The sequence below is a fragment of the Citrobacter sp. wls714 genome (genome assembly GCF_005281025.1).
Classification (GTDB): domain Bacteria; phylum Pseudomonadota; class Gammaproteobacteria; order Enterobacterales; family Enterobacteriaceae; genus Citrobacter; species Citrobacter werkmanii.
The window spans coordinates 1-95,096 of sequence record NZ_SZWZ01000046.1 but is presented as its reverse complement, the minus strand read 5'-3'; the positions used below and the strand labels follow the sequence as shown (position 1 = coordinate 95,096).

The 95,096-nt window shown below is 50.8% G+C and carries 85 protein-coding genes, 2 tRNA genes and 1 other RNA gene; 37 read left to right on the top strand and 51 right to left on the bottom strand.

Annotated elements, in window-relative coordinates; all coding sequences use genetic code 11:
• Positions 1–25: 25 nt before the first annotated feature.
• Positions 26–823, bottom strand: a complete 798-nt coding sequence (locus FDX11_RS11200) for an integrase arm-type DNA-binding domain-containing protein (RefSeq protein ID WP_249360730.1) — start codon at positions 821–823, stop codon at positions 26–28.
• 512 nt (positions 824–1,335) lie between these two features.
• On the opposite strand from FDX11_RS11200, the gene FDX11_RS11195 reads away from it, so the two are divergent.
• On the top strand, positions 1,336–1,650 hold the full coding sequence (locus FDX11_RS11195; protein WP_137365423.1) for a hypothetical protein: 315 nt from the start codon (positions 1,336–1,338) through the stop codon (positions 1,648–1,650).
• A gap of 67 nt (positions 1,651–1,717) precedes the next feature.
• Here FDX11_RS11195 and FDX11_RS25120 read toward each other — a convergent pair whose 3' ends face one another.
• Both FDX11_RS25120 and FDX11_RS11190 read right to left on the bottom strand, forming a co-directional pair.
• Positions 1,718–1,879, bottom strand: coding sequence for a hypothetical protein (locus FDX11_RS25120; protein WP_169742009.1), 162 nt, complete (start codon positions 1,877–1,879; stop codon positions 1,718–1,720).
• Between the two features lie 223 nt (positions 1,880–2,102).
• Positions 2,103–2,276, bottom strand: coding sequence for a YciY family protein (locus FDX11_RS11190; RefSeq protein ID WP_137397908.1), 174 nt, complete (start codon positions 2,274–2,276; stop codon positions 2,103–2,105).
• Positions 2,277–2,418: 142 nt separating this feature from the next.
• Between FDX11_RS11190 and cls the strand changes: the two genes are divergently transcribed.
• Positions 2,419–3,879: a cardiolipin synthase gene (cls, locus tag FDX11_RS11185; protein WP_042308054.1), complete on the top strand. Its 1,461-nt coding sequence runs from the start codon at positions 2,419–2,421 to the stop codon at positions 3,877–3,879.
• A gap of 34 nt (positions 3,880–3,913) precedes the next feature.
• Positions 3,914–4,243, top strand: a complete 330-nt coding sequence (locus FDX11_RS11180) for an HI1450 family dsDNA-mimic protein (RefSeq protein ID WP_003020691.1) — start codon at positions 3,914–3,916, stop codon at positions 4,241–4,243.
• Positions 4,244–4,276: 33 nt separating this feature from the next.
• Here the strand turns inward: FDX11_RS11180 and FDX11_RS11175 are convergent, their stop codons facing one another.
• From FDX11_RS11175 to ychE, 7 genes are all read right to left on the bottom strand, one after another.
• Entirely contained in the window at positions 4,277–5,113 is an 837-nt protein-coding gene (locus FDX11_RS11175; protein WP_042308053.1) for an ion transporter, read from the bottom strand.
• 46 nt (positions 5,114–5,159) lie between these two features.
• Entirely contained in the window at positions 5,160–6,164 is a 1,005-nt protein-coding gene (gene oppF / locus FDX11_RS11170) for a murein tripeptide/oligopeptide ABC transporter ATP-binding protein OppF (RefSeq protein ID WP_061381235.1), read from the bottom strand.
• Complete coding sequence (gene oppD, locus FDX11_RS11165; protein ID WP_038641097.1) at positions 6,161–7,174, bottom strand: murein tripeptide/oligopeptide ABC transporter ATP-binding protein OppD; 1,014 nt, start codon at positions 7,172–7,174, stop codon at positions 6,161–6,163. Before oppD ends, oppF begins: the two co-directional genes overlap by 4 nt.
• A gap of 11 nt (positions 7,175–7,185) precedes the next feature.
• Entirely contained in the window at positions 7,186–8,094 is a 909-nt protein-coding gene (gene oppC, locus FDX11_RS11160) for an oligopeptide ABC transporter permease OppC (RefSeq protein WP_008784950.1), read from the bottom strand.
• Between the two features lie 14 nt (positions 8,095–8,108).
• Positions 8,109–9,029: an oligopeptide ABC transporter permease OppB gene (oppB, locus tag FDX11_RS11155; RefSeq protein ID WP_061381234.1), complete on the bottom strand. Its 921-nt coding sequence runs from the start codon at positions 9,027–9,029 to the stop codon at positions 8,109–8,111.
• Between the two features lie 120 nt (positions 9,030–9,149).
• Positions 9,150–10,781 (bottom strand): oligopeptide ABC transporter substrate-binding protein OppA, encoded by a 1,632-nt coding sequence (gene oppA / locus FDX11_RS11150; RefSeq protein WP_061381233.1) that lies wholly within the window; start codon positions 10,779–10,781, stop codon positions 9,150–9,152.
• 773 nt (positions 10,782–11,554) lie between these two features.
• Positions 11,555–12,202, bottom strand: a complete 648-nt coding sequence (ychE, locus tag FDX11_RS11145; protein ID WP_042308505.1) for an NAAT family transporter YchE — start codon at positions 12,200–12,202, stop codon at positions 11,555–11,557.
• Positions 12,203–12,689: 487 nt separating this feature from the next.
• Here ychE and adhE point away from each other — a divergent pair, with 487 nt between their 5' ends.
• Positions 12,690–15,368, top strand: coding sequence for a bifunctional acetaldehyde-CoA/alcohol dehydrogenase (gene adhE, locus FDX11_RS11140; RefSeq protein WP_061381232.1), 2,679 nt, complete (start codon positions 12,690–12,692; stop codon positions 15,366–15,368).
• Between the two features lie 239 nt (positions 15,369–15,607).
• On the opposite strand, the gene tdk is transcribed toward adhE, so the two are convergent.
• Positions 15,608–16,225, bottom strand: coding sequence for a thymidine kinase (tdk, locus tag FDX11_RS11135; protein ID WP_042308040.1), 618 nt, complete (start codon positions 16,223–16,225; stop codon positions 15,608–15,610).
• A gap of 629 nt (positions 16,226–16,854) precedes the next feature.
• Here tdk and hns point away from each other — a divergent pair.
• Positions 16,855–17,268, top strand: a complete 414-nt coding sequence (gene hns, locus FDX11_RS11130) for a histone-like nucleoid-structuring protein H-NS (protein WP_003020723.1) — start codon at positions 16,855–16,857, stop codon at positions 17,266–17,268.
• 137 nt (positions 17,269–17,405) lie between these two features.
• Here the strand turns inward: hns and galU are convergent, their stop codons facing one another.
• From galU to rssA, 3 genes are all read right to left on the bottom strand, one after another.
• Positions 17,406–18,314 carry a UTP--glucose-1-phosphate uridylyltransferase GalU gene (galU, locus tag FDX11_RS11125; protein ID WP_038641107.1) on the bottom strand — a complete coding sequence of 303 codons (909 nt, stop codon included), beginning with the start codon at positions 18,312–18,314 and terminating at the stop codon, positions 17,406–17,408.
• 204 nt (positions 18,315–18,518) lie between these two features.
• Positions 18,519–19,532, bottom strand: coding sequence for a two-component system response regulator RssB (gene rssB / locus FDX11_RS11120; RefSeq protein ID WP_038641109.1), 1,014 nt, complete (start codon positions 19,530–19,532; stop codon positions 18,519–18,521).
• An 89-nt stretch (positions 19,533–19,621) separates the two neighbouring features.
• A complete protein-coding gene (gene rssA, locus FDX11_RS11115; RefSeq protein WP_061381231.1) occupies positions 19,622–20,533 on the bottom strand; it encodes a patatin-like phospholipase RssA in 912 nt (303 codons plus the stop codon).
• Positions 20,534–20,644: 111 nt separating this feature from the next.
• Between rssA and FDX11_RS11110 the strand changes: the two genes are divergently transcribed.
• From FDX11_RS11110 to FDX11_RS11090, 5 genes are all read left to right on the top strand, one after another.
• Complete coding sequence (locus FDX11_RS11110) at positions 20,645–21,100, top strand: YchJ family protein (RefSeq protein WP_042308037.1); 456 nt, start codon at positions 20,645–20,647, stop codon at positions 21,098–21,100.
• A gap of 55 nt (positions 21,101–21,155) precedes the next feature.
• A complete protein-coding gene (gene purU, locus FDX11_RS11105) occupies positions 21,156–21,998 on the top strand; it encodes a formyltetrahydrofolate deformylase (protein ID WP_003020737.1) in 843 nt (280 codons plus the stop codon).
• Positions 21,999–22,154: 156 nt separating this feature from the next.
• Positions 22,155–22,239 (top strand) — tRNA-Tyr (locus tag FDX11_RS11100).
• A gap of 36 nt (positions 22,240–22,275) precedes the next feature.
• Positions 22,276–22,360, top strand: a tRNA-Tyr gene (locus FDX11_RS11095).
• 45 nt (positions 22,361–22,405) lie between these two features.
• Positions 22,406–22,536: non-coding RNA, RtT sRNA (locus FDX11_RS11090), on the top strand.
• A 211-nt stretch (positions 22,537–22,747) separates the two neighbouring features.
• On the opposite strand, the gene narI is transcribed toward FDX11_RS11090, so the two are convergent.
• The 5 genes from narI to FDX11_RS11065 form a co-directional block, all read right to left on the bottom strand.
• Positions 22,748–23,425 carry a respiratory nitrate reductase subunit gamma gene (narI, locus tag FDX11_RS11085; protein ID WP_038641116.1) on the bottom strand — a complete coding sequence of 226 codons (678 nt, stop codon included), beginning with the start codon at positions 23,423–23,425 and terminating at the stop codon, positions 22,748–22,750.
• Positions 23,425–24,135, bottom strand: coding sequence for a nitrate reductase molybdenum cofactor assembly chaperone (gene narJ / locus FDX11_RS11080; RefSeq protein WP_079223847.1), 711 nt, complete (start codon positions 24,133–24,135; stop codon positions 23,425–23,427). The genes narI and narJ overlap by 1 nt, the downstream gene beginning before the upstream one ends.
• Positions 24,132–25,670: a nitrate reductase subunit beta gene (gene narH / locus FDX11_RS11075; RefSeq protein ID WP_061381228.1), complete on the bottom strand. Its 1,539-nt coding sequence runs from the start codon at positions 25,668–25,670 to the stop codon at positions 24,132–24,134. The genes narJ and narH overlap by 4 nt, the downstream gene beginning before the upstream one ends.
• A complete protein-coding gene (locus tag FDX11_RS11070; RefSeq protein WP_137397907.1) occupies positions 25,667–29,410 on the bottom strand; it encodes a nitrate reductase subunit alpha in 3,744 nt (1,247 codons plus the stop codon). The genes narH and FDX11_RS11070 overlap by 4 nt, the downstream gene beginning before the upstream one ends.
• A 515-nt stretch (positions 29,411–29,925) precedes the next feature.
• Positions 29,926–31,317 carry a NarK family nitrate/nitrite MFS transporter gene (locus FDX11_RS11065; RefSeq protein WP_042307965.1) on the bottom strand — a complete coding sequence of 464 codons (1,392 nt, stop codon included), beginning with the start codon at positions 31,315–31,317 and terminating at the stop codon, positions 29,926–29,928.
• A gap of 339 nt (positions 31,318–31,656) precedes the next feature.
• Here FDX11_RS11065 and narX point away from each other — a divergent pair, with 339 nt between their 5' ends.
• Both narX and narL read left to right on the top strand, forming a co-directional pair.
• A complete protein-coding gene (gene narX / locus FDX11_RS11060; protein ID WP_042307964.1) occupies positions 31,657–33,453 on the top strand; it encodes a nitrate/nitrite two-component system sensor histidine kinase NarX in 1,797 nt (598 codons plus the stop codon).
• Positions 33,446–34,096 carry a two-component system response regulator NarL gene (gene narL, locus FDX11_RS11055; protein ID WP_038641125.1) on the top strand — a complete coding sequence of 217 codons (651 nt, stop codon included), beginning with the start codon at positions 33,446–33,448 and terminating at the stop codon, positions 34,094–34,096. The genes narX and narL overlap by 8 nt, the downstream gene beginning before the upstream one ends.
• 21 nt (positions 34,097–34,117) lie before the next feature.
• Here the strand turns inward: narL and FDX11_RS11050 are convergent, their stop codons facing one another.
• The gene (locus FDX11_RS11050; RefSeq protein WP_249360731.1) at positions 34,118–35,461 is read right to left on the bottom strand and encodes a YchO/YchP family invasin; all 1,344 of its coding nucleotides are present in this window, start codon (positions 35,459–35,461) and stop codon (positions 34,118–34,120) included.
• A 250-nt stretch (positions 35,462–35,711) separates the two neighbouring features.
• On the opposite strand from FDX11_RS11050, the gene FDX11_RS11045 reads away from it, so the two are divergent.
• Both FDX11_RS11045 and FDX11_RS11040 read left to right on the top strand, forming a co-directional pair.
• A complete protein-coding gene (locus tag FDX11_RS11045) occupies positions 35,712–36,065 on the top strand; it encodes a DsrE/DsrF/TusD sulfur relay family protein (RefSeq protein WP_137350149.1) in 354 nt (117 codons plus the stop codon).
• A 260-nt stretch (positions 36,066–36,325) separates the two neighbouring features.
• A complete protein-coding gene (locus tag FDX11_RS11040) occupies positions 36,326–36,571 on the top strand; it encodes a DUF1883 domain-containing protein (protein WP_137397905.1) in 246 nt (81 codons plus the stop codon).
• Positions 36,572–36,625: 54 nt separating this feature from the next.
• Here the strand turns inward: FDX11_RS11040 and FDX11_RS11035 are convergent, their stop codons facing one another.
• Positions 36,626–37,321, bottom strand: a complete 696-nt coding sequence (locus tag FDX11_RS11035; RefSeq protein WP_042308012.1) for a gamma-glutamylcyclotransferase — start codon at positions 37,319–37,321, stop codon at positions 36,626–36,628.
• 196 nt (positions 37,322–37,517) lie between these two features.
• Positions 37,518–37,748 carry a putative cation transport regulator ChaB gene (gene chaB / locus FDX11_RS11030; protein WP_038641135.1) on the bottom strand — a complete coding sequence of 77 codons (231 nt, stop codon included), beginning with the start codon at positions 37,746–37,748 and terminating at the stop codon, positions 37,518–37,520.
• A 274-nt stretch (positions 37,749–38,022) separates the two neighbouring features.
• Here chaB and chaA point away from each other — a divergent pair, with 274 nt between their 5' ends.
• Positions 38,023–39,123 carry a sodium-potassium/proton antiporter ChaA gene (gene chaA, locus FDX11_RS11025; protein ID WP_042307955.1) on the top strand — a complete coding sequence of 367 codons (1,101 nt, stop codon included), beginning with the start codon at positions 38,023–38,025 and terminating at the stop codon, positions 39,121–39,123.
• A 56-nt stretch (positions 39,124–39,179) separates the two neighbouring features.
• Here chaA and FDX11_RS11020 read toward each other — a convergent pair whose 3' ends face one another.
• The gene (locus FDX11_RS11020; RefSeq protein ID WP_137397904.1) at positions 39,180–40,871 is read right to left on the bottom strand and encodes an amidohydrolase; all 1,692 of its coding nucleotides are present in this window, start codon (positions 40,869–40,871) and stop codon (positions 39,180–39,182) included.
• Between the two features lie 28 nt (positions 40,872–40,899).
• Positions 40,900–41,490: a TetR/AcrR family transcriptional regulator gene (locus FDX11_RS11015; protein WP_137397903.1), complete on the bottom strand. Its 591-nt coding sequence runs from the start codon at positions 41,488–41,490 to the stop codon at positions 40,900–40,902.
• Between the two features lie 72 nt (positions 41,491–41,562).
• Between FDX11_RS11015 and bdcA the strand changes: the two genes are divergently transcribed.
• Positions 41,563–42,276 carry an SDR family oxidoreductase gene (gene bdcA / locus FDX11_RS11010; RefSeq protein ID WP_137397902.1) on the top strand — a complete coding sequence of 238 codons (714 nt, stop codon included), beginning with the start codon at positions 41,563–41,565 and terminating at the stop codon, positions 42,274–42,276.
• Between the two features lie 46 nt (positions 42,277–42,322).
• On the opposite strand, the gene kdsA is transcribed toward bdcA, so the two are convergent.
• The 6 genes from kdsA to hemA are packed head-to-tail and all read right to left on the bottom strand — an operon-like array spanning position 42,323 to position 47,628.
• Positions 42,323–43,177 (bottom strand): 3-deoxy-8-phosphooctulonate synthase, encoded by an 855-nt coding sequence (gene kdsA / locus FDX11_RS11005; RefSeq protein ID WP_038641145.1) that lies wholly within the window; start codon positions 43,175–43,177, stop codon positions 42,323–42,325.
• Positions 43,178–43,212: 35 nt separating this feature from the next.
• Positions 43,213–44,022 carry an invasion regulator SirB1 gene (gene sirB1, locus FDX11_RS11000; RefSeq protein WP_006684256.1) on the bottom strand — a complete coding sequence of 270 codons (810 nt, stop codon included), beginning with the start codon at positions 44,020–44,022 and terminating at the stop codon, positions 43,213–43,215.
• 3 nt (positions 44,023–44,025) lie between these two features.
• Complete coding sequence (gene sirB2, locus FDX11_RS10995; RefSeq protein ID WP_079223840.1) at positions 44,026–44,418, bottom strand: invasion regulator SirB2; 393 nt, start codon at positions 44,416–44,418, stop codon at positions 44,026–44,028.
• Positions 44,415–45,248, bottom strand: coding sequence for a peptide chain release factor N(5)-glutamine methyltransferase (prmC, locus tag FDX11_RS10990; RefSeq protein WP_137397901.1), 834 nt, complete (start codon positions 45,246–45,248; stop codon positions 44,415–44,417). Before prmC ends, sirB2 begins: the two co-directional genes overlap by 4 nt.
• The gene (gene prfA, locus FDX11_RS10985; protein ID WP_003020786.1) at positions 45,248–46,330 is read right to left on the bottom strand and encodes a peptide chain release factor 1; all 1,083 of its coding nucleotides are present in this window, start codon (positions 46,328–46,330) and stop codon (positions 45,248–45,250) included. The genes prmC and prfA overlap by 1 nt, the downstream gene beginning before the upstream one ends.
• A gap of 41 nt (positions 46,331–46,371) precedes the next feature.
• On the bottom strand, positions 46,372–47,628 hold the full coding sequence (gene hemA, locus FDX11_RS10980; RefSeq protein ID WP_137397900.1) for a glutamyl-tRNA reductase: 1,257 nt from the start codon (positions 47,626–47,628) through the stop codon (positions 46,372–46,374).
• A gap of 211 nt (positions 47,629–47,839) precedes the next feature.
• On the opposite strand from hemA, the gene lolB reads away from it, so the two are divergent.
• The 4 genes from lolB (at position 47,840) to dauA (ending at position 52,331) form a co-directional block, all read left to right on the top strand.
• Positions 47,840–48,463 carry a lipoprotein insertase outer membrane protein LolB gene (gene lolB, locus FDX11_RS10975; RefSeq protein ID WP_032939657.1) on the top strand — a complete coding sequence of 208 codons (624 nt, stop codon included), beginning with the start codon at positions 47,840–47,842 and terminating at the stop codon, positions 48,461–48,463.
• Complete coding sequence (gene ispE / locus FDX11_RS10970; protein WP_137397899.1) at positions 48,460–49,311, top strand: 4-(cytidine 5'-diphospho)-2-C-methyl-D-erythritol kinase; 852 nt, start codon at positions 48,460–48,462, stop codon at positions 49,309–49,311. The genes lolB and ispE overlap by 4 nt, the downstream gene beginning before the upstream one ends.
• Before the next feature lie 265 nt (positions 49,312–49,576).
• The gene (gene prs, locus FDX11_RS10965; RefSeq protein ID WP_001518537.1) at positions 49,577–50,524 is read left to right on the top strand and encodes a ribose-phosphate diphosphokinase; all 948 of its coding nucleotides are present in this window, start codon (positions 49,577–49,579) and stop codon (positions 50,522–50,524) included.
• Between the two features lie 124 nt (positions 50,525–50,648).
• Positions 50,649–52,331: a C4-dicarboxylic acid transporter DauA gene (gene dauA / locus FDX11_RS10960; RefSeq protein WP_072014732.1), complete on the top strand. Its 1,683-nt coding sequence runs from the start codon at positions 50,649–50,651 to the stop codon at positions 52,329–52,331.
• A gap of 100 nt (positions 52,332–52,431) precedes the next feature.
• Here the strand turns inward: dauA and FDX11_RS10955 are convergent, their stop codons facing one another.
• Both FDX11_RS10955 and FDX11_RS10950 read right to left on the bottom strand, forming a co-directional pair.
• A complete protein-coding gene (locus tag FDX11_RS10955) occupies positions 52,432–53,895 on the bottom strand; it encodes an aspartate aminotransferase family protein (protein ID WP_137397898.1) in 1,464 nt (487 codons plus the stop codon).
• Between the two features lie 15 nt (positions 53,896–53,910).
• On the bottom strand, positions 53,911–55,296 hold the full coding sequence (locus FDX11_RS10950) for a diaminobutyrate--2-oxoglutarate transaminase (RefSeq protein WP_042307938.1): 1,386 nt from the start codon (positions 55,294–55,296) through the stop codon (positions 53,911–53,913).
• Positions 55,297–55,904: 608 nt separating this feature from the next.
• Between FDX11_RS10950 and lysC the strand changes: the two genes are divergently transcribed.
• Positions 55,905–57,266 carry a lysine-sensitive aspartokinase 3 gene (gene lysC / locus FDX11_RS10945; RefSeq protein WP_137397897.1) on the top strand — a complete coding sequence of 454 codons (1,362 nt, stop codon included), beginning with the start codon at positions 55,905–55,907 and terminating at the stop codon, positions 57,264–57,266.
• Between the two features lie 123 nt (positions 57,267–57,389).
• Here lysC and ychH read toward each other — a convergent pair whose 3' ends face one another.
• Positions 57,390–57,671, bottom strand: a complete 282-nt coding sequence (gene ychH, locus FDX11_RS10940) for a stress-induced protein YchH (protein WP_003833480.1) — start codon at positions 57,669–57,671, stop codon at positions 57,390–57,392.
• A 274-nt stretch (positions 57,672–57,945) separates the two neighbouring features.
• Here ychH and pth point away from each other — a divergent pair, with 274 nt between their 5' ends.
• Positions 57,946–58,530 (top strand): aminoacyl-tRNA hydrolase, encoded by a 585-nt coding sequence (gene pth, locus FDX11_RS10935; protein ID WP_016153302.1) that lies wholly within the window; start codon positions 57,946–57,948, stop codon positions 58,528–58,530.
• A 115-nt stretch (positions 58,531–58,645) separates the two neighbouring features.
• On the top strand, positions 58,646–59,740 hold the full coding sequence (gene ychF, locus FDX11_RS10930; RefSeq protein ID WP_048211448.1) for a redox-regulated ATPase YchF: 1,095 nt from the start codon (positions 58,646–58,648) through the stop codon (positions 59,738–59,740).
• A gap of 206 nt (positions 59,741–59,946) precedes the next feature.
• On the opposite strand, the gene FDX11_RS10925 is transcribed toward ychF, so the two are convergent.
• Together FDX11_RS10925 and FDX11_RS10920 are read right to left on the bottom strand one after the other, a co-directional pair.
• Positions 59,947–61,059, bottom strand: coding sequence for a hypothetical protein (locus tag FDX11_RS10925; RefSeq protein WP_079223825.1), 1,113 nt, complete (start codon positions 61,057–61,059; stop codon positions 59,947–59,949).
• Positions 61,060–61,082: 23 nt separating this feature from the next.
• Positions 61,083–62,393 (bottom strand): MFS transporter, encoded by a 1,311-nt coding sequence (locus tag FDX11_RS10920; RefSeq protein WP_137350157.1) that lies wholly within the window; start codon positions 62,391–62,393, stop codon positions 61,083–61,085.
• Between the two features lie 367 nt (positions 62,394–62,760).
• Between FDX11_RS10920 and FDX11_RS10915 the strand changes: the two genes are divergently transcribed.
• Positions 62,761–64,557 carry a glycoside hydrolase family 2 protein gene (locus FDX11_RS10915; protein WP_137397896.1) on the top strand — a complete coding sequence of 599 codons (1,797 nt, stop codon included), beginning with the start codon at positions 62,761–62,763 and terminating at the stop codon, positions 64,555–64,557.
• A gap of 1 nt (position 64,558) precedes the next feature.
• Here FDX11_RS10915 and FDX11_RS10910 read toward each other — a convergent pair whose 3' ends face one another.
• The 6 genes from FDX11_RS10910 to ycgZ form a co-directional block, all read right to left on the bottom strand.
• On the bottom strand, positions 64,559–66,142 hold the full coding sequence (locus FDX11_RS10910) for a hypothetical protein (protein WP_079223809.1): 1,584 nt from the start codon (positions 66,140–66,142) through the stop codon (positions 64,559–64,561).
• 354 nt (positions 66,143–66,496) lie between these two features.
• The gene (locus FDX11_RS10905) at positions 66,497–67,045 is read right to left on the bottom strand and encodes a LuxR C-terminal-related transcriptional regulator (protein WP_227255169.1); all 549 of its coding nucleotides are present in this window, start codon (positions 67,043–67,045) and stop codon (positions 66,497–66,499) included.
• Positions 66,999–67,292: a hypothetical protein gene (locus FDX11_RS10900; protein ID WP_042307929.1), complete on the bottom strand. Its 294-nt coding sequence runs from the start codon at positions 67,290–67,292 to the stop codon at positions 66,999–67,001. The genes FDX11_RS10905 and FDX11_RS10900 overlap by 47 nt, the downstream gene beginning before the upstream one ends.
• Positions 67,293–67,414: 122 nt before the next feature.
• The gene (locus FDX11_RS10895) at positions 67,415–67,681 is read right to left on the bottom strand and encodes a biofilm/acid-resistance regulator YmgB/AriR (protein ID WP_038641176.1); all 267 of its coding nucleotides are present in this window, start codon (positions 67,679–67,681) and stop codon (positions 67,415–67,417) included.
• 34 nt (positions 67,682–67,715) lie between these two features.
• Complete coding sequence (locus tag FDX11_RS10890) at positions 67,716–67,988, bottom strand: hypothetical protein (RefSeq protein WP_042307926.1); 273 nt, start codon at positions 67,986–67,988, stop codon at positions 67,716–67,718.
• A 45-nt stretch (positions 67,989–68,033) separates the two neighbouring features.
• The gene (gene ycgZ / locus FDX11_RS10885; RefSeq protein WP_042307924.1) at positions 68,034–68,270 is read right to left on the bottom strand and encodes a regulatory protein YcgZ; all 237 of its coding nucleotides are present in this window, start codon (positions 68,268–68,270) and stop codon (positions 68,034–68,036) included.
• 311 nt (positions 68,271–68,581) lie between these two features.
• On the opposite strand from ycgZ, the gene FDX11_RS10880 reads away from it, so the two are divergent.
• The 3 genes from FDX11_RS10880 to FDX11_RS10870 all read left to right on the top strand — a co-directional run bounded on the left by FDX11_RS10880 (position 68,582) and on the right by FDX11_RS10870 (position 72,350).
• A complete protein-coding gene (locus FDX11_RS10880) occupies positions 68,582–69,793 on the top strand; it encodes a diguanylate phosphodiesterase (RefSeq protein ID WP_042307923.1) in 1,212 nt (403 codons plus the stop codon).
• A 220-nt stretch (positions 69,794–70,013) separates the two neighbouring features.
• Entirely contained in the window at positions 70,014–70,745 is a 732-nt protein-coding gene (locus FDX11_RS10875) for a MerR family transcriptional regulator (protein WP_042307920.1), read from the top strand.
• A gap of 330 nt (positions 70,746–71,075) precedes the next feature.
• A complete protein-coding gene (locus FDX11_RS10870) occupies positions 71,076–72,350 on the top strand; it encodes a Glu/Leu/Phe/Val dehydrogenase (RefSeq protein WP_042307917.1) in 1,275 nt (424 codons plus the stop codon).
• 48 nt (positions 72,351–72,398) lie between these two features.
• Here FDX11_RS10870 and FDX11_RS10865 read toward each other — a convergent pair whose 3' ends face one another.
• The 6 genes from FDX11_RS10865 to FDX11_RS10840 are packed head-to-tail and all read right to left on the bottom strand — an operon-like array spanning position 72,399 to position 78,398.
• Positions 72,399–73,094: a LuxR C-terminal-related transcriptional regulator gene (locus FDX11_RS10865; protein ID WP_137397895.1), complete on the bottom strand. Its 696-nt coding sequence runs from the start codon at positions 73,092–73,094 to the stop codon at positions 72,399–72,401.
• An 18-nt stretch (positions 73,095–73,112) separates the two neighbouring features.
• Complete coding sequence (locus FDX11_RS10860; RefSeq protein WP_137397894.1) at positions 73,113–73,628, bottom strand: fimbrial protein; 516 nt, start codon at positions 73,626–73,628, stop codon at positions 73,113–73,115.
• A 13-nt stretch (positions 73,629–73,641) separates the two neighbouring features.
• On the bottom strand, positions 73,642–74,571 hold the full coding sequence (locus FDX11_RS10855; RefSeq protein ID WP_137397893.1) for a fimbrial protein: 930 nt from the start codon (positions 74,569–74,571) through the stop codon (positions 73,642–73,644).
• A 27-nt stretch (positions 74,572–74,598) separates the two neighbouring features.
• Positions 74,599–77,109: a fimbria/pilus outer membrane usher protein gene (locus FDX11_RS10850; protein WP_137397911.1), complete on the bottom strand. Its 2,511-nt coding sequence runs from the start codon at positions 77,107–77,109 to the stop codon at positions 74,599–74,601.
• Between the two features lie 29 nt (positions 77,110–77,138).
• The gene (locus FDX11_RS10845) at positions 77,139–77,816 is read right to left on the bottom strand and encodes a molecular chaperone (protein WP_061381212.1); all 678 of its coding nucleotides are present in this window, start codon (positions 77,814–77,816) and stop codon (positions 77,139–77,141) included.
• A 51-nt stretch (positions 77,817–77,867) separates the two neighbouring features.
• Positions 77,868–78,398, bottom strand: coding sequence for a fimbrial protein (locus FDX11_RS10840; RefSeq protein WP_061381211.1), 531 nt, complete (start codon positions 78,396–78,398; stop codon positions 77,868–77,870).
• 359 nt (positions 78,399–78,757) lie between these two features.
• Between FDX11_RS10840 and FDX11_RS10835 the strand changes: the two genes are divergently transcribed.
• The 6 genes from FDX11_RS10835 to FDX11_RS10810 all read left to right on the top strand — a co-directional run bounded on the left by FDX11_RS10835 (position 78,758) and on the right by FDX11_RS10810 (position 85,470).
• The gene (locus FDX11_RS10835; protein ID WP_170975604.1) at positions 78,758–79,420 is read left to right on the top strand and encodes a winged helix-turn-helix transcriptional regulator; all 663 of its coding nucleotides are present in this window, start codon (positions 78,758–78,760) and stop codon (positions 79,418–79,420) included.
• Positions 79,421–79,459: 39 nt separating this feature from the next.
• Entirely contained in the window at positions 79,460–80,110 is a 651-nt protein-coding gene (locus FDX11_RS10830) for a winged helix-turn-helix transcriptional regulator (protein WP_233639290.1), read from the top strand.
• Between the two features lie 324 nt (positions 80,111–80,434).
• Complete coding sequence (gene dhaK / locus FDX11_RS10825; RefSeq protein ID WP_137397892.1) at positions 80,435–81,505, top strand: dihydroxyacetone kinase subunit DhaK; 1,071 nt, start codon at positions 80,435–80,437, stop codon at positions 81,503–81,505.
• An 11-nt stretch (positions 81,506–81,516) separates the two neighbouring features.
• Entirely contained in the window at positions 81,517–82,149 is a 633-nt protein-coding gene (gene dhaL, locus FDX11_RS10820) for a dihydroxyacetone kinase subunit DhaL (RefSeq protein WP_137397909.1), read from the top strand.
• Positions 82,150–82,159: 10 nt separating this feature from the next.
• Positions 82,160–83,590, top strand: a complete 1,431-nt coding sequence (gene dhaM / locus FDX11_RS10815; RefSeq protein ID WP_137397891.1) for a dihydroxyacetone kinase phosphoryl donor subunit DhaM — start codon at positions 82,160–82,162, stop codon at positions 83,588–83,590.
• Between the two features lie 167 nt (positions 83,591–83,757).
• On the top strand, positions 83,758–85,470 hold the full coding sequence (locus FDX11_RS10810; RefSeq protein WP_137365402.1) for an alpha,alpha-trehalase: 1,713 nt from the start codon (positions 83,758–83,760) through the stop codon (positions 85,468–85,470).
• 45 nt (positions 85,471–85,515) lie between these two features.
• On the opposite strand, the gene FDX11_RS10805 is transcribed toward FDX11_RS10810, so the two are convergent.
• On the bottom strand, positions 85,516–85,770 hold the full coding sequence (locus tag FDX11_RS10805; RefSeq protein WP_006684222.1) for a GlsB/YeaQ/YmgE family stress response membrane protein: 255 nt from the start codon (positions 85,768–85,770) through the stop codon (positions 85,516–85,518).
• 197 nt (positions 85,771–85,967) lie between these two features.
• Between FDX11_RS10805 and FDX11_RS10800 the strand changes: the two genes are divergently transcribed.
• A complete protein-coding gene (locus tag FDX11_RS10800) occupies positions 85,968–86,702 on the top strand; it encodes a flagellar brake protein (protein WP_042307898.1) in 735 nt (244 codons plus the stop codon).
• A gap of 11 nt (positions 86,703–86,713) precedes the next feature.
• Here the strand turns inward: FDX11_RS10800 and emtA are convergent, their stop codons facing one another.
• On the bottom strand, positions 86,714–87,325 hold the full coding sequence (gene emtA, locus FDX11_RS10795) for a membrane-bound lytic murein transglycosylase EmtA (protein ID WP_042307896.1): 612 nt from the start codon (positions 87,323–87,325) through the stop codon (positions 86,714–86,716).
• Positions 87,326–87,423: 98 nt separating this feature from the next.
• On the opposite strand from emtA, the gene ldcA reads away from it, so the two are divergent.
• Both ldcA and FDX11_RS10785 read left to right on the top strand, forming a co-directional pair.
• On the top strand, positions 87,424–88,338 hold the full coding sequence (ldcA, locus tag FDX11_RS10790; protein WP_137397890.1) for a muramoyltetrapeptide carboxypeptidase: 915 nt from the start codon (positions 87,424–87,426) through the stop codon (positions 88,336–88,338).
• Positions 88,339–88,435: 97 nt separating this feature from the next.
• Entirely contained in the window at positions 88,436–90,169 is a 1,734-nt protein-coding gene (locus tag FDX11_RS10785; RefSeq protein WP_042307893.1) for a potassium/proton antiporter, read from the top strand.
• Positions 90,170–90,270: 101 nt separating this feature from the next.
• Here FDX11_RS10785 and dadX read toward each other — a convergent pair whose 3' ends face one another.
• A complete protein-coding gene (dadX, locus tag FDX11_RS10780; protein WP_061381204.1) occupies positions 90,271–91,341 on the bottom strand; it encodes a catabolic alanine racemase DadX in 1,071 nt (356 codons plus the stop codon).
• Positions 91,342–91,353: 12 nt separating this feature from the next.
• Positions 91,354–92,652, bottom strand: coding sequence for a D-amino acid dehydrogenase (locus FDX11_RS10775; protein WP_061381203.1), 1,299 nt, complete (start codon positions 92,650–92,652; stop codon positions 91,354–91,356).
• A gap of 322 nt (positions 92,653–92,974) precedes the next feature.
• On the opposite strand from FDX11_RS10775, the gene FDX11_RS10770 reads away from it, so the two are divergent.
• Positions 92,975–94,507 (top strand): SpoVR family protein, encoded by a 1,533-nt coding sequence (locus FDX11_RS10770; RefSeq protein WP_006684212.1) that lies wholly within the window; start codon positions 92,975–92,977, stop codon positions 94,505–94,507.
• Positions 94,508–95,096 lie beyond the last annotated feature (589 nt).

The following is a 95,096-nucleotide window of genomic DNA, read 5'->3' as shown; positions in this document are numbered from 1 at the left end:
AAGTGTCTAGATTATCTGTGGCGATTCACGTTTTGTAACTTCCAGCAGGAACTATCCACTCATTTTCATCCAGCTTGAACCATGACCTTTCGCTCAACCGAATTTCTGCCGTCCTACAGCCGGTCAACATAATAAATTTCACAAGAAACCCGGACTCTATGGACATGCGGTTTTGCAGCCACCGATAAATAGCCACCAGCTCACGATCATCCAGGCGCCGCGTTCTCTTTTTCGGTTTTTGTCCAACGTCAGTGGGTAGCAATCCCTCGAGCGGATTGGTCGATATCACGCCTCGGTTAATACAGAACCTGAATGAGCGTTTGCACAGTGAAAGCATATAATGGGCCATCACCCTGCTTTCAATCTGATCAAATACATCTATCCAGTGCATTTTTGTCGAGTTGTCGACTTTGACATTCCGCATCGGTTCAGCGATATGTTTGGCGAATACCAACTGATAATAATCCGTCTTGGTGAGTTGATTCGCGATGCAGTGTTTCTCGATCCAATAATTGAAGGCTTCAGCCACTGTCATAGAACCTTCGCGAGATAATTTTTCCAACTTCACTTGCTCACGCGGATCTAAACCCTCAGTTAGCCACGTTCTGAACTGCTGACGCCTTTCCCTTGCCTGAGCAATGCTCATTGCTGGATAATCACCGACATTGAGTTTGACTGCTTTTCCAGCCCATCTGTATCGGTAGAAAAATGAAACTTTTCCAGCCTGACTTATCCTTGCATTGAGTCCGTGAGAATCTGAGATAGTTTCGATAGCATCGCGTTTCTTGCCAAGGGCCTTCCTGAGCTTTGTGTCAGTGATCATTGAATGGGTACACATTTGGCTTTTGAGTACGCAAAAGTGTACACAAAACTCGTTGCTCAAAGATACCCACAATGTAACACTTGTACTCGGAGTGTGATAATTGGAAGACTGAAAGGCAGGTGGCAGAAGGGTTCAACGTAACAGAACGTTTTTATGTGAAATTCTTCGAAATGGGCTGAATGACAATATAAGAAGGTTTTTTAACCTCCCGGCTTACCGAAATATTAATAAGCTGGGTGACTATCCCTCCGCTTATCATTTTCCATGGGTGCATTCGAATATATCATAATCAATGCACCTTTATTATTTGCGTAGTCAACACTACATCCCATGTAATACCAAATGATTACACCTGCAGATTATCAGGCATAACCTTGTGCGGCGAAGCATTTTATGTATAATGCCAGAGTTTTAGCATAGATAAATGATGACTGGAAACAGATAAGATTATTTTAGCAGGGTCTTTTTCGCCATCGTTTTCTCACGGATTTCACACTCTACAAGGATATTCGATGCGTTATTTAAGCCTCATCCTCGCCCCCTTATTAAGTGCTTGCAGCTTTAGTTTTATGCAATTTGATAATAACCCAATTGTTCAGGCCACGTACGCGTCAGATACCACACCAGAGAAAATCATTGCAGCAGGCGGGAACCCGGACAGCGAAATGCATGTTGCTGAAATCAATGGGAAATGCATGAATTACACGCTAAAACAAGGAGATGCAACAACACCTTTTTATGTTGCGTTTGATGGCAACGGGCAGCGCAAGCATTATGGCTATATCACCTGTCAGGAGGCGAAAGCCCGGGGAATATTTAACTCATAATTATTCTCTGCCGTGTCAAGCACCACGTCTGAGATTCTTTCAGACGTGGTATTGTCGGGTTTACCTCTTAATAACCTGCAGCTTTATTGGCTGCATTTATTCGCTTGGTCCTGGCATCTTTTTGATTTTTATCTGTGGCCTGCATTATTCCACCAGCCGCATTAATCCAGTCGCCGGCTGTGCACCCAGACAGAGCGAAACTCAGCATGAGCGCCACTATATATTTCATCTTAACTCCATTTTTGAATTACAACGAGAAAATACAAATAATAATTTATAATTTTTAGACACTTCCTGAGTATTGTTACAAACATTCTCAGTACGAGCAATCAATAAATCAGGAAGCATTATGGCAGGGACGCTGTGACATAGCATGAATATAAGAAGAACGAAAAAAAGGATGGTGTTTGCTCAAGTACTCATTGGGCACCACCAGCGGTGCCCTTTTGAGATCAGATACTGTGGATTGCAAACAGCAACGAGTTACGTTGATGATTCAGAATACACTTTCTGATGGTGTGGATACGCATGTTATGACGCGATTGTCCTTCAAGCCAACGTGCTTTACGGCGGCTAGCCTGACGCTGCATCCGCCAGCGTCCCACTTCCGTTCTACTACGCTTCATGTTAACTACTCTTCCAGTCACTGAGCGGCCATTATAACGTCACACCGAATGCAGACCAGAGGTTTTCCCGTGTTTTTATTTGCCAGATTTATCCTGATGCGTAAACTCTTAACAATACGCTTTCAAAAGGATTTTTAAATTTATGACAACCTTCTACACCGTGGTGAGTTGGCTGGTCATTCTGGGTTACTGGGTACTCATTGCTGGCGTCACATTACGCATTCTAATGAAGCGACGCGCAGTGCCCTCCGCAATGGCATGGCTGTTGATCATCTATATACTGCCATTGGTAGGGATCATAGCTTATCTGTCCTTCGGTGAACTCCACCTGGGTAAACGCCGCGCCGAACGCGCCCGGGCAATGTGGCCTTCCACGGCCAAATGGCTGAACGACCTCAAAGCCTGTGAACATATTTTTGCGCAGGAAAACAGCAGCGTTGCTTCTTCATTATTTAAGCTGTGCGAGCGTCGTCAGGGAATCGCCGGCGTTAAGGGGAATCAACTGCAACTGCTCACCAGTTCCGATGACGTGATGCAGGCGCTGATCCGTGATATTCAACTGGCGCGTCATAACATCGAGATGGTGTTCTACATCTGGCAACCGGGTGGTATGGCCGATCAGGTTGCCGAATCGTTAATGGCGGCCGCCAGAAGAGGCGTTCACTGCCGCCTGATGCTGGACTCTGCCGGCAGCGTGACATTCTTCCGTAGCCCGTGGGCGGCGATGATGCGTAATGCGGGTATTGAAGTTGTCGAAGCCCTCAAGGTTAACCTGATGCGTGTGTTTTTGCGCCGAATGGACCTGCGCCAGCACCGTAAGATGGTGATGATCGACAACTATATTGCTTATACCGGCAGCATGAACATGGTCGACCCGCGCTTCTTTAAGCAGGATGCGGGCGTGGGGCAATGGGTCGATTTGATGGCGAGAATGGAAGGACCTGTTGCCACCGCGATGGGCATCGTCTACTCCTGCGACTGGGAAATTGAAACCGGGAAACGCATTTTACCCCCGCCGCCGGACGTCAATATCATGCCGTTTGAGCAGGCCAGCGGTCACACCATTCACACTATCGCCTCGGGTCCTGGTTTCCCTGAAGATTTGATCCATCAGGCGCTATTAACTGCTGCTTATTCGGCGCGTGAATATTTAATTATGACCACGCCCTATTTCGTCCCCAGCGATGATTTACTACATGCGATCTGTACAGCAGCACAGCGTGGGGTCGACGTCAGTATCATTCTTCCGCGGAAGAATGATTCCCTGCTGGTTGGCTGGGCAAGCCGGGCCTTTTTCACCGAACTGCTGGCCGCGGGCGTCAAAATATATCAGTTCGAAGGCGGCTTGCTGCACACCAAGAGCGTACTGGTTGATGGCGAACTGAGCCTGGTCGGGACCGTTAACCTGGATATGCGCAGTTTGTGGCTGAATTTTGAAATCACGCTGGTTATTGATGACGCAGGATTCGGGGGCGACCTCGCCGCAGTGCAGGATGATTATATTTCTCGTTCACGCCTTCTTGACGCTCGTTTGTGGGTAAAACGACCACTCTGGCAGCGGATTGCCGAGCGACTGTTTTACTTCTTTAGTCCGTTGCTGTAAAACGTGCCAATCAGACAGTAAACAGGTAGTCATTATGGATATGGATTTGAACAACCGCCTGACCGAAGACGAAACGCTTGAGCAGGCTTACGATATTTTTCTCGAACTGGCTGCGGACAACCTCGATCCGGCAGATATCATTCTGTTCAATTTGCAGTTTGAAGAGCGCGGCGGTGCAGAATTATTTGACCCGGCAGAGGACTGGCAGGAACACGTCGATTTTGACCTGAATCCTGACTTCTTTGCCGAAGTGGTGATTGGTCTGGCAGATACAGAAGACGGCGAGATTAACGATATTTTTGCCCGCGTTCTGTTGTGTCGCGAAAAAGATCACAAGCTCTGCCACATTCTCTGGCGCGAATAATTAAAAAAAGCTGCTCTCGCAGCTTTTTTACTTTTAGCCCGGTAATTTGCTTCCGCACCGGTTACAAAACTGCGCGCTGTGCTCATGCTGACTTTGCTGACACTGCGGACATTTACGCTGATTCTGCCGATGCTGGAACGCACTGCTCATATGCGTCGTTATCAAACCAGTCGGGATCGCAATCACGGAATAACCAATCAAAATCAGCACTGACGCTACCATGCGCCCGAGCGGCGTGTGGGGAGTAATATCACCATAGCCGACGGTGGTTACCGTGACAATGGCCCAATACACTGACGCATTCAGCGTACTAAAGCCATATTTGGGCCCTTCTATCAGATACATCAGCGCGCCGAAAACAATCATCAGAATGGCAATAAATGAATAGAACAGGATTAGCTGATGACGGGCGCTTTTTATTGCGCTCCAGAATATACGCAGAGAAGGCATAAAGCGCAGCAATTTGAGAATTCGCAGTACGCGCAGGACACGCATCGCTCGCCAGGCGAAAACATAACTCAGACTGATTTCCGGCCATAACCACATCACATACAGTGGCAAAATGGTGGCAAGATCGATAATCCCCCAGAAGCTAAAGACATATTTAGCGGGATTGGCCCAGCAGCATAATCGCAGCAGATATTCGATAGTAAAGACCAGAGTGATAAAGACTTCCAGCCAGACAAATACGCGCCATTCCTCAAAGGTCAAATGGTATTGCGTCCCGACCCCGGACTCAACGAAGATAACAATCACGCTGAGCAGCGCGAACAGTGCGCACATACCTTCAAAACGGCGCCCCGAGCGTGTGTCTAAATCAAATAATGTACGATAAAGCGTACGGCGAACAGAAGAAACTAAGCCAGACACAAATACCTCACCAAAAAGAAGGGCTGACCTTTGTCAGCCCTCACGATTATAGCGGGTCTACTTTCAGGCAGGAAACGGCGTGTCGAAAACTGCCTTCGAGAACCGGGCGTGTTTTTGCACACTCTGGTCCGGCAATCGGGCAGCGCGTACGGAACACACAGCCCGAAGGAGGATTAATCGGCGACGGCAACTCGCCTTCCAGCAACTGGATAACTTTGTTCCTTTCCATATCCGGATCGGGGATCGGCACAGCAGACATTAGCGCTTTGGTATAAGGATGTAGCGGATTATGGTACACCTCGTCATAGGTGCCTAATTCCACCGCGTGTCCGAGATACATCACCAGTACGCGATCGGAGATATGCTTAACCACCGCCAGGTCGTGGGCAATGAAAATTAATGACAGCCCCATTTCACGCTGTAGCTGCTGCAAGAGGTTAACGACCTGGGCCTGAATGGATACGTCCAGCGCAGAAACTGGCTCGTCGCAGATAATCAGCTTCGGTTCAAGAATCAGTGCGCGGGCAATACCGATACGCTGACATTGGCCGCCGGAAAACTCATGCGGATAACGGTTAATCAGGTTTGGCAGCAACCCAACCTTCATCATCATTGCCTTCACGCGGTCACGGACTTCCTGCCCCGGTAGTTTCGGATGATAAGTCCGCAGCGGCTCGGCAATAATTTCACCAATGGTCATACGCGGGTTTAATGATGCCAGCGGATCCTGGAAAATCATCTGGATATCACTGCGCACCTCGCGCCATTCATCGGGTTTCATTCCCAGCAAATCTTTACCCAACCAGGCGACCTTTCCATCAGTGGCTTTCACCAGACCGATAATCGCCCGAGCAAAGGTCGATTTTCCGCAGCCGGACTCCCCCACCACGCCTAAGGTTTCACCTTCATACAATCGCAGGGTCACGCCATCAACCGCTTTCAGGGATTTAGACGGTTGCCAGAACCACTGCTTGCCGTCTTTAATGTCGAAATGGACCTTTAAATCGGCAATTTCAAGGAGTACTTTTCGTTGTTCGATGACCGTATTCATACCAGTTCCTCCACGGGTTTAAAGCAGGCGCGCAGGCGGCCCGGGCTAAACTCTTCCAGTGGCGGAGCACTGCTACAGATTTCCATCGCATGCGGGCAGCGGGGCTGGAATGGACAGCCTTTTGGCAGACGCAGCAGGTTCGGTGGGTTGCCCGGGATAGTCAACATCTCTTCCCCTTCAGCATCCAGACGAGGTACGGCATTCAGCAGACCAATTGAATACGGATGAACGGGCTTATAAAAGACATCCCGTGCGCTGCCATATTCCATGGTTCGTCCAGCGTACATCACCAGCACTTTGTCACAAATACCGGCGACAACCCCCAGATCGTGGGTGATCATGATAATTGCGGTGTTAAATTCACTTTTCAGTTCATTCAGCAGCGTCATAATTTGCGCCTGTACCGTAACATCGAGCGCGGTAGTCGGCTCATCGGCGATCAATAATTTTGGTCTGCACAGCAGCGCCATGGCGATCATTACGCGCTGACGCATTCCGCCAGAGAATTCATGCGGATACATCTTCATGCGCTTGCGCGCTTCCGGCATTTTAACCGCATCCAGCATTTTTACTGACTCTTCAAACGCTTCTGCTTTACTCATGCCTTTATGCAGCATGAGAACTTCCATCAGTTGCTCTCCGACCCGCATGTACGGATTCAGAGAGGTCATCGGATCCTGAAAAATCATTGAGATTTGCTCGGCGCGCAGTTTGTTCAGCTCGTGCTCCGGTAAATTCAATATTTCACGCCCGTTAAACGTAGCGGAACCTCCGATACGGCCATTCGCCGCCAGCAGCCCCATCAGGGCAAACGCGGTTTGCGATTTGCCCGAACCGGACTCACCCACAATACCCAACGTTTCTCCGGCTCGCAGGGAAAAGTTTAAATCGTTTACTGCAGTAACATCGCCATCGGGGGTGGCAAACGTCACGCGCAGATCCTTAACGTTCAGCAGTGCGTTAGCCTGTTGTTGCGCGAGCGGCGCGGTTGCGGTCTCAATTACGCTCATGGCGGCGCTCCTTAACGGTCTTTCGGGTCGAGGGCATCACGCAAGCCATCGCCAATAAAGTTAAAACAGAACAAAGTAACCACCAGGAAACCGGCCGGGAACAGCAACAGCCATGGCGATACTTCCATTGAGTTGGCACCATCACTCAGCAGTGCGCCCCAGCTACTTAACGGCTCCTGCGTCCCTAGCCCCAGAAAACTCAGGAAGGATTCAAACAGAATCATGCTGGGCACCAGCAACGAAGCATATACCACCACTACGCCCAGCACGTTTGGCACAATATGGCGGATAACGATGCGCACGGTAGACACCCCGCCGACTTGCGCCGCTTCAATAAACTCTTTGCGCTTCAGGCTCAGCGTTTGTCCACGCACGATACGTGCCATATCCAGCCAGGAAACCATCCCGATAGCGACAAAAATCAGCAGAATGTTTTGCCCAAAGAAGGTCACCAGCAGAATCACGAAGAACATGAACGGGAAGGAGTTGAGGATTTCCAGCAGGCGCATCATCACCGAGTCGATTTTACCGCCGAGATAACCTGACAATGAACCATATAGCGTGCCAACCACGACCGCCACCAACGCGGCGGCAATACCGACCATCAGCGAGATGCGCCCGCCAATCGCCACACGCACCAGCAGGTCGCGACCCGATGAGTCGGTGCCAAAATAGTGCCCGGACTCCATATCCGGCGCGCTGGACATCATTCCCCAGTCGGTATCAAAGTAGGTAAACTGCGACAGCATTGGCGCCAGCGTCACAAATAGCGCAATAATCACCAGCACTACCAGGCTTGCCACCGCCGCGCGGTTATGCATAAAACGTCGACGCGCGTCCTGCCACAGGCTGCGACCTTCAACCTCCAGCTTCTCACTGAAATTTTCCAGCGCCTCGCTGTTTTTCTTACTTAACATCATAGCGAGCTCCAGTATCAGTAACGAATCTTCGGATCGATAACGGCATACAGCACATCGACAATCGCATTAAACACAATAGTCAGCGTACCGACCAGAATGGTCAGACTCAGCACCAGCGAATAGTCGCGGTTTAAAGCGCCATTCACGAACAGTTGCCCAATGCCCGGCAAACCATAGATTGTTTCAATAACCATTGAGCCGGTAATAATGCCGACAAACGCAGGCCCCATATAAGACAGCACGGGAAGTAACGCAGGCTTTAACGCATGGCGGAAAATAATCCGCCGCATCGGCAGTCCTTTAGCTCGCGCGGTACGAATAAAGTTTGAGTGCAGCACTTCAATCATCGAGCCGCGAGTAATACGGGCGATACTGGCGATATAGGCGAGCGATAACGCCACCATCGGCAGGATCATAAATTTCAACGCCCCGCCGTTCCAGCCGCCGCCGGGCAGCCATTTCAACGTTATGGCAAATATCATGACCAATAAGGGAGCAACGACGAAACTGGGAATAACCACCCCGGTCATCGCGATCCCCATAACCGTGTAGTCCCAGCGCGTATTTTGCTTCAGTGCGGCGATCACCCCAGCGCTAACGCCGACGAGCACCGCCAGAATAAATGCCGCAGCGCCAAGCTTCGCTGACACCGGAAAACTTGAAGCGACAAGGTCGTTAACCGTGTAATCTTTGTATTTAAAGGATGGTCCAAAATCACCATGCGCCAGCTGTTTCAGGTAGCTGAAATACTGTGTGGAGATGGGATCGTTGAGATGATATTTCGCTTCAATATTAGCCAGCACTTCTGGCGGCAATGCGCGTTCTCCGGTGAATGGACTACCCGGCGCAAGGCGCATCATAAAGAATGAAATCGTAATAAGAATAAACAGCGTCGGAATCGCTTCCAGACAGCGACGTAATATGAATTTTAACATTGCCCGTACCTTCTGGCGTGTGCCTTTACACCTCTTCTACCCAGATCTTCAGGTAAAGAGGTGTTAATAGTTCGAAGAAAAAGACACTGTGGGGCAAAATGATTGCCCCACGTCTTGCCATTAATGCTTGATAATATACAAGTCTTTTACATGGATATTATCCATCGGGTCTTTACCGGAGTATCCGCCAACCCATGGTTTCACCAGGCGGGCGTTAACATAGTAATAAACCGGTACAATCGCAGAATCTTTATCCAGTTGCTGCTCCGCTTTCGAATACAGCTCACTACGCTGCGCTTCATCTGTCACTTTCAGGGTGTCTGCAATCAGCTTGTCAAATGCAGGGCTCTTATAGTGAACCGTGTTGTTGGAGCTGTCGGACAGCACCATATTCAGGAAGGAAGTTGGTTCGTTGTAATCCGCGCACCAGCCCGCACGTGAAACATCATAGTTGCCCTGATGGCGCGTATCGAGGAATGTTTTCCACTCCTGGTTTTCCAGCTTGACGTTAGCGCCCAGATTTTTCTTCCAGATAGATGCCGCGGCGATAGCCAGTTTCTTGTGCAGGTCTGAGGTGTTATACAGCAGGTCAAAGGTCAACGGTTTTTCAGCGGTATAACCGGCTTCAGCCAGCAGTTTCTTCGCTTCTTCATTACGTTTTTCCTGTGACCATTTGAACCACTCTGGCTCGACCAGTTTCGCGCCATCGGTGTAAGGAGGGGTAAAGCTATAGGCAGGCAGGTCGCCCTGATTTTTCACTTTGTTGACGATGATGTCACGATCCATCGCCAGCTTCAGAGCGGTACGAACACGAACATCGTTGAACGGTGCTTTCTGGTTGTTGATTTCGTAGTAATAGGTGCACAGATACGGGTCAACGTGAACTTCGTTCGGGATCTCTTTTTTCAGTTTCTGGAATAACTCGATCGGCATGTTGTTATAGGTCATGTCGATTTCACCGCTGCGATAGCGGTTAACGTCAGTCACTTCAGAAGAAATTGGCAGGTAGGTTACCTGGTTAATAATGGTTTTGGCGTTGTCCCAGTAGTTGGTATTACGCTCAAGCACAATGCGCTCGTTAACCACCCAGTCCTTCAGTTTATACGCGCCGTTAGTGACAATGTTAGCGGGCTGGGTCCACTTATCACCGTATTTTTCCACGGCGGCTTTAGGAACCGGTGAAACGGAAGAGTGCACGAGCAGTTTGTAGAAATAAGGAACAGGTTCGCTCAGGGTGACTTCAAAAGTATGATCGTCAATCGCTTTCACACCGAGATCGGTGACCGGCTTTTTACCGGCGATGATGTCATCAATGTTGACGATATGACCGTACTGCAAATAACTGGCGTAAGGTGAGGCAGTATTTGGGTTCGCCAAACGTTGCCAGCTATACACAAAATCTTGCGCGGTAACAGGCGTACCGTCAGACCATTTAGCATCTTTACGCAGATGGAATGTCCAGACTTTAAAATCTTTATTATCCCATTTTTCAGCCACGCCCGGCGATGGTTTGCCATCGACATCACTGATTAATAAACCTTCAAACAGGTCCCGGCTAATGTTGGATTCCGGTACACCTTCGATTTTATGTGGATCGAGAGACTGAACTTCCGAACCGTTATTACGCACCAGAGTCTGCTTTTCAGCAAGCTGCACACCCGCTGGCACAACTGCCGCCGTGGCCACATTTCCAGCGATTAGCGCAGTGAGGATCCCCGCAGCGACTAAACTTTTTTTAGTGATGATCGTCATTGTGTTTGTACTCCCTCATTATTATGGCTGGTTTTTTAACCAGACTGTTAATCCTGTCAGGATCCCTGTACGGCACCGGAGATTTTCTGCCGTCAGGTGGTTTATTGTTTTACTGCTTGCTATCACCGACTTTATTTATTCTGGCGATTCGTACGACCGCCTTGCGTCGATTATCTACGTGTCTCCCCTGCCGGAAACACGCTATTACCCTGTTGAGAGAAGGCAACTGAAAATCATTCTCATCAACGTCAATTCTTCTGCCAAATACCTGGCCGGAAAGTACCAAATGCGTTTCTTCACCGCCAATACATTTTACAAATTTGTTAACTAATTCTCTTTTATTAGAAATAAATGTCACTGGCAAAGGCTTGCGAATGAAAACCCATAACAATAAAACATTAATAATCAACGAATTAGCTGATTATCATGGTTGACTCCCCTGTCCGGTCTCAACCCCACGCCAAAATGCACATAAATTTAACAATTGGTTGTTAATTAGCACATTCATCTAAAAAAAACGCTGAAATAACTAATAACATTTCGATAATCCCACAGCAAGCCCCAGAGTATGATGTTAATAAAATAACAGCAATATCGTGCTCCCTCTGACGCAGCGCTGAGTGTTATATCCATAAAATCAATGAATAACTAAATCGTTAACCATCAGCATTTTTCATTGTTGTTATGCTGATTATCAACTTTAGTGAGAAGTTTTACTGATAATGAAAGGAAGCGGAGCCTGCAGCGGCTCCGCTTGTACTCAAGAAGGAATATCAGGCAAGCAAACCGGGGAAAATGGATTTAATACCAGTAACAATAAATTCAATCCCTAAGGCCATGAGTAACAGCCCCATAATACGCGTAATGACGTTGATACCCGTTTGGCCCAGCAAGCGCACTAGCCACGGTGCCATGCGAAACAGCCCCCAGCAACACAAGGCAAACAACGCAATCGCGATAAAAAAGCCAAACAGGTTAATTGCACTGTGGTATCGCGTCCCCCAAACGATAGTCGAGCTAATTGCCCCCGGCCCCGCCATCAACGGCAATGCCAACGGCACCACGCCAATGCTTTCACGAATGGCCGTTTCTGATTTTTCCTGTTTGTTCTGCTTATCTTCACCAAGTTTTCCGCTAATCATCGACATCGCAATGGTCACAACCAGAATACCGCCAGCAATCCTGAACGAATCTATAGAGATACCGAAAAGTTGCAGAATACCGTCCCCCAGGAACAGCGAAGTCCACAGGATGATCGCGACCGACAGGTTTGCCGTGAGATTGGTTTTATTTCGCGCAGCCGCAGTTTGATAGCTGGTCATACTGATAAAGACAGGGATGATCCCTACCGGGTTGACCAGGGCAAATAACCCAACAAAAAATTTAAAATAAACAGGAAAATCAAATAGCGTTTGGATCACGGTTAGCTCCGAAGCGTTAGCCGGATAAAATGAGTCATAAAAAGTGATAAAATCCGCGCTGAAGATACGCCTTTTGTCAGCATACTTCACCTCCTATCTGCGTATATCTACGTAAATACGCTACTAATACTTAGTGTTATTAATATGTATTAAATATGCTAATGTGATTAGCATTCACCACACCAATTTTTTAACACTTACCGATAAACGCTAAAAGGGCCTGCTGAAAGGTGTCAGCTTTGCGAAATTTTGATCCAGATCACGCAATTACTACTCAGAAGTGAGTAACCTTGCTTACGTCCCCTGGAGGTAAAGCGTGAGAGTTAACTGGCGCTTGCGTATAAGCTCTTTTAGTAAATCAAGGTAAAGTGGGCGTTAATTAACCGTTTGATTTTCAAACCGTTACACAAATTTTCGTCGGTCTGTCTATACTCTCGTATCGAGCAGATGATTTACTAAAAAAGTTTAACATTATCAGGAGAGCATTATGGCTGTTACTAATGTCGCTGAACTTAACGCACTTGTAGAGCGCGTAAAAAAAGCCCAGCGTGAATATGCCAGTTTCACTCAAGAACAGGTTGACAAAATCTTCCGCGCCGCCGCTCTGGCTGCCGCAGACGCTCGAATCCCTCTCGCGAAAATGGCCGTTGCCGAATCTGGCATGGGCATCGTCGAAGATAAAGTGATTAAAAACCACTTTGCTTCTGAATACATTTACAACGCTTACAAAGATGAAAAAACCTGTGGTGTGCTGTCTGAAGACGACACTTTCGGTACCATTACTATTGCTGAACCGATTGGTATCATCTGCGGTATCGTTCCAACCACTAACCCGACTTCTACTGCTATCTTCAAATCGCTGATCAGCCTGAAGACCCGTAACGCCATCATCTTCTCTCCGCATCCGCGTGCTAAAGATGCCACTAACAAAGCTGCTGACATCGTTCTGCAAGCGGCAATCGCTGCTGGCGCACCGAAAGACTTGATCGGCTGGATCGATCAACCTTCCGTAGAACTGTCTAACGCACTGATGCACCACCCAGACATCAACCTGATCCTTGCGACCGGTGGTCCAGGCATGGTTAAAGCGGCATACAGCTCTGGTAAACCAGCAATCGGCGTAGGCGCAGGTAACACCCCTGTTGTTATCGACGAAACCGCTGATATCAAACGCGCTGTTGCATCTGTTCTGATGTCTAAAACCTTCGACAACGGTGTGATCTGTGCTTCTGAACAGTCTGTTGTCGTGGTTGACTCTGTATATGACGCAGTACGTGAGCGCTTCGCCACACACGGCGGCTACCTGCTGCAGGGCAAAGAGCTGAAAGCTGTTCAGGACGTTATCCTGAAAAATGGCGCGCTGAACGCCGCTATCGTTGGTCAGCCGGCCTACAAAATTGCTGAGCTGGCAGGCTTCTCCGTACCAGAAACCACTAAGATTCTGATCGGTGAAGTTAAGGTTGTTGACGAAAGCGAGCCTTTTGCTCACGAAAAACTGTCTCCGACACTGGCTATGTATCGTGCGAAAGACTTCGAAGACGCAGTGGACAAAGCTGAGAAACTGGTTGCGATGGGCGGTATCGGTCATACCTCTTGCCTGTACACCGACCAGGATAACCAGCCAGAACGCGTTGCTTACTTCGGTCAGATGATGAAAACCGCGCGTATCCTGATCAACACCCCTGCTTCTCAGGGTGGTATCGGTGACCTGTACAACTTCAAACTCGCACCTTCCCTGACTCTGGGTTGTGGTTCCTGGGGTGGTAACTCCATCTCTGAAAACGTTGGTCCTAAGCACCTGATCAACAAGAAAACCGTTGCTAAGCGAGCTGAAAACATGTTGTGGCACAAACTTCCGAAATCTATCTACTTCCGTCGTGGCTCTCTGCCAATCGCGCTGGATGAAGTGATTACTGATGGTCACAAACGTGCGCTGATCGTGACCGACCGCTTCCTGTTCAACAATGGTTATGCTGACCAGATCACCTCTGTGCTGAAAGCGGCTGGCGTTGAAACCGAAGTGTTCTTCGAAGTTGAAGCTGACCCGACTCTGAGCGTTGTGCGCAAAGGCGCTGAGCTGGCTAACTCCTTCAAACCAGATGTGATTATCGCGCTGGGTGGTGGTTCCCCGATGGACGCCGCGAAAATTATGTGGGTTATGTACGAACATCCGGAAACCCACTTCGAAGAACTGGCGCTGCGCTTTATGGACATCCGTAAACGTATCTACAAGTTCCCGAAAATGGGCGTGAAAGCGAAAATGATCGCCGTCACCACCACTTCCGGTACCGGTTCTGAAGTAACACCGTTTGCGGTAGTAACCGACGACGCAACCGGCCAGAAATACCCGCTGGCTGACTACGCGCTGACCCCGGATATGGCGATTGTCGATGCCAACCTGGTGATGGATATGCCGAAGTCCCTGTGTGCGTTCGGTGGTCTGGATGCCGTCACTCACGCTCTGGAAGCTTACGTTTCCGTACTGGCCTCTGAGTTCTCTGACGGTCAGGCTCTGCAGGCGCTGAAACTGCTGAAAGAAAACCTGCCGGCGTCCTACCACGAAGGTTCCAAGAACCCGGTAGCCCGTGAGCGTGTACACAGTGCAGCGACCATCGCCGGTATCGCGTTTGCGAACGCCTTCCTGGGTGTATGTCACTCTATGGCGCACAAGCTGGGTTCTCAGTTCCACATTCCTCACGGTCTGGCGAACGCCCTGCTGATTAGCAACGTTATTCGTTACAACGCGAACGACAACCCGACTAAACAGACAGCATTCAGCCAGTACGACCGTCCTCAGGCACGTCGTCGCTACGCTGAAATCGCCGACCATCTGGGTCTGAGCGCACCGGGCGACCGTACTGCCGCGAAAATCCAGAAACTGCTGGGCTGGCTGGACGAAATCAAAGCTGAACTGGGTATTCCTAAGTCTATCCGTGAAGCTGGCGTGCAGGAAGCTGACTTCCTGGCACACGTTGACAAACTGTCTGAAGATGCGTTTGACGACCAGTGTACTGGTGCTAACCCGCGTTATCCGCTGATTGCTGAGCTGAAGCAGATTCTGCTGGATACCTACTACGGCCGTGAGTACACCGAAGGTGAAACCACTGCTAAGCCTGAAGTAGCAGCTGCACCGAAAGCTGAGAAAAAAGCGAAGAAATCCGCTTAATTCGTTCAGATAAGTTTTAGTCTGACTCTAAACGGTCCCTTTTCGGGACCGTTTTTTTTGTGCCTTACGCTATAAAAATGAGGTAATACCTGACTCGGCCACTTGCGAGATATGGCCTGATGAAGATTACATGCAGGGAAGAAGCCAGAATAGCGTCAGAAGAGCGTGTGACAGGGTAGAGAACTCGTATGAATAGTTGTGCCTACCCTGTACTTATAAGCGCCCAGAAGCGCATAGGGTTAATCGTGGCTGTGTCGTTCTTGTATTGCCGTCAGAGAGCCTTCAGACTGCGCCTGCTTATAATGCTTACGGCATACCGACACATAGCGCTCGTTTCCGCCTATAACCACCTGCTCGCCCTCGTTAAACGGTCTTCCTGCCTGATCAAGACGTAACACCATGCTGGCCTTACGGCCACAGAAGCAAATAGTTTTTAATTCAACCAGCTTATCTGACCATGCAAGCAGGTATTCACTGCCGCCGAATAGCTCACCACGAAAATCGGTGCGTAAGCCGTAACACAACACGGGAATATCCAGCCGATCGACAACTTCAGATAATTCATAAACCTGTTGTCGCGTCAGAAACTGAGACTCATCAACCAGTACGCAGTGAATTCTTTGCTGCTCATTGTCGGCGCGAATCTCTTCGAACAATGATGAATTTTGGTTAAACAATTTTGCAGGTGACGACAGACCTATACGTGAACTTACTTTTCCAGTGCCAAAACGGTCATCAATTTCCGCTGTATATACAACAGCGCGCATTCCACGCTCTTGATAATTGTACGAAGATTGCAGCAATGCAGTCGACTTACCGGCATTCATTGCAGAATAGTAAAAATATAGCTGTGCCATTGACCGTAGACCCTCATCTGGGGAAATAAATATGGGCTGGATTGTATCATATTTCACGAACATGTCGGTGCAGCGTTGTCCCGAAAGACGTATAAAGGCGCGTACTGACTCGCTCAGTGCCGCCTTAATAACCAGAAAATGCAGGTGCCCTTTATGGGTGGGAGTATGATAGCGCGGCGTCTTAGCCCAAACAGCCGGAGCCGTACCGTATATACACATTCTTTCACAAATAGTGCTCATGAAATTTATCAGTCTCGCTTATCAAGCGTCGACAATTAAGAAACCGTTCCCTTATTGTTATTGAATCTCTCCACTGCCGCCATCTAATAGCGAATTCACGTAAGCAAAACTAATACAAAAGGTTGAAATCACTGCAAAGTGATACTATTTGCACACGATAAAATGTGACCTGAATCTTGAATTTTTACTCTCAGCCGTTGAGAAGCCCCCCCACCAATAAGCCTTTTTTATGCCCAACATCGCTGAGAATTTAAGACAGAGGAATTAATTCTGATACTAAATAAAGCGCAATTTTGAATTCCTTACATTCCTGGCTATTGCACAACTGAAATTATCGCTCTATTATTAGCTCAACAAACCACCCCCAATATAAGTTTGAGATTACTACAATGAGCGAAGCACTTAAAATTCTGAACAACATCCGTACTCTTCGTGCGCAGGCAAGAGAATGTACTCTGGAAACGCTTGAAGAAATGCTGGAAAAATTAGAAGTTGTAGTTAGCGAGCGTCGTGAAGAAGAAAGCGCTGCCGCTGCTGAAGTTGAAGAACGTACTCGTAAACTGCAACAATATCGTGAAATGCTGATTGCTGACGGCATTGATCCGAACGAACTGTTGAATAGCATGGCTGCTGTTAAATCTGGCACCAAAGCTAAACGCGCTGCGCGTCCGGCTAAATATAGCTATGTTGACGAAAACGGTGAAACTAAAACCTGGACTGGCCAGGGTCGTACACCGGCTGTGATCAAAAAAGCGATGGAAGAACAAGGTAAGCAACTGGACGATTTCCTGATCAAGGAATAATTCAGAAATAGTTTGCTTAAAATCCCGCCGCTGGCGGGATTTTTTTTACCTGTACTTCGCATAGCCCCTACCCGGATTAGGTATAAAAAAACGGCGCTGGATTAACAGCACCGTTCTGACCTGATAATTACTGGTGGTTACTTCTTAATACCCATCTCTTCTTCCAGCCAGGCCTTAAATTCAGCGCCGAGGGTATTATGGCGAATACCATATTCAACGAACGCCTGCATATAGCCCAGCTTATTACCGCAGTCATGGCTTTTGCCCTTCATGTGATAGGCTTCAACCGTTTCTTTTTCAATCAGCATATCGATAGCGTCAGTCAGCTGAATTTCGTCGCCCGCTCCCGGAGGCGTTTTTGCCAGCAGAGGCCAGATATCCGCACTGAGAACATAACGACCCACAACCGCCAAATTAGACGGCGCTACATTAGCTTTCGGCTTTTCAACAACGCCAACCATCGGCACGCTTTCGCCCGGCGCTAATTCAACGCCTTTACAATCCACTACGCCATAAGCGGTAACATCTTCTACGGGTTCAACCATAATCTGGCTGCTGCCAGTTTCATCAAAACGATGAATCATTTCGGCCAGGTTTTCGCGGGATAAATCCGATTCGTATTCATCCAGAATTACATCTGGCAGGATAACCGCAACCGGTTCATCGCCAACAACAGGGTGTGCGCACAATACTGCGTGTCCCAGACCTTTAGCCAGTCCCTGACGTACCTGCATAATAGTGACATGCGGTGGACAAATAGATTGCACTTCTTCCAGCAGCTGACGTTTTACACGTTTTTCCAGCATAGCTTCTAGCTCAAAGCTGGTATCAAAGTGGTTTTCAATGGAATTTTTAGACGAGTGAGTTACAAGTACAATTTCAGTGATACCCGCAGCAATACATTCGTTTACCACGTACTGAATTAATGGCTTATCAACCAACGGTAGCATCTCTTTCGGGATTGCCTTCGTAGCCGGTAACATCCTAGTTCCTAATCCCGCAACCGGGATAACGGCCTTTTTGACTTTTGAATTAATAGCAGCCATTTAAAACTCTCCTGGACTGTTCATGTATTGAACGTGTTCATCAATCTGTATCGCATCCAAGTATATCAGTACAGCGGTAAGCCTCTGGTCTGAAAAGGACGCACGTCGGTATAATTAAGACAAATACGAATAAATCTGGCGCTGATAGTAGCACTCGCAGCATGAGGGAGGTGAAGCAATTTCATTCCTCCCCCGCTCAATTGTTCATTCTGCAGACAACATCAGGCGCAGGCGACCACCCGCCCCCCAAATTTGGCACTGCCATGACTCGCAGCGCTGGCTCAACTGATTAAGATAGGTATTGCCGAGCGTTCCCAGCGGTACGCCATTGCTGATTTGTACCTGATGGGAACCCGTATTTAATGTCGCATTCAGTCCTGCTGATACCAGAATCAGGTTTTTTAACCCGCTGTGGTAATACCCTACCAGCAAAGGAAACTGGCCGGGTAAATTAGCCTGACGCAGCAAATGGTTCACCTGTTTCAATAACGCACCTAACTCTGGCAACCGCTGATTTTGTTGCGTCAGCTGCTCCTGCAACAAGCCGTTAAATAAAGCTCGCAGTAATAATGCGGCCAGCACGCCATTATCCCCTGCCCGCGTGACATCCAGACAATAAAAAGCAAGGTCGTGATCCGACAGCGGCGCAATATCCAGCACCAGTCCCGGTTGATCGGCGGCAACCAATTGCCGATAGTTTATGCGACATTGTGAAATCACTTGCGATACTGGAGGCTGTAACTCCTGCAGCAGCTTAGCTGCAGCAGCAGGATCGTCCACCATGGCATCCCAGTCGCGAAACAGCCGCTCTTCTTCTTCAACCCGTGAATTGAACATATTAGGATACAGGCACGCAAAAACCGTTTCTCGCAGGCGATTAAGATCCTTCACCGGTTTCAGAAGAACGTCGTCGACACCGAGTCGCAGCGCTTTGGCTATATCAGACATGTTTTCCGTCGCTGAAATCACCAGTATCGGCGTTTGATCGCCCCGATTGCGTAAATACTCAACCAGTTTAAGACCGTTCATTCGCGGCATAGCCAGATCGCAGATCATTAAGTCAGGCGTAAAGTGACCTAGTAAGTCCAGTGCTTCAAGCCCATCGCCGGCCACCGCTGTTGTCGCTCCCAAAGAGGAAAACCATGAGTCCATGAGTGAGCGGAATACCGGCTCATCCTCAACGATAAGAATCTGTTTTCCGACCAATGGCTGCGTCATATTCTCCCCCCTGACTGGCTTTAATAAATAGTGGCATGCTATTGCTACTCACGCCTGTCAGATTTAACTTAAGTATTGATAAAAAGTGCCTAGACGTTGGTCTTCACCAGAGGTAGAAGCTCATCCATTTTCTTCTCAACCGCCAACTGCCCGGCAGCAATTGCTGCACTGGCGCGGTGGAAATCCAGCGTGGATATTTGCGGACAAAACGGCTGAATCAGGATATCAGGCGGGTCGCCAGCCATACGGTTACGTTTCAGACGGTTTTCCAGAACCTGAATAGAGGTCGTCATGATCTCCATCGCCGTCGGCGCGGTCACTGTCCGCCTCGCCGTAATGTTGCTCAGACGCTCTTTCAGACGGCCATGCCATGAGAGTTCGTCAGCGCCATCACCTGATTCAGCATCGCTACTGACGTTGAAGGAGAGTAAATCTTGCTGCATCAGGTGCGCATCGTGTTGCAGATCGACCGCAATAACGATATCGGCGCCCAGCGCACGCGTCAGGGAAACGGGCACGGGATTCACCACCGCGCCATCGACCAACCAGTAGCCATTATGCGCTACGGGGGACATCAGACCAGGAATACTGCAGGATGCCCGGACAGCCAGGTGCAAATCACCTTCGGTGAACCAGAGTTCCCGGCCCGTACTTAAATTGGTTGCAACAGTTGCAAAGCGGCGTGTGCATTGTTCAATCGATTCTACCGGCATGACATTACGGTACTGGTTGAACACCCGTTCTCCGCGCAATAGTCCTCCCCTGCGCCACGAGAGATCCATCAGGCGTAAGACGTCCCAATAACTAAATGAACAAACCCACTGTTCGAGTGCAGGCAATTTATTGCAGGCGTAGGCCGCGCCAACCAGCGAACCAATGGAGCACCCTGCCACGATATCTACATCAATCCCCATATGCTTAAGGGCTTTAATTACGCCAATATGCGACCAGCCGCGCGCAGCGCCGGAACCTAGCGCCAGCCCAATTTTAATTTTTCTCATTGTACGTACAAACTTCCCCTGGCTTGCAGACGTAGCAACATCGCTACCGCTCAGTTAACATAGTGCCACCGTGGCGTTTTTACGCCGTTTTTTTATTCCAGGGAGTACTTTGTGTCTCAGCTTTGTCCCTGTGGTAGCGCTGTCGAGTATAGCCTATGTTGCTACCGTTATGTGTCCGGCGCGCAAGTAGCACCTACGCCGTCACACCTCATGCGTTCTCGTTACTGCGCTTTTGTGATGAAAGACGCAGATTACCTTATCAAGACCTGGCATGCGGACTGCCATGCCGCTGCGTTTCGTGACGACATTATCGCAGGATTTACGCATACCGAATGGCTGGGACTGACCGTTTTTGAGCAACAGACGGTAGATTCAGAAAATATCGGCTACGTCAGTTTTGTCGCGCGGTTTTCTGAACAGGGAAAAACTGGCGCCATTATTGAACGCTCTCGTTTTTTAAAAGAAAACGGTCAGTGGTACTATATAGACGGTACACGCCCTCAAATTGGACGAAACGACACCTGCCCTTGTGGCTCGGGTAAAAAATTTAAGAAGTGCTGCGGCTAATCAACGCCCGACAGTATCAATTTTGCAAACATTCTCAACAGGATCACCGCTGCAAATGCATTCATTACAACGAAAAGTGCTGCGTACTATTTGCCCGGACCAAAAAGGTCTGATCGCACGCATTACAAATATCTGTTACAAGCATGAATTGAATATCGTGCAGAACAATGAGTTCGTGGACCACCGTACCGGGCGCTTTTTTATGCGTACCGAACTGGAGGGCATTTTTAACGACGTCACGCTGCTTGCCGATCTTGATAGCGCCTTACCCGAAGGATCTATTCGTGAATTAACGCCAGCAGGACGCCGCCGTATCGTCATTTTGGTCACCAAGGAAGCACATTGCCTGGGCGATCTGTTAATGAAAGCGAATTATGGCGGACTGGATGTTGAAATCGCTGCGGTGATCGGCAACCACGAGACGCTGCGTCCTTTGGTTGAGCGCTTTGATATTCCGTTTGAGCTGGTTAGCCACGAGGGTTTAACCCGCGATGAACATGATCAGAAAATGGCCGATGCTATCGACGCGCACCAACCAGACTATGTTGTGCTGGCAAAATATATGCGCGTTCTGACGCCGACCTTTGTTTCACGCTTCCCGAATAAGATTATCAATATTCACCATTCATTCCTGCCGGCGTTTATTGGCGCTCGCCCATACCACCAGGCTTACGAGCGCGGGGTGAAGATCATTGGCGCAACGGCCCACTATGTGAATGATAACCTGGATGAAGGCCCTATCATTATGCAGGACGTAATTCACGTTGATCACACCTACACCGCAGAAGACATGATGCGTGCCGGCCGTGACGTTGAAAAAAATGTATTAAGCCGCGCGCTGTATCAGGTTCTGGCTCAACGCGTTTTTGTTTACGGTAACCGAACGATTATTCTGTAATCGATTGATAATATAATTGGTTACCTTTACATCTTTACGCGTAAAAATCAGGCAACCAGTTCTTTTTTATCAACGGAATACTTTACAGGGGCGCATCATCTGATATGATGCGCCCCGCTTCCAAAGGAAGCAGGCCAGTAATTAGCATTACCCCGTGGTGGGGTTCCCGAGCGGCCAAAGGGAGCAGACTGTAAATCTGCCGTCATCGACTTCGAAGGTTCGAATCCTTCCCCCACCACCATTCATTCCTGTAGATTCATAAAATTAGTATACCCCTGGTGGGGTTCCCGAGCGGCCAAAGGGAGCAGACTGTAAATCTGCCGTCATCGACTTCGAAGGTTCGAATCCTTCCCCCACCACCATCACTTCATAAAGCATCAACCCCCAATTTAACTGTAATGCCCTATATTCTGCCCATGCTGGAAGGATGAGAATCTTCGACTAAGGTTCGATTCGAGCGTCAGCGAGAAAGCGTTGCCGCAGGCAACGACCCGAAGGGCGAAGCGCGCAGCGCTGAGTCATCCTTCCCCCACCACCATTACTTCATAAAGCATCAACACCCAATCCAACTGCAATGCACTATATTCTGCCCTCAATACGTGCCCGCAATAGGCCTGATGCGCTGCGCTTATCAGGCATACAGAGAGCTGACGCCTGTGTAGGCCGGATAAGGCGGTTACGCCGCCATCCGGCAAACAGGCATAAAAAAACCCCGCCGGAGCAGGGTTTTATCTTACACAGATAACCGATTAGTGACGCGCACGAACGATCTGGTATTTGCGGGTCAGGTATTCAACTGGAACGCTCCAGATGTGCACCAGACGCGAGAACGGGAACAGCAGGAACAGCGTCATACCCAGCACCAGGTGCATACGGAAGATAAACGCCACGCCATCCAGATATTCAGATGCACCGCCGTGGAATGTCACCACGGTTTGCGCCCAGTTCACCAGTTTCATCATCTCGCTACCGTCCATATGCTGAGCGGAGAACGGAATGGTCAGCAGGCCAAGGGCACACTGGATAACCAGAATGGACAGCACCAGAATATCCGCACCGGTAGTGGTGGCCCGAACGCGTGGGCTGAACAAACGACGTTTCAGCAGCAGCACGCCGCCGACCAGACACATCACGCCTGAGGCGCCGCCCGCGAACATGGCCATCTTTTGTTTCACTTCAAGCGGTAGCCACGCCTCATACATCCAGTGCGGCGTCAGCATGCCCAGAAAGTGTCCGGCAAAAATTCCCAGGATCCCGATATGGAACAGGTTCGACGCCAGGTTCATCCCTTTGCGATCCAGCATCTGGCTGGACGCCGCGCGCCAGGTATATTGCCCATAGTCATAACGCAGCCAGCTGCCGATCAGAAAGACAGAACCCGCGATGTACGGATAGATGTCAAAGAAGAACGTATTCAGGAAGTGCATTATTGCTGTCCTCCGGTGGAGATATTCAGATACTGCGGCGCAACGGCCCCGGCAAAACGACGCTGGTGAGCGGTGATTTCCGACTCGCCGCACCCCTGATCGGCGAAGAATTTCACCTGCTCTTCTTCCCAGACCGCATCCAGTGCCTGCGGGGTATCATCACGCGCTTCATCCGCAATTTTTTCAGCCACTTTGTCGCTATCGATAACGGTATTCGCCAGTTTTAACAGCAAGTCGAACAACACCGCGTAACGGCTTTCACGCTGTTGCAAACGAGCGCTGAGCAAAGCCAGAATCGGCGCGATATCCTGTAACCCCCCTAACGCTTCGCTTTTCGGCAACTGCGCAAGGTATTCCAGATACAGCGGCAGATGATCGGGAAGTTCGCGGCTGTCGAGCTGCAAACCGTGCTGCTCATACTGTGCCATCAGGTCAACCATCGCCTGACCACGATCGCGGGATTCACCGTGTACATGTTCAAACAGCAGCAGCGATGTGGCACGGCCACGGTCAAACAGTTCGCTATAAGCGGCCTGTACATCCAGCATGTCCTGCGCGGTTAAATCGCGCAGGAAAACGCCCAGGGTCTGGGCATCCTCCTTCTCCAGGTTCTCAGATGACGCGAGTGCATCGAAAAGTTCCTGCTGATGCTGCCATAAGGCAGCATCCGGGTACTCGAGCAGACGCGAAACAATGACGAGTTCAATCATTGGTGCGGCTCCGTTTTGCTGGTCACATCAACAGCGTCGATGCGGCGGCTGTTGAACAGATTGAATTTGGTATCAGAACCGTGGCAACCATCGCCGAAGGTAAAGCCACAACCGCTTTTCTCCGGGAATGCGTCACGCGCCAGTTCACGATGGCTGCTTGGTACCACGAAACGATCTTCGTAATTAGCAATCGCCAGGTAACGATACATTTCCTGTGCCTGCGCTTCGCTCAAGCCCACCTCTTCCAGCGCACGGGTATCAACTTTACCGTCAACAGTTTCCGCACGTTTGTAGTGACGCATTGCCAGCATACGTTTCAGCGCCAACAGTACCGGCTGGGTGTCGCCAGCGGTCAACAGGTTCGCCAGGTACTGAACCGGGATACGCAGACTGTCTACATCCGGCAGAATACCGTTGCTGCCAAGCTCGCCCGCGTCGGCGGCAGACTGAATCGGTGACAAAGGCGGCACGTACCAAACCATCGGTAGCGTGCGGTATTCCGGATGCAGCGGCAGCGCCAGCTTCCAGTCCATCGCCATTTTGTAAACCGGAGACTGCTGTGCAGCATCGATGACGCTCAGTGGAATACCATCTTTTAGCGCCTGTTCAATGACTGCCGGATCGTTCGGATCGAGGAACACGTCCAGTTGGCGCTGGTACAGATCTTTTTCGTGCTCGGTGCTGGCCGCGCTTTCGATCGCATCGGCGTCATACAGCAGTACGCCGAGATAACGGATACGGCCAACACAGGTTTCGGAGCAAACGGTCGGTTGACCCGCTTCGATACGCGGGTAGCAGAAGATGCACTTCTCGGACTTCCCGCTCTTCCAGTTGAAGTAAATCTTCTTGTACGGGCAGCCGGTGATGCACATACGCCAGCCGCGGCACTTGTCCTGGTCGATCAGCACGATGCCATCTTCTTCACGCTTGTAGATAGCACCGCTTGGGCAGGTCGCCACACACGCCGGGTTAAGGCAATGCTCACACAGGCGCGGCAGGTACATCATGAAGGTGTTTTCGAACTGGCCGTACATCGCCTTCTGCATGTTTTCGAAGTTCTGGTCTTTGGCGCGTTTTTCGAATTCGCCGCCCAGAATTTCCTCCCAGTTCGGACCGCTGGTAATTTTGTCCATCCGCTGACCGGTAATCAACGAGCGCGGACGGGCAATCGGCTGCGCTTTGCTGCCTTCCGGCGCGGTGTGCAGATTCTGATAGTCGAAATCAAACGGCTCGTAGTAGTCATCCATACCCGGTAGATGCGGGTTAGCAAAGATTTTTCCCAGCAGCAGCGCACGGTTACCCATGCGCGGTTGCAGTTTACCGTTGATTTTACGGATCCAGCCGCCCTTCCATTTTTCCTGATTTTCCCAGTCATTCGGGAAACCGACGCCAGGCTTACTTTCCACGTTATTGAACCAGGCGTATTCCATACCTTCACGGCTGGTCCAGACGTTTTTACAGGTCACTGAACAGGTGTGGCAGCCGATGCACTTATCGAGATTCAGCACCATGCCGACTTGTGAACGAATTTTCATTTTACGCTCTCCTGTACCTGGTCATTGCCTTCGCCATCCAACCAGTTAATGTTCTTCATCTTACGTACAACCACGAACTCATCACGGTTTGAACCGACGGTACCGTAGTAGTTAAAGCCGTAGGCCAGCTGCGCATAGCCGCCGATCATATGGGTCGGTTTCGGCGTAATACGGGTCACCGAGTTGTGGATCCCGCCGCGCTGCTGGGTAATTTCTGAACCCGGCAGGTTAACGATACGTTCCTGCGCGTGGTACATCATGGTCATCCCGGCCGGTACACGCTGGCTGACAACTGCACGCGCCGTCAGCGCGCCGTTGCTGTTGAAGACTTCGATCCAGTCATTATCTTCGATTCCCAGGTCTTTCGCATCGACTTCGCTCATCCACACAATCGGACCACCACGTGACAGCGTCAGCATCAGCAAGTTGTCGCTGTAGGTGGAGTGGATACCCCATTTCTGGTGCGGTGTCAGGAAGTTGAGCGCTTTTTCCGGGTTACCGTTAGACTTCTCGCCGATCACCGCTTTCACTGAACGGGTATCGATTGGCGGACGGTAAACCAGCAGGCTTTCACCGAAATCACGCATCCACTGGTGATCCTGATACAACTGCTGGCGACCAGACAGCGTACGCCATGGGATCAGCTCATGAACGTTGGTATAACCGGCGTTATAAGACACATGTTCATCTTCCAGGCCTGACCATGTCGGGCTGGAGATAATTTTGCGCGGCTGCGCCTGTATATCGCGGAAACGAATTTTTTCGTCTTCTTTATTCAGCGCCAGATGCGTATGGTCACGACCGGTAAATTCACTCAGCGCTGCCCAGGCTTTAACGGCTACCTGACCGTTAGTTTCCGGCGCCAGGGTGAGGATCATCTCGGCGGCATCAATTGCGGTATTAAGCCAGGGCTGGCCTTTCGCCGGACCTTCAGCCTTGGTGTAGTTGAGCTTACGCAGCAGATCCATTTCGCTCTGGGTATTCCAGGCAATCCCTTTCCCGCCGTTACCGATTTTTTCCATCAGCGGGCCGATGGAGGTAAAGCGTTCATAGGTTGCCGGATAATCACGCTCTACGGTCATGATGTGCGGCGCGGTAACGCCAGGAATCAGGTCGCACTCACCTTTTTTCCAGTCCTTCACGTCCAGCGGCTGCGCCAGCTCGGCGGCGGAGTCGTGCTGAATCGGCAGCGTAACAACGTCAGTTTCTTTACCGAGGTGGCCCACGCACACTTCAGAGAATTTCTTCGCGATGGCTTTATAGATTTCCCAGTCGCTCTTCGATTCCCAGGCCGGGTCAACGGCGGCAGACAACGGATGAATAAACGGATGCATATCCGAGGTATTCATATCGTCTTTTTCATACCAGGTTGCGGTCGGCAGCACGATGTCGGAATACAGACAGGTACTCGACAGACGGAAGTCCAGCGTCACCACCAGATCCAGCTTGCCGTCCAGTCCGTTGTCCTGCCATTCCACTTCTTCTGGCTTCACGCCGCTCTGCTGGCCGAGATCTTTCCCCTGAATACCGTGTTCAGTACCCAGCAGGTACTTCAGCATGTACTCGTGGCCCTTACCGGAAGACCCGAGCAGGTTGGAACGCCAGATAAACAGGTTACGCGGATGGTTTTTGCCGTTTTCCGGTTGTTCCGCCGCAAAGCGAAGAGAACCGTCTTTCAGAGATTCCACGGTGTAGTCCACCGGCGTCATGCCGGCTTTCTGCGCTTCTTCAGCGATACGCAACGGGTTAGTCCCTAACTGCGGTGCAGACGGTAACCACCCCATACGTTCAGCGCGAACGTTAAAGTCAATCAAATGACCGCTGTAACGGGATTTGTCTGCCATCGGGGACAGCAATTCCTGTGCGGTAACCGTCTCATAGCGCCATTGGCTGGAGTGGTTATAGAAGTAAGAGGTACTGTTCATATGACGAGGCGGACGCTGCCAGTCCAGCGCAAACGCCAGCGGCTGCCAGCCGGTTTGCGGGCGCAGTTTTTCCTGCCCGACATAGTGGGCCCAACCGCCACCGCTCTGGCCGATACAGCCGCAGAACACCAGCATATTGATCAGGCCGCGATAGTTCATATCGAGGTGGTACCAGTGGTTCAGACCCGCACCGACGATAATCATCGAACGGCCGTGCGTTTTATCGGCGTTATCCGCAAATTCGCGGGCGATGCGCACGATTTGAGCGCGCGATACACCGGTAATTTTTTCTGCCCATGCCGGCGTATACGCTTTCAGGTCATCGTAGCTGGTTGCACAGTTTTCATCGTTCAGACCGCGTTCCAGACCGTAGTTGGCCATGGTCAGATCGTAAACGGTGGTCACCAGCGCGGTAGAACCATCGGCCAGTTGCAGACGTTTAACCGGCAATTTGTGCAGCAGAATGTTTTCCAGTTCAACTTTATTGAAATGTTCGGTACCTTCGCCGCCAAAGTATGGGAAGCCGACTTCAGCAATGTCATCCTGGCTACCGAGCAGACTGAGTTGCAGTTCGGTTTCATTACCCGACGTGCCGTCGCGCTGTTCGAGGTTCCATTTGCCTTTTTCACCCCAACGGAAACCAATTGAACCATTTGGCGCAACCATTTCACCGTTGCTATTGATAGCGACGGTTTTCCATTCCGGGTTATTTTCCTGGCCCAGAGAGTCAACCAGATCCGCTGCTCGCAGCATACGACCGGCAGCATAATAACCGTCGCGCTCTTCGAGCATCACCAGCATTGGCATGTCAGTATAACGACGAACGTAGTCAGTGAAGTACTGGCTCGGATTATCGAGGTGGAACTCGCGCAGCATGACATGGCCCATCGCCATTGCCATCGCCGCATCGGTTCCCTGCTTCGGTGCCAGCCACAGGTCGCACAGTTTGGCGATTTCCGCGTAGTCCGGAGTAATCGCTACCGTTTTGGTTCCTTTATAGCGAACTTCAGTAAAGAAGTGCGCATCCGGAGTACGGGTCTGCGGTACGTTAGAGCCCCATGCAAGAATGTAGCTGGAGTTATACCAGTCGGCAGATTCCGGTACGTCGGTTTGCTCGCCCCAGGTTTGCGGGGAAGCCGGCGGCAGGTCACAGTACCAGTCGTAGAAGCTCAGGCAGGTACCACCAATCAGCGACATATAGCGTGCGCCGGAAGCATAAGAAACCATCGACATCGCCGGAATCGGAGAGAAGCCTGCAACGCGGTCAGGGCCATAGGTTTTGATAGTGTAAACGTTAGATGCAGCAATCAGTTCATTCACTTCCTGCCAGGAAGAACGAACAAATCCACCACGACCACGCGCTTGTTTGAAGCTTTTTGCTTTGTCGGCGTCTTCGATGATGGATGCCCATGCATCTACCGGATCGCTGTGCAGTCTTTTTGCTTCTCGCCACATCTTCATCAGACGTTTGCGCATCAGCGGGTATTTCAGACGGTTAGCGCTGTAGAGATACCAGGAATAGCTCGCACCACGCGGGCAGCCGCGAGGCTCGTGGTTTGGCATATCTGGACGGGTGCGTGGGTAGTCAGTTTGCTGGGTTTCCCAGGTCACCAGACCATTTTTCACATAGATTTTCCAGCTGCATGAACCGGTGCAGTTTACACCATGGGTTGAACGCACGACTTTGTCATGCTGCCAACGCTGGCGATATCCATCCTCCCAGTCCCTGTTGGTATTGAGAAGCTGGCCGTGCCCATCGGCAAAGGTTTCGCCCTTCTGCTTGAAGTAGCGAAACCGGTCCAGGAATTTACTCATCGGTTTTCTCCTGTAGGAGCCTGACGGCTCTCTGATAAATCGACATTGCTTGATTGAGAGCGAAGGTAACGCTCTGAAAGGGCGTGAGAATTGATAACGATCAAGGCAGGCAGGGATGAAAAATGAGGGTAAATTTTCACATACCCCCTAAGTGGGATATCAGAAAACAAATTAACATCATGAATTTAAATAACTTTTTCAAATTCACTTTTCATACAAATGTTAAATTCTTTATAAGTGGGTATTAAGGGGTATCCCCCCTGCCAGGCATATTATCAGCACCGTTTTCACAGACTTTCGTCGTGAGTTTATATATAAGTATGTTGTAACTAATTCAGAGCAAAAAAAAGCGCGGTCTAACGCCGCGCAATGGATAATCAACCTACACTTCATCCTTCAAACTGCTTCTGCGTTGGCTGCGCTCGTTCTCCCCAGTCACTTACTTCAGTAAGCTCCTGGGGATTTCTCACTTGCCGCCTTGATGCAATTCGAATGATTTTGTGTATACCACTTTTTTACTTTTTAGAATGACGTCCGTACACCGCCCAGGTGATAACCACGCAGGCGACATAGAAGATCACAAAGACTTTCATCGCATCAACAGGTGATCCCGTTAACGCCAGGGAAGTACCAAATGCTTTGGGGATAAAGAAGCCGCCAATCGCGCCAATGGCTGAGATAAAACCGAGCGCTGCCGCAGTGTCGGTTGCCGCTTCACGCATCGCCTTCTCTTCTGACCCGCCTTCCGCTTTCACTCTGTCCATCGTCAGCTTGCGGAAGATAACGGAGATCATCTGGAAGGTTGAACCACTGCCCAGACCGGCCGTCAGGAACAACGCCAGGAACACCGCGAAGAAAGCGGTAAAGTTGCCCCCTACGCCATTAGTTGGCAGCGTCAGGAACAGCAAGGCACTGAAGAGAGCCATCAGCACAAAGTTCACCAGCGTCACGCGAGTTCCGCCCAGACGGTCAGAAATTGCACCGCCAGCGGAACGCGCCAGCGCGCCAATCAGCGGGCCAAAAAAGGCGTAATGCAGGATCTGTACCTCAGGAAACTGCGTTTTTGACAGCATCGCGAAACCGGCTGAGAAGCCGATAAATGAACCGAAGGTTGCCAGATACAGCAGGCTCATGATCCACAGGTGCCCGCGTTTAAGCACCGGCAATTGCGCTTTCAGTGACGCTTTTGAGGTTGCCAGTTCGTTCATACCAAACCATGCAGCCAGCGTCAGCACAGCCAGGAACGGAACCCAAATCCATGCGGCGTTCGCCAGATACAATTGCGTACCATCCGGTTGTTCAACCCCGTGGCTACCAAATGCAGCAAAGATTGACAGTGAGACCACCAGCGGAGCAACCAACTGCATTACGCTGACACCCATATTGCCCAGACCACCGTTCAGACCCAGTGCACCGCCCTGTTTTTGTTTTGGAAAGAAGAAGCTGATATTCGCCATGCTTGATGCAAAGTTCGCACCGGCAAAACCGCACAGCAAGGAGATAATAATAAAGGTACTAAATGGCGTGGTGGTATCCTGCACCGCAAAACCTAACCATACGCATGGGATGATCAGGATGCCGGTGCTGAATGCTGTCCAGCGACGTCCACCAAACAGGGGAACCATAAAGGAGTACGGCACACGCAGCAGCGCGCCGGAAACCGACGGCAACGCCGTCAACATGAACAATTGCTCCGTGGTGAAATTAAAGCCAACTTTCGGTAAGTTCACCGCCACGGCGCTAAATAACATCCACACGCAAAACGCCAGCAGTAAGCAAGGGACGGAAATCCACAGGTTACGGCTGGCGATTCGTTGACCACGCTGTTGCCAGAAGACAGGATCTTCCGGCCGCCATTCTGTAATTACAGCTCCAGATGCCCTTTCCGGGGCAGATGAGTGACTCATAGACACCTCTGATACTTGTTTCGATGCCTGCAACCTTAGGGTTTACAGCTGGAGGTAAGTTGATATAAATCAAAGGAAAAGGTGTCATTATTCATGCCTAAAATTTGTCATCACCCTAAATGAGTACATTACTTCGGTAAAAAAGATGTGGTTTTTCACGCTTCTGTCGTCTTCTACTCCCCCTGACCCATGACCTCCCCCTCAGCTGGCAATTAAGAGGTAGCCCGTTTGAGGTATGGGTATACTCCAGTGTATCGCCGAGAATAACGCCACTGCCTGCAGCAGAACCGTTATTCAAAAGGGTTTCTGTTCTACGAAGACCCGAAGGAACAAGTCACCATGTTTAAACGTTGTCTCTCCCCGCTTACGCTGGTCAACCAGGTGGCGCTGATTGTTTTATTGTCTACTGCCATCGGCGTGGCAGGTATGGCTGTCTCCGGTTGGCTGGTTCAGGGCGTTCAGGGTAGCGCCCATGCAATTAACAAAGCCGGCTCGCTGCGTATGCAGAGTTATCGTCTGCTGGCGGCGGTTCCACTGGAAGCCGACGATCAACCGCTACTGGATGAAATGGAGAAAACGGCGTTTAGTCCAGAGTTAACGCGGGCCGCACAGCGCGATGGACAACAGGCGCAGTTAAAAGCATTACAGGATTACTGGCACACTGAGCTGGCGCCAGGGCTTGCCCACGCGCAAACGCCTGATGCGGTGGCGCAAGATGTAACGCGCTTTGTCGTTGGGCTGGATAAGCTGGTTACCGCCTTCGACCATACCACCGAATTGCGGATTGAACGCGTCGTTCTGTTACATCGCCTGATGGCGGCATTTATGGCCTTACTGCTGGTCTTCACTATTATCTGGCTACGCGTACGCCTGCTGGAGCCGTGGAAACAGCTATTGGCGATGGCGCGAGCCGTCAGCCAACGTGATTTTACCCAACGTGCGCATATCAGCGGGCGTAATGAGATGGCGGCTCTGGGCTCGGCGCTGAATAATATGTCGGAAGAGCTGGCTGAAAGTTATGCGGTACTGGAACAGCGGGTGCAGGAGAAAACGGCCGGGCTGGAGCATAAAAATCAGATCCTCTCTTTTCTGTGGCAAGCCAACCGCCGCCTGCATTCTCAGGTGCCATTGTGCGAACGCCTCTCTCCGGTGCTGAACGGCCTGCAAAATTTGACCCTGCTGCATGATATTGAGCTGCGGGTTTATGATCTGGAAGATGAAGATAATCATCAGGAATTTACCTGTCAGTCCAATGTCAGTTGCGATGAGAAAGGATGTCATCTGTGCCCACGCGGTACGCTGCCCGCGATAGACGGTGGTATCACGCTGAAATGGCGGCTGACCGACGCGCATACCCAGTATGGTATCCTGCTCGCTACGTTGCCGAACGGACGCCATCTCAGCCACGATCAGCAACAACTGGTCGATACCCTGGTTGAGCAACTGACCGCAACGCTGGCGCTCGACAGGCATCAGGAGCGTCAACAGCAGTTGATCGTGATGGAAGAGCGTGCCACCATTGCGCGCGAACTCCATGATTCTATTGCACAATCGCTTTCATGCATGAAGATGCAGGTTAGCTGTTTGCAGATGCAGGGCGATGCGCTGCCCGAGAATAGCCGCGAACTGCTTAGCCAGATTCGTAATGAACTGAACGCCTCGTGGGCGCAACTGCGTGAGCTGTTAACGACCTTCCGTTTACAGCTCACCGAACCCGGATTGCGACCCGCGCTGGAAGCCAGCTGTCAGGAATACAGTGCCCGCTTCGGTTTTGCGGTTAAGCTGGATTATCAGTTGCCACCGCGCCTGGTCCCTTCGCATCAGGCGATTCACTTATTACAAATTGCTCGTGAAGCCCTGAGCAACGCCCTGAAGCACTCCCATGCCGATGAAGTTGTCGTGACGGTGGTGCAAAATGGTAAGCAGATCAAACTCACTGTACAAGATAACGGCTGCGGCGTACCGGAAAACGCCGAACGCAGTAACCACTACGGCATGATAATAATGCGCGACCGTGCGCAGAGCTTGCGCGGCGATTGCCGTGTACGCCGTCGTGAGACAGGCGGTACTGAAGTTACTGTCACTTTTATTCCCGAAACAAACTTCACAGAAGTCCAAGGAGATACCCATGAGTAATCTGGAACCGGCAACCATCCTGTTGATCGACGATCATCCGATGCTGCGAACCGGTGTAAAACAGCTTGTCAGCATGGCGCAGGATATCACCGTTGTCGGTGAAGCCAGCAATGGCGAACAGGGTATCGAGCTGGCTGAATCTCTTGATCCCGATCTGATCCTGCTGGATCTCAACATGCCTGGTATGAACGGTCTGGAAACCCTCGACAAGCTGCGTGAAAAGTCCCTGTCTGGCCGCATCGTGGTGTTTAGCGTATCCAATCATGAAGAAGATGTCGTTACCGCACTGAAACGCGGCGCGGATGGTTACCTGCTGAAAGATATGGAGCCGGAAGATTTACTGAAAGCATTACAGCAGGCCGCCGCTGGTGAAATGGTGCTGAGTGAAGCCTTAACGCCGGTTCTGGCCGCCAGCCTGCGCGCCAACCGCGCAACGTCTGACCGTGATGTCACCCAGTTGACGCCGCGCGAGCGCGATATTCTCAAGCTTATTGCCCAGGGCCTGCCTAACAAGATGATTGCCCGCCGCCTGGACATCACCGAAAGCACGGTAAAAGTTCATGTGAAGCACATGCTGAAGAAAATGAAGCTCAAATCACGCGTAGAAGCGGCGGTTTGGGTGCATCAGGAACGCATTTTCTGATAACGCAGTCGTGCATCATGGTTAACGAGGATCATTTGCCGAAACGCTGATAAACGGTTCGGTCAGTGATAGCGTGATCTCATTGGAAGAGACACGCTGGCCCAGTTCATCTTCTACCACTACCGACAGCCGCCAGCGGTTCATCGCACCTTCTCTGTTGTCCCACTTCGGCATAATAATCGTCCAGCCCTGCGCGCTTCGGGTACTGCTGCCAGCGGTTAAGCTCAGCGCCTGAGTATCGCCCTGCCATGCAAGATGGCGAATCCCATGCAGGCTGCGCACTTGTACCTTCAGCGCCACCGTTTCTCCCGGCTTGAGATCCCAGGGCGGCGTGGCCAAAAATACCGACAGGGTTTTACGCTGGCGATACTCCAGCGTCGGCAAACTATTCCGCTGCGGATCGTCATAACGACTGCCGCGCAGCGAGCGGCTGTTCGCCACTTCGCTAACCATCAGCTGTTTTTTTAACGGAACGCCGAAACGATAATTCAGCGTTAATCCGAGGTTATTCTGACTGACGCCATTTTCACCCTGCTTATGCTGCGCAGTCATCGTAATCAGCGGCACCGGCGTATAGCTCAGCCCGAGGTTCACCGCTACCGGATTGTGATACCCGGTGCCAGAATGAAACAGATCCACCCGGTCGCCAAAATACTGTTCAACGCTGACGCGGGTATTGAGATGTTGATAGAACGGCATCCGCATTTGCGCGGTCAGATCGTAGCCGCGGGCCATCCGCTGTTCCTGTGTGGTGGAACGATTCTGCCAGGAGGAAAACGGCTGGTAGTAGTTAGCGGATAAACGTAAATACTCGCCCCACGCTTCTGCACCTAAGCCGCCCCGGAGCAGATTTTCATCCAACAGATTGTCATAAAACGTGTTGTAACCCAGTAGCCAGCCGTCGTGTACCCAGCGCTGCCCAATTCCCGCATTACTGACTAAGCCCTCATCCTGTTGCGTTAAGCCTAACTGACTCCAGGTAAGATAGCGTTGATTGTCCTGCCACGGAATAAACCAACTTCCCCGACTGCCGGTAAAGCTGCCCTCTTTATCAACCTGCAACCCGACGCTGGCGTTTCCCCAGGGAGAGAGCCAGGATTCCAGTTGTTGATTCACCTGTTCGCTAACCGTGTCACGTACCTGACCAAATGCGAACTGCTTCGCCTGTTCGCCGGTATCAAGGCCGTTATCGGTCATACTGGCTTCACCAAATGCTTTCACCATTTCGGCAAAATGCTTTTCGCCTGCCCGCGATTCCGGCGCCATACCGAGATCGGGCAAGCCATCGCTATTGTTATCGAATGGGTTTTCAGCCTGGTGAACAAAAGAGGATTGTGCGTTGGCATTACCCCCTGCCAGTGGCAAGAGTGCAAATACGGCGAGAGGAAAATAAATAATACGGCTCAAATCGTTAGTTATTTCTTAAATCAATTAATCAGGCACACTTAACCTAAACCATAACGTCTTCAGCAATTAATTGCAGCCTTTATCCCTGTTTTCGGGATTTTCTGACCCGAATAATAAGGGGCCCTCACATGCTTTCTTTTCGATATCTGGTACAGGGAGTACCATACACGCCAGGAATTATCCCTCCCATCCGACAACAGGAGTCAAAATGCAAAAGATAGTGATCGTCGCGAACGGTGCGGCCTATGGAAGCGAATCGTTATTTAACAGCCTGCGTCTGGCCATCGCTTTGCGTGAACAAGAAGCCGGTCTCGATCTGCGTCTGTTTTTAATGTCGGATGCGGTTACGGCGGGATTACGCGGTCAGAAACCAGCGGAAGGATACAATATCCAGCAAATGCTGGAGATCCTGACAGCGCAAAACGTTCCGGTAAAACTGTGCAAAACCTGCACTGACGGTCGGGGGATCACCGACCTGCCTTTAATCGATGGCGTAGCCGTGGGCACGCTAGTAGAACTGGCCCAATGGACGCTGGCTGCAGATAAAGTATTGACCTTCTGACAGCGCTTGCAGGCATGCGCACTGAAAGTGCCGGAAATTTCCGGATTTAATCTTAGATGGGCGCGGTTTCGTTGAACGTTAACACGCCCTTTCAACCGTTCTGAGGAACTTTGTCACTTTTGTTTAATCGTTATGCCATTTTTTGATCAAAATCAGCATCCTGTTGCTCCCCCTTTGGTGTTATGCAATGAGTGAAATGTGAACAACATCACGCAGCACTTTCGACAGAAAGTACGTTGTTTTCAAGAACGGGGTGAAAAATGGCATTAGTGAAAGCGAGTTTAAAGTTATTTGGTGGCGATACGGTGGTAGTGCGCTGTTCCGAGCGCTGCCACATCCACCTGATGAGCGATAAAAATCACGTCAAAGACACGCAGTCCGACATCTTAAGCGTGCAGGATCGTGATAACGCATGGTTGACCGTACCTTATACCGGCGTCTGGAACGTGCTGATCGACAGCCACAGTCAGTCGCTTGAGCATTCGATTAGTTTTATTGCAGCGTAATCGTGAAATGCCCGATAAGCACCTGGCTGTCGGGCACACTACACTCCGCCGACGCTATGCAAAATCTGGTCGTATAATCCCTTCCGGCAGGTTCTCTCCCAACAACCGTTTGACCGTAATCACCAGATCGTTAAGACAATCATCCTGCATTCCCAGCTTCACCAGTTCTTGTTCCAGCGAGAACAGATATTGGGCATTGGTGCCTAAAGGTCCACTGGCCGCAGCGATAAGCGGCGCAATCACCTGCGCGCGTGTATCCGACTCAAACAGCGGATGGCGCGGATCCATAATAAAGACCAGCGCGTTCACCGTCCGTCCGTCATCCAGCGCCAACTGACACCAGGTCGGCAGGTAGCAACCGGTGATCATTTCACGCTTCCACAACAGAGAAAGTTCTTGTTCCAGCGACGCGTCCGGTAAGCGATAAGCCACACCGGTCGTGCGTCCGCCCTCTTTCAGGGCCAGCATCCGTCCCGGCTGACAGGCCGTTCCACGCCCCGCCGTCAGACGCAGGCAAAATGCACGGTGCCAACCAACCAATGTCCCGGTACAGGACTCTTCAAATTCTAAGGCCGGGTTCCACATCAACGATCCATAACCGAAGATCCACACCGGTCCATCATCTGGTCGACAAGCAAGCGTGGCGGCCAGTGAGGCTGCCCGTTGTTCCGCTGACCAGAGTAGTGATTCTTCAATAGCGCCAAATGCCGTCTTACAGTCGGCATTCAATAAAAAATCACGCGTTAACACCTTACACCTCCGCCACTGCTGCTTCCCTGCGACAACTTTTTTGACGCCTTCCGGGCCTTTTTGCTGCTCATTTTGAAACCAATAGCTGGACAATAGGCAATTCACCGCTCGCTTGCAAGCCAGCAGCGACGCGGTGTAGCACGATTCGCTAACGGCTGATTCGGGCTAATTGATAAAGGCATTATAATTGATACTGTTACGTCTTTTTATGCCATTTATCATCATCACCTTTTTGATAATCATTTTTCACCGCGGCCCACGCCACCTTGTGCGCCGTCTCTTCGCGCGTGGCATCATCGCGACGGTCAGATTTATCTTTGTACTGTTCCCAGGCGCTGTTGAAGGCTTCTTTATAGATGTCCTGAGCATGGGATGGCAGAACATGCTGTACGCTGTCAGGCAGATCGCTTTTCGATTTATAGGGCATTGTGAACTCCTCTTTTTGGGCTAAACCTTAAGTGTGGTTAACAATGCTGCGATGCGCCAATAATGAACATTTTTAAAATATTTTCTCATCTAACCTTCTGTTAATTAAATACTCTATAAACAAGAAGTTTGTTTTTGACCGCTTAGAGGAGAAAAATAAGCGATGCGGTAAAATTTCGTAAAATGTCACCTACAAAACCGCTTTTTCTGTTATTTTTTACATTCTTTAATACTTTTATAATTATAAATACCTGCAGAGATGGAGAATTAGCTTAATGACACAAGTACATGAGGCGGTAAAAACCCGCCACAAGGAGACCTCTCTCGTCTTCCCGATTTTGGCGCTGGTAGTACTGTTCTTATGGGGGAGCAGTCAGTCACTACCAGTGGTCATCGGCATTAATGCGCTTGCCCTTATTGGTATATTAAGTAGCGCATTCAGCGTTGTCCGTCATGCGGACGTATTAGCACATCGACTTGGCGAACCCTACGGCTCGCTGATCCTCAGTCTGTCCGTTGTTATTCTTGAAGTCAGTTTAATTTCCGCATTAATGGCGACCGGCGATGCCGCGCCTACGCTAATGCGCGACACGCTGTATTCGATCATTATGATCGTCACCGGCGGTTTAGTCGGTTTTTCATTACTGCTGGGCGGCCGCAAATTTGCCACTCAGTATATGAACCTGTTTGGTATTAAGCAGTATTTAATCGCCCTGTTTCCGCTGGCCATTATTGTGCTGGTGTTTCCAATGGCGTTACCGGGAGCCAATTTTACTACCGCCCAGGCGCTACTGGTGGCACTCATTTCTGCGGCAATGTACGGCGTTTTTTTGCTGATTCAAACAAAAACGCACCAAAGCCTGTTCATTTACGAGCATGAAGATGAGGGTGACGACGACGACCCGCATCACGGTAAGCCGTCGGCGCACAGCAATATATGGCACGCAGCCTGGCTCATCATTCACCTGATCGCCGTTATCGCCGTCACCAAGATGAACGCCAGTCCGCTGGAAACCTTGCTGACTGAACTCAATGCCCCCGTGGCATTTACCGGTTTCCTGGTGGCGCTGTTGATCCTCTCGCCTGAAGGGCTGGGGGCGCTGAAAGCGGTTCTGAACAATCAGGTACAGCGGGCAATGAATTTGTTCTTCGGTTCAGTATTAGCCACTATTTCACTCACCGTACCGGTAGTGACGCTGATCGCCTGGGCAACAGGCAATGATTTGGTGTTTGCTTTGGGCGCGCCAGAGATGATTGTCATGGTCTCGTCGCTGGTACTGTGCCATATCTCTTTCTCCACCGGACGTACCAATGTACTTAACGGTGCGGCGCATCTGGCACTATTTATCGCCTATCTGATGACGATATTTGCCTGATTATCATTTTAGCGGAACCTACGGCCCTGCTTCAGGGCCGTTTTCTTTTACCGCGTTTATTGCTCCGGATAAACCTGTTGGCCATCGACAAACGTTAATAACGATTCCGTTTGATGCAATTTGTCTGGCGGAATAGCCATAATATCTTGATTCAGCACCGCAAAATCGGCGAGCTTACCGGCCCGCAAACTTCCCCGTTGCTGTTCGGCAAAAGCGAGCCAGGCGGCATTTCGGGTATACATTTTTAACGCATCTTCCCGGCTTAACTGGCGCGAGTCATGGCGTATCGAGCCGTCGAGTGCTTTACCTGTGACATGATATTCAATGGCATGCCACACTCCCGCAACGCCAATCCGCGTCGCATCTGTACCGCCGGCAACGATTACCCCCTGCTCTAACGCGGGTTGAACTGGCGATGAGAGTGCCGCCACCGTTTTATCATTTGCGCGTTCGATGGCGGGAGATTCAAAATATGGCCCCATCTGGACAGAATAGGCCAAGCCGAGTTTCTTCATGCGGGTAATTGTTTCTGGCGTACCGGTATTGAGATGCGCAATAGACCAGCGTAACGGAGCAATGTCATACGATTTAGCCACCTCGCTAATGAGATCTAAAATCGCATCTGCACTGTCATCGGTATAGGCATGTATTTCTACGGCAACCCCTTCCTGGGCGGCAAGCTGGAGCACCTTAAATTGTTCTTGTTGGGATTGTGCAGAAGACTTAAATCCAGATGACATCCGTACGCCGTCATTCATTGCCATCACCAGGCTTTCACCGAAGCCCAGAAAGGCTATTCTGCCGTCATCGTGTATTGCCGGGCGAAATGCCAGACGTTGTTTAAACCATTCCGTTTCATTACCAGGCGGTGCGGATAAACGATATCCAACGCGTATCCTGAGAGGTTGCTGCTGCTGAAGTTTAAAGAAATCACGATAAGCTTGCTCATGCCCGGCAGAAGGATCGATAAACCCGACCACACCGCGTTTATTTAAATAACGAACAAAGGCGTTAAGGTTCTTTTCAACATCGGAAGTCTGGCTAATCTGGGCGAAAAGCTGGTTAAAACTGCCAATGGTCCCGCGCAATTTCCCCGTTGCCAGCCCTTTGTCATCGCGTTCTATCACGATCCCTGCCGGAACATCCGGCTGTGAACTATTAAGTTTTAGGGTCTCGATAGCCTTTTGATTTAACAGGGCATAGTCATAAAGGCTTTGTATATACGCAGGATGATGAGGCACCGCCTGATTCAGTTCCTGAACCGTCGGATCCCGTTTTTCAGCAAATTGTTCAGGTATCCATGAGCCAGCCACCGCCACCCATTGCGCAGTATTTTTCTGTGCCGCAGATTGCGACAATTTATTTAACGCATCGGGTAAATTTTTAGTATCAAACCAGTAGGTTTCAAATAAAAACGTCCTCCCCCCCCGAATGCCATGCAGATGCGCATCAATTAATCCCGGAATAACGGTTTGCCCCGTCAGATTGATTTCCTTCGTGTTCGGTCCGGACCATTTTTTCACCGTTTCATTATTACCCACCGCAATAATATGGCGCCCTTTTACCGCCAGCGCCTGCGCGTTGGGTTGTTGTTCATCCATGGTAATCAGCTTGCCGTTATACAAAATAACATCGGCCCTGTCCTGAGAATGCACCAGAAATGAAGTTCCAATCAGAATTGCGGCCAACGTTGCGTTGCGAATAGCCGGAGGGGGAGTATTAAAGCAAAGTCCCAGTTTACCCATCATATTTATCTACCTTTTCACGTGATGAAAATCAGGAAAGCTGATGCAGCACCGCCAGGCTGGCGATGTGTGCGCTGGATAGCAAACGTTCGAGCGTATGCCCGCAACGGGCTTTTCCCGACAGACCGAGCATCGTGGTACTGACATAATCGGTCAGGCTGTCAGCCACTTCGGGATGGCGCGCGGCGATAAAGTCATGAATTTTACATTCCGCAACCGAGTAGAAAGTCCTTGCCACCTGCCGTGCCTGCGGATCGTTGCTATGCGTGCCCTCCAGAACCAAACAACCAGGCGCATGCGGATCCGCGGCGTAGCGTCGCGCCGCCTCTTCAAGCAATGCAGTAAGGCACTCGGCAACCGGTCTGTCAGAACGCAAAATGTCATCAAACGGGATCGCATCGGTTTGTACATAGCGACCAAGCACGCGTTCATAAAGACCGATTTTGTTCCCAAAAGCGGCATAAAAACTGGGGGGCTTGATGTTCAGGGCCTGCGTAACATCCGCTACGCTCACAGCGTCGTACCCATGCGCGTGAAATAAGGGCTGTACTTTGGCAACAGCCAGTTCCGGATCAAAATTACGTGGTCGCCCTGGGGCGCGAGAAAATTTTGTAGTGCTCATTACATATCCATTGACAGAAAACCATGCACCCATTATATATCGATCACTACATAATTGCTCAAGGAGTATCTCATGTCCCCATTTAACGGCAAGTCAGTTCTGGTTCTTGGCGGCAGTCGTGGGATTGGCGCGGCTATTGTGCGCCGTTTCGCCGCAGATGGCGCAGCAGTGACCTTTACCTATTCAGGCTCCGCAGACGCAGCAAAAGCGCTTGCGGATGAAACAGGGGCCAACACGGCGCAAACAGATAGCACCGATCGCGATGCCGTCATTAACCGGGTACGGGAAAGCGGCCCGCTGGATGTGTTAGTGGTGAATGCAGGAATTGTGCTGTTCGGCGACGCACTGGAGCAGGATCCCGATGACGTTGAGCGCCTGTTCCGCATTAATATCCACGCCCCCTGGTACGCGGCAGTCGAGGCGGCACGACAAATGCCTGATGGCGGACGGATTATCATTATTGGTTCAGTAAACGGCGATCGTATGCCAATTGCCGGTATGGCTTCCTACGCGTTAAGTAAGTCTGCTCTGCAAGGCCTGGCACGAGGGCTGGCGCGTGATTTAGGCGCACGCGGTATTACGGTCAACGTGGTGCAACCGGGTCCCATTGATACTGACGCTAATCCAGCAGAAGGTCCATTGAAAGAGCTGATGCACAGCTTTATGGCGCTAAAACGACACGGTCGACCAGAAGAGGTGGCCGGAATGGTTGCCTGGTTGGCAGGTCCGGAGGCCGGGTTTGTGACGGGAGCTATGCATACCATTGATGGGGCGTTTGGCGCCTGACAGTAATAACAGGCCGGAGACAAATGCCCCGGCCTGTTCAGCTGTCTTAGTTCTCAGTATCGAGCTCGTCGAAGCTTTTCACCAGGTCATCAATCGCTTTAATCTGCGTGAGGAACTGTTCCAGTTTCGCCAGCGGCAGTGCGGATGGGCCATCGCATTTCGCATTGGCTGGATCCGGATGCGCTTCAATAAACAGGCCTGCCAGACCTACCGCCATGCCCGCGCGCGCCAGTTCGGTCACCTGGCCACGACGGCCACCGCTTGCGGCGCCAAACGGGTCGCGGCACTGCAGCGCATGGGTGACGTCGAAAATCACCGGCGAGTTGCCGGAGACCTTTTTCATCACGCTAAAGCCCAGCATATCCACGACCAGGTTGTCATAACCGAAGTTTGCGCCACGGTCACACAGGATAACCTTATCGTTACCGCCTTCATGGAATTTATCCACGATATTACCCATCTGACCCGGGCTTACGAACTGCGGTTTTTTCACGTTGATAACAGCGCCGGTTTTCGCCATCGCTTCCACCAGATCGGTCTGGCGAGCGAGGAATGCCGGCAGTTGAATCACATCCACCACATCAGCAACAGGCTGTGCCTGGCTGGCTTCGTGAACGTCGGTGATCACTTTTACGCCAAAAGTTTGCTTCAGTTCCTGGAAGATTTTCATCCCTTCTTCAAGGCCCGGTCCACGGTAAGAGTGGATGGAAGAACGGTTGGCTTTATCAAAGGAGGCTTTGAACACGTAAGGGATACCCAGTTTTTGAGTAACGGTTACGTAGTGCTCACAAATGCGCATCGCCAGGTCGCGGGATTCCAGCACGTTCATTCCGCCAAACAGCACGAACGGCAGGTCATTTGCCACGTTGATGTCGCCAATGCTAACCACTTTTTGTTTCATAGGATCGCCTTAAACGGTAGGTAAAGTGTCATTAATCAATGCAATACAATTTGTTTGTGCGAAATCGTATTAATCTGCGCACGAATCATTTCGCTGATCGGGTCTTCCGGACACTGCTCAACGAAATAACTTAAATCTGTCAGCGCAACATGTTCACACTCCAGTTGCGCATATATCAATCCCCGATCGCGTATTTCATACGGATCTTCAGGATTAAACTGCAATAATGCTTCACTGGCACGCAGCGCCAGTTCCATTTGCCGCTCTTCCATCAGCGATGATTTCAGCGTGTCGAGCAGTTTACGGATCACTTCTGCGTTATCCGCTTCGTCCAGATCTTCATTAAACAGTTCCGCGACCGGGCTGATATTTCCCTTCAGCCACACTTCCAGCGTGTGTTCATTTAACGTTTCGCCATTGAACGGATTGATTAGCCACATTTCGCCATCGAGCGATTCAATGCGCAGGATGAGTTGTGTCGGGAAAATCACCGGTACCAGCGGTAGATCCAGTCGGTTGGCAATCCACAATAAGATCGCGCCCAAAGACACCGCACTGCCCTGACGATTTTTCAGAACCTGGTCGAGCCATAGTGCATCAGAAAGACGATAGACGCCGTGGGTGTCCGTAAACCCCCATTCGCCGTAAAAAAGTGCCAGCAGTTTTTCCAGTTGCTCATCCTGAGACAGGAGCTGGCTAATTTCTTCTTGCGCCAGACTGACCAGACGTTCCAGTTCGTCATAGACAGTTTGTGTTGGAAAATCCAGACGGATAGACTCCGACGCCAGGATCATCCCATCACACAATGGCGCTTTATTAAATTCGAAATCAGCTAACGACCTCATGACTTACCCCAGTAACGGTATTTTTGTGGTGGCGAGTTTAATGATGATGTACAGCACCACCAACGCCAGCGGAAATGCGACTAATCGCGCCTGCTGGCTGCGCGCCCGACGGTAATCGAGCGCAATAAAACCCAAAACGATGTAAATGATAACCCCAAACAGCTTTTCAGTCAGCCATGTCCCTTGTTCGGTGAATGGCAGGATGTGCGTTTTCACCATTAACGCTACACCGCTGAGTAATAAAACGGTATCCACCACCGGCGGCACAATGCGCGTCCAGCGGGCACGGGCTAGACGCGCGTCGGTGTAACGCCACCAAAAACGCAGCGTCAGCAGACTAACAGAAAGCGCAATGCTGATGAGATGAACGTTGAGTAACAGACTGATGGTACTCATGATGGGAGGCGTCCAAGCGTAATTCGCTCGTTACCGCCGTAATCACGGCAGGTTTCAACCGCCAGATAACCCGCGCGAGTAAAGGCATCGCGCACGGCCTCGCCCTGCTGCCAGCCATGTTCCAGCAAAAGATAGCCGCCGGGCGTTAACACGTGCTGAGACTGGTCAATAATATGGACGATATCCGCCAGCCCCTGATCGCCCGCCACCAGCGCCGACAGCGGCTCAAAGCGCACATCGCCCTGTGCCAAATGCGGATCCTGTTCGTCGATGTACGGCGGATTGCTGACAATCATGTCAAACTGCTGCCCCTGCAAAGCGCTAAACCAGTCGCTTTGCAGCACGTTAACATTGTCGATAGCCAGGTGCTGTGTATTGCGCATAGCCAGCGCCACAGCATCCGGCATCCGATCAACCGCCGTCACGGTGCAATCCGGACGCTCGGTTGCCAGCGCCAGCGCAATCGCGCCCGTACCGGTTCCCAGATCGAGAATGCGACATGCAGAGGATGGCAGGCGAGCCAGCGCCTGCTCCACCAGACACTCGGTATCCGGACGCGGAATCAGCGTGGCTGGAGATACAAACAGCGGCAGCGACCAGAACTCGCGCACGCCGGTTAAGTGCGCCACGGGTTCGCCCCGCTGACGCCGCTCCAGTAACGTATTGAGCTGCTGACGCTGCGTCTCGGTTAACAGCGTTTCACCGAAAGCCAGAATAAAGGTGCGCCCCTTGCCGGTAACGAACTCGAGTAAAATCTCGGCGTCACGGCGCGGGCTTTCGCTTGCCTGTAATTGGCTTATCGCTTCACGCAGCCAGTGCTGATAGTCCATTAATCCTGCTCGGACAACGCCGCCAGTTGATCGGCCTGGTATTCCTGGACAATTGGCTCAATGAGCATATCCAGTTTACCTTCCATCGCTTCATCCAGACGGTAGAGCGTCAGGTTAATGCGGTGATCGGTCACGCGCCCCTGCGGGAAGTTGTATGTGCGGTTGCGATCGCTGCGATCGCCGCTGCCCAGCAGGTTGCGACGCTCAGAGGCTTCCGCCTGTTGACGCCTTGCCACTTCGGCCGCACGAATGCGCGCCCCCAGCACCGACATCGCTTTCGCTTTGTTTTTATGCTGTGAACGTTCGTCCTGACATTCCACCACGATGCCGGTTGGCAAGTGGGTAATACGGATTGCGGAGTCGGTGGTGTTAACGTGCTGCCCCCCTGCGCCAGATGAGCGGAAGGTATCAATACGCAGATCGGCCGGGTTGATGTCCGGCAGTTCAGCATCCGGCAGCTCCGGCATAACCGCGACCGTACAGGCGGAGGTATGAATACGGCCCTGTGATTCCGTCGCCGGTACGCGCTGCACGCGATGACCACCGGACTCAAATTTCAGTCGGCCGTAAACGCCTTCGCCGCTGATCTTGGCAATAACTTCTTTAAAACCGCCATGCTCGCCTTCGCTGGCGCTCATGATCTCAACCCGCCAGCGGCGCGATTCAGCGTAACGACTGTACATACGGAACAGATCGCCAGCAAATAACGCGGCTTCATCACCGCCGGTTCCCGCCCGCACTTCAAGGAAGGCGTTACGTTCGTCATCAGGATCTTTCGGTAACAGCAGAACCTGCAGATGTTGTTCCAACTGTTCACATTTCTCTTTTGCTTCGCGCAGTTCATCCTGCGCCATTTCACGCATTTCAGGATCGTCGAGCATCATCTGAGCTGTCTCGATATCTTCCTGAACCTGTTGCCAGTCCGTAAAACAGCGCGATACATCGCTTAATTGCGCATATTCGCGCGACAGTGCACGAAAGCGGTCCTGGTCTGCGATAGTACCCGCATCGCCGAGCAGCGCCTGAACTTCTTCATGACGTTCATGCAGGGCTTCCAGTTTGGCAACGATAGAAGGCTTCATAGGCGTAAATGCACCCTGTAAAAAATAAGATTGGTGTGTTGCTACTCCAGCCCGAGGCTGTCGCGCAGAATATTCAGGCGTTCACTATCCCCGTCACGGGCGGCCTGTTGAAGTGATTTGGTTGGTGCGTGGATCAGACGGTTAGTCAGTTTCCAGGCCAGATCATGCATAATGGCTTGCGCATCACCGCCCTGTTGAAGAGCGGCCAACGCTTTGGCGGTCAGTTCATCACGGATCTGTTCTGACTGACTGCGATACTCGCGGATAGTGTCACTTGCGCCCTGGGCACGCAGCCAGGCCATAAACTCGCTGGTTTCCTGCGCCACGATCGTTTCGGCTTCCACGGCCGCCGCTTTGCGCTGGGCCAGGTTATGCGAAATGATGCTTTGCAGATCGTCAACGCTGTACAAGTAGGCGTTGGACAATTTGCCCACTTCCGGCTCGACATCGCGCGGTACGGCGATATCCACCAGCAGCATAGGCTGGTTACGACGGTTTTTAAGCGCACGCTCTACCATTCCTTTACCGATAATCGGCAGCGGACTGGCGGTTGAACTGATAATGATATCGGCATCCTGCAAGCGGGCATCGATATCGCTCAATGAAATCACTTCAGCGCCGACTTCATCCGCCAGCACCTGCGCGCGTTCACGCGTACGGTTAGCGATGATCATCTTCTTCACTTTGTGTTCGCGCAAATGACGCGCGACCAATTCGATGGTCTCGCCTGCGCCGACTAACAGCACGGTTACCGTGGAGAGCGATTCAAAGATCTGCCGCGCCAGCGTACAAGCGGCAAAAGCCACGGAAACAGCGCTGGCGCCGATATCAGTTTCGGTACGGACACGTTTAGCGACAGAGAACGATTTCTGGAACATGCGCTCCAGCGCACTGGCGTTCTGGTGGCCTTTCTGCGAATCCGCAAAGGCTTTTTTAACCTGTCCCAAAATCTGCGGCTCGCCGAGCACCAGCGAATCCAGACCACTGGCAACGCGCATCAGATGGCTGACGGCGTCATTGTCCTGATGCCAGTACAGGCTATTGCGCAGGTCTTCTTCATTAAGGTTATGGTATTCACACAACCAGCGAATCAGTGCTTCTTGCAGGTTGTCCTGCTCTTCCACGCTGAGGTAAATCTCTGTGCGGTTACACGTCGACAGCACTACCCCGCCCTGCACCATTGGCAGCGCTTGCAGGCTGTCCAGCGCCTGATCGAGCGTATCCGGCGAAAACGTTACGCGTTCTCGCAGCGATACAGGTGCCGTTTTATGGTTAATACCAAGCGCTAAAAGGGTCATGTGAGCGGGAATAGTACCAGCGTTGATAAGGTTAGACTGGGTGCATCATACAGGATGCGTGCCGTCAATAAAAGAGACTGCCCCCTTTTGGAGTAATAGCTTAGCGCACAAATTTAAGCGATTTAAGATAACTTGAACGTAGACGATGTCAGATGGTGGCGCTAGCATTGAGAGTTATAACTGCAACGTATCTCAAGGATTTGTCATCATTATGACCCTGCCTGATTTTCGCCTGATTCGCCTGCTGCCCCTTGCAGCCCTGGTTCTTAGTGCCTGTACCCTCAACGCACCGAAAGGTCCCGGCAAAAGCCCCGATTCCCCGCAGTGGCGCCAGCACCAGCAGGAAGTACGCGCCCTGAACCAATATCAGACGCGCGGTGCGTTCGCTTATATCTCCGATCAACAGAAAGTGTATGCCCGCTTTTTCTGGCAGCAAACCGGACAGGATCGCTATCGTCTACTGCTGACTAACCCGCTGGGCAGCACGGAACTGGAACTCAATGCGCAGCCGGGCAACGTTGAGCTTGTCGATAACAAAGGCAAGCACTACACCGCCGACGACGCCGAAGAGATGATTGGTAAACTGACTGGCATGCCTATTCCGTTGAATAGCCTGCGCCAGTGGATCCTTGGCCTGCCGGGTGACGCCACCGATTACAAGCTCGACGACCAATATCGACTGAGTGAAGTGAACTACAGCAAAGACGGTAAAAACTGGAAAGTGGTCTATAGCGCCTACGACAGCAAAACGCAGCCTGCGATGCCAGCCAACATGGAGCTGTCCGACGGCTCCCAGCGTATTAAGCTGAAAATGGATAACTGGATTGTGAAATGATGAGCCATTGGCCCTCTCCGGCAAAACTGAATCTGTTTTTATATATCACCGGGCAGCGTGCGGACGGTTACCACACGCTACAGACGTTATTCCAGTTTCTCGACTATGGCGACGAGATTGGCATCAATCTGCGCCACGATGGCGAAATACACCTCCTAACCCCGGTGGAAGGCGTTGCGCATGAAGATAACCTGATCGTGCGCGCGGCGCGTTTGCTGATGAAGACAGCGTCGACAAGCGATCGCCTGCCCGCAGGAAGCGGCGCGGACATCAGTATCGAAAAGCGTCTGCCTATGGGTGGCGGCCTGGGCGGCGGTTCGTCAAATGCGGCCACCGTTCTGGTGGCGTTGAATCATCTCTGGCAGAGTGGGCTTTCGGTTGATGAACTGGCGGCAATCGGCTTGACGCTGGGGGCGGATGTTCCCGTGTTCGTGCGCGGCCACGCGGCTTTTGCCGAAGGCGTGGGAGAAATTCTGACGCCGGTCGATCCACCTGAAAAATGGTATCTGGTCGCTCATCCGGGAGTCAGTATTCCAACGCCGGTCATTTTTAACGATCCTGACCTCCCGCGTAACACGCCAAAAAGGTCAATAAAAACGTTACTAAAATGTGAATTCGGCAATGATTGCGAGGTTATCGCAAGAAAACGTTTTCGCGAGGTTGATGCGGCGCTTTCCTGGCTGTTAGAATACGCGCCGTCGCGCCTGACTGGTACAGGGGCTTGTGTCTTTGCTGAATTTGACACAGAGTCTCGTGCTCGCCAGGTGCTTGAGCAAGCCCCGGAATGGCTCAAAGGCTTTGTGGCGAAAGGCGTCAACCTCTCCCCTTTGCATAGAGCGTTACTCTAAATCATTCGGGTTTCAGGAAGATGGCGAGATGACGGAACACCTGGCGCATACAACAGTATGTGCTGGTGTGAGGAATTAACGCCAACGCACATGAAACCCGAAGGATGAAGAGTAAACCGGGCAAGCTGAGTTGCGGTGACAACGTCACCCTGTTCCAGACGTTGCATCGCGCTCTTTAATACACCGCATGGAGAGGATACTGCCTGGCCCGCACAGTTTTCGGCAGATTCTTTCCACCAATGGACGCATGCCTGAGGTTCTTCTCGTGCCTGATATGAAGCTTTTTGCTGGTAACGCCACCCCGGAACTAGCACAACGTATTGCCAACCGCCTGTACACTTCACTCGGCGACGCCGCTGTAGGTCGCTTTAGCGACGGCGAAGTCAGCGTACAAATTAATGAAAATGTACGCGGTGGTGATATTTTCATCATCCAGTCCACTTGTGCCCCTACTAACGACAACCTGATGGAATTGGTCGTTATGGTTGATGCGCTGCGCCGTGCTTCCGCAGGCCGTATCACCGCCGTTATTCCTTACTTCGGCTATGCACGTCAGGATCGTCGCGTACGTTCCGCTCGTGTACCGATTACCGCTAAAGTCGTCGCTGATTTCCTGTCCAGCGTTGGCGTTGACCGCGTCCTCACCGTTGACCTGCATGCTGAACAGATCCAGGGCTTCTTTGACGTACCGGTTGATAACGTATTCGGTAGCCCGATCCTGTTAGAAGACATGCTGCAACTGAACCTGGACAACCCGATCGTGGTTTCTCCGGACATCGGTGGCGTCGTGCGTGCCCGTGCTATCGCTAAACTGCTGAACGATACCGATATGGCTATCATCGACAAACGTCGTCCGCGTGCGAACGTTTCTCAGGTGATGCACATCATTGGTGACGTTGCAGGTCGTGACTGCGTGCTGGTTGATGACATGATCGATACCGGCGGTACGCTGTGTAAAGCAGCAGAAGCACTGAAAGAACGTGGTGCAAAACGCGTATTTGCTTACGCAACCCACCCGATCTTCTCAGGTAATGCGGCAAACAACCTGCGCAACTCAGTGATTGATGAAGTCGTTGTCTGTGACACTATTCCACTGACTGACGAAATCAAAGCGCTGCCAAACGTGCGTACATTGACCCTGTCGGGTATGCTGGCCGAAGCGATTCGTCGTATCAGCAACGAAGAATCCATCTCTGCTATGTTCGAGCATTAATCGAGCCCGGCTCAAAAACCCGCTGCGGCGGGTTTTTTTATCTGTAATACTTATTTGTATGACTTTTGCCTACTTCACCTGCCATTTAGTTGACAGATGATGCGCTCATGGATGAAACATTATTGTGAACAGATTATTTTCCTCACATGTGATGCCTTTCCGCGCCCTCATCGACGCTTGTTGGAAAGAAAAATATACCGCTTCTCGCTTTACCCGTGACCTGATCGCCGGGATAACCGTGGGGATCATTGCCATTCCGCTGGCAATGGCCCTGGCAATAGGGAGTGGCGTTGCGCCGCAGTACGGTCTGTATACCTCCGCCGTCGCTGGGATTGTTATCGCCCTCACCGGGGGGTCGCGCTTTAGCGTCTCTGGCCCAACCGCCGCTTTCGTGGTGATCCTGTATCCGGTCTCGCAACAGTTTGGGCTGGCAGGCCTGCTGGTTGCCACGCTCATGTCCGGGATATTTCTGATCCTTTTCGGCCTCGCCCGCTTTGGTCGCCTGATCGAATATATTCCCGTGTCGGTTACGTTAGGCTTTACGTCGGGTATTGGTATCACCATCGGTACCATGCAGATTAAAGATTTCCTTGGCCTGCAAATGGCCCATGTACCGGAGCACTACCTGCAAAAAGTTGGTGCGCTGTTTATGGCCTTGCCGACCATCAACTTCGGCGATGCCGCCATTGGCGTTGTAACGCTGGGGATCCTGATTTTCTGGCCTCGTTTGGGGATCCGACTACCGGGCCACCTTCCTGCACTGCTGGCAGGCTGTGCGGTAATGGGGATTGTGAACCTGACCGGTGGTCACGTTGCGACCATCGGTTCCCAGTTCCACTACATTCTGGCTGACGGCTCACAGGGTAACGGTATCCCGCAGTTGCTGCCGCAACTGGTATTACCGTGGAATATGCCCGAGTCAAACTTTACCCTGAGCTGGAGTTCGTTACAGGCGCTGTTACCGGCAGCCTTCTCAATGGCGATGCTGGGGGCAATTGAATCTCTGCTGTGCGCCGTCGTCCTCGACGGCATGACCGGCACCAAGCATAAAGCCAACAGCGAGCTGATTGGTCAGGGGCTGGGTAACATTGTTGCGCCGTTCTTTGGTGGTATCACCGCCACGGCGGCAATTGCCCGTTCTGCGGCCAACGTCCGCGCCGGGGCAACCTCACCCATTTCTGCGGTCATCCACGCGATTCTGGTGATCCTGGCGCTATTGGTTTTAGCGCCGCTGCTTTCCTGGCTACCGCTTTCCGCCATGGCCGCACTGCTGCTGATGGTGGCATGGAACATGAGTGAAGCCCACAAAGTGGTGGATCTGCTGCGTCATGCGCCAAAAGACGACATCATCGTCATGCTGATGTGTATGTCGCTGACGGTGCTGTTCGACATGGTTATCGCCATCAGCGTCGGGATCGTTCTCGCCTCTCTGCTGTTTATGCGTCGAATTGCGCGCATGACGCGGCTGGCGCCAGTCAACGTTGATGTAGCAGACGATGTTCTGGTGCTACGCGTCATCGGCCCGCTGTTCTTTGCCGCGGCGGAGGGATTATTTACCGATCTCGAGTCGCGCATTGCGGGTAAACGCATTGTGGTATTGAAGTGGGACGCAGTCCCGGTGCTGGATGCCGGTGGTCTGGATGCCTTCCAGCGCTTTGTTAAACGTCTGCCGGAAGGTTGCGAATTACGTATCAGTAACCTGGAGTTCCAGCCGCTACGTACTATGGCCCGCGCGGGTATTCAGCCTATTCCAGGACGCCTGACGTTCTTCCCGAATAAAGACGCCGCACTGGCGGACATCAGCTGACGCCCAGCCCGACCCGGCGAAGCGCCCCGGGCTACACATGACAGGCAAAAAAATGGCTCCCGTGAGTGGGAGCCATTTTTATATCAAGCTTATTTATTGCTTACGCTTTCAGCAGTTGCTCAGCCGTCGCCTTCACGCTCGCCAGCAGGACTTTCACATCCTCCAGGCACACCGTTGGATTCAGCAGCGTCAGCTTCAGGCAGGTGACGCCATCAGCTTCGGTGACGCCGACGTTGGCGCTACCGGAAGCCAGCAGCACGTCGCCAATACGCTGGTTGAGCAGCGCAATGAACGCAATGTCATCGCTTTGCGGACGGAAGCGGAACAGCACGCTTGCCAGCTGCGGCTCCATCACCAGTTCCAGATGCGGCTGCGTTTTCACAAACACAGCCACATCGCGCGCCAGCGTCACGCCGTTATCAATGATTTCGGCATACTGCTTTTTGCCCAGCGCTTCGAGGCCCATCCACAGCTTCAGTGCGTCAAAACGACGCGTGGTCTGCAGCGACTTCGATACCAGGTTCGGTACGCCGTGTTCTTCATCGAAATCAGAGTTCAGGTACGCCGCCTGATAGCGCATCAGCTCATAGTGACGCGCGTCTTTTAACAGGAACGCGCCGCAGCTGATGGTCTGGAAGAACTGTTTGTGGAAGTCCAGGGTTACGGAATCCGCCAGTTCGAGACCGTTCAGGAAGTGACGATACTTCTCAGACAGCAGTAACGCCCCGCCCCATGCCGCATCCACGTGCATCCAGATCTGGTGCTCTGCCGCCAGCGCCGCAATATCCGCTAACGGATCGATAGCGCCTGCGTCGGTGGTGCCGGCCGTGGCGACAATCGCCATCACCTGCTCGCCGTTGGCTTGCGCCTGGGCCAGCTTGGCTTTCAGGTCAGCCAGGTCCATGCGTGAGAACGCATCGGTCTTCACCTGAGTAACGGAACGGTAGCCCAGCCCCATCAATGCCATGTTTTTCTGTACGGAGAAGTGTGCGCTTTCAGAGCAAAACACTTTGATTTTGCTCAGGTCGCCGGTCAGACCATTCTGCTGAATGGAGTGTCCCTGGCGAGCAAAGAACGCGTCGCGCGCCAGCATCAGCCCCATCAGGTTACTCTGGGTGCCGCCGCTGGTGAACACGCCCGCGTCGCCCGCCGCATAACCTACCTGCTCACGCAGCCATTCAATCAGTTTGATCTCAATGATGGTCGCGGATGGGCTCTGGTCCCAGGAGTCCATGCTCTGGTTGGTGGCGTTGATCAGCACTTCCGCCGCCTGGCTAATCACCAGGCTTGGGCAGTGCAGGTGCGCCACGCACTGCGCATGGTGAACCAACAGGCTGTCTTTGAGAAAGTATTCAACCGCACGCTCAATAGCGGCCTGGTTGCCCAGGCCCTGAGACGTAAAATTCAGGTTGATACGTTCGCGCAGCTGTTCAACGGTTTTGCCCTGATACATCTCAGGCTGCTTCAACCATTCAACGACCGCTTGCGTACTCTGCTCGATAGCGTCCTGATAGGCGGCAATGCTCTGCGCCGAGCCGGACAGAATCGGGTTTACGTCTGACATTCGCTCCAACTCCGTTTAAACCGGCTTCACGCCAGCACCCAGCAGGGCGTTTTCGAATTTATCGAGGAACACTTCCAGCTCAGCGTTAGTGATCAGCAGAGACGGCAGCAGGCGCAGTACGCAACCGTTACGGCCGCCACGCTCCAGAATCAGCCCGTTTTCGAAGCATTTTTTCTGCAGCAGCGCGGACAGCTCGCCATCGGCCGGGTAGCAGCCCATGTGATCCTGCGCTTCGTTCGGCTTAACAATTTCAATACCGATCATCAGACCCAGACCGCGTACCTGGCCAATCACCGGATAGCGTTTCTGCAGGTCGGTCAGTTTGCCTTTCAGCCACTCGCCCTGAGCGGCAACTTTATCGGCAATCTTGTCGTCTTTGAGGATTTTCAGTGTTGTCAGACCGGTGGCCATCGCCAGCTGGTTGCCGCGGAAGGTACCGGTATGGTGGCCCGGAGCCCACGCATCGAACTGCTTTTTAATGCCCAGTACCGCCAGCGGCAGACCGCCGCCAACCGCTTTGGACATCACGATGATGTCTGGCTCAATACCGGCGTGTTCGAAGGCGAACAGCTTACCGGTACGCGCGAAGCCAGCCTGAACTTCATCGATGATCAGCAGAATGCCGTGTTCCTGAGTCACTTTACGAATACGCTGTAACCATTCGACCGGCGCCGGGTTCACGCCGCCCTCGCCCTGCACGGCTTCGAGGATCACCGCAGCCGGTTTACGCACGCCGCTTTCAACGTCGTTGATCAGGTTTTCGAAGTAGTAAGTTAATGCTTTCACGCCAGCTTCACCGCCAATACCCAGCGGGCAGCGGTACTGATGCGGATACGGCATAAACTGCACTTCCGCCATCATGTTGCTGACGGCTTCTTTCGGCGACAGGTTACCAGTCACGGACAGCGCGCCGTGGGTCATCCCATGGTAGCCGCCGGAGAAGCTGATAATGCTGGAACGGCCGGTCACTTTCTTCGCCAGCTTCAGCGCCGCTTCAACGGCATCTGCGCCAGACGGCCCGGTGAACTGCAGGCAATACTCTTTGCCCTGGCCCGGCAATAAAGACAGTAAATAAGATGAAAATTCATCTTTTAACGGCGTGGTAAGATCAAGCGTATGTAACGGTAAGCCGCTTGTGATGACACTTTGAATGCTCTGGAGCACTTCAGGATGATTGTGACCGAGCGCCAGGGTACCGGCACCTGCAAGACAATCAAGATATTGATTATTTTCTACGTCAGTAATCCAGACGCCCTGCGCTTTGGCAATCGCTAATGGCAGTTTACGTGGATAGCTGCGGACATTAGATTCAAACTCAGCCTGTCTTGCTAAAAAGGTATCATTGCTCTGCGGTAATGAATTAGCACTTAAAGTATCAATACGGACTTTATCCGTCATCATATCACTCCTACAACCAGGTGTAGATTAACGCCTGATTGAATAAATGGTTATAAGGATTACCTGTAAAAAAGCGCGGCTAATATATGTTGTTTTAGCACTGGACTCAATCATTTATTTTACGTCGCCTTAAATGAGCATTTTTACCTTAAAATTCAAAGCATAAAGCACATCCCGCATTACGAAATCATAAACAAATATAGCTATTTATTTTACAATGCTGTAGCCAGTTGCAACCTGTACGATGTAATAGAAACCATGAGGTTTTCATGTTTTTATTATTTTTTTACATGTTTTTACTATTAATAATGTGCGCGTTTTTTCTTTACGACATGATTTTTCACTTATTTTTCGATAAATCGAATAAAAAAGTCGATCCCTAAATATAAATCACTTAGTATGGCGCGCTTATTTACAGGCTATGTAGATAAATTTAATGCGCAGCACCCGGTAACGCGTACAGGCGACACGCGTTATCGACAACAGGAATTCCCTGGGTTGTCAGCAGAAATGTTCGCGGGCGGACATTTCGTAAGGCGAACGTCGTTCCCTTATGCCGAGAATGAAAATTTTCTAGCCATACTTTTATGGCGCCCTGATATGAGATTGTTATGACTCGCATTTATCCACCATCCGTCGTTGCCAAATTTGGCGGCACCAGCGTCGCTGATTTTGATGCGATGAACCGCAGCGCCAGCATTGTTCTTGCTGATCAAGATGTCCGTTTAGTCGTTCTGTCTGCTTCAGCAGGCGTGACAAACTTACTGGTCGAGCTTTCTGAAGGTCTGGAAACGCATCAACGATTAGATAAGCTTGAGACGTTACGCGCCATCCAATACAACATTATTTCCCGCCTGAAGCAGCCGTCCGTTATCAGCACGGAAATCGATAATCTTCTCAACAATATACGCCGCCTTGCAGAAACGGCGACGGTTTCACCATCCGATGCGCTAAGCGATGAGTTAGTCAGCCACGGCGAACTGATGTCCTCTTTGCTGTTTACTGAAGTATTACGTGAACGACACGCCGAAGCCGGGTGGTTTGACGCCCGCAGCGTGATGCGTACCAACTCGAACTACGGCTGCGCTGAACCGGATCTCAGCACCCTGCACCACCAGGTGGAGACTCATCTGCGCCCGCGTCTTGAGCAGGCTATTATGGTTACCCAGGGATTTATTGGTCGCGATGCAGGCGGACATACCACGACGCTGGGACGCGGCGGGAGTGATTACACCGCCACGCTACTTGGTGAAGCACTGCACGCCGCACGCGTGGACATCTGGACCGACGTTGCCGGGATCTACACCACCGATCCGCGCATTGCGCCACGGGCCAAACGGATCGACCATATCTCATTTTCCGAGGCCAGCGATATGGCCGCCTACGGTGCGAAGGTTCTTCACCCGGCTACACTGCTCCCGGCAATGCGGAAAAGCATTCCGGTCTTTGTTGGCTCAAGTAAAGATACGGCCGCCGGTGGTACGCTGGTGCACAACACCACCGATAATCCACCACGTTATCGGGCACTCGCCGTGCGCCGTAAACAGACGCTATTACGATTACACAGTTTGCAGACACAACCGCCCTGTGCTTTTCTGGCGCAGGTATTTGCCATTTTATCCCACCATGCGGTAGCAGTGGATTTGGTCACGACATCAGAAAATTGTATTGCGCTGGCGCTGGACGCCACTCATGCGACATCGGGTGAGGACCATATACTAACCACAGCATTGTTTACCGCATTGTCATCCCACTGTCGGGTGGAAGTGGAAACCGGACTGGCATTAGTCACTTTGGTGGGCAATAAACTTACCCAGGCTGCGGGAGTTTGCAAAGATGTTTTTGCCTGGCTCGAAGAGCATACGGTTCGCATGATTTGCCATGGGGCGTCAAACGATAACCTGTGCATTCTGTTACCGGCTGACGCGGCGGATAGCGTGGTTAAGGCGTTACATTATCGATTATTCGAATAACGCCTCTTCAATTGCGCAGCAATGATGAGTGCATTTTATCCGGGATATGCGTGAACAAGCAGAGGACTGGTTTTCAACCAGGACTCTGCCTGCAAACAGTGGCACTCGCAGCGGAGAGACTATTTAGTTGTGACGATGATTGGTATCACCGCGACGGCAGCGTTTGTCATAATGACGTACCCACCAGTAACGGTCACTAATTTGTTCGTGCCCGCCGACTCTGGCCCCCGCTAACCAGAGAACACCGCCGACAAAAATACTGAGCACAGCACCATGCGCGAAAAACTGTGGCAAATTAAATTGCGGCAGTTGGTTTAAAATAGAGTAACCAACACCACCCACCATCACCACCAACCCTAAAGCCATGAGCACGTTACCGAGTAACGAAGCGTTTTTGCGTTTCATGTGTCACCTCCGGAACTTTGGGTTGTTACAGGGAATACCCCTAATCCTTATGTGTAAAGTATAGACAACACTGCCGTTCGCAAGTGCGGGAGCGATCACAATTACAAACACCCGCGCAACAAAACTTTACAAATAAGCTACTGAACACACTCAATTTCTAATAGTCCAGTTTCGCAATTATTCGATTTTCGAGGATAAGCATGCTGTTTTTTGTCAAGCGCAGCGCCAGACAGTAAACTACCCGTCGTTTATAGATACACTCAGGACAAAACACGTGACGATTAAATTGATTGTCGGTCTGGCGAACCCCGGCGCAGAGTATGCGGCAACGCGGCACAACGCCGGCGCATGGTATGTTGATCTACTGGCAGAGAGATTACGCGCTCCCCTGCGCGATGAGCCGAAATTCTTCGGCTACACCTCCAGGGTTACGCTAGAAGGCGAAGATGTCCGCCTGCTGGTGCCGACCACATTTATGAATCTGAGCGGCAAGGCCGTTGGCGCGATGGCTAGTTTTTATCGCATCAATCCCGATGAAATTTTAGTTGCACATGACGAACTAGACCTGCCGCCAGGTGTTGCCAAATTTAAGCTTGGCGGTGGTCATGGCGGACATAATGGCCTGAAGGACATCATCAGCAAGTTAGGCAATAACCCTAACTTTCATCGTTTACGCGTTGGAATTGGCCATCCGGGCGATAAAAACAAAGTTGTCGGGTTTGTTTTAGGCAAACCACCTGTTTCTGAACAGAAGTTAATTGATGAAGCGATTGACGAAGCGGCCCGTTGTACCGAGATTTTGTTCAAAGATGGCCTGACTAAAGCAACGAGCCGGTTACATACCTTTAAAGCGCAATAAGCAGCGATGTGCGGCATTTTGCTCGCGTGCTGTGTATAATAGGCAGAGTTATTTACTTTTCTACAATCTGTTTTCTATAACAGATTGAATATCAAAAGATTAAGGTGATTTAAACATGGGATTCAAATGCGGTATCGTCGGTTTGCCAAACGTAGGCAAATCCACCCTGTTCAACGCGCTCACAAAAGCGGGTATTGAAGCGGCAAACTTCCCGTTCTGTACTATCGAGCCGAACACGGGTGTTGTCCCGATGCCCGATCCGCGTCTGGATCAGCTGGCCGAAATCGTCAAACCGCAGCGTATCCTGCCGACCACGATGGAATTCGTTGATATCGCGGGCCTGGTAAAAGGCGCCTCCAAAGGTGAAGGCCTGGGTAACCAGTTCCTGACTAACATCCGCGAGACCGAAGCGATCGGCCACGTGGTGCGCTGCTTCGAAAACGACAACATCATCCACGTTAATAACAAAGTGGATCCGGCTGACGATATCGATGTTATCAATACCGAACTGGCGCTGTCCGATCTGGATACCTGTGAACGCGCTATTCACCGCGTACAGAAGAAAGCCAAAGGCGGCGACAAAGACGCTAAAGCAGAACTGGCTGCCCTGGAAAAATGTCTGCCACAGTTGGAAAACGCTGGCATGCTGCGCGCGTTGAAAAATCTGACTGACGAAGATAAAGCGGCCATCAAATACCTGAGCTTCCTGACGCTGAAGCCGACCATGTATATCGCCAACGTCAACGAAGACGGTTTTGAAAATAACCCGTACCTCGACAAGGTGCGTGAAATCGCCGCTGCCGAAGGTTCCGTGGTGGTAGCTGTTTGCGCCGCTGTTGAAGCCGACATCGCTGAGCTGGACGACGCCGACCGTGAAGAGTTCATGGCCGAGCTGGGTCTGGAAGAGCCGGGGCTGAACCGCGTGATCCGCGCAGGCTATGAGCTGCTGAATCTGCAGACCTACTTCACCGCGGGCGTGAAAGAAGTACGTGCATGGACCATCCCTGTCGGCGCTACCGCTCCGCAGGCGGCAGGTAAAATCCACACCGATTTCGAGAAGGGATTCATCCGTGCACAGACTATCGCGTTTGAAGACTTCATCACCTACAAAGGTGAGCAAGGCGCGAAAGAAGCCGGTAAGATGCGTGCGGAAGGGAAAGATTACATCGTGAAAGATGGCGATGTGATGAACTTCCTGTTCAACGTCTGAATAAAATTTCTCGTCTCATGAGGTTTCATTGAATCTCATGACAACGGTAAAACACTATAAAATCCACGCAATTGCGTGGATTTTTCATTTCATAGAGTTTCAACTTTCACACTAAAATCTATCAGTAACAGTATGACGTGCCCATAGACGCCCCTTGCGGGATGATTTATCTATGGGCCAGAGACACTTAGCTATAGGAAAGAAAATTACAGGGACGGAGCTTTGAAATACCCTATACCAATCGTTTTACGGAAACGCCAGTTCTGCCATTGCGGCCATAATACCTGGGCGATCATCGCAATCGCTATCCAGCGGAACCAGGTCGCGAAGGTATTACTGTAGCCCTGCGGCTCTTTGTAACCCTTCACCCATCCATCGTAACCGCGCTCACCAAGCAGGGTGTCCGGGAACCCTCCATCTGCATTCTGGAAATCCAGTAATGCCACCAGCATACGGCGCAACCAGTGTTCAATTTCATCACGACGATGCGGACAGCGCGCATGGCCGTGCGCCAGAATATCGATAATATCGACATCAATACAGCTGCTCCGGATGGCTAAGGGCTGCTCCAGACAACGGCTCATTGACTGGTTAAAATAAGGAATATCTTCGTCAAGGGCATAGAACACGTGCAAATTATGTGTGGCGCCGCAGAGTGCAAACAGCAGAGCCTCCTGGCTGTACTGCTGCCCGGGTCCCCAAAAACCGGAAAAGGGCTCACTCTGCTGGTTATGCCAGAAAATCATATCCTGTAATCGCTGCGCCGCGGGTCCCTTCGGATCGCGTTGCTTTTCAAGCAGCAGGAAGCTGCCTACATTGACGATATTGTTACCTTCAAGCCACGGATCGCGCATATCACGTTGTGCCAGCCATGCCCAAAAATACTGAGGATCGAGATACGGTTTTATAAAAGGCAGTTCCAGCCTGTTGAGCTGATCAAGCACTTCCAGCGCCCCCATACAGTAATTCGTCGCGTGAAAACGCATGTACTGGCGCGTTTTATCGGCATCCGGGCCTTTCCACGTTTCGCTCCAGTTTAAACCCGGCAGCTCGAAATATCCGTCCTCTCGTTGATGGCGCAATATCCAGTCCGCTAGCGCTTTTTTCTCCGGGATGTCATCTCCTAATAACGCGCGCGCCATCGTACCATCATAGGTTCCAGGCAGAAGCATTTGCGGCCATTGTTCAGCCTGGTGTCGTTCGCTCACACGCAATATGCCCGGAGTTGCGTTCTGAAGTTGCATGCTTTTTAACCAAAGCAGACTTTTATCTTTAGCCGCAAGAATACGTTCCTGTAATAAATTATCGGTTAATGACATTTTTTGTACCTGTGAGATCAATATTATTTAAATTTAGCAACCGACATGGTTGGAATTAATACGTGCATAATCAGGAAACCCAGCAGATAGGCAAATCCGCCCATCAGGAAAATAGACCAGTAGCTGCCCGTTGCCTGCAAAATATGTCCCGTCGCTTGGGTAAAGAGAATGGAGCCAAGCGAGCCTATCAGGCAGCCGATACCGACCACAGCACCCACCGCTTGTTTAGGAAACATATCCGATACGCTGGTATAAAGATTGACGGACCACCCCTGATGCGCCGCGACAGCAATACCAATTAACGTTACCGCCACCCACAGATTAGAAACGTTAGAGACCAATAAAATCGGGAGCACACAGATTGCGCATAATAATAAGGTAAACTTACGCGCCTTATTTACTGCTATTCCACGGTTAACCATCCATGCCGGGAGATAGCCTCCGGCAAGACCGCCAAGCGTTGCCAGCACATTGATGAGCACCAGCGGCATCGCCATATGGGCCATATCAATATCGCGAGCGTCGTGTAGCCACTTCGGGATCCAGAAGAGGAAGAACCAAAAAATAGGGTCGGTAAGGAATTTACAGACGGCGAATGCCCAGGTTTGCTTATATTTTAGCAGCCCTAACCAGCTTATTTTTTGCGTGGTTTGCGCTGCCGTCTCTGCATCATCATCCTGATGGATCCAGGCCAATTCTTCTTTGTTTACTTTCTTAACTTTCTCCGGTTTTCCATACAGCAGTAGCCAGAAGGCAATCCAGATAAGCCCTACCGCGCCCGTCACGATAAAGGCTTCACGCCAGCCCCACTGTAAGGCTATCCAGGGAATAATGACCGGCGCAAACACATTCCCGACATTCGAACCAGCGTTAAATATGCCCGTTGCGAATGCGCGCTCTCGTTTGGGGAACCATTCTGCGGTTACCTTCACGGCTGAAGGGAAGTTGGCGCTTTCACCCAGTCCAAGAAAGATGCGTGCGTAAATAAATCCAACAACCGTACCGACCATGCCGTGCGCCATCGCCGCGAAACTCCAGAGTGCGAGTGCAATGGGCAAGACCAGGCGGGCGCCATAGACATCAACAATACGTCCACACAGTAATAAACCTACCGCATAGGCCGCCTGAAATGCGGTAACAATATTTCCGTACTCAATCTCATTCCAGCCAATATCCTTCTGGAGCATTGGCGCGAGCAAACCTAAAATAGATCTGTCGAGATTATTAATGGTGACGGAAAAAAAGAGTAATGCGCAAATTGTCCATCGATATCGACTGGTTGCCGATCCTGCCTTTACTGCCTCATTACTGACACCGCTTTGCAACTGCCCCATCGTATTTCCTCCATCACGATAAGATAATGTATCCAAACAGACCCAATACAAATAACTGTTAACTTTTCGCCATTGTAAGTGACCGGGTCAGAGTCCGTGACGGGTTAGAAATGGAATTGAGATCCCCGAAGTTCCTCCCTGAATTTATGTGAGTAATATCGCTACCCGTAAGTGTTGATGTGACAGAGATCACTTTGACAACATTTATAATGAGATGTCGATCACATGAAAATACGGCCCATTTTCGACATCCATCACATTTACGGTTTTTTCCCACTTTCGATTCCGTCAGAGATTGAGGAAGCAGTCCTGAGTCTGAATTTGAACCGTTATCCTTCAGAAACACCTCATTTAGGAAGGATATCTCATGCTGGAAAAATCGAACCTGGCTGAAAATGCCGTAGAGTGCTTACACAACGAGCAATATGACACCCCGTACAATACGCAGAATTTTAATCACACCAATCTGCTGTTCACCGGGGGGCGTGACGGTGAAAGCCTGAGCGGCGAGTGGCGTTTTACGCTGGATCTCCATGACACCGGGCTAAGGCAAAAGTGGCATCTCTTGGAAAAACGCGATCAAGAAACGCGCCGCGATCCTTACGACTACGATCCCTTTGCTGGCGATTCCGTACCGGTTCCGGGATGCTGGCAGATGATGAACGAAAAGTGGTTCTACTTTGAGGGAAGCGCCTGGTATACCCGGGAAATCGATTATATCGAACGGGACGCGGGCGAACGTATTTTCTTGCGCATTGGCGCGGCTAACTACGATTGCAAAGTGTTCCTCAACCATCACTTTATTGGCAACCATTATGGTGGCTCCACGCCATTTTGCGCTGAGTTAACCTCCGAAATTCAGCCGGGAAATAATGTGCTGATGATCTGCGTAAATAATACGCGTACTACCGACCGTTTACCCTTACGAAATAACGACTGGTTTAACTATGGTGGGATATACCGTGAAATTGAACTGTATCGCACCCCGCAATCCTATATCCGGGATTTGTTTGTCTATTTAGTGCCTGATGGTAAATATAACCGGATCGCGGTAAAAATTGCCGTGGAAGGAGAGGCGAAGGAGGTCAACTTAACGATCTCAGAGCTGGGTATTGCCGTCACGCTTCCAGTGATTAACGGCGTGGCGAACGCAGAGCTGTCTGCCGAGCCGCAGATCTGGTCCCCTGACCGTCCCAAATTATATCGCGTGATGGCATCGCTGGGACGTGACTGCGTGTGCGATCGTGTCGGCTTCAGGCAAATAGAAGTTGTAGGGACGGATATCCGTCTGAACGGCCAGTCACTCTATCTTCGCGGCGTTAACTGTCACGAAGACGATCTTCTGTCCGGAAAAATGACCAGTGAAGCAGATATCCGCCGCCGGTTTCACCATGCAAAAGAGCTTAACTGTAACTACCTGAGGCTGGCGCATTATCCACATCATGAGATGGCGGCTCGCATAGCGGATGAAGTCGGCTTATTGCTCTGGGAAGAGATCCCAAACTACTGGGCGATAGATTTTAAAAATCCGGCTACCCAGCGCGATGCACATAATCAGTTGATGGAGTTGATTTATCGCGACCGTAACCGTGCCAGCGTGATTATCTGGTCGGTCGGTAATGAAAACGCGGATACCGACGAACGGCTGGACTTTATGACCATGCTGGTTGACACCGCTCGTCAGGCCGATCCAAGCCGTTTAATTTCTGCCGCCTGCCTTGTTAACCATGCCAAAATGAAGATTGAAGATCGCCTGGCGGAGCATCTCGATATTATCGGCCTTAACGAGTATTACGGCTGGTATGAAGAGAATTTCGACGATCTGATTGTACTAGGAGAAAATTCATCACCTTCTAAGCCCGTCGTTATTACCGAAACCGGGGCTGAAGGGGTTATCGGTGATAATGCACCGACGTCAGGGCCGTTCTCGGAAAACTATATGGCGGAGGTATATCGCAAGCAGACCGAATATTTGCCAAAACTCAATTACATTCGAGGTTTTACCCCGTGGTTATTGTATGACTACCGGACAGAACGACGTCAGAATCCCTATCAGAAGGGATTCAATTGCAAGGGCCTTATTACCGCTGACAAGGTAACGCGTAAAAAAGCCTTTTATATCCTGCGTGATTTTTACCAACAGCTTAAAAACGCTGACGCGTAATCTATTCATTTTCAGTCAGACTGTCTGCCAGGCTAATCAGCCTGGCAGGATCAAATAGCATCGCCAGATAATGGGGCTGCTGCTGTTCTTCCCTATCCATCCATTCTGAAAGTCGTGTTGCCAGAATACGCAATTCATTAATTTCTTTCGTTAATTCAAATAAAGAAATACCGCTCTGATGACCATAATTGTCTACCATCATTTTCATGGCAACGCTGCGTGAGACGCGGTTAAACATTTCGGTATACCAAGGGACGCGTTCCCAGACTCGCTTAAACAGCTCCCTCTTCTCATTGGACATCGCAACAGAATGGATGATGTGATAGAGCCGGTTACGTGAATCCTGAGCAAGGAAAAGAGCCCGCTCTTTTTCCAATACCAACTGCTGGAATTGCTCACGTCCACTATCGGGATCGTTTACCGGAAACAGGGTCGACAGGGCATAATCATCGGATTTGCGCACATGCAGCTGAAGCTGCTTTACGGCCAGGGCGTAGCTGTCTGGCACCTGGCTGTAATGATGCAAAACATGCCCCAGAATGTAGGGTGTCTTTCTCATCCATTCATAGCTACAGATGTACAGCTGGTGGAAGAGGTTCACCTCAATCGTCCCCACTTTATGCTCAAGCATATCCGTCAGCCAGCAGTGAAAGGCCTGTTTTTCCGTCATAAAGATTTCGCGGCCAAACATCGCCAGGCCGTGCAAGTTGACAGAATTAACTGAATTTATCAGCGAACTGTTGGAGATCCATTCCCAGTTAAGCCGCCCCGTTATGGCCTCCAGATCCTCGCCCACCATGCTTTCTACCCAGCTTAACCGGCCCTGGATTTCCTCTAACAGGTAGCATGGAAGAAGCGTCCAGCCATATTCCAGCCCCCACATGTCGAACTCAATCCACTTGATTCGGCCATCAAGTTGAGTCAGGAGCGGATTATTAACAAATCCAGGGCGATATCCCTGTGCAACCGCCTTTATGGAGACCCGCACATCCTGAGGTAATACTTGCAAGGCATTAACTAGTTGCCACGAGGCGGCTTCATCCTCCATATAGTCACGTAACACCATTTTTTTTCCGAGGGTACGCAGTGTCTTATAGAGATAAGGGAGTGTTGAAACCCAGTTGGCTTTATAAGGCTGATGTCTAGGAAGATTAACAATTACCCCATCAATACCCGGCAATGTATCCAAGGCCTCATAGAGATCGTACTGATAAAAATTTTTCCAGAAAATTTCGTCCGCATTGCTGTTATCAATTAGCGCATATTCAGGGTATTTTTCCTGGATTTTACCGTCACGGGGAAGCGCCTCTCCTTGCAGCCACACCCGAATGCCGGAAGTACGGCAATACCGGCATAAACGCTGCAAATAAAGTAAATGCTCCTGATGTTCACGAAGCAGATTCTCACGACCATGCTGACAATATTTTGAAGGAGAGACTAACAAAGAAAATAAGTTCTGTTGGTTAATGATAAGCCCGTTAAATTGATCCCGTATCATCACTGTAATAACACTTTGCAAATACGGCCAGTGCCAAATCAGTGACGAGTTTACTTCCAGTAAACGCAACGGAACGGAAGCTTGCATTTTAAACATTCTCATTATTTATGCCAAGGTTAATGGACATTTTATAGAGAATCCCCAGGTTGTGCTACTCCAGAATCTTTAAGATGCGCCGTATGGTGCCGGTTTACTGATGTGGATTTTCTGGGGATCCCTCAGCCCATAGGGACGTACCGAGTCCAGGCTCTAAGAACCTTCCCGTCATACTTCTTTTAGTAACACAAAGAGCACTTGCTTGTAACCCTTCCTTAGCGACTCAACTGAGGGCGCGATGAATATGACAAACAGCAGCAGATATTTTGGCTACCGGAACGGAATCGCATACACCGCGTCATATTGAGAATGCCAAATGCCAAAAATCCACGCACTGTATTTTACTCAGGCATGTTTCAGCCAGTTCCTGAATATTGGGGTTTGCAGTATTCCCTGAAAATCAATCAACCCCGAACAGCCAAGTTTCTTGATCAGATTTTGCCTGCTCAGGTAAATCGTTTTTAAGTGCAGGTTAAGCAAGCCAGAAATTTCAGAAATAGTCCGCCCTTCCCCTAATTGCGTTAAGATAAATTTATCCCGTTCAGTCAGGACGATATTTATTTCAGATTGCTGGTCGTGTTCAGTATCAATGCTGATAATTTCAGCGATAAATTTTTTGATTGAGGCTACGCCACTGTCTACAGGAAGCCTGTAGAACGAAAGTTCATTGAGATACTGATACAGATGACCATCAATCAGAAGCACCAGCCGATGCGTCCTGAGATCATAGTTTTGCTTTTTGACAGTGTTGAAGTAGTTAATCGTAAAGAAAACAAGACGCACGTTCTTATCTTTATATTCTATATCAGCGAGAATAATCTCCAGGCCTTGTCTGATATAGACATCATCAATCCACAATTCTGCATGTCTGGCGTGTTCCTGAACTGTATTCATTATTTATGACCTCTAAAAAATCACAATTAATCTGACGGGGTTCAGAACGAATACCTGGTTGAAGGTGACGCATAATCTGCATATAGAGATCGGTTAATATAGCATTCTTCTCATTCTTCAGCTGTACACTAAGTGCCTGAACAAGAATGTCATCACTGACATAACCCATTTTCAACATCACATTGCGCTCTAAATTCTTATATAAAGCGCACTGGAAAATATAATTTTCCGGAATTGAATTAATCATATCAAGCCCATAATAATGCAGTCTAAGAATGAGAAGATGCTATGTGTAGTCTTAATTTAAAGTATACAAATACTCAGCACATACTATGGATGCTGGAGCTTCATGATTATAAAATAACTTTATTAGACGTCGTCAGCGGTATAGCGCAAAACTATTTCCAGTGTTTTTCTGATGATATCAGCCTGAACAACATCGGTTGTCGATTCCAGTGAAGCGATCAGGCTTAAAATGATATTTTTATTATTAACATTATCACCAGCTAAAATCACATTTGTTACTGCCTGTCCCAATACAACGGATTCATCTGCTAATAGCTCACCGGCATTACGGAAGTAACTCGACAAAGCCTTATCTGCTATTGCTCTGTGAACATTCATTTCCTGAAGCATAGTCACCTCGCTTGTATAGTATGAAAAATGGTCTCTAATGTAATTTAGGCTTTTTACTGCCACTGAATACACTCTCATCACCAGTTCTTTCCGGTTTGGGGTTCATCCTTGCCGGATTAGAATCTGTGAAATCATGAATTATGCTGTCAATAAGATGTCTACGCCCGGCATCCGCTTCACTCACCTTCATAAGACGTAATTGCTTAATCAATGCGGGTAGTGATATTGCCGTGTTCATGCGCAAAATCTGTATAACTGCTAAACCTGTAATTTCGTGTTTCAAGCGTTCATGGTCAGTTTTCTTCATAACTACTTCACTACTTTCCCCATTTATATGTTTTAGGGTGTCCCTTTATTCGAAGAGCAGGCCGATTAGGGCATTGTAATGCTTCTGTTCGTCCTCACCAGATGCTTTTTCAAGACGGTTCAAAAGCTTGGCACAGAGTGACTTTCGGCTCAGGTTACGTCCATCTTTCAATATCTCAGTGACGATCTCTCCCAATGTTTCCTGCTGTGTAGGAAGATGCGCTTTTGCAAAGTAACGAGAGATTGCGTGTGCGGAATCAGTGAGAACTCTGTGCTGCTGCATATGTTGCTCCTGTAACAAAATGCTGGTGAGTATTAAGTTTTATAACAGTAGCAAAGTTGTACCAAATATGTGTACATCGAGATAAGGCAAATTTTAACATAAAGTGCTATATTTTATTTATCAATATGTTACGAAGAAAAAGAAAAACACGATATCTCCACCCATTGTACAACCTCTATGAACCAGGGCAATTACGATTTTTGTTGAACCTTATTATGTAAAATTACAGTTAAAATAATGTATTGAAAATCAGGACATAACCGCGTTTGTCTGATACTGTCCTCACCTCATCCCTTAATCCCGGACTTTCCATGCTCACGACCATTATTTACCGTAGCCATCTACGTGATGACGCCCCCCTCTATGCGATTGAGGATATGGTGGTGGCCGCAAATCTGAAAAACAGGCGATCTGATGTTACGGGGATCTTGCTCTTTAACGGTCGGCATTTTTTCCAACTACTTGAAGGCCCAGAGGAGCAGGTGAAGGAGATTTATCGTTGTATTTGTAACGACCCACGGCACTACAATATTGTCGAACTGATGTGCGATTATGCCCCAGCGCGCCGGTTCGGGAAGGTCGGGATGGAGTTATTTGATTTACAAAAACATGAACGGGCTGAGGTCTTACAAGCTGTACTGAATCAGGGAACGTCAAAATTCCAGCTCACGTATGATGACCGGGCATTGCAGTTTTTCCGGACATTCGTACTGGCGACAGAAAAATCGACTTATTTCGAAATCCCTGCTGCCAATTTCTGGGATTTTATTACCGATAATAGTGGTACCACCCTTAATAAAGCAGAGCTTGCGTCAAATACCGACTACACCTTTGCCTTTCAACCAATTATCGATCCTCTCTCACAACGCGTTATCGCTCTGGAAGCGCTGATTCGTGGTAAAGATGGGGAAACTCCGGCAGCGTACTTTGACAAATTAAGCACGGAAGAGATGTACACAGCGGATCTGGAAAGTAAAAAGACGGCATTTGCCATGGCCAGCGCGCTGAACCTTGGTGAAAAAATGTTGTCAGTCAACCTGTTACCTATGACGCTGGTGAACAGACCCGACGCTGTTAACTTTCTGATTCATGAAATAGCCGCAAATGGGCTGGTCCCTGAACAAATCATTGTGGAATTTACCGAGAGCGAAGTCATCTCACGCTTTGATGCTTTTGCACAGGCGGTAAAATCACTTAAAGCATCGGGGATTTGTGTGGCAGTTGATCATTTCGGCGCGGGTTATGCCGGGCTATTGCTCCTGTCTCGTTTCCAGCCGGACAGAATAAAGATAAGCCGTGAACTCATTGCTGATGTCCATAAAAGTGGCCCGAGGCAAGCTATCATTCAGGCGATCATTAAATGCTGTACTTCACTTGAGATTCAACTTTCCGCCGTTGGCATTGAAAAACCCGAAGAATGGATGTGGCTTGAATCCGCCGGGATCGAGCTTTTCCAGGGTAACTTATTTGCAGCAGCCTTGCTGAATGGTACCCCTTCAGTAGCATGGCCTGAGAAAAAATAAACTCGCTTAGGGTAAGCTGTAACTTAATGACATTATGAAAAATTTTTGTTACCCCGCTCCGCTATTTGATGTTGAATGCAGTAAGATTCTCACGCGTGATAGTAAAGTAAATCTTAATTTTGCTAGAATGCTCTGTATGTTTTGTACAATTTGATGCATGTTGTACAAAGTGACAGGAACCGCATATCGGTGACGGAGAATCAGGCGTGTTGGGGGAACTATGGCTTATTACAGCATTGGCGACGTCGCAGAGCGTTGCGGGATAAATCCTGTGACCCTTCGGGCATGGCAACGACGCTACGGTTTACTCAAACCTCAACGAAGTGAAGGCGGCCATCGACTCTTTGATGAAGAGGATATTCAACGTATTGAAGAAATCAAACGTTGGATTAGCAATGGTACGCCTGTTGGGAAAGTTAAAGCATTACTGGAAACCAGTACCCGTGAAACTGACGATGACTGGAATCAGCTGCAGGAAGAGATGATGAGCATTCTGCGGATGGCGCATCCGCCGAAACTGCGGGCCAAAATGCTCTCTCTTGGCCGCGCGTATCCGGTAGATGCGTTGATTGACCGAGTCTATCTCCCTGTACGTCAGCGGCTCATACTTGATCATAATACCTCTCGCATAATGAACAGTATGCTTGACGGCGCGCTGATTGAATATGTTGCGGTACTCCTGTCGGAAACGCGTCGCAAGTCAGGGAAAGATGCCATTCTGATGGCCTGGGATGTTGAAGACAGAACCCGCTTATGGCTGGAGGCCTGGCGCTTATCGCAATCCGGGTGGCATATCGCCATTCTTGCAGAACCTATTGAAACACCACGTCCTGAGCTATTCCCCGGACAAACACTTTTTGTCTGGACCGGTACGACGCCAACCAGAAGACAAAATGAACTGCTGCAACACTGGAATGAGCAAGGATACAAAGTCATTTTCCACGGGCCTTGACCCGACAGACGCCCAGCTCGACGCAATAAAGCAAATACATTTTATTATCATATTGTTTACTTTTAGAGGTGCGTCATAAATCTGACAAAATGTGTTTTTTGCAAAACACGCATACCAAATCACCCATACCGCAATAAAAACCGCAAAATAGTTAAAGAAAAGCATAATTATTCATTTTCCAGATAAAGCCCATACTATCCATACCGATAAGCCGTGTTGGCTGGACAGGCCACCTGTCGAAAAAAATGTTAAATTTAGGTTTATATGGTGAGATTCACTGTATACCACGGCCAAATTAAGAACATATTACTTTTATAACTAAGGTTTATCATGGATAAGTTATCTTACGCTTCAGATAGCAGCACATCTGCCTGGAATACCTACCTGCAACAAATCGAGCGTGTGGCCCCTTACCTGGGCGAACTTTCCCATTGGGTGGATACCCTGCGTCACCCAAAACGCGCATTGATTGTCGATATCCCGGTACAAATGGATGACGGGACTATCCGTCATTTTGAAGGGTATCGTGTGCAACATAACCTTTCGCGCGGTCCGGGCAAAGGTGGTGTGCGTTTTCATCCTGATGTTGATCTTAATGAAGTGATGGCCCTGTCCGCATGGATGACCATCAAATGCGCGGCATTGAATCTGCCGTACGGCGGTGCCAAAGGGGGTGTGCGCGTCGATCCGTTCTCACTGTCTGAGGGCGAACTGGAGCGTTTGACCCGTCGCTATACCAGCGAAATCGGCATTATTATAGGACCGCAGAAAGACATACCTGCGCCGGATGTGGGTACAAACGGTAAAGTGATGGCCTGGATGATGGATACCTATTCCATGAACCACGGCACCACCGTGACCAGTGTTGTCACCGGTAAACCTATTCACCTTGGCGGCTCGTTAGGCCGTGATAAAGCCACCGGTCGCGGCGTTTTTGTCAGCGGTCTGGAAGTGGCTCGTCGTGCTAATATCGAAGTTGAAGGCGCTCGTGTTGCAGTGCAAGGTTTTGGTAACGTCGGCAGTGAAGCCGCCCGTCTTTTCGCGGCAGCAGGCGCACGTGTCGTTGCTATTCAGGATCACACCGCGACGCTGTTTAACGCTACCGGTATCGACATGTCCGCGCTGTCAGCCTGGCAACTGGAACACAAGCAGATTGCAGGTTTCCCGGGAGCTGAAACCATCGCCAGCGAGGCGTTCTGGAGCCTGGAGATGGACATACTGATCCCTGCAGCGCTCGAAGGTCAGATCACGCGTCACCGCGCTGAAACGCTAACCTGTAAACTAGTACTCGAAGGCGCCAACGGTCCAACCTATCCTGATGCAGATGATGTTCTGGCTAGCCGTGGTATTGTGGTTGTACCTGACGTGGTTTGTAACGCTGGGGGCGTTACCGTCAGCTACTTCGAATGGGTTCAGGACATGGCAAGCTTCTTCTGGAGCGAAGAAGAGATCAACCAACGCATGGATAAAATCATGACCGATGCGATGGTACACGTATGGGAAAAAGCGGCCGAGAAATCCTGCTCTCTGCGTACCGCCGCCTATATTGTTGCCTGCGAGCGTATTTTACTGGCACGTAAAGATCGCGGAATTTATCCGGGCTAAGACCCTGAGTAATCTTGAGCATAAGCCACCTGCTAAGCAGGTGGCTTCCTATCTGCTGCTCACCGGGAGCATGTACAATTCTGCATCAGGTGCAATTGGCCGTGTTATTGTTTCTTCACTCGCTGCTGGTATCTCCGCGCTGAACACCCTCTTTTCCTGCGCAGCGATGAGGAATTGTAATAATTCGCAATCCGACCTCAACCTAAATTTATTCATTAAGGCTCGACGGTGCGCCAGCACAGTTTTCTGACAAATATGCATATGCAAACCAATTTGCTTTGATGTGAGCCCTGACAATAATAAACGAATTAACTGATGCTGCTGCGCTGTGAATGTTTTATGTGGGCAACCCAAGCAAGAGCGCCCCTTATTGGTAAAATTTGCATTTTTCACTAAGGACCAGTGATGTTTAATCACCGCCCCCATCTGACTGGCCGAAGTATCGTGTGGAATAAAAATAATATGGTTGATACATGAAGGCACTTCGCCACGCGCAGGAATATGCTCCCTGTCAATTAAACCCACAATAAGCCCTGGCGATCGGGTAAAGAACTCTGAATGGCAAAGATAATGTTCACCGGGGCTGAGCATTAAAATCATCACATCATCAGTTGCCCTATTTTTAGAGTCAAAATTGTGAATACTCAGAGTTTGCCTAACCAATTCCAGTGAAAATATTTCTCTAAGTAATGCGATTAATCCCAATTTATACATATTGTCATCACAGCGGATGCTGATGTTCATTAAGGCGCCTGCTTTAGTTTATTGGTAGGTCATAGAAATAGTAATCGCAGAGTTGATGGTTCCAGGTGTTACCTGCCCTTGCTCACTATAAATTCTGGCGCGCAAACGCCATGTATAACGCTGATTGGAAATATTTGCAGTTAATGATTTTCCGTCGCCAAGGGGCACGCCATCGCTCGCCTGTAACTGGATTGCGACGGGTGAGGCGGTACCGGTATTCCGGTACATATCATTGGGATGGTCACTATCGGCGTTGCCGTTAAACAATACCGTAACGCGACTTGTCCCGGCAGGACACTGTTCAACACTTAACTCAAAAGCGACCCACGGCGTGGTCGAACTCGCGGTGTATAACGATGAAGCGGTAACAGATTGCCCAGGCGTTAAATCAACAGTTTTGGTCACACTGTCACTGCTCACCTGACAGGGCGCAGTTTTGACATTGCCGTTGATATTGAGCGTCACCGGATCGCCTATGCCCCATGCCGGTAATGCGAGCACCATCGCTATGGCCGTCCTTTTTCCAGGTAACATTCTTTATTCCCTGTTATTGGTAAGTAATATTCAGCGTCGCGGTTGCATTGGCGCTTCCCGGTCTGACGACCGACCTGGTCTGGTAGTAACGCGCCACTAGCGGAAATGTTTCCTGCCCGCCCGCTGAACGCTTCAACACAATGCGATTATTCAGTTGCAACGGAACGTTGTTATAAAGCATTTGTATCCCTACCCCGTCTGCAGTTCCCGGCGTTCCCTGACCGTTCAGCGCCAACACGCTCGTATCGCCTGTCACATCGGGGTTTTGCGTACCCATGAGTTCCACGTTAATGTTGGCGGACGCATCACAGTTAAGTCCAAGGTTCTGGCTATCGCTACGCGGCGGGTTAAACCCCGATTGGTTAGAGAATTCACTGGCATTAATGTCGCCAAGGTTAAAATTCAGCGTCTGGCTGGTAACAGAGCATGCTAATACCGTTACCTGAGTATTTGCATCGAGGGAAATTTGCGTAAAATAATTATCCGGTGTGACGAACCATCCCTGCATTATTACTCCCGGCGTTAAATATCCAGGGGTTATTTTCCCGGTTTTAATTAACATCACATCGTAAAAACCGAGATTATAAACGTAAGCCGTACCGTTGGATGGCAGCACAAAGCTACCAGGTGAAACTGATACGCGTATCCCCACACCATCGAGGTTAGTGTTAAATACATTATTTATTGGCGAGTTTGTTGCCGATAAGTAATTAAACGTATAACCGCCACTGCATGACGTTGGCTTGTCGGGAGCATCCACTTCAAGCTTTGCATACCCGGAAAGTCTGGCCCGCGCAATTTCGCTACCTACCGGCGCATCGCGTTGCACGAGAATATTGCCCATGGTAACTGTGCCAAATAGCGTCGCATTGACGGAACAATTATCAGCATAGCTCAAACCGGGGAGTAACAATAAAATACAGAGAACGTAAATTCGGTTCATCTTAATAGACTCAATAAATAAAGTGAGTTACCGACACAGACTGTCAGTCACGGTAATACCACGATAATTTTCTTCGCTGTTCAGAGTATATTTAGCCGTACAGTGCTGTTGGTTGTCATTGCCCCAGACAACGTCCAGTATGCTTTGTGGCTGCATGCCGCTTAAATAAACCTGGCCGTCATCCCCTACAATGAAGCTTTGCCCCTGAACACCTCTGACCGTCACCATCGCACCAAATGGGACAGGTTTTCCGTTATCACGGCGTAACGTGAGCAATACACGCAATCCTACGTTGGCCACAAAATCTGTGCGAACTATCGCGCCACGTGTCGGCACCACGGTTTTATTAGTCAGTTCCAGCTCAACGTCATCTGCTACAGTTGCCGTCTCCAGTCCGATATCATTTTTGCGATAGGGAGAGACGTTACTGGCAACGGTGTATCCACGAAAATCAGTGCGTACGCCACTTTGGTTTTTTATACCGACATTCGCAGCGCCCGGCGCTTTAATCAAGACGTTGGTTTCACCCAATGGCTGTGAAAATGTGACACCATCCGCGTGGGCGAGTACGCCCCCCGCTAGCGAATAATTCACCCGTTGCAGGTTGCGATCGTAACTGTAACCCCCGCTGACTTCAGCGTACCCGCCTTTATAATCAGCGTTCAGGCTGCCGGTATAACCAGCATCCTCAGAACCATAACCCTGCCGAATACTCCAGTTCAGAGCATTTCCCTCCAGCGCCATCCCGCTCAAGCCGACGCTGTGCGTTGTCCCGCTGTTACGACTGGTATTCATGCTATAGCTGGCCCAGGAATTGTTCGAAAAGCATTCCAGTGGAAGGCTAATATTCAGTGCCACCAAACGCTCGCTGTCGTAGCGAGCATTGCTGCCCGAATAACCGTTTTTACTCTGCGTCCAGCCAATCCCATAGCTTATTCCGTGCCAGGTGTTGTTATAACTCAGGCTCCATGACTGCAATGGTTTTGCGTAATGCCAATAATCTTCCCGCACCGCGCTGAGCGAAAGGGAGCCACCTGACGCTCCCAGAGACTGGTTGATGGTCGCCTCCATGCGATTACGGCGTTTCTCTATCGATGAGCTGCTGGTCCCATAAGAATCAAACGTGTCTTGCATCCCGGAATAGCCAGCCGTTGAATAACGATATCCGGCAATCGAAATGTTTGTCCCGGTTACCACGCTGTTTTTGCTGTAACGAATGCGCCAGGATTGTCCCTGCTGTTGCCACGTATTCTGTGGCTGGGACCAGGACTGGCTAACATCAGCCGAAACCGCCCCCACCACGCCAAGATTTTTCCCGATACCTACTGCAACAGAACGATAATTATCTGCCCCCTGGACGCCGCCATAAGCCGTGAATCCTGCCGGCAAACCATAAATTAGCGTTCCCTGAACAAAGGATGTCTGCTCAACCCGACTGTCATATGAGCGATAACGCCCAGCGGTCAATGCATATTTAAGACGCCCTTCCCGCTGCAGTACGGGCAATGAAGCAAACGGAACGATAAAATGTTGTTCATTACTGTCTGCTTCTTTGATACTCACGTCGAGATCGCCCGCGCCTCCTGTCGGGTACATATCGGTTATTTCGAACGCACCTGGAGAGACGTAGTTTTGGTAAATTTGATAACCATTTTGTCGAATGATCACCTGCGCGTTTGTACGGGCGATGCCTCGCACCACCGGCGCATAGCCTTTCAGCGAATCTGGGATCATCTCATCATCAGAGGCAAGCTGGCCGCCGCGAAAAGGAATACTGTCAAAAACGTCGGCTGGCGAAGAACTGTCGCCCAGCACCAGTTGCGCTTTCAGCGGAATAATATTGCGCTGTACGTAGCTATAGACGGTGTCCCAGTGAGCATTTCCCTGGCTGTCTTTATGCCAGGTGCTGTAGTTACGTAACCGCCATGGGCCAATGTTAATTCCCGGACGCAGGTTAACGTACTGACTGGTGCTGTTGTTTCCTGTGTCTTTTGTCCGGCTGTTATCCCCACTGAGACTGTAATTGAGCATCATGGCTGTAATACCTTCATCCCACTGTTCTGGCGCAACATAACCGCGCGCCGGTGAAGAAAGCGCGGCCTGCGGAATACTCAATAACAACTTCTGGGAAGAAAATAACAGTTCGCTGGAAGCCTGAGGAATAGCGGATAGATCAGCGCAATTCTCGTTCCTGACAAGCCCTGGATATAACGCTGTCTTCACACCGTAGCCCTCCAACAACTCTGTAGAAAGACACGGTTCCAGCATTCCCCCTTCCCGTCTGGTAAACACTACATCACGGGTATCAACATTCTCTCCATTAAGAAGAATATCAACATGATATGTTCCTTCCGCCTGTTGTCCTGTCTCAAAGCCGGAAAGATCAACATCGCCATTTGTGGATCCTGTACGCTCCAGCAACGCAGGGTTAAAATAATCACGACCTTTTACTTCATTAAGTACATTGGCGACGGTTAATAAAATACACAGCAACAATCGGACCGGAGGCGGATTAGATATCATTTTGGCTATCATCATTGACATAATCTTCCCGTCCGGACTGAGTTTTAGAGTGAAGCGTGATACGCCTCACTTATTCCGCCGTAATCATTAATAATTCTGTAGGTTATTACTCCACCGGTAATACCTGTCGGTAGTGCGAAACTCGCGCTGCGTCCGGGCGCGACAAACGTGACGTCTTCGATTCTTTTACCTGCCACGGTAATTTCATTAAAATTAATAAAGTATGCGGATGGGTTCGTCACCTGAATAAATTTACCGTTCGATTTCCAGTGTAGTTTTTCTACCTGCGCATCTGGTGTTGACTGGGTTAATCCTGGCGGCCTGTAGATCAGTTTTATTCGCGTTTTGATAGCTATTTGTAATGTATTATCTTTACGTTCTGCAGACGGTATCGATTTAATATTGAGCCAGAACAGAGATTCTTTATCTTCTGGCAAATTACCTGCGCGAATAATGCGCATTACGTTTCGCTGTCCTTTATCCAACCGATAAAGCGGTGGAGTAATGATAAACGGTGCTTTTGCCACGTCGTTGCTTTGCGTTTCAATCCACGATTGAATTAAGTAAGGAACCGCATCAGGGTTATTAACGCTCAGCGAAGCCTCTTTCTTTCCACCATCGTAAATGACTCGGGTACCACCGATTGAAACACCCGCATGCGCAGTAGTAATACCGATCGCCACAACAACCAGGGGCAACATACAAAAACGTAATACTCTCATCATAAACCTCTGAAAGGGCCGTTTGCCGGCCCTTAAAACTGCACAGGTAAATCAGTTGTAGTTAACAGTGAAATTAGCCACCGCGTTAGCCGCGCCAGGAAGAACAGGCACAACGGTTGCCACATAGGCGGCATAGAAATCCAGATTATTATCCGCGGTACTGGATAACATGTAGGTATAACCGTTGTCCTGATTAAGTCCCAAGTTCATACTGTCTGCCGTCTTAAGACGTATTGCCACGCCGCTTGCCGCCCCGGAACCTTGAGTGATGGCCAACAAGCTACTGTCATTACCGTCATGTGCACCGTCAAATTTCACCTTTGCTGCGGCCACGCTGGCCGGGCAATCTTTCAGCCGTAGCGTAAACTTTGTGGTGGATGCTTCATCGCCAGTACTGGTGAATGCTGTTTTAGAAACACGTCCCAGGTCGACCATCAACGTATTGCTACTACCAATATCAACGGTACAGGCCGAATCGAGGATTTCACCATTAAAAATAACCGTACCATCATAGGCCATTACGTTTGAGGCCATGAGAATGGCCGCCGCAGACAACGTCTTCGCTATCACATTCTTTTTCATAATTGCTTTCCTTAACTTTTATTTATAGTGCTGCATCGTTATTTACCCTGATGCAAATAACGCCCCATGCTTTTTATTATTGCCATCACTTTGAAAGTACTGAGAGAAATAACAATTAACGCAAACTATTAAGGATTGCATTAGGCCTTCAGGCAAGGAAAACCGTTCCTTATTAGATGCTATTGCTCTTCTGCTTATGGGCAATTTTGATATAGATACACATATTTGCTCAAGTTATTTTTCGGTGTAATTTTACACCGAACGATGGATTCCATTATCTCCCTCTCATTACCATAATTATTAAAACCAACAACATCTTATATTGTTTTTAACAGCATATTCATTGAGGAGGGCGACTCATGCCTGAAACAAAAATAATCATTGAATCAAGCATGTATCATGCCTTACCGATAAAGCCGGTGGAGCACATAATAAATATCATTGAGAAGCTAAAGCCGAACGCCAACATTTGTGAAACAAAATACAGACAAATAATTAACTACAAAAGTAATAATTCTCATCAATGTTATTTGCTATTGAATGGCACGATTGCGATCTTCAGGCAACGCGACGGCTTTATGCTGAATTCTGAAGTCGCGCCATTTATCTTCGGGCTAAGCAATCAGCTTGCAGAATCGGAATATCTCTTTATGCGGAGTGAAGAGTGCTCAACCGTAGCGGTCATTCCTCTGGAAACAGCTAATGAGATTATTGCCGATGAGGACCTGTGGGAGAGTCTGTCCAGGTTACTCATTTATACGGCCGGGCGTGTTTATGACCATTGTACTCGCATTTCCGCCCCAACCTCTTACGATATTATTCGCTCACAACTTTATGAGTTGATTCGCGAATCTGACGAGTTTCGGCAACACATTACCGCCGCAAACTATATTCAGAGCCGCACGTTTCTGTCGCGCAGCAGTATCATGAAAATTCTGGCCGAATTAAAAAAAGGCGGCTATATCGTTACCGAGCGCGGCGTATTGAAACAAATACAGCAAAATATTCCCCTGAAGTATTAACGGTACGCTATGCTGCACAACGTAAACGAATGAAAATCTATGCGGGATAACCCCATCATGCCTTATGAATCGCCGATAAACCTGCTCAAACAACCCTCGCCCTATGCTCCGGAATTGTTACGACAATTGGCAGAAGAATGCGAGTTCAGGCGCTACCCCAAAGGTAGCCGCTTCGTATTTATCCAATCTGGAGAACATATGTGTCAGTTTATCCGCCAGGGTACGGTAAGTATTGAAAACCTGGAGAATAATCTGGCCTTAGGCATCGCTTCTGCGCCAGTGTCTCTCGGTTTCACCAGTGCATTATCAGAGAAACTATTGCTCCGCGCCCTTGAGGAATGTGAAGTTGCGACTGTCCCGCTGGAAACCGTTATGGCACGCATTGAAGCAAAACAGCTTTGGGAGCTCATGGCCCGGCATATGATCATCGTGACAAATAAACTGTTTATTCAAAATGAGATGGTAGCGGCCCCCACCACTTATGATGTGCTGTGCTATCAACTACAGGCTCTGGCCAAAGAATCAGACAACATTCGCCAGCAGATTGCCGCCTACCAGTACATTCTGGACAGGACGCACCTTTCACGTAGTAGTGTGATGAAAATGCTCGCAGCCTTAAAAAAAGGGGGATATATCGAACTTGAGCAAGGAAAACTGGTGGCGATCAACCACCTGCCTGCGCGGTTTTAACTTTCATCCTCCACTTTTCTGTTCGTTCACGCCCTTTATTCTGATGAAGCAGCCTATCGCCCCTTTCTGCGGCCCCTAAAACAAAAGGATGCCCAACGTCGCATTTTTGGCGAATTTCACGCCACATCGTTTCAATATGGAACGTATTGAGGTGGCATTGTTTCGTATTGAAACGCTAACTCACACAATTTTTTTTTGCATACCTGTGTGCAAAATTACCTTATCGGCAGCGAGCGGTCGCCGTAGCGTTGTACAAACCGATACCCTACATCAGATGGCTGCAGAATTTTGGCAGCATCCAGGACTGTCTGCGGAGCATAAATAATGAAAAAATTGATTAACCGTGTTGAAGACGTACTGAATGAACAACTCGCCGGACTGGCGAAAGCTTACCCTTCCCTGGCCTTGCATCAGGACCCGGTCTATGTCACTCGCGCAGATGCGCCGGTGATGGGCAAAGTGGCACTACTCTCCGGCGGCGGCAGCGGACATGAACCAATGCACTGCGGTTATATTGGGCAGGGCATGCTCGCCGGGGCCTGCCCGGGTGAAATTTTTACCTCACCTACGCCGGATAAAATGTTCGAATGCGCCATGCAAATTGACGGCGGTGAAGGCGTCCTGCTGATCATCAAGAATTACACCGGTGACATTCTTAACTTCGAAACCGCCACCGAGTTGCTGCACGACAGCGGTATAAAAGTCACGACCATGGTGGTGGATGACGACGTCGCGGTGAAAGACAGTCTGTATACCGCCGGTCGTCGTGGCGTGGCGAATACCGTATTGATAGAAAAACTGGTCGGCGCGGCCGCCGAACGCGGTGACTCGCTGGAAGCCTGTGCGGCACTCGGGCGTCAACTGAATAACCAAGGGCACTCCATTGGGATCGCCATTGGTGCCTGTACCGTTCCGGCCGCCGGGCAACCGTCGTTCACGCTGCAGGATAACGAAATGGAGTTTGGCGTGGGTATCCACGGAGAACCGGGCATTGACCGCCGAACCTTCACCTCTCTCGACCAAACCGTAGATGAAATGTTCAACACGCTGCTGGAAAACGGCAACTATAGCCGCACGCTGCGTCATTGGGACAACGTCCAGGGCGCATGGCAGGAAGGCAAAGAAAGCAAACGGGCGTTGCAAAGCGGCGATCGCGTCATTGCGCTGGTCAATAATCTCGGTGCAACGCCGTTGTCAGAACTCTTCGGCGTGTATAACCGCCTCGAAAGCCGTTGCCAGGATGCGGGGATCGTCATTGAGCGCAACCTGATCGGTTCTTACTGCACCTCTCTGGATATGACCGGCTTTTCAATCACCCTGTTACAGGTGGATGACGAAACGCTGAATTTATGGGATGCACCGGTTCACACCCCTGCTCTCAACTGGGGTAAATAAGGAGATTCATGATGTCCCTCACCAGAACGCAAATTGTTAACTGGCTCTACCACTGCGGCGAAATATTCACTACCGAAAGTGATTTTCTCACCGGACTGGACCGGGAAATCGGCGATGCCGACCACGGTCTGAATATGCACCGTGGCTTTAGTAAAGTGGTCGAAAAACTGCCGTCCATCGCCGATAAAGACATCGGTTTTATTTTAAAAAATACCGGCATGGTATTGCTCTCAAGCGTTGGCGGAGCCAGCGGCCCGCTGTTCGGTACCTTTTTCATCCGCGCCGCCCAGGTCACTCAAGCCCACCAGAGCCTGACGCTGGACGAGTTGTATCAAATGATCCGCGATGGCGCAGAAGGCGTCATTAGCCGTGGTAAAGCGGAGCCTGGCGACAAAACCATGTGCGACGTTTGGCTGCCGGTAGTCGACTCTTTACGTCAGTCCTGCGAGCAAAAGTTAAGCGTACAGGCAGCGCTGGAAGCTGCAAGCCAACAAGCGGAAGCTGCGGCGCAAAGCACCATCACCATGCAGGCACGCAAAGGCCGCGCCAGCTACCTTGGTGAACGCAGCATTGGCCATCAGGATCCTGGCGCAACGTCCGTCATGTTTATGATGCAAATGCTGGCTCAGGCGTCCAGAGAGTAAGGATAAAGCGATGGTAAACCTGGTTATTGTGTCTCACAGCGCCCAACTGGGCGAAGGCGTCGGCGCGTTAGCCCGACAAATGTTAATGGGCGATGGCTGCAAACTCGCTATTGCCGCAGGCATTGACGATCCCGAGAATCCGATTGGCACCGATCCTATTAAGGTGATGGAAGCCATCGAGTCCGTGGCTGATACGGATCACGTGTTAGTGATGATGGATATCGGCAGCGCGTTACTGAGTGCGGAAACCGCCCTTGAGCTGCTTGACCCTAGTATCGCCGCGAAAGTCCGTCTGTGCGCCGCCCCGCTGGTTGAAGGCACGCTGGCCGCGACGGTTAGCGCCGCTGCGGGTGCCGATATCGAGCGGGTCATCCGTGATGCCATGAACGCCCTCGACGCCAAATGTGAGCAACTGGGTTTACCTTCGCCCTCGGCAGCAAAGTCCACTTCTGCTGAACACTCCCCCGACACAGATGCCCGTTCGATTGCCATTGTGGTGAAAAACCCCAACGGCATCCACGTTCGTCCGGCCTCGCGACTGGTATCTACGCTGTCTGGCTTTAATGCCGAGATGTGGCTGGAGAAAAACGGCAAGTGCGTCGTCCCTGATAGCCTCAATCAGATAGCCTTACTGCAGGTGCGTTGTAACGACACGCTGCGCCTGATTGCCAAAGGAGAACAGGCAGAAGATGCGCTGGCCGCATTCAAACAGCTGGCGGCAGAGAATTTTGGCGAATCGCTTGAGCCAACGCAGGCGAAAAACGCGGCGCCTAAGGTCCCGTCACGAGCGACGGGGACGGTATTTTGTTACGCGCCATTCTCACACGAAATAAGCCAGCAGCCTGCTGCATCATTGCAGACTGAGCAGCAGCGATTACAGGCCGCCATCCAGAGCACGCTGAACGATTTAAGCGAGCTAACCGCGCTTGCTGAAGAGAAGTATTCCGCCGATATCGCCGCGATCTTCTCCGGTCACCACACGCTGTTGGACGATCCTGAGCTGTTCGATATGGCCTGCGACGTAATGCGTGAAAAGCAGTGTAGCGCCGCCTGGGCCTGGCAGCAGGTGCTGAGCGAACTCAGCCAGCAGTATTTACAGCTCGATGATCCCTACTTACAAGCACGATACATCGACATTGAAGATTTACTGTCTCGTTCGCTGCAGCATTTGACTGGAGTGACGGCGCAAATCCCGACGTTCACCCGCCCGACAATCCTGGTCGCTGACGTCATTTATCCGTCTACGGTATTGCAACTCGATCCGCTGACCATCAAAGGGATCTGCCTGCGTGCCGGTAGCGAGGCTTCTCACCCGGCGATTATCGCCCATGAAATGGGACTTTGCTGGATGTGTCAGCAAGGGGAGACACTCGATAGCATAAAGATGGGAGATACCCTCACTCTTGACTGCGTGGCACATCGGATAAACCATACAGGTTAATGTCATCAGCACACCCTTCTCGACAGGGTGTGCATCTTCTGCGTTCGTAGGGAAATGTCTGTTTATTCGCAAAATGGGGAGCCGATCACGCGCAACGGTCGATCCTGAACTAAGGTTTTCTCATGGTAAATGCCGCTGCTTCGGCACGCCGCTAAGGAGATTAACCGATGATAACACCAGAAATTCGCCATCCCGGCCTGCTTTCTGTCGCGATAAAACTGACGCTTGCCAGTACCCTTTTTGCCTTTACCTCTTTTACCGTCAATGCGGAGGACGCGCCAGCAACGACACCGCAACCGCCTGATATTCTGCTTGGCCCTTTGTTTAACGATGTACAAACGGCCAAACTTTTCCCTGACCAGAAAACCTTTGCTGACGCGGTTCCCAATAGTGATCCGTTAATGATCCTCGCCGATTATCGAATGCAAAAGAATCAATCTGGATTCGATTTACGTCATTTTGTCGGGGTGAATTTTACCTTACCGAAAGAAGGTGAGAAATACGTCCCCCCTGCCGGGCAATCGCTGCGCGAGCATATTGATGGGCTGTGGCCAGTGCTAACCCGCTCGACAACCGACGCTGAAAAATGGGACTCGCTGCTGCCGCTCCCGGAGCCATATGTGGTACCAGGCGGACGTTTTCGCGAAATTTATTATTGGGACAGCTATTTCACCATGCTGGGGCTTGCCGAAAGTAATCACTGGGACAAGGTTTCCGACATGGTGGCAAACTTCGCTTACGAGATTGATGCCTGGGGACACATTCCAAACGGCAACCGCACCTATTATCTGAGCCGTTCTCAACCGCCGTTCTTTGCTTTTATGGTTGAACTGCTGGCGCAGCACGACGGGGATGATGCGCTGAAAAAATACCTTCCACAAATGCTCAAAGAGTACACCTACTGGATGGAAGGCGTCGAAACGCTCCAGCCCGGTCAGCAAAATAAGCGCGTCGTTAAGCTGGATGACGGCACCATTTTGAACCGCTACTGGGATGACCGCGATACGCCGAGGCCAGAGTCATGGGTGGAGGATATCGCCACCGCCAAAAGTAACCCGAACCGCCCGGCTACCGAAATCTACCGCGACCTGCGTTCCGCCGCCGCATCTGGCTGGGATTTTAGCTCCCGCTGGATGGATAACCCCAACCAGCTAGGCACCTTGCGTACCACCAGCATCGTGCCGGTCGATCTCAATGCGCTGATGTACAAAATGGAAAAAATGATCGCCCTCGCCAGTAAAGCCGCCGGCGATGATGCCAAAGCCGCGCAGTACGAAGGCTTCGCCAATGCCCGGCAAAAAGGGATCGAAAAGCACCTGTGGAACGACAAAGAGGGTTGGTATGCCGACTACGATCTGAAGAGCCATAAAGTACGTAATCAGCTTACTGCCGCCGCCCTGTTCCCGCTGTACGTTAATGCGGCGGCAAAAGATCGCGCCAGTAAGGTCGCCGCGGCAACCCAGGCGCATCTACTGCAGCCCGGCGGCCTTGCTACCACCTCGGTGAAAAGCGGCCAGCAATGGGATGCGCCAAACGGTTGGGCCCCGCTCCAGTGGGTCGCAGCATCCGGGTTGCAGAATTACGGTCAGGATAACGTCGCCATGGACGTCACCTGGAGATTTCTCACCAACGTGCAGCACACTTACGATCGAGAAAAAAAGCTGGTTGAAAAGTATGACGTGAGCACCACAGGCACTGGCGGTGGCGGCGGTGAATATCCGTTGCAGGATGGGTTCGGCTGGACCAACGGCGTTACCCTAAAAATGCTCGACCTGATTTGCGCCAAAGAAAAACCGTGTGACAGCGTCCCCGCATCGCGTCCAGCCCCGGCTGGGACAGCATCAACTGAGCTTCAAAAGCAGACACAACCGACGCCATAACGAACTTTCAATTACAAAGAAACGGCCCCCGCAGGGGCCGTTCAGTTAATCTCGTCGCACAAGCCGGAAAACACCCAACACAACAATCGCGCCGACTACGGCCACCAGGAAGCTGTGGAGATTAAATCCGCTGACATCACCGCCGATACCAAACATCGTTGCCAGCCATCCGCCGACCACAGCACCGACGATACCGAGGATACAGGTCAGGATAAAACCGCCGCCATCGCGCCCCGGCATAATCAGTTTGGCGATAACACCCGCAATCAGACCAAAAACAATCCAGGCAATAATTCCCATTTTCAGGCCCTCTTTCCAGTGAATGTGCGCTCGTTATTCCCGCGCCAGTGCATTAAGTATAGGCAAGCTGTTGGATGACGCTTTTACGCGCAGACTTAATTCATTGGCTTTAGTAAAAAATTCATCCATTTGTCTTAAGTTCTGTCGTTTGATGCCGATAATCCAACGATAAACCCGGCATCCAGGAGTCATTAGGTGTGAGTATCTACAATGAGCAGTTCCTGAAGCAAAATCCGTTAGCGGTGTTAGGCGTACTCAGGGACTTAAATTCGCAGCAGGTTCCACTGCGTATCTCCTGGTCTGGTGGCCAGTTCATCAGCAAAATACTGGCAGTCAGCCCGGACGAACTGGTCATGGACTTTGGCAGTCAGGAATATGAAAACCAGGCCGTGCAGCGGGCCAGCCAGATCTCAGTTATCGCCGAAACGCAGGGTGCCAAAGTGGAATTCACCCTGCCACAGCTTAAAAAAGGCGAGTATCAGCGGCTACCGGCATTTATCTCAACGCTGCCGCCTTCACTGTGGTTTATTCAGCGCCGGGAATATTTCCGTATCGGTGCGCCGCTGCACCCCCCCTATCGCTGCGCGGCAAAGATGCCGGATAACAGCATTCTGCATTTTCGCCTGTTCGATTTGTCTCTCGGCGGCATGGGTGGACTGTTAGAAACGGCAAAACCAGAGGGACTGGTAGAAGGCATGCGCTTCTCACACGTTGAACTGAACATGGCGCAATGGGGGGTGTACCACGTTGACGCCCAGCTCATTTCTATTAGCGAACGCAAAGTTATCGACAGCAAAAACGAAACCATTACCACTCCCCGCCTGAGCTTTCGTTTTCTCAACGTCGGCCCGGCGGTGGAGCGGAACTTACAGCGGATTATTTTTTCCCTTGAGCGCGAAGCCCGGGAAAAAGCAAACAAGGTGCGCGATTAACATCACCTGAATTACATCGCATCCAGCGCTTGTTGAAGCTTCCAGATATAGCGCGGGGCCTGCGGCGCCGGATGATTATCAGCCACATAATCGATAAATTCATCCGGACTGAGATCGTTGATCTTATTGATCGCTTTTTTCCTGTCGGAGGAGAACGTTCGCAGTAGCGCGCCCGCCCCGTTGGCGTACGACACCACCACCGCATATTGCATCACCTGCGGATCTTCAATTCCGGCCAGCGGTCCGGTTTCAAGAATACTCAGGTAGGCGGCGCCCATCGAAATATTACGCTCAGGATTTTTCAGCTCGCTGGTCGACGGCTCTCCGCTCCATCCCATACGACGATAAACATCACGCCCTGACGTAGACGCTTTTAGCTGCATCAGACCAATCGCATTCGATTTACTGACCGCATTCGGATTTCCGCCAGATTCAATGGCGATGATAGCGGTAATCAATTGTGGGCTGACACCCCAGGCCGCACCGGCTTTTTCACTGATCGGCATCCATTGCATTGCGCGTTTGACCGGAACTTCAGCATTCCATGGCGGATTTTTGTAATCCTGTTTTGAACTACAGCCCGCAAGTAATACAACCAAAAAAGCAAACCATCTCAATTTCACGTCATCTATCCTTATAGCCGGAACCTGTCGCTGAGGTGACAACGACATACCTACGCGGCATGATATACATTTGGTTTTAGTTGTAGCAAGGAAATGCCATGTCCCGGTTTCACTTAATTGCCCCTTCGGGCTACTGTATCAACCAGCAGGCTGCGTTACGTGGGCTTGCGCGGCTTACTGAGGCCGGTCATCAGGTCGACAATTCGGCTGTCATTACGCGCCGCTGCCAGCGTTTTGCTGGCACCGAAGCAGAGCGTCTGGCTGATGTGAACTCGCTCGTAAATCTGCAAACGCCCGATACCATTGTCATGGCGGTACGCGGAGGCTATGGCGCCAGCCGTTTACTGGAAGGTATCGACTGGCAGGGGCTGGCTGCCCGTCAGCAGCAAAACCCGCTGTTGCTCAGCGGGCACAGCGATTTTACGGCGATTCAGTGCGGTTTGCTGGCGCAAGGGAATGTGATTACCTTCAGCGGCCCAATGCTGGCGGCTAACTTCGGGGCCGAGGAGATGAACACGTTTACCGAGTACCATTTCTGGCAGGCTTTGCGTCATCCCCAATTTACCCTCGAATGGCAGAGTAACGGCCCGGCATGTACGACCGAAGGTACGCTATGGGGCGGAAATCTGGCGATGATCATTTCGCTGATGGGCACGCCGTGGATGCCCGCTATCGAAAACGGTGTGTTGGTGCTGGAAGACATTAATGAGCACCCATTCCGTATTGAACGCATGCTGCTGCAACTATACCACGCGGGAATTCTGGCGCGGCAGAACGCCATCATTCTTGGCAGTTTTAGCGGCAGTGCGCCCAATGACTATGACGACGGTTACAGCCTTGATTCGGTTTGCGCTTTTCTCCGCGCCAGATTGTCAGTTCCGTTAATCAGCGGTCTCGATTTTGGTCATGAACAGCGCACCGTCACCCTGCCTTTGGGGGCGAATGCGATGCTGAAAAACGATAAAAATGGCGCTCAGCTCACCATAAATGGTCATCCGGTACTTAAATCGTAAAAAAAGCCACTAACAGGGCTAAGTAAAACGCTGTTTCTGTCGTTATTATGTTAGGGTTTGTTAATACGAAACAGCGTAATTCAGGAGTAAACGAACGTTGGATGCCGCAGCAATTATTAGCCTTTTTATTTTGGGTTCCGTTCTCGTCACCTGCAGTATCTTACTCAGTTCATTCTCATCACGTCTTGGCATCCCTATTCTGGTGATATTTCTCGCTATCGGGATGTTAGCCGGTGTGGACGGTGTCGGCGGTATTCCTTTTGACAACTACCCTTTTGCCTACATGGTGAGTAACCTGGCGCTGGCGGTTATCCTGCTCGACGGCGGCATGCGTACCCAGGCCAGCTCTTTTCGCGTCGCGCTGGGTCCGGCACTATCGCTGGCGACCGTCGGGGTACTGATTACCTCCGGACTTACCGGCATGATGGCCGCATGGTTGTTTAATCTGGATCTCATTGAGGGACTATTGATTGGCGCGATAGTCGGTTCCACCGACGCGGCGGCGGTCTTTTCCCTGCTTGGCGGTAAGGGGCTTAACGAACGTGTTGGCTCCACACTGGAAATTGAATCCGGGAGTAATGACCCGATGGCGGTGTTTTTGACTATCACGCTTATCGCCATGATCCAAAACCACGAGACCGGTTTAAGCTGGATGTTCGCGGTGCATATTCTCCAACAGTTTGGCTTAGGGATTGTGCTGGGACTCGGCGGCGGCTACCTGCTGCAGCAAATGATTAACCGCATTTCGTTGCCTGCCGGGCTGTATCCGTTACTGGCCTTAAGCGGCGGGATCCTCATTTTTGCTCTGACTACCGCGCTGGAAGGCAGCGGTATTCTGGCGGTTTATCTGTGCGGTTTCCTGCTGGGTAATCGCCCGATCCGCAACCGATTTGGTATTCTGCAAAACTTCGATGGCCTGGCCTGGCTGGCGCAAATCGCCATGTTCCTGGTGCTGGGGCTACTGGTCACACCGTCCGACCTGCTGCCTATCGCGATTCCGGCGCTGATTTTGTCCGCGTGGATGATTTTCGTGGCACGTCCGCTGTCGGTCTTCGCCGGACTGCTGCCGTTCCGTGGCTTCAATCTGCGCGAGCGTATTTTTATCAGTTGGGTGGGCTTGCGCGGGGCGGTGCCGATCATCCTTGCCGTCTTCCCGATGATGGCGGGCCTGGAGAATGCGCGTCTGTTCTTTAATGTGGCCTTCTTCGTGGTTCTGATCTCCCTGCTGTTTCAGGGAACGTCGCTTTCCTGGGCGGCTAAAAAGGCCAAAGTGGTGGTTCCGCCGGTCGGCTGGCCCGTTTCACGTATTGGTCTGGATATTCACCCGGATAACCCTTGGGAGCAGTTTGTTTATCAGCTCAGCGCGGATAAGTGGTGTGTGGGAGCAGCATTGCGCGATCTGCATATGCCGGAAGAAACGCGAATTGCCGCCCTGTTTCGTGACAATGTATTGTTTCATCCGTCGGGCAGCACGCGCCTGCGTGAAGGCGACGTGTTGTGCGTCATTGGTCGCGAGCGCGATCTCCCCGCTCTCGGCAAGCTATTCAGCCAGTCGCCGCCGGTATCGTTAGACCAGCGCTTCTTTGGGGATTTTATTCTCGAAGCCAGCGCAAAATATGCCGACGTGGCGCTGATATATGGCCTCGACGATGGCACAGAGTATCGCGATAAACAGCAAACGCTGGGTGAAATTGTTCAGCACCTGTTAGGCGCCGCGCCGGTCGTCGGTGACCAGGTGGAATTTGCTGGCATGATCTGGACGGTGGCCGAGAAAGAAGATAATGCGGTGCTGAAGGTTGGTGTTCGCGTTGCTGAAGATGAGGATGAGTAGCGTAGCTGTTTTTGCCGGGTGGAAGCTGCGCCTACCCGGCATACAAAATACACTGCTCCTCCAGGCCTGAAAGCTGCGCGCCATCAGGCAATTTTATAAAGTTACACCGTCACAACCGGTACGCGCAGCGCCAGCGAACACATCAGCTCGTAGCCCACCGTACCCGCAGCAGCGGCCACATCGTCAATTTTAATCTCTTTGCCCCACAGCTCTACCGGCGTGCCGATCCCCGCCTGAGGACATGGCGTCAGATCAACCGCCAGCATATCCATTGAGACCGTTCCGACCGTTTTGGTGCGCACGCCGTCCACCAGCACTGGTGTGCCGCTCGGCGCATGGCGCGGATAACCATCTGCATACCCGGTCGCCACAATGCCGATGCGTTGCTCTCCACTGGCGGTGTAACGCCCACCGTAACCGACCCGATCGCCGGCTTTCAGCGTTTGTATGCCTATAATTTCGCTGCTTAACGTCATCACAGGTTTGAGACCTGTATTCGCGATGTCTCGCCACTGTCCAGACGGCGATGCACCGTACAAGATGATGCCAGGGCGAACCCAGTCATAATGCGCTTCAGGATGCCACAGCGTGGCAGCTGAATTGGACAGTGATCGTCTGCACTCCAGCCCTTCTGTCGCCTGCGCAATACGCGTCATTGCTTCCTGAATGCCATCCGTGTGTTCTGCATCCGCGAAGTGCGACATCAGCGTCATTTCACCGACGTTGGGCATTGCCCGCAGCTGTTGCCAGACCGTGGAAACTCTGTCCGGTAAGAAACCCAGACGGTTCATGCCACTGTTCACCTTCAGATAAACATCGAGCGGTGCATTCAGACGCGCATTCTGCAATGCTTTAAGCTGCCAGTTACTATGCACACACGTTGTCAGACGATATTTGTCATATACCGTCAGGTCGTCGGCGTGGAAAAAACCCTCCAGCATTAATATCGGGCCTTTCCATCCCCGCTCGCGCAGGGTTATCGCCTCTTCAAGATTGAGCATGGCAAAACCGTCGGTTGTGCCCAGCGCATTCCATACTCGTTCAATGCCGTGTCCGTAGGCATTGGCTTTCACTACCGACCAGACGCGGGCATCCGGTGCGGCCTGGCGCGTAATGGCCAGATTTTGTTTCAACGCCTGCAGGTCAATGCTGGCCAGTATCGGGCGGGTCATCTCTCGTCCTTATCAGTTATGTACGCCGTGTAAATGCCGTGGACGAGAGGGGGTAAACCCCGGACTGTAACGCGCCACGCTCAAATCGTCGTAAGGAATGGCTGGGGTACGGCCAGACAAAATATCGCTCAGCAACTGGCCGGATCCACAGGCCATGGTCCAGCCCAGCGTGCCATGACCGGTATTGAGTAGCAGATTCTTAAAGCGGGTTCGTCCCACGACCGGCGTACCGTCCGGGGTCATCGGGCGCAGTCCGGTCCAGAATGTGGCCTGTTCCACATGACCGCCGCGCGGGAAAAGATCGCGTACGACCATCTCCAGCGTTTCGCGGCGTGGCTGCAGCAATTCGGTATTGAAGCCAACAATCTCCGCCATGCCGCCAACGCGAATGCGGTTATCAAAGCGAGTAATGGCGATCTTGTAAGTTTCATCAAGGATAGTAGAAACCGGTGCCCCGTCATCCTGCGCCACTGGAATGGTCAAGGAATAACCTTTCAGCGGATAGACCGGAATATCCACGATCCCTTTGAGCATCGCCGTGGAGTAAGAGCCAAACGCCATCACATAAGCATCGGCTTTAATGATTTCCTCGCCACACTGCACGCCATATATTTGCTCACCTTCGCTGAGCAGCTTATCAACTGGGGTGTTAAAGCGGAACGTAACGCCCGCTTGCTCGGCCATCTGCGCCAGGCGCTGGGTAAACAGTTGGCAGTCACCGGTTTCGTCGTTCGGTAAACGCAGACCGCCGGTCAGCTTGTGCGCGACTTCTGCCAGTGCCGGTTCGACTTCAGCCAGGCGGTTTGCTTCCAGCAACTGATATGGCACGCCCGCGTCTTCGAGCACGGCGATATCGCGGGTGGCGTTCTCATACTGTTGAGCCGTACGGAACAGCTGTAACGTTCCGCCCTGACGTCCTTCATACTCAATGCCGGTAGAAGCGCGCAGCGCTTTCAGACAATCACGGCTGTATTCCGCCAGCCGCACCATGCGTCCTTTGTTTTCCATGTAGTGGCTGGTGTCGCAGTTGCGCAGCATTTGCCACATCCATTTCAACTGGAACTGGGTCCCGTCGAGACGGACGGCCAGCGGGGCATGGCGCTGAAACATCCATTTAATTGCTTTAAGCGGTACGCCTGGCGCCGCCCATGGTGCTGCATAACCTGGCGAGATTTGTCCGGCATTTGCCGCACTGGTTTCCAGTGCCGGACCGGGCTCACGATCAATGACGGTGACATCGTGTCCAGCCTGACTTAAGTACCAGGCGCTGGTCACGCCAACGACACCACTTCCCAGTATGACAACTCGCATAGCCACTCCGTTAACAGTAAAAGAACAATCATCTAATTACATCTTGATAACTCAGTTGAAAATATTATTCAACATATGGCTTTTTTATGGTGACTTATCTCACATATAGCGGTGATTGCAGGGAGCTCCCTGCTTTGGAATCTCATGCTGTGCGTTATTTTTATCCAGCATAAAATTTTGCGGACATGCCTTTTTTCCACGCCTCGCTATCGTGAAATCGCAAAGAAAAAATTTCTGCCGCAGCACGTTTTTTAACACCATGATCTATGCTTGAAATGAGGTACTCCAGACAGAGAGTGCCGCCAACAATGAGGGTGCGCGAATGGCTACGATTGATTCCATGAACAAGGACAGCACACGGTTAAGCGATGGACCCGACTGGACGTTTGATCTGCTGGATGTCTATCTGGCGGAAATAGACCGCGTGGCGAAACTCTATAGACTGGATACCTACCCGCACCAAATCGAGGTGATCACCTCCGAACAGATGATGGATGCCTACTCCAGCGTCGGGATGCCAATCAACTATCCGCACTGGTCGTTTGGTAAGAAGTTTATTGAAACCGAGCGCTTGTATAAGCATGGTCAGCAGGGACTGGCCTATGAAATCGTCATTAACTCCAATCCATGTATCGCGTATCTGATGGAAGAGAACACTATCACCATGCAGGCGCTGGTGATGGCGCATGCCTGCTACGGACATAACTCTTTCTTCAAAAATAACTACCTGTTCCGTAGCTGGACGGATGCCAGTTCCATTGTCGACTATCTGATCTTCGCGCGAAACTACATTACCCAGTGTGAAGAGCGTTACGGTGTAGATGAAGTCGAAAAGCTCCTCGACTCCTGTCATGCGCTGATGAACTACGGTGTGGACCGTTACAAACGACCACAAAAAATCTCGCTACAGGAAGAGAAAGCCCGGCAGAAAAGCCGTGAAGAGTATCTGCAAAGCCAGGTGAATATGCTGTGGCGCACGCTGCCGAAGAAAGAGGAAGAGAAAACCATTTCCGAAGCGCGGCGATATCCTTCCGAGCCGCAAGAAAACCTGCTGTATTTTATGGAGAAAAACGCGCCACTACTGGAGTCCTGGCAGCGTGAGGTGTTACGCATCGTGCGCAAGGTCAGCCAGTATTTTTATCCGCAGAAACAAACGCAGGTGATGAACGAAGGCTGGGCCACCTTCTGGCATTACACCATCCTGAACCACCTTTATGATGAAGGTAAAGTTACCGAACGTTTTATGCTGGAGTTTCTGCATAGCCACACCAACGTGGTATTCCAGCCGCCGTACAATAGCCCGTGGTATAGCGGGATAAACCCTTACGCGCTGGGTTTTGCGATGTTCCAGGATATCAAGCGTATCTGTCAGTCCCCCACCGAAGAAGACAGATACTGGTTCCCGGATATTGCCGGTTCCGACTGGCTGGAAACCCTGCATTTCGCGATGCGCGATTTTAAAGATGAGAGCTTTATCAGTCAGTTCCTGTCACCAAAAGTGATGCGCGATTTCCGCCTGTTCACCGTGCTGGATGACGATCGCCACAATTACCTGGAGATTTCCGCTATCCATAATGAGGAAGGATATCGTGAAATTCGTAGCCGACTGTCGTCGCAATATAACCTCAGCAATCTGGAGCCGAATATTCAAATCTGGAATGTTGATCTGCGTGGCGACCGGTCACTCACCTTGCGTTATATTCCGCATAACCGCGCCCCGCTGGATAAAGGCCGCAAAGAGGTGCTGAAACATGTGCACCGGTTATGGGGTTTTGACGTGATGCTGGAGCAGCAGAATGAAGATGGCAGCGTGGAGCTGCTGGAGCGTTGCCCGCCGAGGATGAACGGTCTGTAAAAACAAAACCCCTCGAATGAGGCAATACCGTTCAGTTAAGAATGTATGGTGAACATGTGATTCTTGATCAGGGTTCCGTTCACCGCAGCCGTATCACTTCTCTAAAGCACTGATACCCGTGAACGTGCAAGGGAGGCTCACCGCCGCCTCCCTTGCATCCCAGGCTCCCGGCGGGAAAATCGTCTCTTCGCGAGCCTATTCGTCTTATTCCGTCTGCCTGTCGGGTCGGGGCCGAGCCTGCGTCCATGCAGGCCGTCCCCTCTGCCCGCATCCCTGCGGGCAACCCCGGTCAGCCGTCAACGCCTCATCGATTTTCAGCCGGACCGGAGTCATCGCTTCAATGCTCTGACTTCCAGTTAAATCTGTTTTGCTGTTCAGACCAAAAACGCAGATGGTGAGGTGTGGGCTGGTCCGGCTGAAAATTGCCGACGTGTTTCCGTAAGGCCGGGAGAGCCAGCATGGATGCTGGCTCAGGGCGCGCTTTGCAGGGATGCTACCTCGCGCCCGGCCCGATAGCCTGGAGGAATAAGCGGAGGGAATTGCGCAGCAACAATTTTCCTGCCGGGAGCCGGGATTGTAAAGGGCGTGG

Bases quoted from the DNA above. Each gene is read 5' to 3' on its own strand.
- FDX11_RS10950 (WP_042307938.1), bottom strand. From the start codon at position 55,296: ATGATGACGGATAAAGTCCGTATTGATACTTTAAGTGCTAATTCATTA.
- dhaM (WP_137397891.1), top strand. From the start codon at position 82,160: ATGGTAAACCTGGTTATTGTGTCTCACAGCGCCCAACTGGGCGAAGGC.
- narI (WP_038641116.1), bottom strand. From the start codon at position 23,425: ATGCACTTCCTGAATACGTTCTTCTTTGACATCTATCCGTACATCGCG.
- adhE (WP_061381232.1), top strand. From the start codon at position 12,690: ATGGCTGTTACTAATGTCGCTGAACTTAACGCACTTGTAGAGCGCGTA.
- lysC (WP_137397897.1), top strand. From the start codon at position 55,905: ATGACTCGCATTTATCCACCATCCGTCGTTGCCAAATTTGGCGGCACC.
- ychF (WP_048211448.1), top strand. From the start codon at position 58,646: ATGGGATTCAAATGCGGTATCGTCGGTTTGCCAAACGTAGGCAAATCC.
- ldcA (WP_137397890.1), top strand. From the start codon at position 87,424: ATGTCCCGGTTTCACTTAATTGCCCCTTCGGGCTACTGTATCAACCAG.
- rssB (WP_038641109.1), bottom strand. From the start codon at position 19,532: ATGACGCAGCCATTGGTCGGAAAACAGATTCTTATCGTTGAGGATGAG.
- purU (WP_003020737.1), top strand. From the start codon at position 21,156: ATGCATTCATTACAACGAAAAGTGCTGCGTACTATTTGCCCGGACCAA.
- FDX11_RS10850 (WP_137397911.1), bottom strand. From the start codon at position 77,109: ATGATGATAGCCAAAATGATATCTAATCCGCCTCCGGTCCGATTGTTG.
- chaB (WP_038641135.1), bottom strand. From the start codon at position 37,748: ATGCCCTATAAATCGAAAAGCGATCTGCCTGACAGCGTACAGCATGTT.
- FDX11_RS10925 (WP_079223825.1), bottom strand. From the start codon at position 61,059: ATGTCATTAACCGATAATTTATTACAGGAACGTATTCTTGCGGCTAAA.
- dadX (WP_061381204.1), bottom strand. From the start codon at position 91,341: ATGACCCGCCCGATACTGGCCAGCATTGACCTGCAGGCGTTGAAACAA.
- rssA (WP_061381231.1), bottom strand. From the start codon at position 20,533: ATGAGAAAAATTAAAATTGGGCTGGCGCTAGGTTCCGGCGCTGCGCGC.
- hns (WP_003020723.1), top strand. From the start codon at position 16,855: ATGAGCGAAGCACTTAAAATTCTGAACAACATCCGTACTCTTCGTGCG.
- FDX11_RS10875 (WP_042307920.1), top strand. From the start codon at position 70,014: ATGGCTTATTACAGCATTGGCGACGTCGCAGAGCGTTGCGGGATAAAT.
- narL (WP_038641125.1), top strand. From the start codon at position 33,446: ATGAGTAATCTGGAACCGGCAACCATCCTGTTGATCGACGATCATCCG.
- FDX11_RS11190 (WP_137397908.1), bottom strand. From the start codon at position 2,276: ATGAAGCGTAGTAGAACGGAAGTGGGACGCTGGCGGATGCAGCGTCAG.
- hemA (WP_137397900.1), bottom strand. From the start codon at position 47,628: ATGACCCTTTTAGCGCTTGGTATTAACCATAAAACGGCACCTGTATCG.
- FDX11_RS10890 (WP_042307926.1), bottom strand. From the start codon at position 67,988: ATGAAGAAAACTGACCATGAACGCTTGAAACACGAAATTACAGGTTTA.
- FDX11_RS10830 (WP_233639290.1), top strand. From the start codon at position 79,460: ATGCGGGATAACCCCATCATGCCTTATGAATCGCCGATAAACCTGCTC.
- FDX11_RS10835 (WP_170975604.1), top strand. From the start codon at position 78,758: ATGCCTGAAACAAAAATAATCATTGAATCAAGCATGTATCATGCCTTA.
- FDX11_RS10920 (WP_137350157.1), bottom strand. From the start codon at position 62,393: ATGGGGCAGTTGCAAAGCGGTGTCAGTAATGAGGCAGTAAAGGCAGGA.
- FDX11_RS11045 (WP_137350149.1), top strand. From the start codon at position 35,712: ATGCAAAAGATAGTGATCGTCGCGAACGGTGCGGCCTATGGAAGCGAA.
- FDX11_RS11020 (WP_137397904.1), bottom strand. From the start codon at position 40,871: ATGATGGGTAAACTGGGACTTTGCTTTAATACTCCCCCTCCGGCTATT.
- FDX11_RS10855 (WP_137397893.1), bottom strand. From the start codon at position 74,571: ATGAACCGAATTTACGTTCTCTGTATTTTATTGTTACTCCCCGGTTTG.
- FDX11_RS10805 (WP_006684222.1), bottom strand. From the start codon at position 85,770: ATGGGAATTATTGCCTGGATTGTTTTTGGTCTGATTGCGGGTGTTATC.
- FDX11_RS10860 (WP_137397894.1), bottom strand. From the start codon at position 73,628: ATGTTACCTGGAAAAAGGACGGCCATAGCGATGGTGCTCGCATTACCG.
- ispE (WP_137397899.1), top strand. From the start codon at position 48,460: ATGATGAGCCATTGGCCCTCTCCGGCAAAACTGAATCTGTTTTTATAT.
- ycgZ (WP_042307924.1), bottom strand. From the start codon at position 68,270: ATGCAGCAGCACAGAGTTCTCACTGATTCCGCACACGCAATCTCTCGT.
- FDX11_RS10775 (WP_061381203.1), bottom strand. From the start codon at position 92,652: ATGCGAGTTGTCATACTGGGAAGTGGTGTCGTTGGCGTGACCAGCGCC.
- chaA (WP_042307955.1), top strand. From the start codon at position 38,023: ATGACACAAGTACATGAGGCGGTAAAAACCCGCCACAAGGAGACCTCT.
- oppA (WP_061381233.1), bottom strand. From the start codon at position 10,781: ATGACGATCATCACTAAAAAAAGTTTAGTCGCTGCGGGGATCCTCACT.
- FDX11_RS10895 (WP_038641176.1), bottom strand. From the start codon at position 67,681: ATGCTTCAGGAAATGAATGTTCACAGAGCAATAGCAGATAAGGCTTTG.
- FDX11_RS10865 (WP_137397895.1), bottom strand. From the start codon at position 73,094: ATGAACATCAGCATCCGCTGTGATGACAATATGTATAAATTGGGATTA.
- FDX11_RS25120 (WP_169742009.1), bottom strand. From the start codon at position 1,879: ATGAAATATATAGTGGCGCTCATGCTGAGTTTCGCTCTGTCTGGGTGC.
- prfA (WP_003020786.1), bottom strand. From the start codon at position 46,330: ATGAAGCCTTCTATCGTTGCCAAACTGGAAGCCCTGCATGAACGTCAT.
- cls (WP_042308054.1), top strand. From the start codon at position 2,419: ATGACAACCTTCTACACCGTGGTGAGTTGGCTGGTCATTCTGGGTTAC.
- sirB1 (WP_006684256.1), bottom strand. From the start codon at position 44,022: ATGAGGTCGTTAGCTGATTTCGAATTTAATAAAGCGCCATTGTGTGAT.
- FDX11_RS10870 (WP_042307917.1), top strand. From the start codon at position 71,076: ATGGATAAGTTATCTTACGCTTCAGATAGCAGCACATCTGCCTGGAAT.
- FDX11_RS11195 (WP_137365423.1), top strand. From the start codon at position 1,336: ATGCGTTATTTAAGCCTCATCCTCGCCCCCTTATTAAGTGCTTGCAGC.
- FDX11_RS10770 (WP_006684212.1), top strand. From the start codon at position 92,975: ATGGCTACGATTGATTCCATGAACAAGGACAGCACACGGTTAAGCGAT.
- narJ (WP_079223847.1), bottom strand. From the start codon at position 24,135: ATGATTGAACTCGTCATTGTTTCGCGTCTGCTCGAGTACCCGGATGCT.
- sirB2 (WP_079223840.1), bottom strand. From the start codon at position 44,418: ATGAGTACCATCAGTCTGTTACTCAACGTTCATCTCATCAGCATTGCG.
- FDX11_RS11180 (WP_003020691.1), top strand. From the start codon at position 3,914: ATGGATATGGATTTGAACAACCGCCTGACCGAAGACGAAACGCTTGAG.
- FDX11_RS10900 (WP_042307929.1), bottom strand. From the start codon at position 67,292: ATGATTAATTCAATTCCGGAAAATTATATTTTCCAGTGCGCTTTATAT.
- narH (WP_061381228.1), bottom strand. From the start codon at position 25,670: ATGAAAATTCGTTCACAAGTCGGCATGGTGCTGAATCTCGATAAGTGC.
- oppB (WP_061381234.1), bottom strand. From the start codon at position 9,029: ATGTTAAAATTCATATTACGTCGCTGTCTGGAAGCGATTCCGACGCTG.
- FDX11_RS11070 (WP_137397907.1), bottom strand. From the start codon at position 29,410: ATGAGTAAATTCCTGGACCGGTTTCGCTACTTCAAGCAGAAGGGCGAA.
- oppD (WP_038641097.1), bottom strand. From the start codon at position 7,174: ATGAGCGTAATTGAGACCGCAACCGCGCCGCTCGCGCAACAACAGGCT.
- galU (WP_038641107.1), bottom strand. From the start codon at position 18,314: ATGGCTGCTATTAATTCAAAAGTCAAAAAGGCCGTTATCCCGGTTGCG.
- bdcA (WP_137397902.1), top strand. From the start codon at position 41,563: ATGTCCCCATTTAACGGCAAGTCAGTTCTGGTTCTTGGCGGCAGTCGT.
- FDX11_RS10840 (WP_061381211.1), bottom strand. From the start codon at position 78,398: ATGAAAAAGAATGTGATAGCGAAGACGTTGTCTGCGGCGGCCATTCTC.
- oppC (WP_008784950.1), bottom strand. From the start codon at position 8,094: ATGATGTTAAGTAAGAAAAACAGCGAGGCGCTGGAAAATTTCAGTGAG.
- tdk (WP_042308040.1), bottom strand. From the start codon at position 16,225: ATGGCACAGCTATATTTTTACTATTCTGCAATGAATGCCGGTAAGTCG.
- prmC (WP_137397901.1), bottom strand. From the start codon at position 45,248: ATGGACTATCAGCACTGGCTGCGTGAAGCGATAAGCCAATTACAGGCA.
- FDX11_RS11200 (WP_249360730.1), bottom strand. From the start codon at position 823: ATGATCACTGACACAAAGCTCAGGAAGGCCCTTGGCAAGAAACGCGAT.
- FDX11_RS11015 (WP_137397903.1), bottom strand. From the start codon at position 41,490: ATGAGCACTACAAAATTTTCTCGCGCCCCAGGGCGACCACGTAATTTT.
- FDX11_RS10910 (WP_079223809.1), bottom strand. From the start codon at position 66,142: ATGCAAGCTTCCGTTCCGTTGCGTTTACTGGAAGTAAACTCGTCACTG.
- dhaL (WP_137397909.1), top strand. From the start codon at position 81,517: ATGTCCCTCACCAGAACGCAAATTGTTAACTGGCTCTACCACTGCGGC.
- oppF (WP_061381235.1), bottom strand. From the start codon at position 6,164: ATGAATACGGTCATCGAACAACGAAAAGTACTCCTTGAAATTGCCGAT.
- FDX11_RS11065 (WP_042307965.1), bottom strand. From the start codon at position 31,317: ATGAGTCACTCATCTGCCCCGGAAAGGGCATCTGGAGCTGTAATTACA.
- FDX11_RS10880 (WP_042307923.1), top strand. From the start codon at position 68,582: ATGCTCACGACCATTATTTACCGTAGCCATCTACGTGATGACGCCCCC.
- kdsA (WP_038641145.1), bottom strand. From the start codon at position 43,177: ATGAAACAAAAAGTGGTTAGCATTGGCGACATCAACGTGGCAAATGAC.
- dhaK (WP_137397892.1), top strand. From the start codon at position 80,435: ATGAAAAAATTGATTAACCGTGTTGAAGACGTACTGAATGAACAACTC.
- FDX11_RS10905 (WP_227255169.1), bottom strand. From the start codon at position 67,045: ATGAATACAGTTCAGGAACACGCCAGACATGCAGAATTGTGGATTGAT.
- ychH (WP_003833480.1), bottom strand. From the start codon at position 57,671: ATGAAACGCAAAAACGCTTCGTTACTCGGTAACGTGCTCATGGCTTTA.
- FDX11_RS10915 (WP_137397896.1), top strand. From the start codon at position 62,761: ATGCTGGAAAAATCGAACCTGGCTGAAAATGCCGTAGAGTGCTTACAC.
- FDX11_RS10955 (WP_137397898.1), bottom strand. From the start codon at position 53,895: ATGTCAGACGTAAACCCGATTCTGTCCGGCTCGGCGCAGAGCATTGCC.
- FDX11_RS10845 (WP_061381212.1), bottom strand. From the start codon at position 77,816: ATGAGAGTATTACGTTTTTGTATGTTGCCCCTGGTTGTTGTGGCGATC.
- FDX11_RS11040 (WP_137397905.1), top strand. From the start codon at position 36,326: ATGGCATTAGTGAAAGCGAGTTTAAAGTTATTTGGTGGCGATACGGTG.
- FDX11_RS10810 (WP_137365402.1), top strand. From the start codon at position 83,758: ATGATAACACCAGAAATTCGCCATCCCGGCCTGCTTTCTGTCGCGATA.
- lolB (WP_032939657.1), top strand. From the start codon at position 47,840: ATGACCCTGCCTGATTTTCGCCTGATTCGCCTGCTGCCCCTTGCAGCC.
- narX (WP_042307964.1), top strand. From the start codon at position 31,657: ATGTTTAAACGTTGTCTCTCCCCGCTTACGCTGGTCAACCAGGTGGCG.